The organism is Lysinibacillus louembei, assembly GCF_033880585.1.
Lineage (GTDB): Bacteria > Bacillota > Bacilli > Bacillales_A > Planococcaceae > Metasolibacillus > Metasolibacillus louembei.
In genome coordinates, this window is record NZ_CP137624.1 from 2,555,858 (window position 1) to 2,671,200 (window position 115,343).

The window sequence follows — 115,343 nt, forward strand, 5'->3', positions numbered from 1 at the left end:
AAAAACAGCAATAATTGGGGAAATGGCAATAGAGAAGAGAGATATATCCAAAGAATACCTTTAAGCAAACACTCGACCTTATTGTACTGGCTAAAAATGAGGAGGGGCTACGAACATTGGTTATGCTGTGAGTGCAATTGAAGAAGGACGTGTGTAAGGAACAACAAAAAATGATGCTTCTATAATCGATTGTGTGAAATATAAAAGAGGAATTTTTGTAAATGAAGTAGGAGGGGGTGTTAGATGTTTAATGACATCAAGAAAATAGTTATTATGGGATTCTAGAATTTTAAATAGGTTATTTATGAATCCTATTATAGATTATTCTTGTAATCTTATAAATTAGACTATAAAATGTACAATATATACTAATCGTACTAAGTTCGAAGAATGTAATTTAATCTTATTGATATATAAAGCTTTTAAGTACGTCTATTTAGGTAGGTCGTAGGTTCGAATCCTACTGGGGACGTAAATAGGTCGAATTTGAATGTATCTGACCGACATACAAAAAGCCTTGAAACCTTGATATACTTGGTTTTCAAGGCTTTTTGCGTTTTTCGGGAAAGCATTAGAATGTAAAGTTGCACTACACAAAATCGTATTTTAATTCGCATTGAACATGTCTGCAAATACTTTTGCTGAAATAGCTTCATGTTAAAAGTATAGACTTGAAAACTAAGGAAGAATGGGGATATAGGAGAACATTTAATGATTTTGTATTAATAATTGAAGTCACATCTAACTAGGTGTGACTTTTTTCTTATGAGAGTAAATGTTAGAAAGTGTATATTTAATTTCTTTAGGTTATATAGCGGAATTGGCCATTAATTAGAGTTTATTTGATATAATGTAAATTATAAGGGTGTAAAAAACTAATGCTACTTATAGAGCAAGACATGGTTCTTGTGAAAAATTCAAATAAGCTCCATTTATGAGGATTGATTAATGAGTCATAAGCTCTTTTTTTATTAGAGGCCATTTAACTGAAGGGAAGTGGTGAAAATGACGAAGAAAAAGTATTTGATAGTTTTTATTATTGCAATTATAATTTTACCCGTTCTTTATGTACAAAGTAATAAAGTTATGTTTGCCAACAGAGTAACAGAATACCTTATTGAAGAGAAGGGCTATCAAAAAGAAGAAATTAAGTTAATTAAGGGAGTATGGGGGAAAAAGCTACCAACCTTTTATGTAGTAGTTATTTTTAAGGATGAAGAGAATATCGAATATACTTATTTTGCTCATGGCAATGTGCGTCAGGTTGAGTTTAGAGCCATCGATGGTAAATCAGTGACAGTTGATGAATTAAAAAACTATGAACCGTTTAATTAAGTATTTTGGTCCTTACTAAATAACAATTCTCATTTTCTAAATGAAGCCATGTTCATGGAGCGTGGCTTTTTATTGCAGATTAAATGATGTAATCCAATATGTTATTAATTGGAGGTAGGTAATTTGAATAAAGCGATTGAACAATTGATTTTAAAAAATACAGGGCTAGAGACTGTAGTTGAGATTAATAATGTAGAAACAAATAATGATGGCTTTAATAATGACATAACGATGTTTCATCTTAGCTTTTTTAATAAAGCAGAGGAATTTTCTAAGCGAGTTGTGCTGAAAAAATTTAGTCATCGTGTGTCGTTTAATAAAGAACTACATATTTTAAAGAGTGAATCTATGAATAACTACATAAATATTCCAACTCTTTATTTTGAAGATAAAGAAAATAGGCTTTTGTTAATGGAACATGTCGAGGGAGTTACTTTGGACAAATACATTATTTCGAGTGCTAATGAGATGAGGGAGACGTTTGAAAAATTTGGTTCTACACTAGCCCATATTCATTCAATTGATGTGCAGGGGTTAAATAATGAGTATTTTAAAAATGACCAGTTAAATAACTGTATTGAAAGCTTAAAGAATAGAGTTACGGGCTTTGAAGACCCAATTTATAGAAAGATACTGAAAAATATTGAGCAATCGTTCAAAGGTGTAAAATTTAGCGAGGTGCTAAATCATGGGGATTATCATTTTTGGAACACGATAATGACGAATGATAACAAATTGTATATTTTAGATTGGGAAAAAGCCTTTCTAGGAGACCATCGTTTTGATATAGCTAATACGCTTGTATTAGGATACTCTTGGTTTGGAATGGATTTCAAAGAACCTCTATTAGCTGCTTATCAAAATGTCTCTAACAAGGAAATTGAATATTTAGAATGCTTTGAGGCCTTATTATGCTTTGACTCTTTTACTAAGACAGTTCCATTAATATACGGAGCAGACGACTCACATATCAGAGATAGAACGTTTGAATGGTTAAAGCGACGTTACGAATTATTTGTAAAACATACGGGAGAAAGAATTGAAAAAGCGGAACAGTATTTATTTTCTAAGGGTCTTGCAGTCAAAATATCGTAGTAACCCCCTTCCTAAGTCACACAAGGAAGGGGGTTACTATTAAATACCTGTCACATATTTCTGAAGCTGCTTCTCCCTCTGTCCAGCCAACCCTGTTTTAGTCAATGTGGAAAACTGCTCTTTATCCAACATTTTCGTAAGCTGCTGCATCAGCATATCTCTTATTTCGCCAGTGCTATGCTCATTTTCCTCGGATTTAGGCAGCTTTGTTTCTTTAATCATGATGACCTCACCATTTGCCTTTGTGACATAATGGCGGATGTAGCCATTTTCTTTTTTGATTTCGTATTTGGCTTTTGATTTTTTGTGGTTTGCTAGCAATAAATTTTCGGTTAAGCGATTTGTATTTTCAGATTTCGCTGTATAAGCGGAATAGCTACTTCCAAGTCGTATATTCATTTATTTCCCTCCTAGTTCTCCACCATCCCAATAAACTCCTCCAATGTATGATCACAATTAATCGCTAAGCGTTTTAGCTTATATGGATGATCACCGATTTTCACCTTGCCATGCTTAATAGTAAATGCCATTGTCATATTTAGCTCTTTTAAAATGTCAATCGTTTCTCTGCTATATTGACCGAAAGGGTAGGCCATGTATCGGGCGTTCGTGATGTACTGATTTGCGAGGAAATCCTGCTTCACTTCCTCAGCATCTTTCAGAACGACATCGCTTCTGCCAGTTTCGCTCGTTGTATGTAGGTCATGTGTATGACTTTGAAGGTCGAATACATCCTTCATCGCCTCTACTTCCTCCATGCTCAATGTTTGAATGGCATTTGGTTTGAATTCAGGTGTTGTATCAAGATGAATTCTACTCGTAATTAAAAATTCGGTTGCTGTGAAGTTGTACTTTTTTAAAATAGGGTAGCCAAATAAGTAATTGGACTTGAGCCCATCATCAAAGGTGATGACAACAGCTTTGCCTGGCAAATTAATTTCCTTATTTAAAAATTGCTCTAGCTCTTGTAGAGAAATACTTTGATAGCCACTGTCATAGAGCCATTTCATTTGCTCCTCGAAATTCTCAACAGATGTCACAGCCGATATTTCGCGGAACTTTTTGTTTTCGCCATCTGGTAATAAATGATGATACATTAAAATGGGAATGCCATTATCCTTTTCCGTATGCTCTTTGTGAATATAGCCAACCTTGTCACCGACACGCACCTTATACCAGTTGAAAAAATGATTAGCGACAATCGGATAGCGTTGGTTTTTGTTGATAACCGCTAGCTGTTTGGCATTTGACGATGCCTTTTCATAAACAATGACATTATCGTTTAAAATAATGGTCCTTTTTGATTTATAGTCCTTCGGTGTTTTTTGCCTTTGTGATGTCAAAATTGTTTGGGTTTTTTCAATGTAGCCAGTACCGTTGCCAAAGTTGATTTTCCAATAATTTTGCTCCTCACTATTGACCTTATATGTTTGGTTGATTTTTAGAAAACCGACTGTTGCGTTGTGAGAATCTAAAATAGGAATGTCATCTTTCTGTGTTGTAATATAGTTGACCTCGCTCCTTTCGCCTATACTTAAATTAATTGCAAATATACTAATAAAAAATAATATAAAATAGCTAAATTTTTTGTACATAAATTGTCTAGCTCCTTCTCTATCTAATTATTAGTATTAAAAAATTTTTAGTCAATACCAAAATTAACAACACATACCATTTTATAATTAATGCTATAATGGTGCTGTTACATGAAAGGGGAAAAGAAAATGGAATTAACAATGAAATATGTCATTTTGTATGTCAATAATTTTGAGGAAACGATACATTTTTATCGAAATATTTTAGGATTGCCTGTTAAAATGCAGCAAGGAACATATGTGGAGTTTGATACAGGGGCAACGATATTATCCATTAATACGCGTGACTCTGTTCGAGAGGAAATTGGGCTAGATGTACCAAACGTCTTATCAGACGCACAAACATTTGAAATTGGCTTTGTTGTAGACGATGTACAAGCAACAATTGAGACGCTGCGTACACAAGGGGTAACCGTGGTAAAGGAGCCTGTCGTGAAGCCATGGGGACAGACAGTTGCATATGTAGCAGATCCAGATGGGCATTATATTGAAATTTGTACTTCGGTTGACTGACTATGCAGACACAGCTACAGCAAATAATAAAGAATATTGATTTTTCGGGTACAGTATTTGTAGCAGAAGGTGATAATAGACTAAATGAAAGCTTTGGCTATGCCAATCGCTCAGAGCAGATTGTCAATAATGCATCAACTCGTTTTGGTATTGCATCAGGCTGTAAACTATTCACTACAATCGCTATTTGCCAGCTTGTTGAAAAAGGGCAGCTACATTTTCATACAAAGCTTAATGACTGTCTACACTATGATTTTTCAGCCTTCGACCAAGAGATTACAATTCATCACTTATTAACACATACTTCAGGTATACCTGATTATTTTGATGAGGAAGTGATGGAGGATTTTGAAGAGTTATGGGTGACAAATCCGATGTACCATATGAGGAATTTGTGCGATTTTTTACCGTTATTTCAACATCAGCCAATGAAATATCCAGTAGGGGAGAGGTTTCATTATAATAATGCTGGATATATTTTATTAGGGTTAATCGTGGAAAAATCAACGGGAATGAATTTTAGTGATTATGTGCAAACAGCTATTTTTGATAAAGCAGGTATGCATGCATCTGGTTATTTTTCGTTAGATTGCCTTCCAGCTAATACAGCGCTAGGCTATATAGAGCAACTAGATGGCACTTGGAAAACAAATATTTATTCTGTTCCGGTGAAAGGTGGCTCGGATGGAGGTGCATTTGTCACAGTTGGCGATATGGCAAAGCTGTGGGATGCACTTATGAATTATCAGCTTTTGACTGAAAATTCAACTAATCTATTACTATCTCCACACGTACAAGTGAATGAAGATAGCTATTATGGCTACGGTGTATGGATTAAAAAAGCAAATAACGCCATTTTTAAATATCATATAATGGGCTATGATCCAGGTGTTAGCTTTCATTCGGCTTACTATCCAAGCTTAGCTAGCAAAGTAGTTGTTTGTTCAAATAAATCAGATGGTGCATTGGATATGATGCGTGGAGTTGAAGCGTATTTAATCGAAAAACTTTCAAACCAGTCCAATGTCAGCACAAAATGACAGGACGAGGCGGTTAGCTGGCTGTATGCTAGAAGCAAGGAGTGAGGGACATTATGAGTTGGATAGAGTCGATTCAAAGGGCAATTCATTATATGGAGGAGCATTTGTTAGAAAATATAACGATAGAGCAAATCGCGTGTGAAGCTAATTGCTCGGTGTATCATTTTCAACGAACATTTTCGTTATTAACAGATATGACAATTGCTGACTATATAAGAAAACGTCGCTTAACGTTGGCAGCACAAGAAATATTGATGACAGAGCATAAAATTATCGACCTTGCCTACAAATATGGCTACGATTCTCCTGAAGCATTCACGAAGGCATTCCGCAAACAGCATGGCGTGACGCCGAGTGATGCACGCAAAAAATCATATGCGATTCAAGCATATAACCGCCTCGTTATACAGGTGAGTTTGAAAGGAGCAGAACCGATGAAGTACAAAATTGTTGAAAAAGAAGCGTTTCAAGTAGTAGGTGTGAAAAGAACATATAACTGTTCAAATGGTGAGAATTTACAAGGGATTCCTGGATTTTGGGATGAAGTCAATGCCAATGGTACAGACCAAGAGCTATTTCAGCTAAACGATGGAGACATAAAAGGTGTGTTAGGTGTTTGTCTGCCACAAAAGGATGCAAGCAATATGATTGATTATTGGATTGCTGCTGCTACGAGTGCTGAAGCACCTAGCCATTTTGAAACATTGGAAATTCCAGCGTCAAAATGGGTTGTTTTTGAAGTAGTTGGTCCAATGCCTGATGCTATGCAAAATGCTTGGAAGAAAATTTATTCAGAATGGTTCCCATCCAATCCGTATGAGCCTGTAGGAACAGCAGAGCTAGAAGTATATTCTGATGAGAATCCATTTAAAGAAGATTTAGTTTCTGAAATTTGGATTCCAGTTCAATAATTTTTGTTTCTTATGTATTTTTAAAATCAATTGGCTGTCTGGAACGTGGCGTGTTAGCCTGCTTTCTAGGCAGCCTTATTTTTATGAAACTAATTCGCCCCTGCTTCGTAAAAATAGTATTGAATATAAAGGAGAATGATACATATGAAAAAAATTATTTTAGCGTTTGTATTAGGTGCCTCGGTACTGACATTAGCAGGCTGTAACTTTTTGCAATGGGGATTTGGCAATATAAAGGAGCAATTTATTGGACGTGAAATTACGATTCAAACATATGATGAAAGCAGTCAAATTATTGACCAAATTAAAGGGAAGAGTGTTAGTATTAAGGCAGATGATAAGTTTGCGATGAAGGATACTGAAGGGAATACGGTGGAAAAATCATCGGTGCTGGATATTACGGTTGGCGGTAAGCAAATGCTGCATGTAGGCAGTAGTTTAATAGCTTATGAGGATGGTTTAACAAATATTTTTGAGGAATATGCACAAACTGTAGATATTGAACATTTTGATCGTTCTATCCCATTTATTAATCGCATGGTCAATGATATGAAAAACTTAACAGTAGGCAAAGATAAAGTTGTATTAATTCGCTCACAGGCAGGCGAGCCATTAGCTACATTTGTCGGTGAGGATGTTAGTTATTTTGCTACAGAAATTGATAAAGCAACAGGCTTATTAATTGATGATCGCTATTTATTCATCTATCGTTGTGATTATACAATTTACGATTTAGCATTACTTCAATAAAGAGAGGGGGAGTCCCATGATAAATATTGGCTGGCGTTTTGATAATAGCTATGCGCGGCTGCCACATACTTTTTTTGCCGCAATGGCGTTAAATCCCGTGGAAGAGCCGAAGCTTGTTATTGTGAATGAGCAGCTAGCTTCAACGCTCGGTTTGAATTTAACAGCGCTACACAGTGAAGAGGCACTGCAAGAGTTTGCTGGCAACAAGTCACCTATTGGCAGCTCGCCTTTAGCTCAAGCATATGCAGGTCATCAGTTTGGGCATTTTAATATGCTTGGAGATGGGCGAGCAATACTTTTAGGTGAGCATATCACAGCAGAAAATGAACGTGTTGATATTCAACTAAAGGGAGCAGGGCGCACACCTTTCTCACGTGGAGGGGATGGACGTGCAGCACTTGGACCGATGTTGCGTGAATATATGATTAGCGAGGCAATGTATGCGCTTGGCATCCCAACAACTCGCAGCTTAGCTGTCGTCACGACAGGTGAAAAAATTATGCGGGAGCAGGCATTGCAAGGGGCGATATTAACCCGCATTGCCAAGAGCCATTTGCGTGTAGGGACTTTTCAATATGCCGCAAGATGGGGAACTGGGGAGGAGCTGAAGGCTTTAGCAGATTATGCTATCGAGCGCCATTTTCCAGCACTACAACATGAAGAGCAATGTTATATGAAGCTGCTTGAAGGCGTTATTGAAAGACAGGCTGAGTTACTTGCAAAATGGCAATTAGTAGGCTTTATACATGGTGTGATGAATACAGATAATATGACAATTAGCGGTGAAACAATTGATTATGGACCATGTGCATTTATGGATAAATATGATCCTCAAACTGTTTTTAGCTCTATTGATACACAGGGACGCTATGCTTATCAAAACCAGCCGAATATGGCATTTTGGAATTTAGCTCGTTTCGCAGAATCTTTGCTGTCGCTAATTCATCCTGATTCGGAGCAAGCAGTGGAAATGGCACAGCGAGCGCTGCGGCAATTTCCAAAATTGTATGAAGCGAATTGGCTAGCTGGAATGCGTCTAAAGCTTGGATTTATAACTGAGGAGCCGCAAGATATAGAGTTAATAGATGAGCTATTGCAATGGATGCAAGCGAATGAAGCGGATTATACGAATACGTTTCGTGCATTGACATTAGGACAAGTGGAAGAGAACGAAGCATTTAAGCAGTGGTCTAGTCGATGGCAAGAAAGATTACAAAGACAAGCACAACCATTAGAGCTTGTCCAGCAAACGATGCGTCAGCATAACCCAGCAATCATTGCACGCAATCATCGGGTGGAAGAGGCATTAAGTGCAGCAGAGCAAGGCGATTTGCTTCCTTTCCAGCAGCTATTGAAAGTATTGGCACAGCCATTTGCCTACACGGATGAGCAAGAGCGGTACGCAACATTACCACCTGCCTCCAGCTGTACTTACAAAACGTTTTGTGGAACTTAATAAATTGTATGAGAATTGTGTGAGTGCCTGGCACCCACACAATTTTATTTTTTAGCGTCTACCGCGTCTATTGTTGCATGGATTGAATGGCTGACCACACATTGTTGTTGTTTCACAGCATTCATTCATCACCGATTGCGTATGCGGGAAGTAATGTTGATTGTTAATCATTTGACGATTAACAACAGTTAAATGGGATGGATGAACGTGTGGTACGACCGTATTTGTCACATTTGTTTGCACGTATTGACGAGTTGGTGAAACAATCGGTTGAGTAAATTGCGTTGGTCCAACTTGTGTTGGTAGGTATTGCGCGTTTCCTCCAACCATTGGATTGTTACCCCATGCACCAAAGCCCATGTTGTTGCGATTGCCACCTCTATTAGGGAAATTGCCCCCAAATCTATTAACCATTTTGAGCCCCTCCTTTTCACTGAAATAGTAAGTCATATTTAACATATGAAAAAAGATGAGGTTGTTCTATAGTTATGCCTATTGTGAAGTAGAAAAAAGAGGAGGGTTACGGTAATCCTTTCCATCTAACGTTGAAATGGAGCAATTAAACAAGGCATATTTTAATCATTACCTCAAATTGAAATCAAAAATCCACTTTAAAAGTAAAATATAAACGATAATGTTACTGCTTCGTTTTACAGTATATCTATGTTAAATAGACTACTTTCACATCCTCCGATTTTTTATGTTCACAAGTGAAAAAGAATTAACCATAAAAAGTACAGGTTTGTTGTACAAGTATATTGTTAAGAAAATTATCTGGAAGGCAAATATATAAAGTGCCGAATAAAAGGTATATAACAAAAATATGTATAAAAAGTTTAGAATGCGCATAAAAGCGCTGCTATTTCGATGTGATTTTTAGGGTATAACTACCATTTTTACGTGATAATCTCTTGTTTTATTTAATTATAATTAAAAAAAGCTGGATAATTAATACGTTCGTTAATTTTTCTTAACATAAAAAATAAGAGGTATATGCTATGATTTTTGTAAGAATTTTAGAAAAATAAGAGAGGAGAAAGATAGATGATAGAAAAATTTAAACGCTTTTTTATACTTGTAGTAATTTTGATATTGGTGATGCCCTCATTTTCTAATGAAACGCTTGTCTTTGCTAATATGAATGATAATCGTCAGCTTTTATCATCTGCTCCATTAGATGAGAATAGAGTAATAATTATGGGTGGAAATAATGGTATTAATGATCTTACCTCATCCATGATTTACAATTTAGCTACGGATAGCTGGACTACCACAGCGAATATGAACACAGCCCGCTTTGCTCACGCAGCTGTAAAACTTCAAAATGGCAAAATCTTAGTGATAGGGGGAAATAATTTCTCTGATGGATTTTTGCAATCAACTGAAATATATGATCCACTAAATGATACATGGACTACTAGTGCACCGATGTCGATACAGCGTGCTAGCCATACAGCTGTTACTTTGCCAAACGGGAATGTATTAGTAATGGGTGGTGGAAATCATAATGATGGGGATTTGAAATCAACTGAGATTTATAATCCAACTACAAATACATGGACAATGGGGCCAGAAATGAAAGCAACAAGAAGGGAACATAGTGCGGTGCTACTGGATGACGGTAATGTCATGGTAATAGGAGGAACAGTAAATGGCTCAATGTCAGGTAGTGTTGAAATATATAACCCTTCCCTTAATAGCTGGTCAGATGGAGTTAGTTTATCGCAGCCTAGATATGTGACATCTGCGGCAACAGCGGCGGATGGCAGGGTGTATGTAATAGGAGGCTTTGACCCTAATTATACACCACTAAATTCTGCGGCTGTATATGACCCAGAAACAAATGCATGGACGACAAATTCTACATTTATGAATACAGGTCGTCTAGGTCATACTTCCTCTACATTAGCAAATGGAAAGGTCATTTTTGTTGCAGGGGGTGCAGGGAATTCAGGTCCTACAAATAGCACTGAGGAGGTTGAACCGAGCTTACGCACATATAAACCACAGGCTAGTGTAGCTGCTGGAAATGTGGCGTGGGGCACGGAAGTTACCTTAAACTCAAAATCGCAGGGAGCTACTATTTATTATACAACAGATGGAAATGAGCCAACGATTCATAGTGCTGTCTACAATGAACCAATTGAAATTGACCATGCAATGACGATTAAGGCACTTGCTATTAAGGATGACTGGCTAGCAAGTCAAGTAATGTCTGAAAGCTACAATGTTACAGCTGTTGATAGTACAATTAATCCTATTATAGCAAGCTTTGATAAAAATGCTGCTAATAGTGCAGATGTGATGACGACGATGGCTCTTAATGGCAACACATTGGCAAGCATTGCAAACGGCATTGATATACTAGTGGAAGGTACTGACTATTTTATTGATGCACAAAACAATGTCACAATTACAAAAAATTATTTATCTTCACAGCCAGTTGGGACAACCAATCTGACCTTTACATTTAGCTATGGCTTACCAATGAATCTAGCTATAACAGTTCAGGATACAACCGTGGTTAACACACCACCTACTATTGCAGATGAGACAAAGGTAACGCTTGCTAATACATCTGTTTCGGGTATAGCAAGTGGATACGATGCAGACAGTCATACATTAACATTTAGTAAAGTTAGCGAACCGACAAATGGAACAGCAACGGTGAGTGCTGATGGGGCGTGGATTTATATACCGAATAACGATTTTATAGGAGTTGATACTTTTACAATCCAAGTAGACGATGGTCATGGTGGAATTGATATAGGTACAGTGACGATTCATGTTATGCAGCAACCTGTCTCGACCTTTACAATGACATATGATGGGAATACAAGTACAGGTGGAAGTGTTCCGATTGATACGAATCAGTATGTACCAGGAGCGTTAGTGACAGTAGCTAGTAATGTTGGTGATTTGGAAAAAATAGGTTACAGGTTTGTTGGGTGGAATACAAAAGCTGATGGTACTGGTATAAGCTATGTAGCTAATAATACATTTACAATTGGCAGTACAAATGTAATCTTATATGCGAAATGGGAAGCAATAACGCCTCCGTCTAATCCATATCCAAATGAGAATGGTGGCGCTACAAGCCCTGCTTTACCTACTTCGACAACAGAAATGATTACGATAAATGTGGATGGGGAGAATGGCTTTAATTTAGCTAAAATGCTAATTACTCGAACAACAGAGCCAGATGGAACAATAAAAGATAAAATATCCATAACAGAGACAATCGCAAAAGAGACAGTACAAAAGGCAAGTGAGCTAGGTATTGATACAGTGCACATTGTTATTCCAGATAATGAGGATAAAGTGCAGGAAGTGTTGATTGAGATATCTAAGCTAGCATTAGAAGAATTAAACAAAGGTAATTTAAAGCTTGAAATTGTCACAGCGAATGCGGTAATGTCAATTCCAACAACATCTCTGGCAAATTTCAATGATGATTTATATTTTAGAATAATTCCAATGAAATCAGCAGAGGAAAAGAAAAATCTTGAAAATCGGGCGAAGTTAGAAGAAATTGTACGAAGTGTGGCTCAAGACGAATCTGCACAGCTAGTAGGACGACCAATGGAAATTTCAACAAATATGCAAAATAGAGAGGTATCCATTGTTCTTCCATTAAAGGAAAACCTATCATCAAATGTAGAAGAACGTGCAAAGGTGCTCGCTAATTTAGGGGTTTACATTGAGCACAGTGACAGTACAAAGGAATTAATTCAGGGCACAGCTGTGAAAATGAATGATGGTGCTGAGGGGGTACAATTTACAATTAATAAATTCAGTACGTTTGCCGTCATTTATTTAGGAGAAAAGCAGCAAAATCATACACCAACTATACGACATGAAGCGTATATTAAAGGCTATGGTACAACATTCCGACCAAATGAGTATATTACAAGAGCTCAAATGGCTACAATGCTTGGCCGTAATTTGAACATTGTATCCACAACCGTTTCCGATTATTTGGATGTTCCTTCAACACATAATGCCTATCAAGAGATTATAAAAGTGAAGCAAGCAGGTATTATGACGGGGATAAATAGCAATGAATTTAATCCGAGTGGCTCAATCACACGTGCACAAATGGCGGGAATAGCATATCGTTGGATAAAAAATGAATGTCAACGTGATGACAATGCATTTGATAGTTGTGGCAAGCTCACATCCACCTACAAAGGAAGCTATAAGGATGTTCCAACAACACATTGGGCATTTGAGTCCATTCAATTTATGAAGGAAGTTAACTTTATGATTGGCTATGAGGATCAGACATTCCGACCAAATGAAAAACTAACAAGAGCGCAGGCAGTGAAAGTATTAAATCGCTTATTCAAACGTGGGTCATTAACAGGTATAACGACACCGACATTTCTTGATGTTCCAATGACACATTGGGCATTTGGGGAAATTGAAGAAGCGGTAAGCAGCCATGAAGTAAAGTTCGATGAGCACAATCATGAAGTTTTAAAATAAGAAAAATAAAAGGATTGACTTGAAATGTATGTTCAAGCAATCCTTTTTGCAGTTTCTAACAGATTATAGTGATGGTATAGTTTTATTTAGAGAAATAGTAAAGAAAGGCTATTTCACTTGAGTAAAAAAATCTCACAGGCATGTGGAAATGCTAACAAAAAATATACTATGGGTGTAAAGGAATTTGTTCTGAATCCTTCATCAACATAAAATTGTTTTTCATTTTGGTATTTAAAATATAGGAGGTAAATTTTTTATATGACACCACCAACAAAATTAAACAAAGTAGTGCTGAGCAAATGATGATTGCTTATTATTTATTTAGCAGTTATTTGCTAGGAACAATCATGACAGCATGGCTTGTAGGGAAGTACTACGGTCTTTCGCTACAGCAACAGCATAGCGGTAACCTTGGGGCACGCAATGCAGGACGTGCGCTTGGCAAAAAAGGATTTATTTTGACGGCAATTGGAGATGGCTTAAAAGGTGTAATTGTTGTGTTGATCGGGCGTTATGCAGGGTATGAGGCTAACATTATTACATGGGCAGTATTTTTTGTTTTGCTTGGGCATCTGTATCCTTTTTGGTTGCGCTTTAAAGGGGGGAAAGGGGTTGCAACGATAGTCGGAGCGCTTGTTGCATTAAATTTTCTCTACTTTAGTATATTTGTTATTAGTTTTATAGCTGGGTCCTATTTGCTAAAAAGTGCAACATTTGGGTTGTGCATTGCGTTGGTTATATATAGTAGTATTGTTATTTTCGCTGATGTGTTACCAGCAACACTTCTTTGTAGCGTTGCACTTGTTTTATGGAAGCATCGGAAAAATATAAAAGAAAGGCTGGTATAATATGTATTGGTGTAAAATAGCGACATCTGAAAAAGAATTTGAAGAAATCGCTGCATTAAATTACGCAACATTTGTAGAGGAGATTCCCCAGCATCCAACAAATGCAGCACGTCATCTAGTAGATAAATTTCATACAGAGAATACATATCTTGTTGTTTATAAGGAACAACAATTGATTGGTATGTTAGCTTTGCGTGATAAACGTCCATTTTCAATAGATGAAAAAATCGGTATTGTTGAAAACTATTTAACAGCTGAAGATTGCGAGAAGCTTTGTGAAGTGCGACTCTTGGCGATTAAAAAGCAATATCGCAATGGGCGTGTGTTTTTTCGTCTTGCACAGGCATTAGTAAATTATTTATTTGAACGTCGTTACACAGCCTGCGTGATTTCAGGGACAACGAGAGAACAAAAGCTATATAAGCAAATGGGCTTTCAGCAGTTTGCAGAGGCTGTTGGAACAAGCGAGGCATTATTTTTACCAATGGTATTAACGAGGGAAGGGAGTGCACCATTACGACAGCGATTAAGGCGTGATGCATTCACCTTTTACCCAGGGCCAGTATTACAGCAGGAGCCAATTGTGCATACAGATTTATCACATCGCTCCTACGCCTTTCAACTATTATTTGAAGAGTTACAGCAACGTTTATTAGCATTGGCACATGCAAAATATGTAACGACACTTGTTGGAACGGGGACGTTAGCCAATGAGGCAATGCTAGCACAACTAAAATCTGATTTTTCAGGGAGCAAAGGGTTAATTATAACAAATGGTGAGTTTGGTGAACGCTTAGCACGGCAAGCAAAGCAGCAGCAAATGGCGTTTGATGTACTAGCTTTTGGCTGGCAGGAGTCATTTGATTTAGCATATATTGAAGAGCTGCTTGAACGAGGGGAGTATAAATGGCTACTCTATACACATGGTGAAACATCAACAGGAATGTGCAATGATGAAGAGCTAACGCTGCTTGCTGAACGTTATAATGTGGCGCTATGTGCAGATTGTATTAGCTCATTTGGGGCATTGCCATTTTCGTTAGCAGCATTTTATTTGGCAACAGCTGTTAGTGGTAAAGCAATTGGGGCACTAAGTGGACTGTCTTTTGTGTTCTCCAATCATCAGCCACAGCCTAGCGATGCACCGCTCTATATTAATTTGGCACATTATGGTCAATTGCACATTCCATTTACATTGCCAGCAGCTCTTATAGCTAGCACATTAGCTTCTTTACGCGACTACCCTGTGCGATTTGAGCTGCTAGCAGAGCGCATGAAAAGGCTAGAAGCATGGTCATGCTACCAGCAATATGCATCAAAAATAAACCCTTACCCAATGATTGCAACATTTAAGCTGCCGCATGAGCTATGCCATTTAGCTGACGATTTAAAGCTGAATGGCATTCATTTGCATGATGAAAGTGGTTATTTGCAAAGTAGAGGTTTCGTGCAAATAAGTGTCGTTCAACCTTATTTTGAAGAAGCATTTACGAAGCTAACAACGATATATAAATATTATCAATTGCTCGATTAAATGTAGAAAAGTTGTAAGAAAGTAGCTGTTAAGCTGCTTCCTTACAGCTTTTTGCAATTTTAGCTTATGAAACATGAAAACAATGGAGAAGCTATAACTAGCAATAAAGTGGTATGAAGAAAAACAGACTCACTTTTTGTGAATTTTGAACAAGATGAGTGAGGTAATACATGAATCAAAATAAAATGATTAGTATATTGCATGTCATACTTTTAATGATGACAGTTATTGGGTTGAAAAATCATGTAACGATTCTCCCACCTTTAATAAACAAAGCAGGACGAGATGCATGGATGTCCGTGTTTTTATCAGTTATTGCTTTATTACCGTGGCTATTGCTGCTTATTTACTTGCACAAGCAAATCGGTAAGACGCCTTTTCGAGATTGGCTATCAGAAAAAGTAGGAAAAGCATGGGAGAAAATAATTGTCTATATATTTGTAGTCTATTTAATGTTGATTGCAGCTTTCACATTACGGGAAACAATGCAGTGGGTGAAAGTAACCTTTCTACCTGAGACACCAGAGCTGCTACTACTTTTAGTTTATATTGCTCTATGTATTTTTTTAGCGACTACAGGTGTTCAAGGGATTGTGATTGTCAATGTGATTGTGCTAGTAGGTGTCGTGTTTTTAGGCTTTTTTGTAGCAATCGTTAATATTAAGGTAAAAGAATATGAGCTATTAATGCCTTTTTTAGAGCATGGTATTTCCCCTATTTTATATGCTGCAGTTTATCCAGCATCTGGCTTTGTTGAACTGTTTTTTATACTGCTCATTCAAAACCAAATAAAAGAGCGCATGAAATGGCCATATTTCGGTATTATTGTGTTGATTTTACTAGGATTAACACTTGGTCCCTTAGTTGGCGCTATCGCAGAATTTGGTCCTGCTGAAGCTAAAAATCAATACTATCCAGCGTATGAGGAGTGGCGACTTGCCTCTATTGGGCGCTTTGTTGAGCATGTGGATTTTTTCTCTATTTATCAATGGCTCACAGGTGCTTTTATGCGCATTGGTTTTATTTTATTTATAATTATTCATTTACTACGTTTAGATGGTCAAAGAAAGCGTATATTAAAAATTATATTACCAGCGTTTCTTGCGATTAGCTTGCCATTATTTTTGTTCAATGATCGTACATTCCTTCAAATAAAAAGTGAGTATTTTTTAGTTAGTACTTTTGTTTTCTTTTTTATATGGGGAATTATACTGACACTTATTTCATTGAAAAAAACGAAAAAAATGCCAAAAAAGAAGGTGGAGCAATGATATGCAGCAAAAAATAACGGAGATGGAGCTGCGCCAATTATTTAATCAAACAGCCGATGTGCAGTTTCAAACATACCAGTTCCAATCATCTACAGTTAGTCTCATTACATGCGAGGCTATGATTGATACGCATTTATTAAATGAGGTTATCGTACCGCGTGTGAAAGCAGTTGGTCAGCAGCAAGACGAATCAATTGAAGCGCAGCTATATGTACCTGGCTTACAGCAAGTAGAGTCTTTGTCAGAGGTTGTAACACTTGTTTTCACAGGCTTTGTTGTTATTTATTTTGAGCAGCAGCAATTGCTTTTTTCGAGCAATATTGCTAAAAAACCGAACCGAAATCCCGAGGAAACCAATTTAGAGGTGCTTATAAAAGGTCCACGTGATAATTTTATTGAGGACATTGGGGTTAATATCGCCATTATTCGTAAGCGTTTACCAACAAATTCGCTTTCAGTTGAGAAATATACGGTAGGAAGACGTTCGAAAACAACAGTCGCACTTTTATATATGAACGATATTGCGAATGATAAAATATTGCAGGGGATACGCAAGCAAATTAAGGAAATTGATACAGATGTCATGATAAGTGCAGATTTATTGATGGAGCGTATTACTGGAAAGGGAAAACTAATACCCCGTACCACGAATACAGCAAGGGGAGATTTTGCTGTTCAGTCATTAGTGAGTGGGCGCTTTTTAATATTAGTCGATGGCGTTTCTTATTCGGTCATTTTTCCAATTAATTTGTTTATGCTATTGAAAACAAGTGAAGATAATGAATATCCAGTAATATTTAGCTCATTCGAGCGGCTATTGCGCTTAGTGGGTATTTTATTCGGGTTGCTGCTACCAGCCTTTTGGTTAGCGCTGACAACTTTTCACCAAGAGCAGCTCCCTTTTCAGTTGCTAGCAACAATCGTGCAATCGAATCGTGGCTTACCATTGCCATCTGCGCTAGAAATGCTATTAATGCTATTGATGTTTGAGCTTTTTCGTGAGGCGGGTTTGCGCTTGCCTAGCATTATTGGCGGAACAATAAGCGTTGTAGGTGGTCTGATTATTGGCGATGCAGCAATACGAGCAGGTGTGACAAGCCCTGCCATGATTGTCGTTATTGCGATTTCCACAATTGCCACTTTTACACTTGTCAATCAAGCGCTTGTAACAGCGGTCAATTTGTTGCGTGTTTGCTTTATTTTAGTTACAGCAGTATGTGGCTTGTTTGGTTTTTTTGTCTGTTTATATATGCTGCTTACTTATTTAGCGGGTATACGACTCTTTGGTATTCCTTATTTAAATATCGCTACAGATTTAAAATGGGAAACGGTAAAGAAAACTTTAATACGTGAGGTTCCTCAGCAAAAGGCAATGCGTCCAAATGCATTACATTTAAAAGATAAAACAAAGGGAGGCAAAAAATGAAAAAGAGTTTATGTTTTTTCGTTTTATGTAGTCTTTTGTTAGCCTCATGCTGGGACAATAATGAGCCAGAACGAATGCTGTATATTCATGGAGTAGGTGTTGATTACAAGGATGGCCAATTTGAAATTTATGCGCAATTATTAGATTTCTCAAATATTGCACGCTCAGATCAACCGAGCACAGATGCCATTCAAACAGAGGTTGGTCATGCGACAGGTAAAACAATTGATGAGGCGGCAGTCAATTTATATCGAGCTGTTGACCAGCGAATTTTATGGGGACATTTATCCTATGTAGTATTTTCAAATCAGTTATTGAAAAGCTCTCACTTAGAGCAAGCGGTTGATTCATTTGTACGCTATCGAGAAACGCGCTATACGATGTGGGTGTACACGAGTGATGAGCCATTGAACGAGCTGTTGCTCGTTACACCGATTTTAAATAAAGGGATGACTTATTCAAGACTTGCAGATCCTTTAAATTCTTATTATCAAGAGTCTTTTATTGAACCGATTAGTTTACGTACAATGCTTATCCATTTAGACGAGCCAGGTCATGAGGTAAATATACCATTTGTTGTTTCAGGAGATAGATGGGAGACGCCTAAAGGTGTTGATCCTGTATATGAAATGCAAGGTATTAGTGTTATCACGAAATCGCAATTGAAGGGCTCCTTGTTTGATGCTGATGCAGAGGGGCTACGTTGGATGACCAATGAGACAGCACGGGCGCAAATTACGCTGGAAAATGATGATGATCAAAAGTCGTATACGACAATTATTGTAGATAAAGTAAAGCGTAAAATTACCCCTGTTGAAGAAGGTGGACAACTACGCTTTGATATCTCAATCGAAGTAGATGTAACGACAAGTGGAAAAGATGGACGAAAAGGTGAGGAAAAACTAAAGAAGGAAATAACAGGGCAAATAAAAAAAGAGGTCGAACACACTTATACAAAAAGTTTAGAGCAAAACATGGATGTTTATAGATTATCTGAGCAAGCATACCGAAAAAAGTTGAAGGCATGGAAAAGGTTGAATGACAATGGGCGAATTCAGTTAACGGAGCAATCTATCCGAAAGCTAGATGTGAGCATCAAAAACATTAGAACAGAGCGTACAACGAGACATTAGAGTTAAAATGAATAGGCTGCTTGGAAAGGATATTAGATTTTTTCGACAGCCTATATACATATTGAAAGGTGAGGCTTCCTGTTGTCCAATAAGCTACTGACATGTAAAATGATGATGAGGATAATCCAGATGTTACCGTAACGGGAGTGAATAGTTTGAAAAAAAAGAAGCAACAAATACGACGACAGGATAATGTAATACTGTTTCCCGGTGTAGGTGAACGATTATTGGAACAGGCGCATGCTTATGCAGAAAGCTACCAATACGATTTGGCCTGTGAAGCATTTGCGGAGGCTTTACGTTATATAGAGGGCGATGAAATTTCCTTAAGTGTCTACGCTTATTCGCTGTATGAAATACGCGCATTTAAGCAGGCTAAAGAAGTTTGTGAGGAGCTTTTAGCAATTGGTCCAACGATGTATTTTGAAGCAATGGAGCTATACTTAACGATTTCTATGCAATTGAGAGAATTTAAGCAAGTCGAAAAATTAATTGAAACATTGCTTGATGAAGATGCCATCCCAGAAAATCAATTAGAAAAATTCCAGCGACTAAAAAATTTGAATGCAGAAATCGCAAACAATCAACTGCTTCAGCAGGAAACTCAACAGCAAAATAATGCAGAATTTTCAATTGTCCATTTCTTGCAGCTCTCTCAATATGAGCAGCTACAAGTGATTTATCAATTAACAGATACAAACATTCGTCCAATTGTACAGCCGCTTATACAGGTTATAGAAAATGAAGCGATACATCCATTCATTCGAAGCTTGACATTAATTTTGCTTGTTGAACAGCAAGTAAATACAGAGATTTTTGTTGAAAAATTTCAGCAGCAGCGCACAGTTAATCCAGCTCATCTAGCAGTGCCAACAGAATTGCCGCAATATCAAGCGATTGAAGCAAATATCAAGGCGTGCTTAGAGAAAGACCCAACAACGCTAGAGATGGTGCAGCAATTGCTTGCAAAGCATGCGATTGTCACATATCCTTTTGAATGGTTAGCGTATGATGCTGAGGATGTGGCACAGAGCTATATTGATTATGTGCATATGCTTTTTGGTCAAGTGCAAGAAATGGATTACGAAATTATTGAATTTTTGCAACAACTCGAAACATTTTCAGAATTACATTAAACATGTGAAAAAAGTTGAAACATTATACATCTATGATATACTTAAATGGTTGTAGAAACTGTATAAAACAATATGTTTGTAAACAGAGCAATTTTATTTTGGAGGTTATATACATGTCAGTTAAATGGGAAAAACAAGAAGGTAACCAAGGTTTATTAACAATCGAGGTGCCAGCTACAGAAGTAAACAAAGCTTTAGATAAAGCATTTGCAAAAGTTGTAAAGCAAATTAACGTACCAGGTTTCCGTAAAGGGAAAATGCCTCGCCCGATGTTTGAAAAGCGCTTTGGTGCTGAAGCACTTTACCAAGATGCTTTAGAAATCATCATTCCAGAAGCATACTCAAATGCCATCGACGAAGCTGGTATTGAGCCAGTGGATTTCCCAGAAATCGCTGGAACTGAAAACTTTGAAAAGGGCGCAGACTTTACATTTACTGCAACAGTAACAGTAAAGCCAGAGCCAAAATTAGGAGACTACAAAGGTCTTGAAGTAACAAAGCTTCCAACAGAAGTAACAGACGAAGAAGTAGACGCACAAATCGAAGAGCAATTAGCGAAAAAAGCAGAGCTTGAAATTAAAGAAGATGAAGCGATCGTTGAAGGCGATACAGCTGTAATCGACTTTGAAGGCTTTGTAGGTGATGAAGCTTTCGAAGGTGGTAAAGGTGCTGACTACCCATTAGAAATCGGTTCAGGCTCATTCATCCCAGGCTTTGAAGAGCAATTAGTAGGCGTAAAATCTGGTGAAGTGAAGGATGTTGTTGTAACATTCCCAGAAGAATACCACGCTACTGAATTAGCGGGTAAAGAAGCGACATTCAAAGTAACTGTAAAAGAAGTAAAAACAAAAGTATTACCAGAATTAAACGATGAGTTCGCAAAAGAATTAGACTCAGAAGTTGATAGCGTAGAAGCTTTACGTGCAAAAATTAAAGAAACAACTGCAGCACAAAAAGAAACAGATTCTGAAGCAGCATTGCGCGATGAATTAGTTGAAAAAGCAGCTGAAAATGCTGAAATCGACATTCCACAAGCAATGATTAACACAGAAGTAGACCGTATGGTACAAGAGTTTGGCCAACGTTTACAAATGCAAGGTATGAACCTTGATCTTTACTACCAATTCTCAGGTCAAAGCGAAGAAGCTTTACGTGAGCAAATGGCTGCTGACGCTGCAAACCGTGTACGTGTATCATTGACGTTAGAAGCAATCGCTGCAGCTGAAGGTATCGAAGTATCAGAAGAAGATATTAAAGCAGAATTAGAAAAAATGGCTGCTCAATTCGGTATGACAACAGAGCAAATTACATCTGCATTAGGTGGTACATCTGTTTTAGAGAACGATATTCGCACACAAAAAACAGTTGAGTTACTAGTTGAAAACGCAAAAATTTCTTAATCGACTTATTTGCTAAATATAGATAAAACAAGGTGCACAATTTTGCACCTTGTTTTATCACATATACATATAAAAACGTGATAACTGCTCATATATTTTTTAGGTATAACTTATAATATACATAAAGCAAGCATAAAGGCAGTCAATATATTTGATAAAGAACAAATAATCTTGTAAGATTGAAGCTTGAATAGGGGTGAAACAAATTGTTCAAATTTAATGATGAAAATGGCAATTTAAAATGCTCTTTCTGTGGGAAAACACAAGAACAAGTTCGCAGACTGGTAGCAGGACCAGGTGTATACATTTGTGATGAATGTATCGAACTTTGCTCTGAAATTGTTGTAGAAGAGCTTGGAGTAGAAGAGGAAATCGACTTCAAAGATATTCCGAAGCCTAAAGAAATTTTAGGTATTTTGGATGAATATGTGATTGGGCAAGAACGCGCGAAAAAAGCTTTAGCTGTAGCGGTTTACAATCACTATAAACGCATTAACTCAAATGCTAAAATTGACGATGTAGAGTTGTCAAAATCAAATATTGTATTAATCGGACCAACTGGTAGCGGTAAAACTTTATTAGCACAAACGTTAGCACGTATTTTAAACGTACCGTTTGCGATTGCGGATGCGACTTCTTTAACGGAAGCTGGCTATGTTGGGGAAGACGTAGAAAATATACTATTAAAGCTGATTCAAGCAGCGGATTACGATATCGAGCGCGCTGAAAAAGGCATTATTTATATTGACGAAATCGACAAAGTGGCACGTAAATCAGAAAACCCATCGATTACACGTGATGTATCTGGTGAAGGTGTACAACAAGCCTTACTGAAAATTTTAGAAGGTACAGTAGCAAGCGTACCACCACAAGGCGGACGTAAACACCCACACCAAGAGTTTTTACAAATTGATACATCCAACATCCTATTTATCGTAGGTGGTGCATTTGATGGCATCGAGCAAATTATTAAACGTCGCCAAGGCGAAAAAGTAATTGGTTTCGGTTCAAATCCGAATAAAGTGGAAGAAACGGAAGGCTCATTGCTTTCACAATTGATTCCAGAGGACTTATTGAAATTTGGATTAATCCCAGAGTTTATCGGACGTTTACCAGTATTAGCAAGCTTAGAGCAGCTAAACGTAGATGCGCTTGTACAAATTTTAACGGAGCCAAAAAATGCATTGGCAAAGCAATATCAAAAAATGCTTGAACTTGATAATGTAGAGCTAGAATTTGAAGAGAAGGCATTAGAGGAAATTGCGAAGCTAGCGATTGAGCGTAAAACAGGTGCGCGTGGCTTACGTTCTATTATCGAAGCAACAATGCTTGATGTCATGTTTGAATTACCATCGCGTGACGATATTGTCAAATGTATCATTACGGCTGAAACAATCGTTGATAAAGCAGAGCCGAAATTGCTGTTAGCAGATGGCACTGAATTAAAAAAAAATAACGAAAAAACATCTGCTTAAACTATTAAAGTAACAACAGAAGCTGACATCAAACGTGCATCAGCACAAGTAGATGATCAGCTTTTCATTTACGTGAAATTTTTGTACATAAAAATGATTCGTATCCGATAACAAATAAAGATGTTAAATTAAACACATACTATCAAAAGCGGGTTGTTACGGATTACTCCTGCGGTTACTGTCGCAGAAAATATTGATTATTAATGGAGGTGAATCCCGCATGAGTGAAATGAAAGAAAATATACCATTGTTACCTTTAAGAGGCTTACTTGTTTACCCTTCGATGGTGCTACATATTGATGTAGGGCGGGATCGTTCAGTGGCAGCATTAGAGCATGCAATGATGAATGAAAGCTATATTTTTTTAATAGCGCAAAAGGATATGCGTGTTGAAGCACCAGAAAAAGCAGATTTATTTAAAATCGGAACACTAGCGACTGTAAAGCAAATGCTAAAATTGCCAAATGGAACGCTACGCATTTTAGTAGAAGGCATTAGCCGAGGTGCGATTAAAAAATATAAAGACGATGTTGATTTTACCAAAGTAGATGTCGAATTATCGGAAGATCCAACGTTCAAAGACGCTGAAACAGAAGCTCTAATGCGCACTTTACTAATGTATTTTGAAAAATATGCAAAAATGTCAAAGAAAATTACAGAGGAAACGATTGAATCTGTACTTGATATTACGGAGCCGGGTCGATTAGCGGATGTTATCGCATCACATTTGCCATTAAAGGTACAAGAAAAACAGGAAATTTTAGCGATTTTTAATGTCAAAAAGCGTTTAGATAACTTAATTATTCGCTTACATGATGAACAGGAAATTTTAGATTTAGAAAAGAAAATTAATAACAAAGTAAAGCAAGCGATGGAACGCACGCAAAAAGAATACTACTTGCGTGAGCAAATGAAGGCGATTCAAACAGAGCTTGGTGACCGCGATGGCAAAATGGGTGAAATTACAGAATTGCGTAAGCGCATTGATGCAGCTGGGATGCCTGAATCGACAAGAAAAGTCGCTCTAAAAGAGCTTGATCGTTATGAAAAGCTGCCAGCAGCGAGTGCTGAAAGCGGTGTGATTCGCAATTATGTAGAATGGCTTGTGTCCATCCCTTGGAGTGAAAAAACGACAGATCGTTTAGATATTGCACATGCAGAGGAAATTTTAAATCGCGATCATGATGGGCTTGAAAAAGTGAAGGAACGCATTTTAGAATATTTATCTGTACGTCAGCTGACAAATACATTACGTGGTCCGATTTTATGTTTAGCTGGACCACCGGGTGTAGGGAAGACGAGTTTAGCACGTTCTATTGCTGAAAGCTTAGACCGTAAATTCGTCCGTGTTTCACTTGGCGGTGTGCGTGATGAATCTGAAATTCGTGGACATCGTCGCACATATGTCGGGGCAATGCCAGGACGTATTATTCAAGGAATGAAAAAAGCAGGAACAATTAATCCGGTCTTTTTATTAGATGAAATTGATAAAATGTCCAACGATTTCCGAGGTGACCCTTCAGCCGCTATGCTTGAAGTGTTAGACCCAGAGCAAAATAACACATTTAGCGATCACTATATTGAGGAAACATACGATTTATCCAATGTCTTATTTGTCGCAACAGCCAATGATTTGAGCACGATTCCTGCGCCATTGCTTGACCGTATGGAAATCATTACAATTGCAGGCTATACAGAGCTTGAAAAAACGATGATTGCAACGAATCACTTAGCACCAAAGCAAATGCAGGAACATGGCTTGAAAAAAGCACAGCTTGTGTTGAAGGAAGAAGCGATTATCGATTTAATTCGTTACTATACACGTGAAGCAGGTGTACGTAGCTTAGAGCGTCAAATTGCAACAATTTGCCGTAAAGTAGCAAAAATTATCGTGTCAGGTGAGAAAAAGCGTGTAACAGTCAATTCCAAAACATTGGTTGAGCTGCTTGGTAAACACCGTTATCGTTACGGTCAAGCGGAGCAAGAAAATCAAATTGGTGTTGCAACAGGCTTGGCTTATACAACGGTTGGTGGCGACACGCTGCAAATCGAGGTTTCTCTAACACCTGGAAAGGGTAAAATCCAATTGACAGGTAAGCTTGGCGATGTGATGAAAGAGTCGGCACAAACAGCTTTAACTTTTGTGCGCTCTTTAACGAAGCAACTTGGCGTAGATGCTGACTTTTTTGAGCAGCACGATTTACACATCCATGTACCTGAAGGCGCTGTGCCAAAGGATGGACCGTCAGCAGGCATTACAATGGCAACTGCAATTGTGTCAGCTATTACCAATAAGCCAATTAAGCGTGAAATCGGTATGACAGGTGAAATTACGCTACGTGGTCGCGTATTGCCGATTGGTGGCTTAAAGGAAAAATCATTAAGCGCACATCGAGCAGGCTTGACAACGGTCATTTTACCGAAAGACAATGAGCGCGATATTGACGATATTCCAGAAGTCATTCGTGAACAGCTCACATTTAAACTTGTGTCACAAGCAGAGGAAGTACTTGCATTGGCACTTGACGGAGGTTTTTAATTAATGAAAGTCCATAATGTCGAAATGGTCATTAGTGCCGTTAGACCAGAGCAATACCCAGAAGATGGACTGCCAGAATTTGCATTAGCAGGTCGCTCCAACGTCGGAAAATCATCGTTTATTAACCGAATGATTGGACGTAAAGCGATGGCGCGTATTTCCTCAAAGCCAGGGAAAACGCAAACATTGAACTTTTATAAAATCGAAGAGCAACTATTTTTTGTCGATGTACCGGGCTATGGCTACGCAAAGGTATCAAAATCAGAGCGAGCAGCTTGGGGCAAAATGATTGAAAAATATTTTACTGGTCGAGAAATATTAAAAGCAGTTATGCTAATCGTCGATTTGCGTCATCCACCAACAGGGGATGATTGCATGATGTATGATTTTTTAAAGCATTACAATATTCCATGTATCGTCGTTGCAACGAAGGCAGACAAAATCCCAAAAGGCAAGTGGGATAAACATAAAAAAATCGTAAAAGAAACACTTGATATGGACCCAGCAGACAAACTCATCGTCTTTTCCTCGGAAACAGGCTTAGGCTTTGAGCAAGCATGGGAAGAAATCGAGAGCTATATGTAATAAAATTCAATGGGGCTTGTCCGAACTTCGGATAAGTCCCTTATTTTAGTTTTGATGGGCGAATCACTACTTTGAGACTAAAAAAATAGCGTTGCACGCTTTCTCTTTTTTTAAAGTTTTTATAAGATAGCAACAAAATGCCCACTGATTGCCATATCACTTTATGTTAAAATGAAAAGAAAATACTAGAAAATCCATGTTTTTAGCCGATTAAAAAGAGGAGGGGGATGACCATGTCTACAATAAAAATAACAACAGAGAATAGGTCGCGCGTCATCGACTTTTTTCAAGAGCATTGGGGTAGCCCAGAAATGGTTATCTCTTCAGGTGTCTATGATTGTAGTAATCTTGACGGTTTTATCTTTGAAGAAAACAATCGAATTTTAGGATTAGTGACATATGTTTTTCATGAAAAGGAAGTCGAAGTTATTTCGTTAGACAGCATTGTAGAGGGGAAAGGAATTGGCTCTTGTTTAATGAAAGAGGTAGAACATTTCGTCCAGCAACAGGGTATAGCAACGATTTCGTTAGTTACAACGAATGATAATTTAAATGCACTGAAGTTTTATCAAAAGCGAGGCTACAAACTCGATGCAATATTTCCAAATGCTGTTAAACAAGCAAGAAAAATAAAACCAAGCATTCCGTTAGTGGGCTATAATGGAATACCAATTACCGATGAAATTCGCCTAGTGAAAAAGCTATAAGGGAGGTCAACATAATGGATATCGCAGCATTAGCAATGAATATGAAGCAGGCACAATTGATGCAGCAAGTATCAATCGCTGTGACAAAGCAAGCAATGGAGTTTCAAGAGCAAAGCACAGAGCAGCTATTAGAAGTAATGGATGCACCACATCCAAGCTTAGGTCACGCCATTGATGTTTCTGTATAATAATGACGTCCATTGTGTGCAATGGACATTACATAGGGAATTTGCAACAAAGAGGAGGAAATACATTGTTAAAAAAAGTAGCAACAATGTTCATTACGCTTGCTGTTTTAATGAGTCTACTATTACCTAATCAGCAAGCTCAGGCAGCCACAACATATACATTTGTTTCAGCAACGTATAACGAAACAGTTGCCAAGGATGGTACAGTCACAAAAACGTTAAGCGGTGTTACATTGGAAAATAGCAGAGGCAGTCGTAGCACCTTTAATATGGACCGCAGCGCTAAGCTTTTCATTAATAATACGATGACGACAATCGAAGGCTTTAAGTCTGGCATGGAAGTAACGGTAAAAGTAAACTTGCGCCGTGTAACAGAAATGCGTGGTGTTTCAGCAATTGAAGAAGGAACAATTGCACCAAGCAGCAAGCAAAAATATGGTACAGTCACAAAAATTGATCCAAATGGCTTGTTCGTCACAATTAAAATGGATGGTGCAAAAGAGCAAGATTATTATGTCAATAAAAATACGAAATTTATTAAAGGCTCATCTACACATGATTTAAGTGCATTATATGAGGGAGACCGTGTAAAAGTAAAATTTTCAAGCCCTTCCACTTCCATTATTTCTGAAATGGAAATTATCGTAACAGGTGTTCAAGTAGCGAATGTGTATAAAGCCAAGCTACAAACAGTCAATACATCAGCGAATACCTTTGTTGTGCAAAATGCACATGCATTCACAAACTGGCTATTCGGCACTTCTGAAAAAACAGCGATGAATAAATTTACATTCGATAATAATACATCTATTTATGTTGGCAATGAAAAAATTACGAAAAATCAATTAAGAAACTATCAAAACAGTGAGCTTTATTATGTAACAACGAAGCAATTTGGCAAAGAAGTTGTCAAAAAGGTTGTTGTTTTACAAAATAATGAACGCACATACTACGAGCCATTAACAGCTGTCAATACGTCACTGAACTTCCTACAGCTAGGCTATGCAGGTCAATTATACTTCCATGAAGGCTCGATTTTAATTCGCAATGGTCGTTTAGTAGAGCCATCTACATTAGCTGCATACGGCTCTGCCTACGTGGTAACAGATGGTGCGACAGCTAGTCGCTTTGCTCATGTTGTCAATATTACAAATGATAGCTTTACATCGCCAAACTTAAAGCAACAAGGTCTATATTTTGGTCAGCTAGAATTTGTTGATATGGACAATTACTTAGTAGAGCTTGATGAGCTAGAAAAAATCGAAAATAATTATTGGGTGACACAGGAAGATACAACATTTGCTTACAGCAATAGCTCAAACATGGTATCAAATGTTCGCAATGGCGTGATTTCAATTGTGCCAAATATGGATTTAATTGAACATGAAGGCTCATATGGATACTTCTATGTGAAGGATGGCCATATTCAAGCATTACATGTGCTGACTTCATCACAGAAAAAATCACAGCTAGTCTTAACAGGTCGCATTCAAGACTTCCGTACATTGACAAGCAATGGCAAGGAAACACGCTTAATGAATGTTAAAGATGTAAGTCAATGGATAAATAGCGAATGGATCGATAGTGGCTCATTGACGAATGTGATGCTTGATCAAGCGATGATTATTAAAAACGGTAAGGTTATTAAAGCATCAGAGTTAAAAGAATCAGATCGTGTCGTGTTATTCACAAATGCTCAATTTGATGCACATGTAATATTAGTAAATGAATAGTAGTGAGAAATAAAAATAGTGAAGGCTGTTCAAGTGCTGGACAGCCTCCTCGCTATTTGAATAAAGGAGTGTAAAGCATGAAGCAACGTCAATGGTTAATCACAATCGTCTCCTTATTGCTATTTACAATTGTTTTTTATTCAGGAAAAGTTGAGGCAAACACAATTGATTTAAATGGTGGAGTTAAAAATGAGAATACATATGAAGAGTATGTATTTTTGACAGGTGTACCAATTAAATTTACTGGTACAAATAAAAATGTTTCTGTATCCGTATCGGAGAAAAAAGGACAATTGACAGAAACGTATAAGCTGACATTAACAGGAGCGAACGGCGAAAAATTAGCGCGCCAATTTACATATGCATACGATGTAACAAACTATGATCAAATTGGACAAAGCACAGCAACAGGGGAAGTTACAAAGTATACAGAGAAAGTGACGATTGGCAATAAAACGTATACATTGACGGATTATCAGTTTTCTAAAAGTGCTGTTACTGATAAACGACCAGCATCCGATTATTTTTCAGGTAATGCACTTGCACGTAAAACATACTCAGTGAAAAACGGAAAAAATACGGACGAAATTACGATTCATGTGGATAGCCGCAATGAAGGCTACGAAAACTTCTGGGGTGCTACGGAAACACAAATTACAGAGTATGAAATGATATTTGAGGATGGCTCCATTGGTACAGTAAAAAATCGTGTATCTTCATCAAAGTCTCGCACATTAAACTATGAAGAAAATGCCTCGTCCTTATCAAGCTTTTATGGTGGCTATGTTGTAAATAGCGCAGCTGATATTATTTCTGAGTATGACTATAAATTGCCGAAAAAATCGGGCACGGTATCATTAAATTTAAAAATGATGCCTCGTATAGAGCGATTAATTGTTCCGAAATTTAGAGATTTATCGAGCCATCAAGCGAAAGATGCGATTGAAAAACTATATTCTTTAGGTATTTTAGAGGATCAATCGAATTTCTTTTCACCAAATACACCAATGCAACGCTATGACTTTACGATTGCCATTGGAAAAGCAATCGATTTACGTGTGTTGGAAGACACTGAAAAAAGAGGGAAAAAAGCACCTGCAAGCATTTTTAATGATGTGAAACGTACAACAAAGGACTATAACTATTTAGAATCCGCTGTCAAAAAAGGAGTTATTACAGGTATAACACCTACGAAGTTCGATCCTGATGGCTTTTTAACACGCCAGCAGGCAGCTGCCATTTTAGTGCGTGCATTAGGTTTAGAAGGGAAAGCTCCAGACCCAGGCTATCAAACAAACTATCGTGATGATGCGAAAATTACAGACTATGCACGTGATGCAGTTTATGTTGTATCAGAGCTAGGCTTAATGACAGGCGATTCTGTCACAGGAAATTTCAATCCAAAAGGAAAGCTAACACGAGCGCAAGCATCATTAATTATGATGCGTTTCCTTGAATATTTAGAAAATGATTTAAAACAAAACTACCGTGATGATATTTTATTCTTTGATTAAGGAGGGGGCTACATGGCTAACATGAAAAAAACATGGATTATCATCTTATGCTCAGCGTTACTTTTAGCAGGGTGGCTTCCATTAGCAGCTCCAGCGAATGCAGCGCCATCCATTTCGGATGTTGATAAAAATAGTGAAAAATATACAGCAGCGCAATGGGCCGTTGACCAAAAATTAGTTCAGCTTTCGGGAAGTAAGTTCCAGCCTAACGTTCTTGTAACAGAGCAGCAAATGCTACAAATGATTGCACAGCTTGATAAAAATTATCATTTCAGTTATGCACATGATATGGTGTACACATATTATGCCGATTTAAACATGCCGATTTATGGGGCAAATAATATGGGACGCCGCACTGCTAATGCAACGAGAGGGCAATTTGCTCGTCTATATGCGGCAATGAATAGCCTTGATTTATCAGAAGTGCAGGCAGTTCAATATTTATATACACATGAAATTACAAAAGGTTTAACAGGTAAGAAAACGTTTGATGATTATGCAGCAACAAAGGCGATTACACGTGGTGACCTTGTGACATTTTTATATCGTGCAGCAAAAAGTGGTGGCATTGCAATTGAAGGCTTAAGCGCAGCACCGTCTGGTAAGGACGACAGCAAAGTAACATTGCCATTAAATTTTGTTAGCTCAAACGGTACAGTAGAATTAAAGCCACCTTCAGATAAGAAGGAAAATGATAAATCTAATAATCCGAGCGCTTTTAAAGCCGTACAAAGCATTAATGTGGAAAAAGAGGAATTAGCAGCAAATGGCTTGGATGCAACAGCTATTCAAATACTATTAAAAGATAGCTATGGCAATGACATTCCATATGATACGACATTGCAATTTAAAGTAACATCAAAGGTTGGAGCTCGCATCGTCGAATCACCACCGACATCAGGCTCAAAGCCAGAGAAAAATGCAGGCAGTAGCACAACAACGATTTTCACTGATGGTGGTGAATTAAATGCATACATTATTGCACCAACATTAACAAAATCAGAAAAAGATTTAATTACATTTGAGCTTGTTAATAATAATGAAACAAAATTTGCCAGCTATCGCAATCAGCGCATCGAAGTGGAATTGCGCTATGTACCAAAAGCGGAAGTGCGCATTTCCTACGAAGTATATGATCCAGACCAGCCAAATGGTGGTGGCAGTGTCACACCAGGTCCAAAGCCATTACCAGCATTACCGGTAGGGAAAGTGGATGGCAGTACAGTACAAACAGTGCCATTTACACCGAATGGTATTATTGAAATCCGTGACTATGATACAGATGAATTAACATTTGATGGATTTAAATGGGAAAACTATACGAATTCATCAGGTCAAATTGTTAATGGTCGTGTTCGAGACGATGCGATCCAATATGGAAATGCAGAGCTACGCATGGATAATCAGCTTATTTCTGTATGGTTATTTGAACAAATTATAGAGCGCATGATTGATGAGTATGGAAGAGTAAATGCCTACTATACCATTAATAGCGAAGGTCGCGCGGTTTATAATTTACAAGATGTAATGGATGAGAGTTTTACAAGTCAATTTGAATCAAAAATCCATGCATTAATTGTTCATTTACTAACGTATTTCCCTAGAAACACAAATGATTTAACGATGGTTCACTATGACAGTGTAAAAGCAGTTAAGGCAATCTTTGATTCTTTAAGCAAGGCAGATCAAGATTATTTAGCGAAAAACTATAAAGATACAGTCGGGAATTTAAGTGGCTATAATGCAAAGGTAGACAGCTTAAAGGAAAGCCAAGAAATTGTGGAGCGTCCTGAAGGAATGGAGCGCTACACGAAAGTGATTGTTAATTTAGTAGCACCGGGTGGACGTGTCATTACGGACTATAAAGGAACAGCGGAAATTGAATTTAATGGACAACGTAAAGTTGTGTCATTCAATACAAACACGACAGATTATAATAAAGGAACGGGCTATGCAGGCTCAGCTGTTGGTTATTTTGATTCCATTGTCTATGGCTCATCAACAGCGACAGCAACATTGGTTTCATCTAATATTGATCCACGTTATCGCGAGATGTTTAGAGAGATCATTGGCGTGCCAACAAAGCAAAAAATCTTTACAAACTTTAAATTTACAAAAAACAAATGTACGCTTGCAACGGAAATAGCCTTCATTGTTGACCAATCGAGCTCAATGCGTAAACAAGATCCAAATAATTTTACAGCGGACAAAACAAAGCAGTTGATTCGTCAAATTGGTTCGAATAACAATATCGTTGTTCCGTTTGCTGCAAATCCAGGCTCAGTTGTAAAAGGTACAGCAACAAATATTGCCAATATGGAAGGCTTTATCTCCTATGATAAGCTGTCATCACGCAATACCAACATGGCACAAGCAGTACAGGCAGCACTTAACAACTATACAACAGACGATAAAGTTGCCAAGTCGATGGTATTGATTACAGATGGTAAAACATCGAATGCGCAGGTAGAGCGCATTATTGATAGTGCGAAAAAAGCAAAAATACAAATTCATACGATTGCTGTTGGACCAGCGAAAGATGTTAACACAGCAATCTTGAAAAAAATTGCTTCTGAAACAGGTGGTCAAAGCTATCATGCGACAGATGCAGAACGTTTGCACAGTGCATATCAAGCAGTAATTGATGCGATTTTATGTCAAACATTCGTATCAGATGCAAGCTGTGATACGAGCGCAGGTTTATTCAACGCTGCAACAGTCGATGTCACACGTTCAACAGTCATTATGACAGCTGAATTAAATGAAAACTGTACAAATGTAGCATCTGTACAAGTACGTTTTACCTCTGTTAACGGTGATGTCAACTACGACTTAATTGATCGTGGGCAAAATGTTTTCAAAGTAAGCCAATCAATTCGCAAATTTAATCGTTTTGATTTGTATAATGAAGTCATCTTCCGTGCATTTGACCAAAATGGTAATTTAATCACAGATAAAGAAGTGAAGCTATAAAAATAAGGCTGTCAGAAAGGTAGGCAAGTGCGCTACTTTTTGACAGCCATTTGTTTTGTATAGTTAATATCTATTCAATCTACCTGCACTAATTGTTTGTCAATTAGCTTGTATGTATAATCGCTAAGTTGCGCTGCTTCTTTATCACGTGTGGCCATAATAATCGTTTGTCCCTGATTTCGATAAAATGATAATAAATTTAATACTTCATAACATGCCTTTGCATCTAAATAGGCTGTTGGCTCATCAATAATAAGGACACTCGGATTACCAAGGAGCGCACGAGCAATTGCTACGCGGTATTTTTCTTCTGACGATAAATCTTCAGGAAAGCATTCAAATAATTCAGCATGAATGCCAGCTTGCTGTAATAAGGTTAACGCTTTCGGATATAATGTTTTTCTCGGCTCATCATGAATAAATGGTAAAATCACATTATCCATTATGGAATAATGCGGTAGGAACTTAAAGTTTTGATAGACAAAGCCAATATGTTTTCGGCGATAATTACTTCGAGCTTTATCGCTTAATTGATAAATTTGTATATTATCATATAATACCTCTCCAATAGTTGGCGCTAGTAGTCCTGCGACACAACCTAAAAATATTGTTTTTCCTGTACCGGCATCACCAATAATTGTGTACCATTTTCCTTTTTCAATCGTTAACGAGATATTATGTAAAATATTTGCCTGACTTGCTGGAGTAATAAAGGACTTGCAAAGGTTGCGAATTTCAATCATGATATTTACCTCAATTGTAATGTGATTTTTGATAGAATTATTTTTCCTATCAAATAGCTGCGTTTTGAAGGGTATATATTCTCCATGCTACTTTTAGCATAGCATGAATATTTAATTGATAAACCGACAATATTCCGCCAGCATACCGACTTTATACCGACAGGCACCGACATTTTTCTGTCGGTAACCGACAATATCCCGCCAAATTGCCAAAAAATAAAAAATATCTATATACATTGTCATAAAATTCGCTAAAATAATAAATGAGAAGAGGTTAACACAATGCAAGAGAATATCAAGCTAGCATAGCCCTATTAAAAGCAGTGTAGGAAAAAAATAGTCGCTTTAGAAAATAGTTTTAATGAGTAATTAGTAGCATTGATGCATAAGTTTATGATATGGCAGCAACGATAAAGCTTTTTAATTTTAGCTTTTGATATTGTTGATGTTTTATTGCAATCTATCGAAAGCATATGACAGCTTCTCATATAAAAACATACTTACTAAAAATGATGAAATGAGGCGGATTAATTATGATGAAAATGATTCAATTTTTACGCGACAACATGGATATTGCAAAATTATTACATGAAGGAAAAGTATCATTAGTAGGTGTTACAGCACAGGAGCAAGCAGCAATTATGGAAGCTTTTGAGAAGGAGATACATTCTGATACGATGTATTGGAAATAAAAAATGAAAAAGCACTATTTTATTTTTCTACTATATGTAGGGATTGCTATTTATTTATCTATTGTCGCTTATCATAAACCTTTAATTAAAATAGAGCTTCAGCAGCAAAATGAGCAATGGGCTGTTGAAGCTCCATATTATTCACAATGGGCAGCAGAGCAAGGCATTGAAGCAGGAGATATTATTTTAAATGTTGATAATATGCCCGTTAGTGAAATATCCTCAACTCTATATATTCATTCTATAAGAGCTGCAAATGAGCTGACGACTCAAAAGCAGGACGGTACAATAAGGAAGATTGAAATATTACATAAAGATTTGCCTGTGCAATTTTATTTACACGTTATCTTACCAATTATTTATTTTGTTTTATCTTTAGGAGCAGGCTTTTATCTATACAAAAGACAAAAAGATATTGCCAGCATGAAATGGCTGATTCTCTTTATTTTAACAATCGCATTAGCTTATTTAAGCAGCACAGCTTCTAGTAAACTTAATCTTCTAGGTGGTATTATAACAAATGGAGGAATTCTTCTTGCTCCATTAGTATTATTGCAATTTTTGCAAAACTATTATCGTTATTTACATATTAAGTGGACATTTATACAGCGCATTGAAATGTTATACATATTACCAGTAATAGGTGCTGTACTAGGTGGTGTTGAAATAGTCTATCCATTTTTAAGAAATACTACTTCTTTAATTATATTAACAACATCATTCTTACTCTTCGCTTGTTCATTATGGATATTACTACACGGCTATTATAAAACACGCATGATACAATTACGCTTATTAATTTTAAGCGTAATTTTGCCGTTTTTACCATTCTTATTGTTATTTGTCGTGCCTGAAGTAATTAGACAACGCCCAATTCTAGAGGCAGAATACAGTATATTATTTGTTCTTTTAATTCCATTTTGTTTTATGTTTTTACGTGTGTCAGAGCGCTTATTTGATATTCATTACTATATTACACGAACAAGCTATTATTTAGTCGTGACATCTGCTTTAACGATATGGCTGTGGCTAGGGCTATATTTCTTAATGGACAATGTGCCAAATGGAATACTTGTTGTTTTTTTATTTATTTTCATTTTGCTATTTTTCTATATAAAAGAAAAAGTAGATGCGAAATATCGAGATATATTATTTACGCCAAAGGGGAATACGATACGGCAGCTATCCAAAGTAATTGATCAAATGAGCATTGCTTATCGCGTAGAGGTGTTGCTTTCCATTTTAAAGGAGGAGGCAGCTAAGCATTTAGAAATTCAAAATATCAAGATTGTGAATAATGATGGAAGTAGCAGACCTGCTGAATGTGTTATGACAGATGAACAAATGCAGCAGCTGCATGCCGGAGAAATTATCAAGTTATCTAATGTATATGTAGCGCTTATTCATCAAGAGGCACGTATGCAAAGGCTATTACTTATTGAACATCAAGGAACAATCCGCTTAAAGGATGAAGAGCTTCTATGGCTAAAGCTTTTGTTGAAATATGCAGGAAGTGCTATTGAAAGCTTGAAAAAAATTGAAGAGCTATTGAGAGAATTGCAAAGCTTACAGCAAACAGCGGAGCAGGAGCCTATTTGGTTAAAGAAGCTCGTATGGCTAAAAGTAGAGCAGGAAAAATATTATGTAGCACAAGAGCTGCATGATACAGTATTACAAAATTTAACACACCTCACACGTGAAATAGGCTTGTTAGTAGAAGATGAAACAGCCGTTTCAGCACAAGAGCTGTATGAGCAAATGCATAATAATGTGCAGGATTTACGAGCCTATTGTGAGACATTGAAACCACCTGTATTAGACAAATTTGGTTTAACAGCAGCATTAAGTCAATTAGCCCAACAAGTAAGCAACAAAGCAAAATTCAAATTATGTACAACCTTTGAGCGTGTTTATTTACAGCATGAACAGCTACCTTTAGTCATTTATCGCATTGTACAGGAGCTGCTGAATAATGCCTTAAAGCATTCTGACGCAACAAAGGTAACACTTTCTTTACAGGAATTAGATGAAGGCTTTGAATTAATCTATGAGGATGATGGAATGGGCTGTGAGCTGGAACAAATGCTACAAACGGACTCTCTAGGTATAAGAGGGATTAAAGAACGAGTAGAGGCATTTAATGGCTATTGTCGTATCGAGGCAAATGTAAATGAAGGTGTATTTATTCATATTATCATAGAAGGGTCTGTGGAAGATGATTAAGGTGCTTATTGTAGATGACCATCCAATCGTGCTGGAAGGGTCAAAGCGATTAATGGAATCAGCTGACGATATTCATATCGATACAGAATTACAGGCGACAAACGTCGTGCATCAATTAGCTGAAAATGACTATGATGTTTATTTACTTGATGTGAATTTAGGGGAATCTGATGGTATTACTTTAGCGCAGCAAATTAAAGAGCACACAAAGGCACGTGTCATTTTATATACGGGGGATGACCCGACAAATTATTATTCACTTATTGTTGAAAAGAGGGTGGATGGGGTCGTGTCAAAAATGGCAACGCGCTTTCAAGTAATTCAAACAATTCGCGCGGCAATGCAAGGACTTATGTTAATACCAACAGATTTTCTCGATTACATTCATTTTAGTCGAGACGATATTGAATTGACAGCTAAGGAGAAAATGCTTCTTTCTTGGCTACAAGAAGGGTTAACAAATAAAGAAATGGCAGTAAAGCTGCATACATCTGTTCGTACAATTGAGCGTTATTGGTCACAGCTGTTTCAAGTGTTAGGTGCGACATCGCGCGAAGCGGTGCTTGACATTATTAAGGAGCAACGACTTTTAGAGTGAGAAGAGATTCAAAAATTTTATCATGTACCGGGGCATAACGATAGTATAATAGAAGTAGTCACTATCAAGTGACGTGCTATGCGGTTACATAAAAATGAAATGGCGCCAAAATAGATAAATCTATAAGGAAAGGAGTATAGGTGATGCAGGAGAAGAATGAAGAAATGGAAAAACAATTTAACTTTCATTCATTAAAAATTATGCAACTTGAGCATGATTTTAAGCTGCATTTACTCGCACATTAAAGCGAAAAATTAGCTGTTAAAGAAGGGGGAACAACTGCTTCTTTAGCAGCTTTTTATGTTAAGAGCATTGAAAAAGCGTAAAAAATTTGTTAAGCTTACATTAGAATGATTCTAAAATAGTAATTGTGTTCATAGCATGTTCACAAACAAGTAATGAAATTGCGTATATTTATGGTACAATTAAAAATATGAATTAGAACGTGTGAGGTGTGGGGGTTCATGCATACATTGGTCGTAGGCTTGAATTATAAAACAGCGCCAGTAGAAATTCGTGAAAAGCTATCGTTTATTGAGAGCGAAATACCGAATGCCATGGAGGCGCTACAACAACAAAAGAGCATTTTAGAAAATGTAATTGTATCAACATGTAATCGTACAGAAATTTACGCGGTTGTTGATCAATTGCATACAGGACGTTATTATATTAAACGTTTTTTAGCAGAATGGTTTCATCTTTCAACTGAACAATTTGAAGCACATTTATTTATTCATGAAGAGCAAGAGGCAATTCAGCACTTATTTAAAGTAACAGCTGGGATTGATTCGATGATTCTTGGTGAAACGCAAATTTTAGGGCAAGTGAGAAAAAGCTTTTTACAAGGGCAAGAGCTTGCGACAACGGGTACGATATTTAACCAATTGTTCAAGCAAGCCGTAACGTTTGCGAAGCGTGCACATAATGAAACAGCTATTGGAGAAAACGCTGTTTCTGTATCGTATGCGGCTGTGGAGCTTGCAAAGAAAATCTTTGGTTCATTAAAGAAAACCCATGTGGCGATTTTAGGCGCAGGGAAAATGGGCGAGTTAGCGATTCAAAATTTATATGGCAATGGTGTAGGAAAAGTAACGGTTATTAACCGTACATTTGAAAAAGCACAAGATTTAGCAGTGAAGTTTGAAGGTCAGGCTAAATCGATGCAAGAATTGCAATGCATGTTGTTGGAAGCAGATATTTTAATTAGCTCGACAGGCTCAACAAATTATGTTATTGATTATGAGCTAATGCAATATGTGGCACGTATGCGCAAAGGGCAGCCATTATTTATGGTTGATATTGCTGTGCCGCGTGATTTAGATCCTCGCATTGCGGATTTACCAAATGTCTTCTTATATGATATCGATGATTTGCAAGGCATTGTGGAAGCGAATTTGGCAGAGCGTGAGAAGGCGGCTGCTGAAATTACGCATATGATTGGTTATGAAGTCACAGAGTTTAAAGCATGGTTAGCGACATTAGGTGTAGTACCTGTCATTTCGGCATTACGTAAAAAAGCGAGTCGCATTCAAGAGGAAACGATGCTAAGCATTGAGAATAAAATGCCTGATTTAACAGAGCGTGAGCGCAAAATTTTAAGCAAGCATACAAAATCAATTATTAACCAGCTATTGAAAGAGCCAATTTTGCAAGCAAAGGAAATGGCGAATTCTTCAAAAGCGAATGAGCAATTGCAATTATTCCAAGCAATCTTTGGTATTGAAGATGATGTGCAGCATGAAATGGTAACACCATATGAAAGCAAAGCACAGGTTCAGCCAAAGCTGGCATTCGAATCTTAACATCACCATTAGCGTGATGGAAAATGACAAAAATTTCGTATCTGTATGCTAAAATAAAAGATAGGGAGGCTGTCGTGAAAGCAGGTTGACACTTGCCTTTTGCGACAGCCTTTCGTCTATTTTCGAAACATGTTATGATGCTATTAAATGCTGACTAAAAGGGTGCTTTTCAACAGGAGCCTCTTTGAAACTTTGATGATAAAAGAAGGGATACGCATGTCTGAAATGATAATGACGAGGATTTATGAATCAATTGTGATACTTTATGCAATTGGACTCGTCTTCTACTTTATTGATTATTTTTATCGGCGTATTCAAGCACGACGTATCGCATTTTGGTTCGTGTCGATTGTCTGGATACTGCAAACAATTTACTTTATCTGGTTTATTTTAGAGATGAAACGATTCCCTGTATTGTCTTTATTTGAAGGCGTTTATTTTTATGCGTGGTTGCTCACATCGTTGTCTATTATTTTGCATTGTGTTGTGCGCGTAGATATGCCTGTATTTTTTATGAATATGCTAGGTTTTGTCTTCGTTACCATTCATTTATTAGCACCAAACGATGTGGTTGAGCCTGTACGAACTTCGCTCATTTCAGAGGTATTAATTATTCATATTAGCTTTGCAATTGCCTCATATGCAGCGTTTACGTTATCGTTCGTTTTTTCGGTGCTCTATTTAGTGCTGTATCGCATTTTAAAGCAAAAAAAATTCAACCCGTTATGGTCACGCTTGCCGAATTTACAGCAAACGACGAGCTGGATGAGCTATTCGATGCTTGTAGGTATCCCTTTGCTATTCGTTAGCTTAGTGTTAGGATTAGAATGGGCGTTTTTATCAATTGACAAGTTTTCCATTATTGATGCGAAAATTTTAGGGTCATTTTGTATTGCCATTATTTATTTGGTTATTTTATTATTACACCGCAGCAAGAAAATGGTTAGTACAACATATGCATGGGCACAAATCTTTGTCTTTTTGCTCATTGTTATTAACTTCTTCTTAGGCAGTAAACTATCAACATTCCATTTATGGTATTAAGTGAAAGAGGTAGATTTTTAGTGAGAAAAATTATTGTTGGTTCACGTAAAAGTAAGCTTGCATTAACACAAACAAATTGGTTTATTAATGAATTGCGTGCTTCAGGTGCACCTTTCGAATTTGAAGTAAAGGAAATCGTAACAAAAGGTGACCGTATTTTAGATGTACAGCTGTCTAAAGTGGGCGGTAAAGGCTTATTCGTTAAGGAAATCGAGCAAGCATTGTACGACAAAGAAATTGACTTTGCAGTGCATTCGATGAAGGATATGCCTGCTGTGTTGCCAGAAGGCTTAGTGATTGGTTGTATTCCGCCACGTGAAGATGCACGTGATGCATTCATTTCAAAAGGGCATGTGAAATTTGCCGATTTACCAAAGGGTGCTGTTGTTGGCACAAGCTCATTGCGTCGCAGTGCACAGCTTTTACAAGTGCGACCAGATCTTGAAATTAAATGGATTCGTGGCAATGTTGATACGCGTTTAGCGAAGCTTGAAACAGAGGAATATGATGCGATTATTTTAGCAGCAGCGGGCTTAAAGCGCCTTGGCTGGAGCGATGATGTAGTGACAGAGTATTTAGATATTGATATTTGTTTACCAGCAGTTGCGCAAGGTTCATTAGGGATTGAATGTCGCGCAGACGATGTGGAGCTACTGGAGGCTCTTTCAAAGTTAACAGACGAGGCAACTTGGCAAGCAGCACATGCTGAGCGTACATTCCTTGCTGAAATGGACGGAGGCTGTCAAGTACCGATTGCAGGCTATGCCAAGGTTGATGGTGACAACATTACATTAACAGGCTTAGTCGCTGCACCTGATGCTTCTGTTACATACAAGGAAACGATAACAGGAACAGATGCGGCAGAAATCGGCAAAGAAGTAGCAGCGTTACTAACGAAGCAAGGAGCATTTGAGCTGATTCAACGTGTGAAGGCTGAGCAAGATGCATAGTAATGCCCCGCTTACAGGGAAAACGATTTATGTAACAGGCACACAGAAGGTACAGACGATTGCGCAGCTTGTTGCACAGTATGGAGGAGAGGTGCAAGCCTTTCCTCTCATTGCAGTACAAACGTGTGAAAGTGAAGAAGATGCTGAATGGCTACAGCGTCTACCCGCGTATGACTGGCTCATTTTCACAAGCCAAAATGCGGTAACAAGCTTTATGCAAAAGGTCAAGCATGTATCAAATCGCATTGCAGCTGTAGGGGCAAAAACAAAGGAAGCGCTAGAGCAGTATGGCTACACTGTGGATTTTGTCCCAAGCGTTTATAGTGCAGATGTGTTTGTGAAGGAGTTCCCACAAGTAATGGGAGAGGCGACTTGCCTTTTTTTACGAGGCAGCTTAGCAAAAACTACGATAAAAGATGCTTTATGCTGTGATGAATGGACGATTTATGAAACAGTGCCTACGACAGCGCATGTACAAGCAATGAAGGAAAGCTTATTACAAGCAGCAGAGCCGATTGTCGTTTTTGCGAGTCCTTCAGCGGTGCAAGTATATGCTGAACATATTGTCCCAACAATTGGCTGGCAGGACATAACCGTTGCTTCCATCGGCCATATTACAACAGCCGCTTTACAAAAGTACGGTGCAACTGTTACTGTACAGCCACAAACATACACAATGCAAGCAGTGATAGAGCAATTAATAGGAGGAATTACAAAGTGACACAATTACATTTCCAAAGACACCGCCGTTTACGCCAAAGCACAGGGATGCGTGCAATGGTAAAAGAAACGTATTTGCATAAGGAAGATTTCATTTATCCGATCTTTGTTGCGGAAGGGGAAAATATTAAAAATGAAGTGGCATCAATGCCAGGTGTTTTCCAGCTTTCTTTAGACAATTTAGGTGCTGAGCTAGATGAAATCGTAGCGCTAGGTATTCCAGCCGTTATTTTATTCGGCTTACCTGCTGAAAAGGATGCTATCGGCTCTGGTGCATATCACGATCATGGTATTATTCAAAAGGCAACACGTTATGCAAAGGAGCATCATCCAGAGCTTCTTGTTGTGGCAGATACGTGCCTTTGTGAATATACAGACCATGGACACTGTGGCGTTGTAGAAGGCGAGCAAATTTTAAATGACCCATCATTAAATTTACTAGCACAAACAGCGATTTCACAGGCGAAGGCTGGGGCTGATATTATTGCGCCATCGAATATGATGGATGGCTTCGTAGCGGCGATTCGCGCAGGATTAGATGAAGCAGGCTTTGCTCATATTCCGATTATGTCATATGCGGTGAAATATGCTTCTGGCTATTATGGCCCGTTCCGTGAGGCAGCAGACGGTGCGCCAAAGTTCGGCGATCGTAAAACCTATCAAATGGACCCATCTAATCGTCTAGAGGCGATGCGTGAAGCAGCATCTGACGTGGAGGAAGGGGCAGATTTCTTAATCGTCAAGCCAGCTCTTGCATACATGGATATTATTCGTGATGTGAAAAATAACTTTGCTTTACCTGTTGTTGCTTACAATGTGTCAGGTGAATATGCGATGGTGAAAGCAGCTGCTATCAATGGCTGGATTGATGAAAAAGCAGTTGTAATGGAAACACTTCTTGGTATGAAGCGCGCAGGCGCAGATTTAATTATTACATACCATGCAAAAGATGCCGCACGTTGGTTGGAGGAGAAATAATATGCGTTCATATGAAAAGTCAAAGCAAGCATTTAGCGAAGCCATTGATTTAATGCCAGGTGGCGTCAACAGCCCTGTTCGCGCATTTAAATCAGTCAATATGAGTTCGATTTTTATGGAATCTGGTCAAGGTGCAATCATCCGTGACATTGATGGTAACGAATATATCGACTATGTATTATCATGGGGACCATTAATTTTAGGCCATACGCATCCTGAAGTTGTCGCGGCGATTAGTGAACAGGCAGCAAAAGGGGCTTCATTTGGTGCACCAACTTTATCTGAAAATAAATTGGCAAAGCTAGTGATGGAGCGTTTACCATCGATTGAAATGATTCGTTTCGTGTCATCAGGTACGGAAGCAACAATGTCAGCATTACGCTTAGCACGTGGCTACACAGGACGTGACAAAATTTTAAAATTCGAAGGCTCTTATCATGGGCATGGTGATTCATTATTAATTAAGGCAGGCTCTGGTGTCGCAACACTTGGCTTACCAGATAGCCCGGGTGTACCAGCAGATGTTGCCAAGAATACATTAACAGTGGCGTACAATGATTTAGAATCAGCGAAATTAGTATTCGAAAAATTTGGCAACGAGTTAGCGGCTGTTATTTTAGAGCCTGTTGCAGGTAATATGGGCGTTGTACCTCCCCAACCAGGCTTCTTAGAAGGCTTGCGCGAGCTAACAACAGCACATGGCACATTATTAATTTTTGATGAAGTTATGACAGGCTTCCGCGTAGATTATGGCTGTGCGCAAAGCTATTACGGTATCACACCTGATTTAACTTGCTTAGGTAAAGTAATCGGTGGTGGTTTACCAGTAGGTGCTTTCGGTGGGAAGCGTGAAATTATGGAACAAATCGCTCCAGCAGGTCCGATTTACCAAGCGGGTACATTATCAGGAAATCCACTTGCGATGACAGCAGGCTATGAAACGTTAGTGCGCTTAAATAAAGAGTCATACGACTATTTCCGTAAGCTAGGTGATCAATTAGAAGAAGGCTTCCGCGTAGCAGCAACGAAGTATAATATTCCACATACAGTAAATCGTGCAGGCTCCATGATTGGCTTCTTCTTTACAAACGAGGAAGTGATCAATTTCGAAACAGCGAAAACATCTGATTTACAGTTATTTGCAGAATACTTCAAATTGATGGCAGAGGAAGGCATTTTCCTACCACCATCACAATTTGAAGGCATGTTTATTTCAACAGCACATACAGAGGAGCATATTGCTAAAACGGTGGATGCTTTCCATAAAGTATTTGCGAGATTAGCAAGATAATCTAAAGCGAAAATATGCTTTTGTTGTGAAGTAGTAAATTTTTAAATGCCAAACCACTTCTTATGAACTTACATAGGAAGTGGTTTTTAATTTTTGATGCAGCCAATTTTTATGAATTGGGAAATAAATATGAGAAAAGTTATTTCAATCAAAGGGAGTGACCAACCTCTCCAACAGGTGTTATAGATTTTGAAGAGGTTTCCTATGTAAACTTAAAAAATCTTGCTGTAATTATGCTAATGCGTAATTGATTTATGCTGTTAAAATGGATCATCCATGTATGCTTCTTCCTTTGCTAAAAAACCCAAGCCTTCTTCAAGCGCAATATTCCTTGTTCAATTTGTTGAAAGGTTAGGTTGGCAAAGCCTATTAATATTTTTGGATTAGTAGGCGCCGTGCCGATATATAAGTGACTACAAGGATAAACTTTGACGTGTTCTTCAAGGGCAAGTGCGATTAATTCCTCTTCACTATAAGTGCATTCAAGAAATAACGAATCCATTATTTTAGCAGCAAAAGTACAAAATGATTATGCGGGATTTGTCCAATTATTTCCGATATTTTCATCTGTTGCGCTGAAGCGAGCATATATTTTGAATGATTTATTTGTTGTGGAAAAGTATCGCAGAAAGGGGGTTACGGAACAATTAATGCAAGCGGCTTTCCGATTTGCCGAGGAACAGAATGCTCGCTATGTAACACTAGAAACAGCTATCACAAATGTTACAGCACAAGCGTTATATGAGAAAGTGGGTATGAAGGTGGAGGAGACAGTAAAACATTATATACGTTATTGGTAAAGGGAATTTTTCTCTCCTGCAAAACATATAGTAGTCGATAGGGAGGGAGAGCGATGAAAACAATTACTTGGGATATGGCAGAGCAATTTACATTTCCAGTTGGGCTTGGGGCATTAGAGGATGTTGTGATGGCACGTGTAACACCGCAATGGGAACAAAGCGAGGATGGGCAATCGATTCGGCTGACAGGCATTTATCATGTGGCGGCTTCTGTTGCCTTTAATCCTGCTGAGTCCATCCAGCAAGTACATGGCACATATATTGAACATATTGATATTGAGCAATCGACGGGTTATTTTGAGTATGCGTTGCCATTAGAAGTGGATTTGCCCGCACATAAAGTTACAGGGCCAATCGATTTAAAGGTGCAAAATCTAAAAGCGGTTCATGATGGGGCGAGCTGTCAGCTTGTTTGGCAAGTGACATGTGATTTTGCGGAAGATAAGGCAACGGTAGCTGTTGCTGAGCCAATTGCAGAGGTTGTTCAGCAAATCGAGGAGCCTCCTGTCGCAGTAGTTCAAGAAGAAGTGATATTACAAGTTGAAGAGCCTCTCACAGCAAAGATTCAGGAAGAGGTTGCTGTACAACCAGAGGAAGTAGCAATCCCTGTCTCTCATGAAGCAGCAGAGGTAGTCCACCATAAAGAATCTACTAGCCATCTTGTATCGGTACATCAGGAGCAAGTTGTAGCTGAAACGTCATTACAGGATGATTTTTTAGCTGATTTAACAGAAACATACAGTGTGTTAAATGTTCGCTCAACTAGAATAGAGTAAAATACTTATAAAGTTGCTAGGAAAATGGGGTGATTATTTTCCTAGCAACTTTTCTTAAATCCAATCAGTTAATAATAAATAAGCAAGTAATCCTAAAATTGCTAGCAAAATTAAATCGCCTGTTGTGGGGACAATAAACACACGCACGCCTTGAAAGATGACAATAGGCAAAATAATCGTGCGACAATAAAAGCGTGTTTTGCGTAGCCATGGTGGTAGCAAATAAGGATTATAATTTTTTCGACGCATAAAAAACCATCCTTCCACTTGAAATTCAACGTTAAATTATATACAATATGTTCAAGTTAAATAGTTGATGCAATGAGTAGGAAGAGTAAAATGTCCTCGTTTGGTTAGAGAGGGAGCGGTAGCTGAAAAGCTCCTACAATACGAACATTTGAATGTAGCCTAGGAGCAGTTTTTGTGAACGATAAGTAGCAAAAGCCGGTTAAACACCGTTATCTGAATTGAGAGCCAATCCTTTTTGAGGATTGGAATAAAGGTGGTACCGCGAACAAATTATATGCACTCCTTCGTCCTTTTTATAGGCGAGAGGAGTGTTTTTTTATTTTTAATCTTAGGAGGAAGACAACATGACAGAACAGCTAACGATGTCAACAAAGTATGAGCCAAATGCCATTGAAGCAGGACGCTATGAGTGGTGGCTTAAAGGGAAATTTTTTGAAGCACAGCCAGCTAGCGATAAAGAGCCTTATTCAATTGTAATTCCACCACCAAACGTAACAGGTAAATTGCATTTAGGGCACGCATGGGATACGACGTTGCAAGATATTTTGATTCGCATGAAGCGCATGCAAGGCTATGATGCTCTTTGGCTACCAGGAATGGATCATGCAGGAATTGCGACACAAGCAAAGGTAGAGCAAAAGCTACGTGAGCAAGGTGTGACACGCTATGACCTAGGACGCGAGAAATTCCTTGAAAAAACATGGGAATGGAAAGAGGAGTATGCAGGTCATATTCGCGATCAATGGGCGAAGCTAGGCTTAGCATTAGACTATTCACGTGAGCGCTTCACATTAGATGAAGGTCTATCTGATGCTGTAAAGGAAGTATTCGTTCAGTTATATGAAAAAGGCTTAATTTATCGCGGTGAGCGCATTATTAACTGGGACCCAGCGGCGAAAACAGCGTTATCAGATATTGAAGTAATTTATCAAGATGTACAAGGTGCATTTTATCATATGAAATACCCGTTAGCAGATGGCTCAGGATATGTGGAAGTTGCAACAACGCGCCCTGAAACGATGCTAGGAGACTCAGGTGTAGCGGTGCATCCAGATGATGAACGCTATCAGCATTTAATCGGTAAAACGGTTATTTTACCAATCGTAGGACGTGAAATTCCAATCGTAGCAGATGACTACGTAGATAAAGATTTTGGAACAGGTGTTGTAAAAATGACACCAGCGCATGACCCAAATGATTTTGAAGTAGGTAATCGCCATAATTTAGAGCGCATTTTAGTAATGAATGAAGACGGCACAATGAATGAGCTAGCTGGCAAGTATAAAGACATGGATCGTTTCGAATGTCGCAAGCAAATCGTAGCGGATTTACAGGAAGCAGGCGTACTATTCAAAATTGAAGAGCATATGCATTCTGTGGGTCACTCTGAGCGTTCAGGCGCTGTTGTAGAGCCATATTTATCAGCACAATGGTTTGTAAAAATGCAGCCGCTTGCCGATGCATCGCTTGAATTGCAAAAGGATGAAGCAGGCAAAGTCAACTTCGTACCAGCACGCTTTGAAAATACGTACGCACGCTGGATGGAAAATATTCGTGACTGGTGTATTTCTCGTCAATTATGGTGGGGTCACCAAATTCCAGCATGGTACCATAATGAGACAGGCGAAATTTACGTTGGCAAAGAAGCTCCAGCAGATAGCGAAAATTGGACACAGGATGAAGACGTTTTAGACACTTGGTTCTCATCTGCTTTATGGCCATTTTCAACAATGGGCTGGCCAGACGCTGAAAATGAAGAATTTAAACGCTATTACCCAACAAGCACATTAGTAACCGGCTATGATATCATTTTCTTCTGGGTTTCTCGCATGATTTTCCAAGGACTTGAATTTACAGGTGAACGCCCATTTAAAGATGTATTAATTCATGGTTTAGTGCGCGATGCAGAAGGACGCAAAATGTCCAAATCGCTAGGTAATGGTGTTGATCCAATGGATGTTATCGATCAATACGGTGCTGATTCATTGCGTTATTTCTTAGCGACAGGCTCATCGCCAGGGCAAGATTTACGTTATTCAACAGAAAAAGTAGAGGCAACTTGGAATTTTGCCAATAAAATTTGGAACGCCTCTCGCTTTGCCTTGATGAATATGGACGGCTTAACATATGATGAAATCGATTTAACAGGCAATTTATCAGTTGCAGATAAATGGATTTTATCTCGCTTAAACAATACGATCGAACGTGTAACAGCATTATCAGATAAATATGAGTTCGGCGAAGTTGGACGCGAATTGTATAACTTCATTTGGGACGATTTCTGTTCTTGGTATATTGAAATGGCGAAGCTGCCACTATATGGTGAAGATGAAGCAGCGAAAAAGACAACTCGTTCGGTGCTAGCGCATGTATTAGATCAAACGATGCGTTTATTGCACCCATTCATGCCGTTTATTACAGAAGAAATTTGGCAGCACCTACCACATGAAGGTGAATCCATTACAGTAGCAGCATGGCCAACTGTCAACCAAGCATTTAGCTTCGAGCAAGATGAGCAAAGCATGAAGCTGCTTATGGATATTATACGTTCAGTGCGTAACATCCGTGCTGAGGTAAATACACCAATGAGCAAAAAAGTAGGGCTTTACGTATCGGCAAAAGATGCAGCGACAGCAGCAGTGCTTGAGACAAACAAAGCGTACATCGAAAAATTCTGTAACCCAGAGCCTTTAATCATCGGTGAAAATGTGGAAGTACCAGGACAAACGATGTCGGCAGTTGTAACAGGCGCAGAAGTATTTTTACCGTTAGCTGGTTTAATCAACGTAGAGGAAGAAATCGCACGCTTAGAGAAAGAGCTAGAAAAATGGGCAAAAGAAGTGAAGCTTGTGACTGGCAAGCTATCAAACGAAAAATTCGTGTCGAAAGCACCAGAAGCATTAGTACAGGCAGAGCGTGAAAAATTAGCAGATTACGAAGAAAAACACGCAACGGTTGAAAAGCGTTTAGCAGAACTAAAAAATATGTAAAAATGAAGGGCGACTGATAAGCATTAGTCGCCCTTTTTCTGGAAACGTGGAATAAATCTCGAAAAGCATGGAATAAATCCAAAACAAATGGAGTGTAGGCAATGTTTCAAACGATGCAGCAATGTACAGATTTTATTTTTCAATTAAAGGCAAGCAGCTATAAAGGCGCGCCGTTGGAGGCAATGAGCAAAATATTGGCAGCGCTTGGACATCCAGAGCGTAAAACGAAATTTATTCATTTTGCAGGCTCTAATGGCAAAGGCTCAACATTAAATGCGACGAGAGAAATTTTAATGGCGCATGACTGGACTGTAGGCGCTTTTATTTCACCACATTTAGAGCGAGCAAATGAGCGCATTACGATTAATCAGCAAGAAATTTCAGACGAGCAGTTTTTACGCTATGCCAATGCGGTAGCACAGGCTGTCGAGGAGCAGTTAAACGGGCAATTTCCAAGCTTTTTTGAAGTCGTGACATGTATTGCACTTCAGCATTTTGCAGAGGAAGAGGTCGATATTGCATTGCTTGAGACAGGTATTGGTGGAAGGCTTGATGCGACAAATGTTGTGATACCTGAAGTGAGTGTCATTACAACAATTTCGTTGGAGCATACGGATTTATTAGGTGATACACATGCACTAATTGCGGCTGAAAAGGCAGGCATTATTAAAAAAGGTAAGCCTGTCGTTGTTGGTGTGGAGCATCCAGAGGCGAGAGAGACTATTCGCCAAATCGCACAGCAGCAGGAGGCACCAAGCTATTTATTGCATGAATCGTTTCAGGTTGAGCGCTTGGCAAATGGGGCATTTCATTATAAAGGGGATTGTAGCATTTCTAATATTCAACCAGCGATGGAAGGGATACATCAGCAAAATAACGCAGCCTTAGCGATTACAGCGAGCAAGCTAGTGTTAAGGGAGCTTAGAGAGGAAGCAGTGCGTGTGGCGTTACATCGTGCCAAGTGGCAAGGTCGCTTTGAGCGCTTTGGCACAAATCTTATTTTAGATGGTGCACATAATTCAGAAGGAACGGCTGCCTTAATTCAAACATTGCAGCAAGTAGAGCCAAATAAAAAATACCATTTTCTCTATGCGGCATTGCAGGATAAAGATCATGCTGTGAGCATTCAAATAATGGAGCAAGTCGCGACTGCACTGTATTTCACAACAATTCAGATGCCGCGTGCGATGTCAGCCCAGGCTTTGGCAGCACAAAGTCCCAATTCACATATTGTAGAGGATTGGGCAAAATTTTTAGCGGAGCAACAATTGGCAGAGGACGAGTTGCTCATTATCACGGGCTCCCTCTACTTTATTGGTGAGGTACGTACATTTTTAACACAGCGAGGTGTGCAATGATACCGAAATTGGATGAATATAAAAAACGTTGGCAATTGCCAAGTGACGATGTGATTAAGCCAGGCTTGCAACGCATGTTACAGGCATTGCAACAGCTTGGGCAGCCACAGCAATCATTGCAGGTCATTCATTTCGCAGGCACGAACGGCAAGGGCTCGACATTGACATTCGTTGAGCAAATGGCTAGAGAGCATGGCTTAACGGTGGGTAAATTTATGTCACCGTGTATTGTCGATGTACATGACCAAATTCAAATGAATGGACAACCTATTACGCAAGCACAAATGGATGCAGGTTTCAAACAGATGGTGACAGCAGGGCTACAAAATTTATTAACAGATTTTGAGCTACTAACATGTGCAGCATTGCAGCATTTTCACAATGAGCAGGTGGACTTAGTATTGCTGGAGGCAGGTATGGGAGGGCGTGAGGATAGTACAAATATCGTGATGCCTATCGTTTCCGTTATTCCAAGCATTGCCCTAGAACATACCAATTTTTTAGGCACAACATTAGCACAGATTGCGGCACATAAGGCAGGCATTATTAAACAGGAAAGACCTGTTGTGATTGGGCGTTTGCCTAAAGAGGCATATGAAGTTGTCAAAGCTGAGGCTCAACATCAAAATGCGCCATTTTTTGCGCTTGGTGAAGCATTTGAAATTGATGGGACAACATATCATCATAAAGCACGTCAGCTTGAAATTCGTAACTTGCAAAGAAGGCTTTTGGGCACGCATCAAGGGGAGAATATGGCAGTTGCGATTACCTCCTTTTTAGAGGCTGCCGCCACCCTTTCCATAGCAGTTGATATAGCTGCCATTGAACGTGCTGTCTATGCCGCACAAGTAGCTGGGCGCTTTGAGCAAGTATTGCCACATGTTTATTTCGACGGTGCACATAACCCAGCGAGCATTGCGGCACTTGTCCAAACAATTCAGCAGCAATTTCCGAATGAACAAGTGGAAATTGTGTTAGGAATGCTAGCAGATAAAGATGTCGCACAGGCGATACAGCTACTAGCAACTGTCGCTAGCAAATTTATTTTTGTCGATTTTGACAATCCACGTGCAATGAAGGCAACGCAAATGCTTGAAATGCAGGCTGGCACAATCATGACATTGCCACAAGCTGCAAATTATTTAAAGCACGATTGCAAGACGAAAATTGTCACAGGCTCCTTATATTTATTAAGCGAGCTACGAGCTTTGTAGAAAAATAGCGAAAACTTTTTTGGCGAGACTGACATAAGTCTTGCCTTTTTTCATAGCAAATTTGCTACGGTACTTATAAGGTGGTGAAAAGCATGCGAAAAAATGAATGGATTCGAGCCGCGTTACTAGGAGTTGCCTCAGGATTAGTTGGTGTTGCGCTATTTGTCGTCGTGTTAAATTTTGTAGGTAAGGAGGAAGTGAAGGAGGAAGTTCTACCAGTCCAACAAGAGGTCATTGAAGAAGAGAATGCTTCTTTTTATGCGAGTCAGCATGGGCTTTTTTCAAGTAAGGAAGGGGCACAGCAATTTATTGCAGAAAATCCCCTTTTGAATAAAGCAGCGATTATTGAAGTAAATCAACAATTTTTCGTTTGGTCAGCACTTGCGACAAATAAGCAACCAGAATCGTTAACGCCATCTGCTTTTTTTAAGCAATTGTCGGTTGTTGCTGGATGTACAGAGCCAACGCTACAAAAATTACCTGAAATTTTAATGGATGAAAAGTATCTAAAAAATTATTTTGAACAAACGCCAAAAGAAGGGGAAGTGCCCGCTGATTGGGGAAAGATACTTACAGCTGTATCAAGCCTTTCCAATGATATCAACGTCATGCGCTTACATCTTTTAGTCCATTATTATGGGGAAAATGACTGTTTGAAAATTGAGTTTTGAGTAGCTGTTTTTCGGGCAAAATTTAAATTTGGACATTTGATAAAATTGTTCAAAAATGACTTTCTCCGCTATGATAGAGCTAGTAGGAGGAGATTTGAATGAATATTATTGCACAAACAGAATTTGTACTGGCGTCAGCATCACCAAGACGCAAGGAGCTATTAGCGCAGCTAGGTATAGCGTTTGAGGTCATAACAAGTAACGTAGAAGAAACAAGTGTACAAGCGCAATCTGTCGAACAGTATGTGCAGGAGGTTGCCCGTTTGAAAACACGAGATGTCGCTGCACAATGTGGGAAGAAAACGGTAATTGGCGCTGATACAATTGTTGTCTTTCAAGACCGTTTACTACATAAGCCTAAAAATCGTGCAGAAGCGATTACCCATTTACAGGCGTTATCTGGCAATGCCCATCGCGTATTGACGGCAGTGGTCATTATTCAACCAGATGGTGAGGAAACGGTTTTTGTAGAAGAAACAGTTGTGAAATTTAAGCAGCTATCCTTTGAGCTAATTGAAGCGTATGTTGATTCTGGTGATCCATTTGATAAAGCAGGAGGCTACGGTATCCAAACACATGGTGCTCTTTTTGTTGAACGAATCGAAGGTGACTATAACAATGTCGTAGGGTTTCCGTTAGCCTCGTTATTTGAACAGCTCATTCATCTGCGCCTCCTAACATTTTAACGGAAAGGTTGTGAAGCCATCGTATGTCAATGCTCCCAGAATTGAAAATTCGCGATGTCCATGAAGCAGATCGCCCTAGAGAACGCCTCATACGTCAAGGGGCAGAAAGCTTATCGAATCAAGAATTACTGGCCATTCTATTACGGACAGGCACAAAAGAATCCTCAGTGCTCGCACTCGCCAACCGAGTACTGGTGGATTTTGAAAAACTCCACGCATTAAAGCATGCCACATTTGAAGAAATAACATCCATTAAAGGTATCGGCGAAGCGAAAGCTGTACAATTATTAGCTGCCATTGAGCTAGGAAGGCGTCTCGCACAAAAGGAAATAGATTCCCGCTACACCATCCGCTCACCCGAAGATGCCGCTACTTTTTTAATGCCTGAAATGGAGCCTTTAACACAGGAACATTTCGTGGCGCTTTTCCTCAATACGAAAAATCAAATTATCCACAAGCAAACCATTTTTATCGGCTCACTTAATGCCTCCATTGTGCATCCTAGAGAGCTTTATCGAGAAGCAATTAAGCGTTCGGCTGCTTCTATTATTTGCGCACACAATCACCCTTCTGGAAGTGCAGCGCCGAGTCCAGAGGATATAGAAGTGACGCTTCGCTTACAAGAGGCTGGGGTCATTATTGGGATTGAACTTTTAGATCATGGTGCGCGTTGTTCCTAGACAATCTGCATAGTAATATGCAATAAAACTAGGCAAAGATATCTATCTTTGAACTTTACACTCGAATAGGTGGGTGAAATTCCAACTCATCGTTAAATGTTGGTAACGGTGCTCTGAGACTCCGACATGCATAATCGGTTAACTACTTTTGTGTATGAAGCTCGGTAAAGACGCTGAAAAACGGACCTGCGAAGTGGTTAGTGAAGTAAGCGGGAGGCTATAAAACTGTCATGCTGACTCACCAGGAATCCTCGTATGTACGGCTCGTAAAGACAGAGGGAAACAAAATGAAGTTTCTCACTTCTGTAAAAGAAGTTTAATCGTGGATTTTGTATTTGTGGTTGCAAAATCTACACTACTCCTACAAAGGAATAGTGTCTTGCGTCCTTCCAACAGTGGGCAAAAAGATGATTAACGGGTTAAAGAGGACAGCTAAAACAGTTATGAAAAGCTAAAGTGTAAGGAACAACGGAACCATAGAAGATGATGGTAAGAGGAGTTAACCTCAAAGCATCTAAATTGGAGGAAATGCCAATTGAATCTATGGGGCAGCAGCCCGTAGTAGTTTTGAAGTTTCTGTAATGGAAATGGAGCGAAGGGGCATAGTCAGTTTGATTATTAAAATTAAATCAACTTGTTAGGGAAGCCGTTTGAGCATACCTGATTAAAACCTTGCATTCTCCCATAAGGAGGAATCGCAATGGAACAAAAATCTAACTATCTAAAATCAGAACAAGAATTAAGAGTTAAACAGGACGAATTATACAATAAAACCATTGAAGGTTTACAACAAAATGGTCAAGCCCCAAGTCATAAGGATTTATTGGAATTGATGGCAAGCGAAGCAACAATACTTACGGCTATCCACCGCATTAAAGCAAATAAAGGAAGTCGTACTGCTGGAAGTGACCATAAACTGATGAAGCCTGATATCTTACAAGCGGATTACCCCAAAGTTATACAATCCGTACAAGAAAGCCTTCGATATTATCGTCCAAAACCAATAAAAAGAAAGTACATTCCAAAAGCCAACTCCAAAGAATTACGTCCTTTAGGCATACCTAGCATTATAGACAGGGTTGTTCAAGAATGTGTAAGACTGATTACGGAACCTATTCTAGAAGCTCAATTTTTCCAACACTCATATGGATTTAGACCTATGCGTGATTCAAGCATGGCCTCTGTTCGAATAACGGATATTGTCCATATTACGGGTCACTATTGGGTAATTGAGGGAGACATTAGTAACTTCTTCGATTGCGTTAACCATACAGTTTTGATTAAAAAACTATGGAATATGGGAATCAGGGACAGACGTGTGCTAATGATTATTAAGGCAATGCTAAAAGCAGGAATCATGGGAGAATTGAAAGAAAACCCAATTGGAACACCTCAAGGGGGAATAATTTCCCCATTACTAGCGAATGTTTACCTTCATTCATTTGACCAATGGGTGACTAGAGAATGGGAAAATAAGAAAACACAATATCCGTACGCACACAAATATAAACAGTTTGATAGATTACGGAAAACAACACATTTGAAAGAAACATACCTTGTGCGATATGCAGACGATTGGGTACTCATCACTAGCTCAAAACGTAATGCGGAAAAATGGAAGTACAGAATTACAAAATATTTAAAAGAGCGATTAAAACTAGCATTATCCGAACAAAAAACGCTCATAACAGATATTAGAAGACGACCAATAAAATTTCTCGGCTTTGAAATCAAGGCGATCAAAGGAAAAGCGAAAAATAACCACATACTCGTTAGTAAACCAAATCAAAAGCGATTGGAAGAAAAGGTAAAAGAGATTCATAAAACCATTAAGAAAATCAAAGGCGCAACCAAGAAAGATGATTTGATTCATTGGATCAATCTTATTAACTCCAAGATAAGAGGGCTCATTCAATACTATGAATGTACAACTCAAGTAAACGTGTATTTACACAAGTATGCAGACAAACTTCATTATGCGGCTTACTTAAAACTACAGAAACATGGTGGTTATAAGTTGCCTGCGAAACAAGTGGACAATTTACAGTCAGTACACGAGAAGTACAGTACTAAAATACCGGTAATAGAATATAACGATTTGAAAATTGGTGTAACTAGGTTGGATTTCTGCACGTGGCAAAAAGCTAAAAACAAAAGTCCTAAAGAAACACCATACACCGAACAAGGACGACAGATTTATATGAATAGGACTGGTAAAAAACCTGTAAAAGTAAGAGCTGATGAGCTACTTAGTTTGAATTGGTCTAAGATAATCAGAATCGGACATAAAGAAAAATTATACAACTTTGAATATTTTATGAATCGTGCCTATACTTTTAATCGAGATAAAGGAAGATGTCGAGTATGTAAAGAGGTGTTACAGGGGGATGATATCTATATACACCATATCAGCCCAAAACTACCTCTTGATGAAGTGAATCGTGTTCCAAATCTTGCTTCTATGCATGAAAGTTGTCACCAGATGATACACAGTTCGAAAGATTACTCATCGGTCGGGAAGAAAAAGTGGGAAAAAATTCTTGGTTTTAGAGAAAAGTTGAATTTAGTTTAATAATTAGATTGATGGAACGCCGTATGAGGTGAAAGTCTCACGTACGGTGTGAAGTGGGGGAAAAGAGTTCCTAGCGAGTAATGTCGAGGTTGTCTCTTACCTATCACTATTAATTATTGGCAATCATCAATATATCAGCATGAAAGAACAAGGTTTAATGTAAATAAAAACTAGCGTGAGGAAATTTCGTTTGATAAACGAACCTTTCTCGCGCTTTTTCGTCATTATTTTGCAATGAAACTGTAAAAATAGTGGGTGATTTTTCATTTGTTTCCCGCTGTGAGAACGAATACAATAGAAAAGTGGGTAAAAGAAAAGATATTTATCAGGTTTTGCACGATATCACACTATAATTTTTAACATTTATCCGCTATAATTAAGCGTATCGTTTAGATAAGCTACATGCTGTAAATAATATGGTGACATAGCAGCTTCGTTAAAAAAATAAAAACACGCTTTACGAGGAAAGGAAGTACAGAAATTGTTTGGAATTGGAAATAAGGATGTCGGGATTGACCTAGGCACAGCAAATACACTTGTTTTTGTTAAAGGAAAAGGAATCGTTTTACGTGAGCCTTCAGTAGTGGCGAAAAATGTCAAAACAGGGGACATCGTGGCGGTAGGTAATGATGCGAAAAATATGATTGGACGTACACCAGGCTCTATCGTAGCGATTCGTCCAATGAAAGATGGCGTTATCGCAGATTTTGATATTACAACAGCAATGATTCAATATTATTTAAAGGAAGCATTAAAAAACTCAGGTTCAAATTGGAAAAAACCAAATGTAATGATTTGTGTGCCATATGGCATTACATCAGTTGAACAACGCGCAGTAATTGATGCATCGCGTCAAGCAGGAGCAAAGGATGCCTTTACGATTGAAGAGCCATTTGCAGCAGCAATCGGTGCGAATTTACCTGTTTGGGACCCAACAGGTTCAATGGTTGTTGATATCGGTGGTGGTACAACGGAGGTAGCCGTTATTTCACTTGGCGGTATTGTAACAAGCGAATCTGTTCGTATCGGCGGCGATGCGATGGACCAAGCAATCATTGGCTATATTCGCAAAACATATAATTTAACGATTGGTGAGCGTACAGCTGAAGCAATTAAAATGGAAATTGGTAGTGCACGTGCAGAGGGCAATACAGCATCTATGGACATTAGAGGACGCGATCTTGTAACAGGCTTACCTAAAACAATTGAAATTACTGCACAGGAAATTTCAGAGTCTTTACGTGAAGCGGTATCGGCAATTATTGATGGTGTGAAGCGCACGTTAGAGCAAACGCCACCTGAATTATCAGCAGACGTAATGGAACGCGGAATCGTGTTAACAGGCGGTGGTGCTTTATTGCAGAACTTGGATAAAGTGATTAGCGCTGAAACAAATATGCCAGTATTTATTGCTGAAGATCCGTTAGATTGTGTGGCAATTGGGACAGGTAAGGCGTTAGATAATATCGACTTAATTCGTGCACAGCAATTAAAAGGATAAGGTGAGGAAACAATGCCACATTTTTCAAATAAAAAAATTATCGTGTTGTTAGTTAGCACAGTTTTTCTAGTGGCATTGATTGGCTTCTCGTTAAGCAATCGTCATAATGCAACATTACCTCAACAAATTATTAAGGATACTGTTGGCTTTGCGCAATCACTTGTTGCAAAGCCAACAAATTACATAACGGGTATTTATGGTAATATCGAAGCTTTGTTAAATACGTATGACGAAAATAAACGTTTAAAAAGCCGATTGGAGGATTTTGTTGTTTTGCAATCGGAAGTGGATGGATTAAAGTCAGAAAATAAAAAGCTTCGAGAGCTAATTGACAAGGAAGAAAGCTTGCGAGATTATCAGCCGATTCATGCAACTGTAATTGCACGAAACCCTGATCAATGGGAAGAAAAAATTATTTTAAATAAAGGCCAAGTGCATGGGATTGAAAAAAACATGGCAGTTATGACAGCGCAAGGGTTAATTGGTAAGATTATTGCTGTGACGCCATTTACATCTGAAGTGGAACTACTTTACACAAATAATGCGAATTATCGTGTATCCGCACTTGTGCAAGGCGAAAAAGAAGATATTTCTGGTGTAATTGAAGGATATGATGAAGAGCGTAACGAATTAATTTTAAAGCGCATCAATTCTAGCACAGAAATAAAAGCTGGCGAGCAAGTCGTATCATCAGGTCTAGGTGGAATTTTCCCGAAAGGTATTTTAATTGGGGAAGTGACAGAAGTAACGACGGAAGATTTCGGCTTAACGAAAATGGCTTATGTTAAACCAGCAGCAGAATTTTCAATGCTTGAAAATGTGATTATTGCGAAACGTGAAGCAACCGCAATTGATGGCTCAGATGGTCAAGGCACGAATGCTGATTTAACCAATTTGCCTGAGGAAGAGGGAGAGGAATAGATGTTTATTCGTTTACTCATTCCAACAGTTGCAGTATTATTATTTTTATCAGAGTCGATGTTTGCGAAGTTTTCACCAATTATGCTTGGTGAACAACTCGTTTTTTTGGTGCCGCGCTTTTTAATTTTATATTTAATTTTCATTGCGATTTATTATAATCGTAAACGGGCGGTATTGTATGGTCTCGCTTTTGGCATATTGTATGATGTGTTTTACATTGATATTATTGGATTATACTCATTTTTATACCCATTACTATGCTTTCTGGCGGGGTGGAGTGTGAAGTATGTTCATCAGCACTTAGTCATTACAACTGTATTGGCAGTAATGCTCGTTGCAGCGATGGAAGTCGTGCTGTACGAATTTTTCTTTTTAATAGATTTCACCCCAATGACATTCCAAACGTTTCTTCATAGTCGATTAATCCCGACAATTGTAGCCAACCTATTATTTTTAGCAATACTTGGTTGGGCATTTAAATATGTAATTAATCAACGAGTGTTACAACGTGCGCGCAATGGGGCTTAATGTAATGATGTAATTATGGAATTGATAACGGAGTGTGAGGTGGCATATTATCATGAAAAAACAACTCGTCCATATTAAAGGAACGAAGGACGGTTTAATACTTCGGCTTGATGATCAATGTGCCTATGCAGAGCTTTTAGAGGAGCTAGCAGACAAAGCTTCTGAAGGTGGAATTGAAGGGAAGCTAGATGTGCAACTGCATTTAGGTACCCGTTACTGCACAAGTACACAAAAAAAAGAGCTGATTCAAATTGTGCAACAACAAGGAAATTTGATTGTATCTAAAGTACAGAGTGATGTACTAACAATTGAAGAGAGCAATCAAAAAATGCTACAAAAAAAGTGCGATACATATGTTGGCATTGTACGCTCAGGCCAAGTGCTACGAGCGACGGGCGATATTATCGTGCTTGGTGATGTCAATCCGAACGGGCGTATTGAAGCTGGCGGCAATATTTATGTCCTCGGAAGGCTAAAAGGTATTGCACATGCAGGAATAGAGGGCAATGAAAAGGCTGTTATTACGGCTTCTCATTTTGAACCAACACATGTGCTCATTGCAGATCGTGTAGAAGTAATGTCAAATGAAAAGCAAGCAGTCAAAGATAATGCCGAACAGCTATGTGCATATATTAATGAAAGTGGTACAATTTCTTATGATCGTATACAAAAGGTAAAGGAAATCCGTCCATCTTTTACAACATTTAAAGGGGGAAGCTAATGTGGGAGAAGCAATAGTAATCACTTCGGGAAAAGGCGGCGTAGGGAAAACGACATCGAGCGCTAACCTCGGCACTGCATTGGCTCTTCAAGGAAAAAAAGTATGCTTAGTAGATACAGATATTGGTTTGCGTAATTTAGATGTTGTGTTAGGTTTAGAAAATCGTATTATTTACGATTTAGTTGATGTCATAGAAGGTCGCTGTAAAGTGCATCAGGCACTTGTAAAGGACAAGCGAGTCGATGATAAACTTTTTTTATTACCCGCAGCTCAAACAACAGATAAAAACGCTGTGACCCCTGAGCAAATGAAGAGCTTAATTAGTGAATTAAAAAGTGATTTTGATTATGTATTAATTGATTGTCCAGCAGGTATTGAGCAAGGCTATCGCAATGCCGTAGCTGGAGCAGACCGTGCCATCGTTGTGACAACACCAGAAATTTCAGCTGTGCGCGATGCAGACCGCATTATCGGTTTGTTAGAGCAAGAGGAAATAGAGGCACCGAAGTTAATTATTAACCGTGTGCGCCATCATTTAATGGCATCAGGCGATACGATGGATATTACAGAGGTGACAACGCATTTATCTATTGATTTATTAGGTATTATTATTGATAGCGAGGATGTTATTAGCTCGTCTAATAAAGGGGAGCCAATCGTTATGGATCCAAATAATAAAGCATCTTTAGGCTATCGCAATATTGCGCGCCGTATTTTAGGTGAATCTGTACCATTAATGTCGATTGAACCAGAGGCAAAAGGCATGTTTGCGAAGTTTAAATCGTTGTTTACAAAATAACATGTGAAAGTCTGTCTAAAAGCGTGCTTTTGGATAGGCTTTTTATTTGTCATGTGAAAGTTATAATCTAACTAATACATAAGCTTACAAGCCATAAAATCCAATCAGTAATTTCCTACTAGGTGTAATTGATGAGTGTCACAGCATATACTATTAAAAACGATAGGATGGTGGCATGAAAAGATGGCAGTGGGGGATTGCCTTGTTATGCTGCGCGGTTGTGTGGGGAACGACACAATTGCCTGAAACGAAAACGACGAAAGTGATTAAGCGGATTGTTTATAGCCAAGACGATTTAACATTTATGCGCAATACTTTGCGCAATATTACCGTGTTTGAAGGGAAAAAGGTTGAAGTAGCTGATTACCCAGAGCGCAGGGAAATGCTGGCCTATACATCGATTCAGCCAAGTGGTAAAGGCTATTTAATGACATATGATGATGCAGTAAATCTTTTTGCATTGCAGAATGGTATTGTTGTTTTTACAGGCCACACGAAAGAAACAGGACAAACTGTTTCTATTTTTTACGATGATAACACGACGGTCACATATGGTTTTATTGATAGTTTCTCCTTGTTACCATATACGGCAATTGGCGTTAATGAAATTGTTGCAACAAAGCAGGCTGGCGACTTATATATTCGCATAGAGAAAGATAACCAGGTGCTTGATTTAGAACAAACATTAACTTGGTTAAATGAGCAGATGTAGCATGTTGCGAATGACGATTCACCCTTTATTGCTGTTCGTGTTGTTGATGATGGTGTTAACTGGTAATATTGCGCTATATAGCATTATTTTAAGCTCATTAATTATTCATGAAATCGGACATTTACTCGCTGCAAAAATGATGGATGTACCTGTGAAAAGCTGTGTCATTATGCCTTATGGTGGAGAAATTAAGCTACAGCAGGAAGGGACGTATTGGCAGCGGCTTATTATTGCAGTTGGCGGGCCTTTAGCAACTTTGCTTGGTATGGCCAGCAGTATTTTGCTGCCACCACTTTTAGCGGAGCCTTTTTTTCAAGTGCAATTTTACTTATTATGTTTAAATCTATTGCCGTTTTTACCGCTTGATGGTGGAAAGATTATTTGTTATACGCTGCTAACATTTTTTCCAAAAGCAAAAATTTATGAATTGTTTTTAGCGCTTTCATTATGTGCCTTCACCATTGTTGTATTCGTTACATTATGGCTGCTACCACAGTCGCTTCCTGTACTCGTTGTGAGCTTGTTACTTTGGGGCAATATCATAGGAGAATGGAAGTATCGAAAATATCATATTGCCTATGAGAAATTTGTCTTGAATAGGTTGACGTAGGTTTTTTCTTATGGTAGTATTTTAATGTTATTGTTTGTAGCACCCGCTACAACCGCACTGGCAAGGTGCCGAAGATTAGCATGAAATTTGCTAACACCTTGATAGTAACAGGCGAGTCTTAGTCTAAAGAGGAGGTGCATTTTAATGTACGCAATTATCGAAACTGGTGGTAAACAAATCAAAGTTGAAGCAGGTCAAGAAATCTATGTTGAAAAACTAGGTGTAGCTGCTGACGAAATCGTAACATTTGACAAAGTTTTATTCGTAGGTGGAGAAACAGTTAAAGTTGGTGCTCCAACTGTTGCTGGTGCAACTGTTACAGCGAAAGTTGTAAAAGAAGGCCGCGCTAAAAAAATTACTGTTTTCAAAATGAAAGCGAAGAAAAACTACCGTCGTAAACAAGGTCATCGTCAACCATACACGAAATTAGTTGTTGAAGCAATCAACGCTTAATTTTAGGGGGAGCCGAATGATTACGGTAACTATTTATAGCGATGAAAATCGTAAATCGTATGGATTTGAAATCTCTGGTCATGCCCTTTCAGATGTTTATGGACGTGATTTAGTATGTGCTGGTGCATCTGCCATCGCCTTTGGTGCTGTCAATGCTATTCCGCAACTTACAGGAATCACACCAGAAATAGAGCAAGGAGAACAGGGAGGTTACTTAAAAGTAACAATCCCAAATGACTTAGAGCCTGAAACAGACGATAAGCTTCAAGTGATTCTGAATACTATGGTGACACAGTTTTATACGATGACAGCAAGTTATTCAGACTTTATTGAATTGAAATATAAAATGGTCTAGGAGGTGCATCGCAATGAACTTATTATTATCATTAGACTTACAATTTTTCGCATCTAAAAAAGGTGTAGGTTCTACAAAAAACGGACGTGACTCTGAGTCAAAACGCCTTGGCGCTAAACGTGCTGATGGTCAATTCGTAACTGGTGGTTCAATTCTTTACCGTCAACGCGGTACAAAAATTTACCCAGGTACAAACGTAGGCCGTGGTGGAGATGATACTTTATTCGCTAAAGTTGACGGCGTTGTGAAATTCGAACGCTTAGGTCGCGACAAGAAACAAGTATCTGTATACCCAGTAGCTCAAGAAGCATAAGGGTTGCAAAATAGGGCTGACGCGTAAAGCTTTAACTTACGCGTCAGCCTTTTTTCTGTCAATGGATGATTGAAATTTTCTTAAGTATTGAAAAGCTCAAATTTTTCTACGCTGTTTTAGGGAAAAAAGCTGCAAAACTTGCTATACTAATAACGATACTGATTGGAGTGTAGTACATGACAACAAAGCCATTAACGATTAATGACGTATTGCGTTTTGCGAATCATGATTTTTTGAATCAACTAAATTTGATTCAAATGTATTTAGATTTACAGCGAATTGAAGAAGCGAAGCAAATCATTCAAAATATTGCAGATGATAGTAAAATGTTATCGAATATGAATAAATTGCAGCTACCACGAACTTCAGAATGGATTCAAACGTTTGCTTGGCGCTTTCCAGCAATTGAATTAAAGCTTGATAGCGATGTAAAACAAGTTGTTAATCACCCACAGCTTGATGAAGCGCTAGCACGATACTTGGAAAATACAGTTATCCATATTTATGATGGGCTTGATGCATATGCTGAGCATCAGCTTCACATTGTAACAACATCAGATGCGACACAATTCCAGTTGAGTTTTCATTTAACTGGGCATTGGTCAGAGGCATCACTCATAAGCGAAATAGAACATATGTGCATTGATATAATAGAAGTGACCGAAAACTCGTTACACTATGTATTAAGCGCAGGACTGGAGTGAAAACAATGTTTGTCGATCACGTGAAAATTTATGTAAAAGGTGGAGATGGCGGAGATGGTATGGTTGCCTTCCGTCGTGAAAAATATGTACCAAATGGCGGTCCAGCTGGTGGAGATGGCGGTCATGGTGGAAATGTCGTATTCCAAGTTGATGAAGGCTTGCGTACATTAATGGACTTCCGCTATAAGCGCCATTTCAAGGCAGAGCGTGGGGAGCATGGCATGAGTAAAGGGATGCATGGTCGTAAAGCATCTGATTTAGTCATTAAGGTGCCACCAGGTACGGTTGTCATTAATGCGGAAACGAAGGCTGTAATTGCCGATTTAGTTGAAGAAGGACAAACAGCTGTTATTGCGAAAGCTGGTCGTGGTGGGCGAGGTAATTGCCGTTTTGCAACACCTGCAAACCCTGCACCAGAGCTTGCGGAAAAAGGCGAGCCAGGGCAAGAGCTAGATGTAATTTTGGAATTAAAAGTATTAGCCGACGTTGGGCTAGTAGGCTTCCCATCAGTTGGGAAATCAACATTGCTTTCTGTCGTTTCAGCAGCGAAGCCAAAAATCGGTGCCTATCATTTTACGACAATCGTACCGAATTTAGGTATGGTTGAAACAGACGATGGTCGTTCATTTGCGATGGCCGATTTACCAGGCTTGATTGAAGGTGCGCATCAAGGTGTTGGTCTAGGGATGCAATTTTTACGCCATATTGAGCGCACAAGAGTTATCGTTCATGTCATTGATATGAGTGGCATGGAAGGTCGTGATCCATATGAGGATTATGTGACAATTAATGAAGAGCTACAGCAATACGATTTACGCTTAACAGAGCGTCCACAAATTGTTGTAGCAAATAAAATGGACATGCCTGATGCGGAGGAAAACTTACAAGCATTCCTTGAAAAAGTGGGTGACAGTGTAAAAGTATTCCCTGTTTCTGCGGTATCACGTCAAGGCTTGAAAGCCGTGCTATTTGAAGTGGCAGATTTACTAGAAGTGACACCACAATTTGAGTTGCATGATATGACAGAAGAAGAGTCTGACGCAACAGTGCTTTACAAATATGAAAAACAAGGTGAAGATTTCGACATTACACGCGATGATGATGGCGCATTTGTGCTATCAGGCTATTCGATTGAGCGTCTGTTTAAAATGACAGACTTTAGTCGTGAGGATGGTATTCGACGCTTTGCTCGTCAATTGCGTGCGATGGGCGTCGATGATGCGTTGCGTAAACGCGGTGCGGAAAATGGCGATACAGTTCGCTTAATGGAATTTGAATTTGACTTTGTAGATTAATGCTCGGGGGTAGGAAAGATGAAAAACATAGCAAATCAGCGCTATTATTTAGTGCGTGAGGATGTTTTGACAGATGCGATGCAAAAAACATTAGAGGCAAAAGAATTATTACAAACGGGTGCTGTCGCCTCGATTTGGGATGCGGTCAAAGAAGTGGATTTATCACGTAGCGCATTTTATAAATATCGCGATGCTGTTTTTCCTTTCCATTCTATCGTACAAGAGCGCATATTGACATTGTTTTTGCAGCTACAGGACCGCAAAGGCTCCTTAGCTAAATTACTTGAAACGATTTCAGAGGCACACTGCAATGTATTAACGATACATCAAACGATACCGATTCAAGGGCGTGCAAACGTTACGTTGTCGCTAGATGTGACGAATATGGCGGTTGATTTAAATGAATTAGTTCAGCTATTAAAGCGCCTTGAATTTATCGAATCAGCGGAAGTCATTAGCTCAGGTGCGTTATAAAGAAAGGCTGTCATACGATATGTATGGCAGTATTTCTTTAAATACTGAAAACTGAAAATTTTGAAATAAAGAGAGGGAAATATTAAATGTCAACACAAAATTGGGAAAAGCGTATCGCTTATTTAGGACCGGAAGCATCATTTACATATTTAGCGACAAAGGGCTTATTCCCAAACGATTGGCTCATGCCACAAGCTTCGATTCCTGAATGTATTGAAGCTGTGGCAGAGGGGAAAGTGGAGCTTGCAGTTGTTCCTTTAGAAAATGCTTTAGAAGGCTCTGTGCCGTTAACAATTGATTACTTATTCCATGAGGCAGACTTATATGTAGTAGGGGAAGTAACATCGAAAATCCAGCAGCATTTAATGGTGCATCCAAAACAAGTGGAAAATTGGCAAAGCATTGAAGCGGTATACTCCCATCCACATGCGCTAGCACAATGTCATAAATATTTATTTTATCGCTTTAGCGGTGTGCCGTTGCACCAATATTCATCCACAGCTGCTGCTGCAAAGCTTATTGCAGATTCACCAGAGCAATGCATCGCGGCGATTGCCAATAGCGCGGCTGCGGAAAAATATGGCTTAACAATCGTAGAGAAAAACATTCACGATTTTCATTTCAACCATACACGCTTCTTCGTTTTATCAAAAGAAAATATTCGTTTGCCTAAAATGGATAATGAAGTAGCAAAAACAACATTTATGGTGACATTGCCATCAGATGTATCCGGTGCACTTCATCAAGTGCTATCGGTATTTGCATGGCGCAAGCTGAATTTGAGTAAAATTGAATCACGCCCATTAAAAACAGGCTTAGGGGATTATTTCTTTATTGTTGATGTATTAGCGGATGAGGAAGAACCGATGATGAAAGGTGCGGTAGAGGAGCTGCATGCGCTCGGCTGTACCGTCAAATCTCTCGGTACATACTATAGTTACACAACACCAGAATGAGGTGAGGACAATGGCAATTGTATTATTTGATGGACAATGTCATTTTTGTGATGCAAGTGTTCAATTTATTATTAAGCGAGACCCGCAAGCCTATTTTCAATTTGCATCATTGCAGAGTGATGTAGGAAAAGAGCTATTAGCACGCTATCATGTACCGCCAACAGATAGTATCGTACTAGTCGAAAATGAAAGCTATTATGTACAATCAACAGCCGCCTTAAAAATTGCGCGACGACTGCAAGGTGGCTGGCGCTTTGCTTATCTATTTATCGTTGTACCTGCCAGTATTCGCAATATTGCATACAATCTCATTGCAAAAAATCGCTATAAATGGTTTGGGAAAAAAGAGTTATGCGAATTGCCATCAGCGGATGTGCGTCAGCGTTTTTTATAGGGGAAAGGTTAGGGAGCTTTCTACAAAATCATGTTAAGTAAATGCTTAATAAAAAAAGGGTGTTGGAAAAGATTTTTCTTTTCCAACATCGTTTGGCGTTAAAAGCTCATAGCATAAACTTGATTACGTCCATTTTCCTTAGCGTGGTATAAAGCTTTATCTGCATTTTTATAGAGCCCATCTAGAGATATAGTTGTGATAACCTCCGTTGTAGCAACGCCTAAGCTTAGTGTGCATGCTGTTGAAATATATTGAAATGGGTGATGTAAAACGGCCATGCGCAAAGCTTCTGCTAGCTGCTTCGCATTGTCACGATTGCAATTAGGTACTAAAATAACAAATTCATCTCCACCATAGCGACCGAAAATGGAGTCTTTTGGCAGTGTATTGGTAATTAACTGCGAAATTTCCCTTAATATATAATCCCCAATATCATGCCCATATGTATCATTAATTCCTTTAAAGCGATCAATATCGAAAATAATAAAGGATAATTGTTTTTTTCTCTTTAATTCTGTAGCAATTAACGCATTTGCACGTTGAATAAAGGCACGTCTATTATAAATATTCGTTAATTCATCCAGCATCGCCATTCTTGTTAGCTCAATATCGGTTTGTTCCTTTGCAAGTAAAATAAAGCCAATGCTGCCAACTAACATCTCAATAAAACGTGTTAAAAAAGCAAGTGTTTGGTATCTGTTTTCTGCAAAAAGTGTGACATCTGTTGAGATAAATAAGGCATTGTATGCACGAAACATAAGTGATAGAGCGATAGCACTATATAAAATCAGCATAATATATTGTAAAATGGACGTTTTCCGATTTTGGTAAAAGGAGTAAACTGGAAATATAATAAGTGTGAAAATCGTAATAGAAATAACAGCAATGCGCACATTTTCAAAATTATAAAACAAAATAGCTGAATAAAAGCTAAACAAACCTATTAATGTTACAATAAATACAGTTCTTTTGACAGTTGTTGTTAAGCATTTAAGCAGCATTAATAGTGCAATACATTCTATCATTGTTCCAATAAGCAACGAGGTATTGCTTAAAAAAACAGAGAGGGTAAATGGTAGGATGTCACGTAATAATAGCATAGTGAATGCGATAACTTGTAGGAGTTTTCCTAAAACAAAAGTCCAAACAGTGCGATTATTATATTGATAACTATATGCAGAAATGAGTATAATGGTACAGATATTTCCAATAACTAGCAATGAGATGACTGTTTTCATATCAAGCAGCAAAAGTGACATACAAATGGACTCCTAACTGAAGTATCGAATAAATTGTTACTATTATACACAAAATGATGACTAAAGTCGATTGGGAATCTAATGGAAAAGGTGAAATGATGTTTAAAACAATTGGGATTTTAGCACATGTAGATGCGGGAAAAACAACTTTTTCTGAGCAGCTACTTTACCATATGGACAGCATTAAAGAAAAAGGGCGTGTTGATAATCAAGATGCACATTTGGATTATCATGCACTGGAAAGGGCACGTGGCATTACAATTTTTGCAGAGCAAGGACGCTTTCAATATGAAGGAGATACATATACATTAATTGACACACCAGGCCATGTCGATTTTTCACCTGAAATGGAGCGCGCAATCCGTGTGATGGACTATGCCATTGTGATTGTTAGTGCTGTAGAGGGCATTCAAGGGCATACGGAAACGGTTTGGCAATTGCTGCAAAAATACAATGTGCCAACTTTTTTATTTATTAATAAAATTGATCGTGAGGGCGCAAATCCGCAGGAGGTGCTTGCGGCGATGCGTCAGGAGCTATCTGAGGAAATTTTATGGATAGAAGAGGATTATCATGAGGAGGCTGTAAAAGAATGGTTAGCAGAGCGTGATGAACAACTGCTCGACCTCTTTCTAGCTGGTGAATTGGATGAGGCAATGGTAAAGCAGCAACTTCAACAGCAAATTGCAGCACGCCAGCTTTTCGTCTGCATGACAGGCTCTGCATTAAAGGATGAAGGCGTGTACCCATTTTTCGAGCAGCTTGCAAAATTAACTATGACAAGCTTTGATGCAATAGCACCATTTCAAGCAGAGGTATTTAAAATTCGGCATGATGCTAGCGGACAGCGACTAACGTTTATGAAGGCATTGCAGGGGCGTTTACAAGTGCGAGATGCCTTTACATTTGATAAAAAGACAGAAAAAGTAACAGAAATTCGACAGTATAATGGTGCGAAATTTGAAACGGTCACTTCGGTTGAGGCAGGCGAGGTTTTTGCTGTCAAGGGCTTGAGCCAAGCAGCTATTGGCCAGATTTTAGGTGGTACAGAGGACGCGGTTGCCTTTGAATTAGTGCCAACATTACAAGCAAAGGTCGTTTATCATGGCGCTTTACATATGAAGGAAGTGTGGCAACAGTTCCGCTTATTAAATGAGGAGGAGCCGTCATTACGTGCCATTTGGCAGGAGCAATTACAGGAAATCCATGTACATGTTATGGGGGTCATTCAGCTAGAGGTGCTTGTAGAAATTGCCAAAGAGCGCTTCGACCTAGCCATCACGTTTGCTGATCCGCAAATTATTTATAAAGAAACAATTGCTTCAACGGTGACAGGCTATGGACATTTCGAGCCGTTGAAGCATTATGCAGAGGTACATTTATTGATGGAGCCCATCGCACGGGGAAATGGGATTCAATTTGTGAATGCTTGTCATGCTGATCATCTATCGATCGGCAATATGCGCTTAGTGGAGCAGCATTTATTTGAAAGAGAGCATCATGGTTTATTAACAGGCTCTGCCTTAACGGATATGAAATTTACGCTACTGACAGGGCGAGGGCATGTAGAATATACGTCAGGTGGTGATTTCCGAGAAGCGACCTTCCGTGCATTACGCCAAGGCTTGGAGCAGGCAGAAAATATTTTATTAGAGCCTTATTATGATGTTAAAATGAAGGCAGCAAGCGATTTTATTGGGCGCATGATGCTTGATATACAGCAGGCACATGGAACCTTTGAGCCACCTGTGATGACAGAAACAACTGCAATGCTAGTTGGAAAAGTGCCTGTTGCAACATTTATGAATTACAGCGCGATTTTTGCAGCGTATACGAATGGTAAAGGTGTATTAAGCTTACAATTTGCAGGCTATGATGTATGCCATAACACAGAGGAAATTATTGCGCAGAAAAACTATGATAAAAACGCAGACCCACTTTATACGTCATCAAGTATTTTTTGTAAAAGGGGCAAAGGGGAAGTAATTCCTTGGGATGAAGCAGAGCAGGCAATGCATTGTTTGAAATGAAACAAGCTAGAAAGCGACTGCTTTCTAGCTATTTTTTTATTCAGTATCCTGTAATGTGAGCGTTAGTGTATCATAGGAGTCACCAGTAATAACAAGCGTGTAGTAATCGCTGTAAGAGTTATCTAAAGAAAACGGCTGTGCGATTTTTCCTCGCTGTTTATTTCCTTTATCATCGTTATAGTCAAAGCTGACATCCAACGTAATCGCATGATGGAATGTATCCTCCGCACGGGGAATTTTAAATGACAAGGAGCCATTATTCTCAATGTTGTTTTTTGGCACTGTGTAGTTCGCCCCACCGATTGTCAATTCAACATTTGATAGGTTAATTGCTGATTGGTTGACAAATTGTAGCTCGTATTCCTTGCTTAAATAGCGGGAAGCGCTATATCGATTGCCATCTGGGTCTACAACGATACGCGGTGCAATTTTTTCAAATGTTAAAATCAGCTCTTTGTCGCTATAAACAAAGTAAGTTGTTCCTTCTGTTTTGACCGAAACATTATGATAATTCAGCTGTCCGGGTGGTACTTTAAAATGCTCTTTACCCTCCATCTCTTCCTCAGTGAAAAGCGACTTAGGAACGATGACTAGGTTGTTGTCATGAAAGTAAAAATATGAAATATGCTCACCATGCCGTTGGGTGTTGAATATTAGTCCATCTAAGTCACTATCTGAAATACGATAGCTTGCTGACTGTTCTTTTTGCAAATAAGTGGCACCAATTAATAGAAAAATAATAGCTGATAAAGCGAGTACGATGCGCGGCATCCAGCGGGCTTGTTTTTTCTGCTTTGTTTTTGCATGAATCGTTGCACGTTCTCTATGGGTAAATTGTGCTTCTTGAAAAATATGTTGCTCCAATGCGGCGGGTAAATTTTTTAATTGCTTTTCCATATTAATCCCTTCCTTCTAACAAAGTTTTCAATTTCTCGCGAGCTCGCTTTAAACGTGTCTTTACTGTATTGTCACCACAGCGTAATATGGTTGCGACTTCATGAACAGATAATTCCTCATAGTAATAAAGCAAAATGACTTCTCGATATTTAGTAGGCAATGTGAGTACAGCATGTGCTAATGCTTCATTTGTTTCTTGCTGGATTACAAAATGCTCCGCATGCAGTGAGGTAGGGAGCTGTTGATCAAAGCCGCTATCCTTCACAATGATTCGCTTAAACCATGCTGTACGGTAATAATCCTTTGCGCGATTAATGGCGATACGATAAATCCATGCTTTATATGATTGGATAGTATGTCTTTTGTTGTATTGCTCGTAACAGGTAAGGAAGACATCTTGCACAATTTCCTGTGCCTTGCCCCAATCCTGAACATAGCTAAAGGTAAGCTTTGTGAGTGGTAGTCCGTATGTATCCATTAATGTATCAAGCCATGCTTCGGGTGTATCCAATACCGTATCGAATGGGATATTTTCTGCTCGTGTCATCATCTCACATCCTTTCTTGCCCCTAAGACGACGTAAAAATGGAATGCGTTTCAAAATTTAGAAATAAAATTACGTTCCAGATTGTATTTTGTGACCTTGGTCTAATGAAAAAGCTGTCGGAAAAAAATTCCGACAGCCATTTTAATTTTCTACTAAATAGCCTTTTTTTCTCAATCGTTCCTCAGCTAAATCGAGCAAGCCTTCAGAAGATGCGCTAATGATGTGCATATGTGTGCCATCTGTGAGCGCGGATAAATAACTGGCATTAGCATCCTCGATACGCTTCACAAAAGCCTCTACTTCGGGGCGATTGGATACCATAATGGAGGCAGTAATTTCTCCATAAATTGCATGATCGACAATCACATTTTGAATCGTCACACCGCAATCAACAATCGTATACATCTCGTCCAATGCTTGCTCAGCACTATGTGAACAAACGACTTTGCGCTCAATATAAGCTGCTTTTTCTAAAGGCATATATAAATAGCCCTGGCTTGTAGAAATGATTGGCTCATTGCGTGCCTTTAATAAGTTCATATCGTTGACAATCACTTGGCGTGATACATTGGCATGCTTTGCTAAATCTGTGCCTGTAATTGCTTTACCAGCTGTTTTTAATAATGACAATAGCTCGTATCGGCGTTCTTCGCCTAACATTTTTTTCATGCTGTCACCTCCGAATGATTTTATGTATATCAATAATTTGTCCAAACATAGTGTAACATGAGAGCGTCTTGATGCGCCTAAAAGATTTGTGTCCATTTTTTTATTTTCACATATGATAAAGCGAGAAAAGGAGGATGCCCATGCGAGTTCATGTTGTCCAAAAAGGCGATACACTCTGGAAAATTGCAAAGCAATACAGCATTGGCTTTGATGAGCTAAAACGTTTAAATGCACATTTAGCTAATCCAGATTATATCGTGCCAGGAATGGAAATTTATTTGCCAGACGGTCATCACGTGAAGGAGAAACCAAAAGAACATATTAAGGAAAAGCCGATTGAAAAGCCACACAATGTTGTGCCACCACACACACCGGCACCGCAGCCACCGAAAGTGGAGCAACCAATCGCGCCACAGCCACACTGGCAGCCACCGCAGCCTGTATGGCCAGAGTTCAATTTATACATGCCTTGGCATATTGATATGATGCAAATGCAGCCGATGATGCCACCACCACAAATGCAACAGCCAATCATGCCACCACCGCAGCCACCGATGATGCCGTTACCAGAAGTCCAAAAGCCACCAAAAGTGGAGCAACCAATCGTACCACGTCCTGAAATTCAACAACCGCCACAAGTACAGCAGCCAATCATGCCGTTACCAGAAGTTCAACAGCCTATGTTACCACCAATGCAACAGCCGATGTTTCCACAAATGATGCCATGTCAGCCAATGCCACCGATGTGTATGCCACCAATGCAGATGATGTGTTGTAGCCCAATGCCTATGCCATACGATATGATGATGTATCCACAAATGCAAATGCCAATGCAGCCATATCCAAACATGCCACAGTTTGTAGAAGGAGAGCAGCAAGCTTCGCCTATGATGGAACATGGAATGTGTACAGAAAACATAAGTGACGAAATGAATCAGCCTTACCCATATGCTCCATGCCCGCAAATGATGCCATTACCATGTCAGCCAATGCCATGCCCACCATGGCAATATTAATATGTACATTAAGCACAATTGCTGGAAATGGCAAACGGCAGCAGGCGCATTTTTTGTTAAAAAATATGATGATATAGTGATTGAAAAAAAAGTTAAAAATATTCATCAAAAACTAGCTAATATCCATTTTCCTTATCATATTCCGATAGCGAACAACAACGATGGGCTTGTGATTCAAAAGTGGCATGAGGGGCGTAGCGCCCGCTTTCAAGAAAAGGAAGAGCGATTGGCGGCTGTTAATTGTTTACAGGCACTTCATGATACGAGCACAAGCATTAATTGGCAATTGGAGCCATTACCACGTCAACACCTACCGCGAAAATGGCGTGCACGATTTGAGCGCTTTTTAATGCACGAACAGGCCTTAACACAGTATTTGAAAAATGACTATGAAACAATTATTCAAATGGCATATAAAGGCTTACGCAATATGCAGCCAGTTCCAATGCAATTAGGGGAAGCAACCTTATTACATGGCGATGTAGTGCATCATAATTTTTTGAAAACAGAGCACGGCATGCTGCTAATTGATTTTGATTTAGCGGTGCTTGGCTCTCCAATTGATGAGATGATTTTATGGATGCACCGAGCGCTCCCAAATGTCGATTATGATGTAGCATTGCTTTTAAAGGAGCATCCTTATACAGAGATTTGTAAGACGCAGCTCTCTTATATTTACTATCCTAATGAGCTGTTGCGAGAATGGCTATATATTTTGCAGTTAGATAAGGAAGAGCGCGAGCCTTTTTTAGATTACTTAATACCGTTTACTAAAAAAGCATTACGACATTGGCCAAAATTAATTGCACAAATCGAGCAATACTAGAAAGATGTCTGAAAAGCATTGTGCGTGCTTTTCAGACATTTGCTAGTTCGTTGTACAGAAATGCCGAACAAATATGCTATAATGAATGCATGATTGTGAGGGATGAAAGATGTATGATTATTTAAAAGGACAGGTGACGCGTATAACGCCTGAATACATCGTCATAGAGCAGCAAGGAATTGGCTGGCGATTGTTTACACCGAATCCATTTGCCTTTCAAAAAACAGCGAATGAGCAACAAGTTTTTTTACATATGCATGTGCGTGAGGATGCGCAATTTTTATATGGATTTACAAGCTTAGATCAGCGTGAATTATTCCGCAAGCTCATCCAAGTTTCAGGAATCGGACCAAAGGGCGCCTTGGCGATTTTAGCGACAGGCAACCCTGTCCAAGTTATTCAAGCGATTGAAATGGAGGACGAGTCCTTTTTAGTGAAATTCCCAGGTGTAGGGAAAAAAACGGCACGCCAAATGATTTTAGATTTAAAAGGAAAGCTTGGAGCGCTGTTAGACAATGTGGAGCTCCCGAGCGCAGAGAAAGAGCTGCCATTATTCGGCGTTAATCCGTATAAGCATGAGCTAGAAGAGGCACTATTAGCATTAACAGCACTTGGCTATGCAGAGCGTGAGTTAGCAAAGATACAGCCTCAGCTTGAAGCGGATGAGACATTAATGACGACGGATGCTTATATGAAGCAGGCGTTACAGCTACTATTGAAATTAAAGTAGGAGGAATTAACAATGGCAGATCGAGTGATTTCGAGCGAAGCGAATGCGGCGGAGGAACAGCTCGAGTATTCTTTACGCCCGCAGTCACTTGCACAATATATTGGGCAGCATCAAGTGAAGGATAACTTGAAAATTTTCATAGAAGCGGCGAAGCAGCGACAGGAATGCTTAGACCATGTGCTACTTTACGGACCACCAGGGCTTGGGAAAACGACATTAGCTACAGTTATTGCCAATGAGATGGGTGTACAAGTGCGTATGACAAGTGGACCAGCGATTGAGCGACCAGGTGATTTAGCGGCAATTGTGAGCAGCCTAGAGCCTGGCGATGTATTATTTATTGATGAAATTCATCGCCTGCCACGTGCGATTGAGGAAGTGCTGTATCCTGCGATGGAGGATTTTTGCTTAGATATCGTTGTCGGCAAAGGACCAGAAGCACGCTCCATTCGCTTGGACTTGCCCCCGTTTACATTAGTTGGTGCGACAACGCGTGCAGGTGCATTATCAGCCCCATTACGCGATCGCTTTGGTGTCCTATTGCGTCTTGAATTTTACGATGAGGACGCATTAGCTCAAATTGTCATGCGCAGTGGGCAACTTTTCGATGTGGAAATGGACGAAACTGCCGCCTATGAAATTGCTCGTCGCTCAAGAGGAACACCTCGTATAGCGAATCGTTTATTAAAGCGAGTACGTGATTATGCACAGGTCATTGGTAACGGGCAAATTTCGCTGTCGCTTGCACAGCAGGCACTTGAATTACTGCAAGTCGATCCGCTCGGCTTAGACCATATTGACCATAAGCTGATGCTTGCAATGCTAGAGCGTTTCCGTGGCGGTCCTGTTGGTTTAGATACGATTGCAGCATCTATCGGCGAGGAGCGCGTGACGATTGAAGATGTGTACGAGCCGTATTTACTGCAAATTGGCTTTGTCCAACGAACGCCACGAGGGCGTATTGCAACAGCACTTGCATATGAACATTTTGGCATAGCGCCACAACAATCTTAAATAAAGGACGTTTGTTATGAAAGTAGAAGATTTTGATTTTGATTTACCAGAACAATTAATTGCCCAAACACCGCTATTAGACCGCACTGCAAGTCGTCTATTAGTCGTTAACCCCCATTCTACGGAGCTAGAGCATCATCAATTTGCGCGTATTGTAGATGAATTGCATGCAGGGGATTGCCTTGTCTTGAATGATACGCGCGTATTACCTGCACGCTTAATGGGTGTCAAGGAGGATACAGGTGCAAATATTGAGCTATTGCTATTAAAGCAAACGAATGACGATGAATGGGAAACGTTAGTGAAGCCTGCTAAACGTGTGAAAATCGGTACGATTGTGACGTTTGGTGAAGGCTTATTACGTGCGGAGTGCATTGGGGAGCTTGACCATGGTGGACGCATTTTTAAATTCCAATACGAAGGTATTTTTTATGAAATTTTAGAGCGCTTAGGGGAAATGCCTTTACCGCCATATATTCGTGAAAAGCTTGACGATCAGGAGCGCTACCAAACGGTGTATGCAAAGGAGCGCGGCTCAGCCGCTGCACCAACAGCAGGCCTGCATTTTACAGAGCCATTGCTAGAGGCGATTCGTGCAAAAGGTGTAGATATTGCTTTCGTCACATTGCATGTTGGTTTAGGTACATTCCGCCCTGTTAGCGTTGAATCAATTGAAGATCATGATATGCATTCCGAATTTTATAGCGTATCTGAAGAAACGGCTGCTATTATTAACCGCACAAAAGCGAATGGTGGCAAAGTGATTGCTGTCGGTACGACATCGACACGTACACTCGAAACGGTTGCCTCAAAGCACGATGGGAAAATCGTTGCAGAGCAAGGCTGGACAGCTATTTTCATTTATCCTGGCTACGAATTTAAGGCGGTGGACGGCTTGATTACGAACTTCCATTTGCCAAAATCGACCTTGGTGATGCTAGTGAGCGCTTTAGCAGGTAAGGAAACGATTTTGCATGCCTATAAAGAGGCTGTAGACGAAAAATATCGCTTCTTTAGCTTCGGCGATGCGATGTTTATCCGTCCAGTAAAATAAATTGCTATTTATAGCAACACATTATAAAATAAATTTTTGTGTGCATCGTCACATAGTTAAATCCGAGGTACTGTTTTTACCTTTAAGAGAGAGGGATTTTTTTCAATGACACAACCAGCAATACGCTATGAATTAATTAAAACATGTAAGCAAACAGGGGCACGCTTAGGCATCGTGCATACGCCACATGGCTCGTTTGAAACGCCAACATTTATGCCTGTTGGAACACAGGCAACGGTGAAAGCAATGTCACCAGAAGAACTAAAGGAAATGGATGCAGGCATTATTTTATCAAACACTTATCATTTATGGTTACGTCCAGGTAATGATATTGTCAAAGAGGCGGGTGGTTTGCATAAATTTATGAACTGGGATCGCCCAATTTTAACGGATTCAGGCGGCTTCCAAGTATTTTCTTTAAGCAAATTCCGTAAAATTGAGGAAGAGGGCGTTTATTTCCGCAACCATTTAAATGGCGATAAGCTATTTTTAAGCCCTGAAAAGGCGATGGAAATTCAAAATGATTTAGGCTCAGATATTATGATGGCTTTTGATGAATGTCCACCATATCCAGCAACATATGATTATATGCTGCAATCTGTTGATCGCACAACGCGTTGGGCAAAGCGCTGTAAAGAAGCACATGCACGTCCAGAGGAGCAAGGCTTATTTGGTATTATTCAAGGAGGGGAATACGAGGACTTGCGCCGTCGTTCCGCAGAGGCACTTGTTGAATTAGATTTCCCAGGCTATGCAATCGGTGGTTTATCTGTAGGTGAACCAAAGGATATCATGAACCGTGTACTCGAATTTACTGCACCCTTAATGCCTGAAAACAAGCCGCGCTATTTAATGGGCGTTGGCTCACCAGACTCTCTGATTGATGGCGCGATTCGTGGTATCGATATGTTTGACTGCGTATTACCAACACGTATCGCACGCAATGGTACATTAATGACATCGGAAGGGCGTATGGTCATTAAAAATGCAAAATACGCACGCGATTTCCGTCCAATTGATGAAAACTGTGATTGCTACACATGTAAAAACTATACGCGTGCTTATGTACGTCATTTACTGCGCACAGAGGAAACGTTCGGCTTACGTTTAACGTCTTACCATAACTTACGCTTCTTAATTAAATTAATGGAAGATGTACGTCAAGCAATTCGTGAAGACCGTTTAGGAGACTTTAAGGAAGAATTTTTCGAGAAATATGGCTATAATGTGCCGAATCCGAAAAACTTCTAAGCGAAAAAGTGACGAAAGTAGAAAATTTCAGAAAAAAATAGTTTTCTAATCGCTTTTTTAGTATCGTTTATACTATACTTAAAAAGTGAGATTTTGAAAGGGGGAAATACTTTGAGTGGCACATTAATGCAACTAGTACCAATTTTAATCATGTTCGTTGCGATGTGGTTTATTTTAATCCGTCCAGCACAAAAAAGACAAAAAGCGACGGCAGAAATGCAAAACAGCATTAAACGCGGTGATCGCGTTGTGACAATTGGTGGCTTACATGGTGAAGTAGATGCGATTGAAGATGCATTTGTATATTTAATCATTGCAGATAACGTACGTGTGAAATTTGAAAGACAAGCAATTGGTCGCGTTGTAGTAGACTAATTGACTAGAAGCTGTTAGAAAAGTAGGAAATGCTACTTTTCTAGCAGTTTTTTTATTTACTAGAGCCTCACAAAGCTAAAGGTTTTTTCTACTCCACTATATATTGCTTATTTTGTTAGGGAAATGGTATGATTTTTTTAAATCCTCTTAGCATAAAGGAGAGAAAAAGTATGAAGCGAATTATTATTGTAATGATAGCACTTTTATTGGTAGTATTAGGTACCGTCTATCCAAGTGACAAAATCGAAGCTACGGGCAAAACGATGTATGTCAATGCTAAAAGCGATATTATTTTACGTGACAAACCGGCAAAAGACGCTAAGCAATTGAGTACAGTAAAAAATAAAACAGCGGTCACAGTTTTAGGTACAACAAAGGAATGGTCACATATTCAAGTTGGTAAGCAAAAAGGCTATGTATATTCTTCGGCTTTATCTGCGAAAAATCCGAATAAAAAAGAAGCGCCTGTTGTGACAGGTGGATTATATCCTAAAGTAGGACTTGAACTTGTATATATTCCAGATATTTTAGGGAATGTTAAGAGCAAGTACTATACTCTTGGCGAGGACAAACCTCAATATGCCTCAGATAAAACATTCAGTTCTAACGTTGGTTTATATTCGAATGTTGGTGATAGTTACGCGGACATCTCGATTGTAGATGTTGTTCGGAAAGGCTCAACGGCAAAAGAACTATGGATTGGTACAGGAACGGTACCGTGGTATATTTATATGTATCCAATGAAAGAGGGAACATATACATATGGATGGTCGGTAAATATAGGGGAAGAAAGGGAATTAGATAAAATTTTTGTAGAAAGTACATCGAAGACAATAACTGTAAAAGCAGGTACTTTCCATAATGTTGTTATTTTAAAGCATCCAAATAATTACCGCCACTATTTTGTGAAGGGAGTAGGGCTTATTAAATCAACAGATGGAAAAGGTAATATTATTGCAGAGTTAATTTCAATTAAATAAACGTTATCAAAATGGTTAGAAAATAGTATAAAAACCCTCTTTCTGCTCACAATAAGCAAAAAGAGGGTTTTTGCGTATGGAAGAGTATTTATTAATTATTGCGCGAACAATTTTTCTTTATTTCCTTGTGCTGTTTGTCTTTCGCATTATGGGCAAGCGTGAATTAGGTGAATTAAGTATTTTGGATGTAGCGGTATATGTACTAATTGCGGAAGTTGCTGCCCTGGCTCTTGAAGACGTGGATAAGCCATTTTTTAAATCTGTTTTACCAATTATATTACTGTTTGCTATTCAATATATAAATGCCATTTTTATTTTAAAAAATAAGCGCTTGCGTGATGTAATTGACGGAGATCCAACGATTGTTGTACGCGATGGGGTGATTTTAGAAAATGCGATGGTGAAGCAGCGTTATAATTTAGATGATTTATTTCAGCAAATGCGCGAGCAAGGCATCAGCTCTGTGCAATCGATTGCCTTTGCTTTTTTAGAGCAATCAGGAAAGCTATCCATTTATATGAAAGATGGACCAGCCTTCGTTTTGCCAATTATTGTCGATGGTTATTTGGATAAAAAGCACTTACGTTTAATTGGCAAAACAGAAGAGTGGCTGGAGGATGAGCTACGTGCACAAGGCGTTTATTCGGTAAAGCGTGTTTTTTATGCCTCTTATGAGGGAGGACAATTGTATGTGCAATTAAAGTCGCGAAAAAATAGCTCGTAAATAACGCAAATCTGTCCAGCGAATTTGGCGCATAATGATAAGTAAAAATGTCACCATGAGCAATGTGATCGCATTATCAATCCAAAAATGCCCTGTCAATGAAATAAATGATTGAAACGTCGCGACGACGATAAATATCCCATAAGGTACAACAAAAATTTGATAGCCGACACCGATGCGAGGATGCTGACGCAATGTAGCGATATGTAAAAATGATGTAATTAATACACCAAAGCCAATCGCAATAATTGCTCCCTTTTCTTGGATAAATGGCTGGGAGGCGAGCGCAAATAAAATAAAGAGCTTGGCTAAACCGCCATAGACAGAATTCATCATCGCGGCACGTGCCTCATCAACAGCCTGTAAAATGGAGTGCAAAGGACTTTGCACATAATAAAAGTAAAAAATAGGTGCCAAAATTTTCATAAAGCCCCGATTTTCCTCTAAGTGAAAAAGCTTCATTGCAAGCTCGTCACCATAAATGAAAAAATATGTGGCGGCGAAGCAGCCGATAATAGAAGAAAGGCGCAAGGAAACAGCGACACGCTCGGTTAGTACCGCGGTATTATTGCGTGCAACAGCATCGCTAACGGCTGGAATCAGGACGATAGCTAACGCATTTGGTATGAACGATGGAAATAGCAGTAATGGAATATGCACACCTGAAATAACACCATACAGCGTAGTGGCGGCAGTGGCGGCAAGCCCTGAAACGGTTAATGCTTTTAAAAAAATAATCGGCTCTAAAAACCATGTAAAGGTGCCAAACATTTTACTACCAGCAGAAGGCAGGGCAATGCGAAATAGTGGTGCAGCGGGATAACTATTTGTCTTTTGACTATATTTCTCCTTAGCATAATGAAAGGCTAAAAATAGCAAGGAGAAAATTTCACCGAGCAATGTAATAAGCATAGCACCTGCTGCGGTAAGACTCGCATCTGTATGAACAAAGTAGGGCAAAAGCAGCGTAACGAGCGCGATGCGTAATACTTGCTCAAGTAATTGTGCCCAAGCGGTAGGTGTAATTTTTGCTAAGCCTTGCAAATACGCTTTAATTAAGCTTGCATAAACAACGATTGGCACCGTTAGCAGTGATACCTTTAATGTAAGGGCAATCGCTTCATTTTGCAGCAATGTGCGCGCTAGCCATGGCAATGAAAAATAAAGAGGCGGCAATAAGATGATAATGGCAATTGTGGAAATAAAAATAGCCTTTGCCATAACGGCTTGTACATCGGCATCGCGCTTTTTTGCTCGAAGCTCTGCTGTCAGCTTTGCTACAGCAATTGGCAAGCCGAGCTGGGCGATAGAAATGAAAAAAATAAAGGTTGGATAAGCGGTCATATAAATACCAACTGCCTCTTCTCCTGCAACACGCATAAATTGCATGCGATAAAGAAAGCCGAAGCATTTCGATAAAAAAATGACAACGATTAAAAAAATTGTACCTTTGATAAATGATGCCACTAGCGCCATCCCTTCTCAATTTATCTTTTTTGATATACACTATTTGTATGCAGGACGAGTAGTGATTACAACTTTCAAACAGAGGTGGGCTATGATGACGATTCGTTATAACGAGCTTTTTGACCATGTGTATGTTGTGCTTCAAAGCAAGATAGAAGAATTTCGTTTTCTTCAATATCGATCACTAACAGAGGAGGAGCTTTGGAATTATTGCATCGATCGGAAATGGCGTAAAAAAGAAATTGAAAGCTTACCTATTGCAGAGATAGTAGCAACAGTTTTTGATTTAACACCATCGGAAGTATTAAATTATCATCGATTCGTATCTCATCAAGCATTGGATTTACAAAGCGAGCTAGCTGCCGTGCTATTTCACGCAAAAAGTAATAGTCTGTGAACAATAATAAAAAGATAGGCTAGATGAAGAAAAATGTGTTATTCAATATTTGACAGCTAGCCAATCGTGTTTCATAATAAGCATATTGTGTGCATTCGTTTTTTAGAATGGCTTTTTAAGGCTGCATCATGTAGCCGCTACATAAGTGAACGGAGAACATGGCGCATAGGCGCTTTTTCTCATGGTTTAATGAATGTCCAAATATTAACTGAACCAAGAGAAAGGCCCCAGCGGATGTCACGGATTTTGATGAGAAGGCCTGCATGATGCAGGTCAGTTAAGAGCTTGCTCGAAAAAATCCAGACGCAATTATGCCAAGGCGTAATTGATTATGCACAAATTCGTGCGTTAAGTTTAGAGGAGGATTTACAATGAAATTAGCAAACCGTATTATTACCTTTACACTAATTGTTTTATTGCTATTTACAGGTATGGGTACAACGGTTCAAGGAGTTTTAGACAAAGTAAAACTCGGCTTGGATTTACAAGGTGGCTTTGAAGTATTATACAAAGTGGAAACATTGGATGGATCAAAGGTGACACCGAATGTGTTAACTGATACGAACGAAGCGTTAAACCGACGTGTCAATGCCTTTGGTGTGAGTGAGCCTTCCATTGCAGTAGAAGGGGAAAACCGTATTCGTGTACAGCTAGCTGGCTTAGATGACCAATCATCTGCTCGTGAGCTTTTATCAAGTACGGCAAACTTAACATTCCGCGATGTGGACGATAATATTTTATTGGACGGCACGGATTTAAAAGAAAATGGTGCAAACGCAACATTTGGCGATCGTAACCAGCCGATTGTGACATTAACATTGAAGGATGCATCGAAATTTGCAGAAGCAACTCAAAAAGTGCTAGAAAAAGGACCAGGTAAAAATCTACTGGTTGTTTGGCTAGACTTTGAAGAAGGTGTAGACTCTTATGAAGCAGAAGCAGGGAAGGAAAATCCTAAATTTGCCTCTGCTGCAACAGTAGATCAAGTATTAAATACAACAAATGTAATGATTCAAGGGAACTTCTCAGTAGATGAGACGAAAACTCTTGCATCCATTTTAAACTCAGGCTCATTGCCTGTAAAATTAACAGAAATTTACTCAACTTCTGTTGGGGCACAATTCGGTGAAAAAGCATTAACAAGCACGGTATTTGCAGGTGTAGTTGGGGTACTCGTTATTTTCGTATTCATGCTGCTGTATTACCGTTTACCAGGTATCATTGCGATTGTGACATTAACGGTCTTTACGTATCTTGTCCTCGTTGTCTTCAATGGTATTAATGCGGTATTAACGCTACCAGGGATTGCCGCAGTTGTGCTTGGGATTGGGATGGCTGTTGATGCCAACATTTTAACGGCCGAGCGTATTCGGGAAGAGCTGCGCGTTGGTCATGATGCGAAAGATGCATTCCGACTCGGCTCGAAGCAATCGCTATCTGCGATTGTCGATGCACAATTAACAACATTGCTTGTAGCCATCGTTTTATTCTATTTCGGGACAAGCTCTGTTAAAGGCTTTGCGACAACATTAATTATTACGATTTTATTAAGCTTCGTGACAGCTGTTTGGGGCTCTCGCATGCTGTTAGGCTTACTTGTTAATAGCGGCTACTTTGATAACCCTGCTTGGTACGGCATTGCAAAATCGAAGCAGCATAAATTAGAAGAGGGCTATAAAGCGCTTGATTTAACAACGAAATTTGATCGCCTTGACTTTGTAGGGCATCGTCGTAAGTTTTATGCTTTCTCAGTAATTATTTTAGTTGTAGGTATCGCCATTATCGGTATTTTCCGCTTAAATTTAGGCATCGATTTCTCAAGTGGTACACGTGTGGAAGTTTTAGCAGACCGTGCGGTTACGCAAGAGGAAATGGTGGCATATTTCGATAAAATTGGCATTGCCAATGAAGATGTTGTGATTTCGGGTGAAGAGCAAAATACTGCAGTCGCTCGTTATAAAGTAGAATTTTCACAGCAGGAAATTTTAGATTTAAAGGCAAAAATCAAAGAGGACTTTGGACATGAGCCAAGTGTAAGTGCGGTGTCCTCAACAGTTGGAGAAGAGCTTGTGAAAAATGCCATTAAAGCATTAATCATTTCGACAATTGGTATCATTATTTATGTAGCGATTCGCTTTGAGTGGCGCATGGGTATCGGTACGATTATTTCCTTACTGCATGACGTATTCTTCATTGTGGCGATTTTCAGCTTGCTGCGTCTAGAGGTAGAAATTACATTTATTGCCGCGGTGTTAACGATTGTTGGTTATTCCATTAACGATACGATTGTGACATTTGACCGTATTCGTGAAAATGTTGACCATGCAGGGAAGATTGAGACGAAAGAAGAGCTGGCGAATATCGTCAACAGATCGCTTCGTCAAACAATGGGACGCTCTGTCAATACAGTTTTAACGGTAATTATCGTTGTTGTGGCATTGATTTTCTTAGGAGCACCATCGATTCAAAACTTCTCTATCGCCTTATTAATCGGTCTTGTGACAGGTATGTATTCATCTATCTGTATCGCAGCGCAAATCTGGTATTCATTAAAAGTACGTGAAATGAATAAAACAGGCGGCGCTGTCGTGAAAAAAGAGAAAAAACAATGGGGTACAGACGAGCCTGTTGTATAAGCTATTGGCTGTTGAAAAAGTGGATGTATATCTGTCTTTCTCAACAGCCTTTTTGTTTTTTCTAAAATAGAAGGGAGCTTCATATGGCGCATATTACATTGAATCCGGATAAGTTTCAAATAAATGCAGTAGACATTATGCTGCCGATTGCGATTACTCAGCTAGAGGAGATTTTAGGACCTGCACATTTGACGATAAAAAAATACAATCACGTCTACACATGGTCAAGCTTGGGGATTTGTGCCTTTTCTAAAAATGGTCAGATTGTCGAAAGCCTAAATGTATATTTTACGCTAGAAACATACGATTATGCACCAAATCATCCATTTGATGGGCAATTCCTCATAAATGATACAGAAGCTCACAGCTATTTTGCACAGCATCAAGATGAACGAATAAAACTATTTGATGGCGATCGAGGTGGCGCCTTTATTATGAATGGGATTAGCGCATGGTTTGACTTGGAGCAAGGCAAGATACAGGGCATTTCAATAGAGAAATATCATGCTGTAGAGCAACCACATATTGAACCATTACCTGTAGATGAACAATACACGCATTTGATTGCGTTATGGAATCAATGGCAAGAGGCACTTCGTAGCATGATGCAAGAAAATAATGATTACTATAATTTGACACAGGGCATTACAGCGCAACAGCTAGAAGAAGCTACACGACAATTAGCACTGCCAGCAGCGTTAACCAATTTTTATAAAATACATAATGTGAAATGGCATCCAGTTACCTCTGCATTTTGCTTCTCGATTAATGGCTGGCAATATGATCTTTTACCATTTCAAAATATTGTGAAAGAACGACAATTATTAAATATGGAGATAGAGCCAGAGCCAAGTGATATATTTTCTAATAAGCTAAAGATAGATGGCTATTGTAATTCGAAGTGGATTCCTTTTGCGGAAGGGCGCAATGGTGATTATTTATTAATCGATACCGACCCAAGCCCAACAGGAACATACGGACAAATTATAGAGCTACAAAATGAATCATGGCAACGCCTTGTCGTAGCGAATTCTTTAGAAGACTTAATTCAAGCAGAAATTGAGCTTATTTATAAAGAGGGCAAGGAAAAGTATCAATTTATAATAGAAAAAGGAGCTTTTGGAAGATACGGAGAATAAAATGATAAAAGCTATCTTTTTAGCCATTCATTAATATATCAACAGGCTGAATTTGATTTACGCACAACCAAATACAGGATAAAATAGAGAGAATAGAGGAGGTAGTGTATTTATGAAAAACCAATGGACATTATTAATCGGCTTAGTTTTTGCCATTATCATCGCCATCTTTGCGGTTGTCAATGTGGACCAAGTGCCTGTTAACTATATTTTTGGGGAGGCATATTGGCCGCTGATCCTTGTTATTTTAGGCTCAGCCTTGATCGGCGCTGTGATCTCAGCATCGTTTGTTTTTTTCAATTTGTTTAGCAAGACGCGTCAAATTAAGCATTTAACAAAAGATGTAGAGCAACGAGACCAGCAAATTGAGCAATTGACAAAAGATGTAGCGCAAAAAAATGAGGAAATACAGCATTTAGAAAAAGATTTGCATGCGAAAGAAAAGCAATTAACGAAACAACAACATGTGCAATTGCCAAACGTAGAGCAAGAAATTATACCAGACGAAGAGCAATAATGGAGAGAGCCCTTGAAAAAGTATTTTGCTTTTCAAAGGGTTCTTTTACTTTATTATTGGTATAATGAGAACGTTAAAGGAAGTGAATGAAATGGCGAGTATAAACAAAAAATGGGTAATCCAACGCCCAAATGAACAGCATGTAGAGCATTTGCAAAAGCAATTAAAGCTATCGCCAATCGCGGCAAAAATTTTAGTAGCACGTGGCTGCCAAACGGTTGAGCAAGCACAAAAAATATTATCAATGGATGAACAGGCCATACATGATCCATTTTTATTACATAATATGGACAAAGCAGTTGCGCGCATTGAACAGGCGCTTGAAGCTGGAGAAAAAATATTAATTTACGGTGACTATGACGCCGATGGTATTACGAGTACGACCGTCATGCTCCATACATTGCTGGACTTAGGAGCAGATGTCGATTTTGTTATACCAAATCGCTTTGCGCATGGCTATGGCCCAAATGAGCAATTATTCCGTGAAGCGCATGAAAAGGGTGTGCAATTAATTATTACCGTCGATAACGGCATTAGCGGTATTGAGCCGATCCGTGTAGCGAAGGAGCTAGGTATGGATGTCATTGTGACAGATCACCATGAGGCAGGAGAAGTGTTACCACCTGCGGATGTGATTATCCATCCACGTGTACCAGAGGGGCATTATCCTTTCGGTGAGCTTGCAGGTGTCGGTGTTGCCTTGAAAGTGGCACATGCCTTATATGGAGAAATACCTACGCATTTATATGAGCTAGCAGCAATCGGCACAATTGCCGACTTAGTTCCTTTAGTCGATGAAAATCGCTATATCGTTAAGCAAGGAATTAAGCATTTACGCCAGTCACAAAGCCCGTGGGTTGAAGCTTTTTGTAAAGTAGCAAGTGCGAAGCAAGCAGAAATTAACGAGGAAACGATTGGCTTTTATTTTGGACCACGCTTGAATGCCATTGGGCGCCTCGGAGATGCAATGCCAGGTGTCCACTTTATGAAGAGTGAAGATATGGAAACAGCGAAGGAGCTAGCTGAGCTGCTAAATAGTAAAAATGCGGAGCGTAAAAATATTGTTGCGACTATTACGGAAGAAGCAGTTGCTATGATTGAGTCAGATGACAAGCTAAAAAATGCGCATGTGTTAGTTGTGGCACAGGAAGGCTGGAATCCAGGTGTTGTAGGAATTGTTGCTTCAATGCTTGTTGAACAATACTATCGACCAACAATTGTGCTATCACTTGATACAGAGAAGGGGACAGCGAAAGGCTCAGCCCGCAGTATCGAGGGCTTCCATTTATTCAACGAGCTAGCAAAAAATCGCGATATCTTGCCACATTTCGGGGGGCATCCAATGGCAGCAGGTATGACCTTAGCAGCAGCGCATGTAGAGCAGCTACAAATGCGTTTAAATGAGCAGGCAAAGGCTTGTTTAACAGAGGAACAGCTCATTCCGAAGCTCACAATTGATATTCCTCTAGAGTTAAGTGAGATCACAGTAGAGGCAATTGAAGAAATCGGGCAGCTCGGTCCATTCGGTACAGATTTTCCAAAGCCTGTTTTCGCGTTAGAGCAAGTAAAGGTAAGTGCCATGCGTAAAATTGGCGCAAATGAAAATCATTTAAAATTAGAGCTGGATGATGGCTATTGTACGATGGATGCAGTTGGCTTTAACAAAGGCTATTTATTTAATGAAATATCCTATGGTGTCGCTTTATCTTTTGTTGGTGATTTACAAATTAATGAATGGCAAAACCGCAAAAAGCCACAATTTATGGTACAGGATGTGCAATCAAACGAATGGCAATTATTCGATTTACGTGGGAAAAAGCAGCTCGTGAATATTCCACAGGAAGAAACGCTATTTGTTGTTTTTGATAAGCAGCTTGTACCTTATTTCGAACAGCATGTGCCAGTAACGCTTGCGGAGCAAATAGTGGGACAAAAACCATATGTAGCGGTGCTTGATTTACCGCCTAATGAGGAGCGCTTAGCAGAGCTACTGCAACGCTTACAGCCACAGCGCATTTATGCCCATTTTTATACAGCCTCATCGCAGTATTTTAGTGGCATGCCAACGCGCCAGCACTTTAGCTGGTACTATGGCTTTTTAAAGAAGCGCCCGAACTTTGCTTTACAGCAGCATATCGAGCCACTTGCGAAGCATATTGGGCTAAATATTGACGTAATTAATTTTATGACAAAGGTGTTTTTTGAGTTAGGATTTGTTACAATAGAGAATGGTCTGACGACAGTCGTTGAAAGTGCACCCAAACAGGCATTGGAGACAGCTCCGTCATACAAAGAACGTTCAGCACAAATACAATTAGAGCAAAAGCTGTTATATGCAACATATAGTGAGCTAAAGCAATGGTTAGATGGACAAATGTCTAGGGAGGACTAGGAAATGGATTTAAAGCAATACGTAACAACGGTCGAAAATTGGCCAAAAGAAGGAATAAGTTTTAAAGATATTACAACGATTATGGATAATGGTCAAGCCTATAAATATGCAACAGATCAAATTGTGACATATGCGAAGGAATTAGGCGCAGAAGTGATTGTAGGACCAGAGGCGCGCGGCTTTATTATTGGCTGCCCAGTAGCATATGCGCTAGAAATCGGCTTTGCACCAGTGCGTAAGCCAGGTAAATTACCACGTGAGGTAGTGAGCGTGGATTACGGCTTAGAGTATGGACAAGACACGTTAACGATGCACCGTGATGCGATTAAACCAGGTCAAAAAGTAATGATTTGCGATGATTTATTAGCGACTGGCGGTACAGTAGAAGCAACAATTCGTCTAATTGAGCAACTTGGCGGTATCGTTGTAGGCTGTGCATTTTTAATTGAGCTAACAGAATTAAGCGGACGTGGCAAAATTGGTAGCTACCCAATTAAAACATTGATTGAATATTAAGAGGAAAGGCGAGAAATGCAGGCTGAAATCTGCGTTTCTCGCCTATTTTTTGTTGAAGTGTTTCCTAGTTGTGCAGTTCGTATAGCCTAGTTTATCTATTCTAACGGAGGTTAGAGCAATATCTTGAGTTTGTTTCACATACAAACTCTAAATTATTAAACATTAATGTGTTTTTATGGTATTTTTAAAATGAAGTAAATTTACCAATTCATAGAAAGAGGGATGCTAAATGAAAAAAAGCTATATCATCATTGTTGTGCTGCTTGTGCTTGTTGTTGCTATTGGCATGCTTACTGTCTTGCGCAAAGAGGCTGTGCTTGTAGATACGACAACACCTGAAAAGCTTACAACTGTAGAGCAAACGGCAGATACCTTTTTAGTAGAATGGCGTGCAGATTCGATGGATAGAGGGGATCATGATTTGTATACGCAAGTGCACGGTATGCTCGTTGTTTCTTCAAATGTGTCAGAGCTACAAAGAGGGCTGATTGTGTATTATGAAGTGCCACCACAATTTTTAAAAGAAAATCCTAACTTGTTATCGCCTACTCTAGGTAGGGTAGTTGGCTTACCAGGAGAAACCGTGGAAATTAAAAAGGGTAAAGTATATATAAATGACCAACGCCTCGATGCGTTTTATGGTGAAGCCACAAAGTATGGAATGAATAAAGAGCAGTGGTATGCTAGAGAAAATAAAAGAAAGCAAACGAAAGAGCAGGAGCAGCAAACGGAGGCATATTATAATTTAGCAATGCCAGCTATTACAGTAGAGGAAGGAACTATTTTTGTTTTAGTGGATGCTTGGTGGCGTGGGTATGATAGTAGTTATTTCGGTTTAATTCCAGTAGAGACAGTGAAGGGAATTGTACTTGGGTATGAAGAGTCGTAAAAAATAGAGGCTGCTTAGAAAGGGAATTTTCCTGCTAAGCAGTCTTTTTTACTTGCCAAGATTGCTGTTACGAAAAATTTCATGCATAACGCACCTTTACAACATACATCTCTTTTTTATAAAATGGAGTTTATACATGAATCGTGAAAATCTATGGACAAGGTGGATATACAATGGCGAAAGAACAAATTTTAGCGCCCGAAGATGTTTTCGAGCTCGTTAAATCGTATATGAATAATGAACATGTTGACTTTGTGAAAAAAGCATATGAGGTGGCAAAGGAAGCGCATAAAGAGCAGTTCCGTAGCTCAGGAGAACCATACATTATTCACCCTGTACAAGTAGCAGGCATATTGGCTGAGCTGCAAATGGACCCAGCAACTGTTGCAGCAGGCTTTTTACATGATGTGGTTGAAGATACCACAATGACACGTGAAGATTTAGTGCGGGAATTTAGCGAAGAAGTTGCTTTGCTTGTCGATGGTGTGACAAAGCTCGGGAAAATTAAATATATGTCGAAAGAGGAGCAACAAGCAGAAAATCATCGTAAAATGTTTGTTGCAATGGCACAGGATATTCGCGTTATTTTAATTAAGCTAGCAGACCGTTTGCATAATATGCGTACATTAAAGCATTTACCTAGTGAAAAGCAGCGTCGTATTTCCAACGAAACTCTAGAAATTTTTGCACCACTTGCCCACCGTTTAGGAATTTCCACAGTAAAGTGGGAGCTGGAGGATACAGCACTCCGCTATTTAAATCCGCAGCAATATTATCGTATCGTCAGTTTAATGAAGAAAAAGCGCGATGAGCGTGAAGCGTATTTAGATAATGTCATGGATGAAATTAAATCACAGCTAGATGACATTGAGATTGACGCAGATATTTATGGACGACCAAAGCATATTTATAGCATTTATCGCAAAATGGTACTGCAAAAAAAGCAATTCAATGAAATTTACGATTTATTAGCTGTGCGCATTTTAGTTGATAGCATTAAAGATTGTTATGCGGTGCTCGGCATTGTGCATACGCTATGGAAGCCAATGCCAGGTCGTTTTAAAGACTATATTGCCATGCCGAAGCAAAACTTATACCAATCGTTACATACGACAGTTATCGGTCCGTATGGTGACCCATTAGAGGTGCAAATTCGCACGAAGGAAATGCATAAAATTGCTGAGTACGGGATTGCGGCACACTGGGCATATAAAGAAGGTAAAACGGTGGAACGCCATAAAGAAAGCATTGACCAAAAATTAAGCTGGTTCCGTGAAATTTTAGAATTCCAAAATGAATCCTCCAATGCCGAAGAATTTATGGAATCGTTAAAGTTCGACTTATTTTCAGATATGGTTTACGTCTTTACACCAAAAGGCGATGTCATCGAATTACCAGCTGGCTCTGTGCCGATTGACTTTGCCTATCGCGTGCACTCAGAGGTCGGCAATAAGACAATCGGAGCAAAGGTAAACGGCAAAATGGTACCGCTCGATACGCCACTGAAAACAGGCGATATTATTGAAGTATTAACATCAAAGCAATCGTTTGGCCCAAGCCGCGATTGGATTAAAATTGCGCAAAGCTCACAGGCAAAAAATAAAATTAAGCAGTATTTCAAGAAAAACTTGCGTGAGGATAGCATTATCAAAGGTAAAGAATTAATTGATAAAGAAATTAAAGCACAGGAATTTGATGTAAAAGAAGTGCTAACATCAGAAAATATGAAGCGCGTTATTGAAAAATTCAATTATACGCATGAAGATGATATTTATGCTGCTGTCGGAGTAGGTGGCATCACTGCACAGCAAATCGTCAACCGCCTAGCGGAAAAAATGCGCAAGGAGCGCGAGCAAGAGGAAGCGCTTGAAAAAATCGTTAAGGAAATGCAAAATCCGAAGCCAAAGCGCACAACAGAGTCAGGTGTTATTGTTAAAGGAATTGATAATTTACTTATTCGCTTATCACGCTGCTGTACGCCTGTGCCAGGGGATGAAATCGTTGGCTTTATTACAAAAGGACGCGGTGTTTCTGTACACAGAGCAGATTGTCCGAATATTCAAGATGATGATAAAGAGCGTTTAATTGCTGTAGAATGGGAAGCTGGTGCAATAGAACGCAAGCAATATCCTGTTGATATTGAAATTTCTGCATATGACCGTCACGGCATTTTAAACGATGTTATGCAGGTCGTTAGCGAGTCAAAGACGAATATTTTAGCTGTTGCAGGACGCGCAGACCGAGAAAAAATGGCGACATTGCATTTAACAATTTCGATTTCAAGCATTAATGAATTAAATAAAGTTGTCGATAAAATTAAACAATTGCCTGATGTTTATTCAGTGCAGCGTGTAATCAACTAACGGAGGGATTTTTATGAAAGTTGTGCTACAACGTGCAAAAAACGCTTCCGTTACAGTGGATGGCAGCATAACTGGAGCAATCAACAAAGGCTATGTGCTGCTAGTCGGTATTACGCATACAGATACGCTAGAAGATATTCAGTATGTAGCAAAAAAGATTGCAGAATTGCGTATTTATGAAGATGAAAACGGCAAGATGAATCGCTCAATTTTAGAAGCGGGTGGTGCGATTTTATCTGTCTCGCAATTTACGCTCTATGCGGATGTCAAAAAGGGGCGTCGCCCAAGCTTTATCGAGGCAGCACGTCCTGATTATGCACAAGGTTTATGGCAAGCCTTCAACGAGGAGCTAAGCACATACGGCTTGCAAGTCGAAACAGGTATTTTCGGTGCCATGATGGATGTCGCCTTAGTGAACGATGGTCCTGTGACGATTATTGTGGAGTCTAAATGAAAAGTGGCTGTTATAAAAGTTTGCTTAAAGCGAGACTTTTGTGACAGCCATTACTGTATGAACATTTAGTTCTCGTGCTATAATAAGAAGAGAAAACATAGAATAATTGTATGTAAATGGAGAAAGAAAGGATGTAAAAAGATGAAATTATCCTTAAAAAATATAGGGAAAATTAAAGAAGCATCCGTTGAAATAAAAGGAATAACAGTAATTGCAGGGGAAAATGATACAGGGAAAAGTACAGTTGGGAAAACATTGTTTGCGGTGTTCAATAGTTTTTATCAGATTGAGGAGCAGATTAAGCAAGAGCGTATCCAAAGCGTTGAAGATATTCTAGATAGACTATATAAAGATGAAATTCATGCATTTTTAGTTCTTGAAGATAGAAAAAAACAAGCAGATATTATTGTTCATAATAGAAAGAAATATTTATCAAATATAGAGGAACTAAAGCAAGATATTTTAATGATGCTGCCTTTGTATGATGAGAAGTTTTTAGATGAGGAAAATCTAGATGAAGCATGTAAAAGCATATCGACAATATTAAATATACCTAGTGAAGATGTGATTAAGGCTATTTTAAATAAAAAATTAGAAGTGGAGTTTAATGGTCAAATCAATAATATATTTACTCAAAATACAGGCTCAATTCAACTAACAATTAAGGAATTCATTATGTCAATATCTTTAATAAATAATATTGTGACAGAGGTTAAGAATAATATGGCACTAAAAACTGAAGCCATTTATATTGATGATCCATTTATTTTAGATGAAGCTCCTTATGTTTGGTTGCCTCGGAGATATAGTAATCATCGAAATCATTTGAGGAGTAAATTTTTTAGAGAACAAAGTGAAGCAAAGGTAATTAATGAAATTATTAATACAAATAAATTTGAGAACATTTATAATAAAATCAACGCTATTTGTAGTGGGGATGTTGTGAGAGTTCGTCAGACAGGGTTTGGCTATAAAAAAGGCAGCTCAGATAAAATATTAGATGTACGAAACCTCTCATCTGGCTTAAAAACATTTATTATTTTAAAAACTTTATTGACAAATGATGTATTAAAGCCGAATGGCACGATTATTTTGGATGAGCCTGAAATTCATTTACATCCAGAGTGGCAATTATTATTTGCGGAGTTGATTGTGTTGATTCAAAAAGAATTTGGCATGCATATTTTATTGACTACCCACAGCCCTTATTTCTTAAATGCGATTGAAGTGTATTCAGCCAAACATGGCATTGCGAACAAATGTAAATATTATTTGGCAACAGTGAATGAAGAGACTTCTTTGATTGAGGATGTATCTAATAATATTGAGACCATTTATAGCAAATTAGCAAGACCTCTTCAAGATTTAGAAAATGAGAGGTATCAGGATGAGTAATATTGAAGGTTTTCCTATTTTTCAAAATAATCTTTTACCCTTAAAAGAGTTATCTAAAGATGACAGCGATAAGGCGAATATTGTTTATATGACAAACTCTGAGATGCTAGCAGTAGATTTTGATCAAGTAAAGACGCAGTATGCGAATGGATTAGGCTTGTCAGAGGAGGTTGCATCCTCTTGTGATGCTATCACTTATCATACAAGTCATGTTACGTTTATTGAGTTTAAAAATGGTAATATGAAGAATGCGAAAGCGAATGTGAAAAGTAAAATTAAAGATAGCTTATTGATTTTTTGTGATTTAACAAACACAAAAATTGCTGATACACGTGAGAAAGTTGATTTTATTTTGGTATATAATCAACAGAAAAATCCAGTATCGAATCAAGAGAAGAACAGTATCGCAGACTCTAAATCAAGAGATGCTATTGCTAAATATTTTTTAGCGAAAGGAAAGCAAGAACTTATTCGATTTGACTTAGAACGATTTCAAAAGCTATATTTCAGAAAAGTCCATACTTACACAGAGGAAGAATTTGAGAAACATTTTGTCAATCTTCTGTAGTAAAACAAAAGCGAATTCCCTCTTAATTTAGTTTAAAAGTGAAAGCAAAAGTACTGATGTTCAGTTTCAGTGTTTTCAACCTTATCAAAGAACGCTATCACTTTTTCACAGTGAACTATCTAATCTAAAAGCATGAGATTGTCCGAAAAGCAGTCTAACGTACTGCTTTTCGGACAATCTTTTTTATTGATTAAAATAATCTAACAAGCCTTGATAAATACCGAGCGTTGCTTGCTCGCGGTAATAGTCGGTTGTAATTGTTGCTTCCTCAGCGGCATTACTTAAATAGCCAAGCTCAATTAAAATGGCATTTTGGCGATTTTCGCGCAGCACTAAGTAATTGCCAAATTGTGCCCCACGGCTGCGTAAATTTACGGTACCTTCTAGCCCTTGCTGTACAGTTTCAGCAAGCTTTTTATTTGTATCGCCATAGTAATACGTTGTAAAGCCTGTAACCGAGCTTACCTCATTGGCATCGTAGTGTAAGCTAATGAAGGCGTCTGCATTTGCCTGATGCCCAACAGCGATGCGCTTACGTAAATCAACAAAAACATCAGCTTCACGTGTGAGCTCAACATTTGCCCCTGCCGCACGTAATTTCGATTTTAGCAATTCGGCTGTCTGCAATGTTAAGCCTTTTTCATATGTGCCACGCACACCGGTCGTACCAGGGTCATTTCCACCATGTCCAGGGTCGATAACGATTGTTAATCCTTGCAACGTTCCATTTTTGCGTGACGGTGCCGTAGTAGCTTTCGTAGCTTCGTCCTGTGAAGCTGACACAACCCAGTTTGCTACATATGCCTCTTTGTCATCAACAGCCACTTTATACCATTCACCTTCCTTAGCGATGATGGAATATTGTTGTCCAGCATCTGCACGGTGGACAACGGCAGATGAGGTAGAAGCTTGCTCACGTAAATTTGTCCCATTATAAATAATTGTGACGCTTTCCGTAATAGGTGTTAATGGGTCAGCTGGTGCCTCTTGCTGGACAGTAAATGTGCCGTAAAAGCTATAAATCCAGCCTGATTTCTTTTTGGAATATTGAATTTCCACCCAATTATTATTTCTGCTTAATACTTTGAATTGCTGTCCTTTTGTTGCGACACCTAATATTTTCGATGTGGTATTTGCCTTTTTTCGGATATTAACTTTATCGACAACAACTGTAAAGGTGTTTGGATCATTTTCAACTGTCTCAGTAGCTGGTTGCTCTTCCTCTTGAGCTGGTGGCTCTGTGACAGGTGTTGACGGTTTTTCATTTATCGTAATGTACAACGTAGAAACCCATCCTACAACATTACCATATTGGATTTCTGCCCAATCTTGCTGCTGTTGAAGTAGCTGTGCCTCCGTACCTAATGGAAGCTGTGTTAGGACGGTTGCAGATAATGAAGGCTCTGAACGAACATTGAGCTTGTCCACCTGTGTAATGACTATTTGTTGGTCGGTGCTTTGCTGTCCCTCTGTGGTTACTTGTTTAATCAACCATTTGGCTACCCAGCCTTCCTTGCCATCCACTGTAACATGCATCCAGTCACCTTGCCCTTCAATTGAGGAAAGCAATTGGCCTTCTTTTAATGTTTCTAAAATAGGGTACGATAAGCCAGGACCTTCACGTAAATATAAAATTTCCGCATTGACTATGTAATCATCTTTAGCAGCCTTGACATCGTGCACTGTAGCTGGCAGCATCGTTGTTACAAGCATGATGCAAATCAACCATAAAATAAACGCTTTTCTCACTATAGCAACTCCTTTCAAATGCTAAAGGCTACGCTATTCATATTGTAAAAGCATTTCGACACGAAAATCTATAGTTTTTTTGAAAATGGTTGACAAGTTCCGTATACATCATTATGATAAAGTATAAATTAAAGAACAAATCGCCAGCGACCAAGCAAGTAGCAATAACTAGGGCTGACACAGAGAGGGAAAAACATCGGCTGCAATTTTTCCTACAGTACGTTCATTGCGAATAACACTTGAGAGGCTTTTTCTCGAAATGCGTACGCATAGTAGGGAAAAACGGAATCGGCCGTTATCCGAATATCGAGAGGGTGTAACTTTTTACACCAACTAGGGTGGAACCGCGGAAGTATGGATACAAGCTTTCGTCCCTTGCATAGCTATGCAAGGGACGAAGGCTTTTTTGTTTTTTGAGAAAAGGAGGCATTTGAAATGAGCTTTAAAGTACCAAGAGGGACACAGGATATTTTACCTGGACAATCAGAAAAATGGCAGTTAATTGAAGAGAGAATTCGTGAGCTATGTCATCTTTATCGCTATAAAGAAATTCGCACACCGATGTTTGAAGCGACAGAGCTTTTCCAACGTGGGGTTGGTGATACGACAGATATCGTGCAAAAGGAAATGTATACATTTGAGGATCGTGGTGGTCGTTCTTTAACGCTTCGCCCAGAAGGAACAGCTTCAGCAGTGCGTGCCTATGTTGAGCACAAAATGTTCGGGCAGCCAGACCAGCCTGTGAAGCTTTCTTATATGGGACCAATGTTCCGCTATGAGCGTCAACAAGCTGGTCGTTATCGCCAATTCGTACAGTTTGGCGTAGAGGCGATTGGCTCTGCAGACCCAGCGATTGATGCAGAAGTGATTGCGTTAGTCATGGATATTTACAGCACAGTTGGTTTAAAGGACATTAAGCTGGTGCTCAATTCATTAGGCGATAAAGAAACGCGAGATGCGCACCGTCAGGCATTAATCGAGCACTTCCAGCCAAGCATTGGCGAGTTTTGTACAGATTGCCAAAAGCGTTTAGAAAAAAATCCACTGCGTATTTTGGACTGTAAAGTAGATCGGGAGCATCCGTTAATGGCTTCAGCACCTGCATTACCGAATTATTTAACAGAGGAATCAGCAGCGTATTTTGAGAGAGTAAAAATGTATTTAGATACGCTCGGTATTGCCTATGAAATCGATCCAAATTTAGTGCGTGGGCTTGATTATTATAATCACACGACATTTGAAATTATGTCGACAGCAGCAGGCTTTGGGGCGATTACAACGCTGTGCGGTGGTGGTCGCTATAACGGGTTAGTAGAGGATATTGGCGGACCTGATATGCCAGGTATTGGCTTTGCACTTTCCATCGAGCGTTTATTGCTAGCTCTTGAGGCAGAGGGTGTGGAGCTTGATGTAAAAGATGAGCTTGACGTATTTGTTGTAGCACTTGATGATGCGGCGAAGATGAAGGCGGCGGAATTAATTAGCTCCTTCCGTGCAAAAGGCATCTCTGCCGATATGGATTACATTGACCGCAAAATGAAAGCACAAATGAAGGCAGCAGATCGCCTAGGTGCAAAATTTGTATTAGTGTTAGGTGAAACAGAGCTAGACGAAGCGGCAGTGAATGTGAAAACAATGGCAACAGGCGATCAGCAAAAAGTCGCGTTCCATGATTTAGTGAACTACTTATTAGAGCAGAAATAAATTTGGAGGAATCGATAATGGCACAAAGAACACATGCTTGTGGTGAAGTAAATGAACAGCAGCAAGGTCAGGAAGTTGTATTAAAAGGTTGGGTGCAAAAGCGCCGCGATTTAGGTGGATTAATTTTTGTTGATATGCGTGACCGTGAAGGGATTGTCCAAGTCGTATTTGGCGATGAGGCACCTGAAGCGTTAGCAATTGCTGAAAAAATCCGCAGTGAATTTGTCATCGAAGTGACTGGAAAGGTTGTCCTTCGCCAAGAAAGGCAAATTAACCCAAATATTAAAACAGGTAAAATTGAAGTTATCGCTTCTTCCTTAACAATTATTAATGAAGCGAAAACACCGCCATTTGCGATTGATGACAAAGTAGAAATTTCAGAGGATTTACGCTTAAAGTATCGTTATTTAGATTTACGTCGCCCTGCAATGTTCGATACATTTAAAATGCGCTCAGATGTAACGCGTACAATTCGAAACTTTTTACAAAATGAGGGCTTTTTAGAAGTAGAAACGCCAATTTTAACAAAATCAACACCAGAGGGAGCACGCGACTATTTAGTACCGTCTCGTGTGCATGAAGGTGAATTCTATGCATTGCCACAATCACCACAGCTATTTAAGCAATTATTAATGGTGTCAGGCTTCGAGAAGTATTTCCAAATTGCACGTTGTTTCCGCGATGAAGATTTACGTGCAGACCGTCAGCCAGAATTTACGCAAGTCGATATCGAAACATCGTTTATGACAATGGATGAAATTATCGCAATGAATGAACGCTTAATTCAACAAGTAATGCGCGATGTCAAAGGTGTGGAAGTGGAAGCGCCATTCCAGCGCATGAGCTATCAAGAGGCGATGGCACGTTATGGCTCAGATAAACCAGACGTACGTTTTGGCTTAGAATTAAAGCAGCTATCTGACATTGTTAAAGATTCAGCTTTCGGTGTATTTGCTAACGCAGTAAAAGCAGGTGGTGAAGTAAAGGCAATCAACGTTAAAGGTGCAGCAGATAACTACTCACGTAAAGATATCGATGCATTAGGCGAGTTTGCAGGGCGCTACGGTGCAAAAGGGCTTGCTTGGTTAAAAGTAACAGCAGAAGGATTAAACGGACCGATTGCTAAATTCTTTGAAGGCGATGCAGCACAGGCAATCATAGGTGCAACAGAAGCAGAAGCGGGCGACTTATTATTATTTGTAGCAGACAAAGCATCTGTTGTTGCAGATGCACTTGGCGCATTACGTTTAAAACTAGGCAAAGAATTGAATTTAATCGACGAGTCAAAATTCGCCTTTTTATGGGTTGTTGATTGGCCATTATTCGAATATGACGAGGAAGAAGGTCGCTATTACGCAGCGCACCATCCATTCACACGTCCTTTCGATGAAGATATGGCGTTGATGGAGACAAATCCTAAAGAAGTGCGTGCACAAGCATACGATATCGTGTTAAATGGCTATGAGCTAGGCGGCGGTTCATTGCGTATTTATGAGCGCGACTTACAGGAAAAAATGTTTGAGCTTCTAGGCTTTACACAAGAAGAGGCACGCGCGCAATTCGGCTTTCTATTAGAAGCGTTTGAATACGGGGTTCCGCCGCATGGTGGTTTAGCGTTCGGTCTTGACCGTTTCGTGATGCTATTAGCTGGTCGTACAAACTTACGTGACACAATTGCCTTCCCGAAAACAGCATCAGCAAGCTGTTTATTGACAGATGCTCCGTCACAAGTGGCAGATGCGCAATTAACAGAATTGCATTTAGCTGTAACAGCGACGAAAGAAAAATAATGAATAAAATGCCATTTGACCGATACCTACCAGTCAAATGGCATTTTTATTAGGATTTTACGAGGGAATCCCTACTTTAAAACATAAAAATATTGGCATTCAAATGAAAACGCTTCAAAAATCTTACTCTCATTAACTTGAATATTCAGATTATTCGTGCTAAAATATGCTTAATACGAATCCTGAAGTGTTCGTTTTTCGTTGTTAATCTATGTTTTGACCGAACATTAAATGAATGGGAGCCCTCATTTCATTGCGGCAAACATGCCCTCTCAAATACAGTGGGACGTTTAATGTAGTGAAGCGGGCACCCACCTGCTAGCGAGCGGGTTCAAAACTTTTAACAATATAACGGCACATTCGGGATTCGTCCTTTTTTGACTAGCTGTCTATGAAATACTTTTGTTCTTTTTTTAAAATCATATAGAAAAGCGTTTTCATTTTATGTATACTTGTATAGACAACTAGTCCAAAAATGAAAATTAAGGGGGATACTTGAATGTTAGCTTTTTTACAGAAAATCGGTAAATCTTTAATGTTTCCAATTGCGACATTGCCAGCAGCAGCATTATTAGTGCGCTTTGGTCAACCAGATATGCTAGATTTACCAGTCATTGCAGCAGCAGGCGATGGTATTTTAGGCAACTTACCGATTATCTTTGCTATTGGTATTGCAATGGGCTTTGCATTTGATACGAGCGGTGCTGCTGCATTAGCAGGCGCGATTGCTTATCTTGTTTTAACAAAGGGTTTAGGTGCCTATGATGAAACAATTAATATGGATGTATTTGGGGGGATTATTGCAGGGGTTATCGCTGGTCTACTTTATAATAAGTTTTATAATGTAAAATTTCCTGAATGGCTCTCATTTTTCGGAGGCAGACGATTTGTCCCGATTATTACAGCCTTGACAATGACGGTGTTAGTGTTTGTATTTGGTATTATTTGGCCTCCAATTCAAGGTGTTCTTGATAGTGGTGCAGATTGGGTTTTAGGAGCTGGTGGCTTAGGAGCTGGTGTATATGGTTTCTTAAACCGTTTATTAATCCCAGTAGGCTTACACCATGTAATGAATACGATTATTTGGTTTGATTTTGGTACATTTACAACAGGAGCAGGCGAGGTTGTTAAAGGGGAAATTAACCGCTTCTTAAAAGGTGACCCAACAGCTGGAGTATTTTTAGCTGGTTTCTTCCCGATTATGATGTTCGGTTTACCAGCAGCATGTTTAGCGATGTATTTGGCAGCGAAAAAAGAGAAACGTGCGGCAGTTGGTGGGATGTTCTTATCGATTGGATTAACAGCCTTTGTTACTGGGGTAACAGAGCCAATTGAATTTACATTTATGTTCTTATCGCCAGTATTATACGCTGTGCATGCAGTGTTAACAGGTATTTCATTATATGTTACAGAGGCATTAGGCGTATTACATGGCTTTGGCTTCTCAGCCGGCTTAATTGACTATTTACTGAACTTTGGTATTGCAACAAAGCCAGCATTAATACTTGTGCTTGGTCTGGTATTTGGTGCCATTTACTTTGTCGTGTTCTACTTCTTAATCAAAGCGTTGGATTTAAAAACGCCTGGTCGTGAAGATGATGAAGAGGAAGCGGCTCTTGAAGGCTCAGCAGATGAAGTGTTAGACACGAAAGCGTTTTATATGATTGAAGGTCTTGGTGGACCAACGAATATTAATGAAGTAGACTATTGTGCAACACGTTTACGTATGTCTTTAAAAGATACAACAGTTATTGATGAAGCATTGTTAAAGCGCTACGGTGCAAAAGGCGTAATGCGCATGAACAAGACGGCGGCACAAGTCGTTATTGGACCATCTGTAGAGTTTTTAGGCGATGCAATGAAAGAAAGATTGAAAAAAGGGCATCCAGCATTAAAAAATGAAGTCGTAGTAGAAGAAGCAACGCAACAAAATGTGCAAGTAGATCGTTCTATCACTGTAGCAATGCCTGCAACAGGTGAGCTATTACCTTTAACAGCTGTACCAGATCAAGTATTCTCAACTGGTATGATGGGACCTGGCTTTGCGATAAATCCAACTGATGGCATTTTCGTATCGCCAGTTGATGGTGAAGTTGCAATGGTCTTCCCAACGAAGCATGCGGTTGGTTTAATGACAAAGGATGGCTTAGAGCTATTAATTCACGTTGGGTTAGATACGGTAAAATTAAATGGTGAAGGCTTTGAAGCATTCGTTGCACAAGGGCAAACAGTGAAAAAAGGCGATCCACTATTAAAGGTTGATTTGCAAGCGGTAAGCGCAGCAGCACCGTCTATTGTGACACCGACTGTATTTACAAACCTACAAGGTAAAGAAATTAATGTAACGAATAGCGGCACATTAAAAAATGGAGAATCCATTACTATTGAAATTAAGTAAGGACTGATCAAAATGACAAAGCCATTGATTTTAGAAAATGTCACAGTGGTGAATTACGATGCGCTAACAGCGCATCGTAATGTTGCGATTGAAGGGGCACAAATTGCAGCTGTTACAGAAAATAATGCAATGGGCACGGGGATAGACTGTACGGGCTACTATTGCTTACCAGGCTTTATTGATATGCATATCCATGGAGCGGACGGTGTAGATACGATGGATGCGACAGCTGCGTCGCTCCATCAGTTCGCTGCAGCGCTTGTAGCGGAAGGAACAACTAGTTTCTTAGCGACAACGATGACACAAAGTGAAGAAGCAATTGCAGCTGCATTACAAAATATAGCTGCATTTCAGCAAGGCGAAGGGGAAGCTAATTTAGTAGGTGTTCATTTGGAAGGACCTTTTATTTCAGCACAATGTGCGGGGGCACAGCCAATAGAGCATATTCAGCCACCATCTATTGAAAAATACCAGCAATGGCATGAAATGAGTGGCAACCAAATTAAACAAATAACGATGGCACCAGAACAGGGCATTGAACTCGTTTCACATGCAAAGGGATTAGGTGTAGTTGTGTCAATTGGTCATTCCAATGCAACAGCGAAAGAAACGCAAGCAGCTGTTGTACAAGGTGTGACACAAGGCACGCATCTTTATAACCAAATGAGAGCAATGCATCACCGCGAGCCAGGCGTTGTAGGAACGGTGCTATTAGAAAAGGATGTATATGTTGAAATGATTGTTGATTTCATTCATATTCACCCTGAAATGGTTGATTTAGCATACCGTTTAAAGGGCCCTGACAAAATCATTTTAATTACAGATGCGATGCGCGCAAAAGGGCTAGCATATGGGAAATATGATTTAGGTGGTCAGGAAGTAACTGTAACTGAGAACGGTGCCCATTTAGCAAACGGTGCACTTGCTGGCAGTGTTTTGAAAATGAACGATGCGTTACGCAATATGCGCCAAGCAACAGGGGCAGCTTGGCAAGAGCTTGTGCAAATGTCATCCTTTAATGCAGCGACACAATTAAAATTATCGCAAAAAGGCTATATTGAAGCTGGAAAAGATGCAGATTTAGTGATCGTTGATGAAAATTTACAAGTAAAATATACGATTGTGAATGGAAAAATCGTTTACTCCGCATAATGAAATACAGTATGAAAGCACTTGATTTATGAAAGAAGGGCGCTCACCTCATGCTACGTTCGTAGTCTTGGGAGGAAGCGCTCTTTGTAAAAAGTTAGCGAAGGTAGTAAAATAGTTGATAATGACTGAAGAATGCGGGTGAGTAAATGCATCAATTTTTTAAAAATATTCAGCAATTGCTGAATCAAGTAGAGCAGCAGGAGCAACAATTACAAGAAGTTGCTGAAATGATTGCAACAAAAATTGCAAAAGGTGGTATTATACAATTATTCGGTGCAGGGCACTCTTTTTTGTTAGCTGAGGAGCAATTTTATCGTGCTGGCGGGCTCGTACCAGTGAAGCCGATTTATATTGAGTCGTTAATGCTTGCAGCAGGACCTGTAACATCTTCTCGCAATGAGCGTACGGAAGGTGTTGTACCAGCTCATCGACATTTGCTTGATATTCGTCCAGAGGATACGGTGATTATTATTTCGACATCAGGTCGTAATGCGGCACCGATTGAAATGGCATTTGAAGCAAAAGAACGAGGAGCATTTGTTATTTCTTTGCAATCATTATGTTATACTGAACAAGACAGCACACATAGTAGTGGCAAGCGTTTAGAAGAAGTTGTAGATATCGTATTAAATACGTCTGTACCAATTGGTGATGGTGTATTACATAGTGGCGATTATCAATACGGGGCAAGCTCTACGATTGTTGGTGCAGCAATGCTTAATGCACTTGTTAGTATGGTGATTGAGCAGCTTTTAGCAGTGCAGCAAGAGGCACCTGTTTTTGTTAGCAATAATATTAACGAGTCTTCCTCTAAAAACGACAAGTACTGCAAACAATTTGAAGACAGAATTACATTTAACTAGGAGGAATTTATTATGGAAAAAACATTCACAATTACAGCAGCAGAAGGATTACATGCGCGTCCATGTACATTATTAGTGCAAGGGGTTTCTGCATTCCAATCAAATGTAACGATTTCTTATAACGGTCGTGAAGCAAACTTAAAATCAATTATGGGTGTAATGGCATTAGCGATTCCATCAGGTGGTAAGATTTCAGTAAAAGCTGAAGGCGACGATGCAGCAGCAGCAATTGCAAAAGTAGAAGATGTTATCAAATCACAAGGTATTGGGCAATAATATGAGACAATTGCAAGGGATCGCTGTATCAGAAGGAGTGGCTGTTGCGAAGGCATACCGTTTAGCAGAGCCCGATTTATCCATTAGCGAGCATGATGGTATAGAGCCATCTGCCGAAAAACAACGCTTTCACGATGCAATTGCCAATGCCAAAACACAGCTTGAGAAAATCCGCGATTATGCTATTACAATGGTTGGCGAGGAGGAGGCAGAAATTTTTTCTGCCCATTTACTCGTTTTACAGGACCCTGATTTCCATGTAGCAATTGAAGGTGAAATCGATCAACATGTACAAGCTGAAAAAGCATTGCAAAAAATAGCACAGCAGTTTATCGATTTATTCAATCAAATGGATAATGAATATATGCGTCAACGTGCAGCAGATATTGAAGATGTATCACGCCGTATTTTAGCTTGCTTATTAGGTAAAGTATTGCCTGACGTATCACAAATTGATGAGGAAGTTGTATTAATTGCCTATGATTTATCGCCTTCTGTTACGGCGCAATTGAATAAGCAATTTGTAAAAGGCTTCATTACAACGATTGGTGGACGTACATCACATACAGCCATTTTAGCAAGAACTTTGCAAATTCCAGCTGTTGTTGGTGTCAAAGAAGCCGAAACAATTGAGCATGGTGAAATCGTGCTACTAGATGGTGCTACAGGTCAATTAATTATCAATCCATCAGAAGAAACACAGCTTGAAGCAAAAGAGCGCATGACAGCGCAAGCAGAACGCGAAAAGCAATTGCAGCAATTTGTGGATAAAGAGAGCGTAACAGCAGACGGCGCACATATCGAGCTTGCTGCTAACATTGGTAGCGTGCAAGATGTTGAAGCGGTGTTGAAAGTTGGGGCAGATGGTGTGGGCTTATTCCGTACAGAGTTTTTATATATGGACAGCACTTCATTACCAACGGAAGAGCAGCAATTTGAGCTTTATAAAGCAGTGCTTGAAAAAATGAATAACAAGCCTGTCGTTGTACGTACATTAGATATCGGTGGCGACAAGCATTTAGAATATTGGCAGCTACCAAAAGAGGAAAATCCATTTTTAGGGCAGCGTGCAATTCGACTTTCTCTAGCAAATGAAGACATATTCATCACACAATTGCGTGCATTATTGCGTGCAAGTCAGTATGGCAATTTAAAAATCATGTTCCCAATGATTGCGACAATGCAAGAATTACATCAGGCAAAAGCGCTTTTACAACGACAGCATGATGCACTAGTAGCTGAAGGTGTAGCAATTGGCAAATACGAAGTAGGAATTATGATCGAGGTGCCATCTGCCGCAATTTTAGCAGATGTATTAGCACGTGAAGTTGATTTCTTCTCAATCGGTACAAATGATTTAATTCAATATACATTTGCATCAGACCGTATGAATGAGGCAACATCTTATTTATACGAGCCATTCCATCCAGCAATCATTCGCTTGATTGACAATGTGGCATCAAGTGCACGTAAGCATGGCATCTGGGCAGGGATGTGTGGCGAAATGGCTGGTGAACCACTAGCATTACCAGTTTTGTTAGCATTAGGGTTAGATGAGCTATCTATGAGCTCAAGCGCTGTGTTACGTACAAGAGAAAATTTATCTAAATTAAATAAAAAAGCATTGCAACAGCAAGTAGATAAGCTGTTAGCATGCGATTCAGCTGAGCAAGTAAAAGACTGGGCGCAGCAGGTGTACAATTAATAAGGGGGAAAACGTTGTGGCATTACAGCTAAAAACATTTGAAAATACCGATGAACTATACAACTTCGCGGCACAATTTTTACAACAAAAAGTAAAGGACGGTGCCAAGACGTTCGGTTTAGCAACAGGTGGAACAATGCAGCCCCTTTATCAAGTTTTGCGTCAAAGTGATGTGGATTTCTCGGGTTGTACAAGCTTTAACTTAGATGAATATATTGGCTTACCAATCGAGCATCCAGAAAGTTACTTTACATATATGCAAAAGGAGCTTTTTGAGCATAAGCCATTTAGCAAAAGCTATTTACCGAATGGCTTAGCTGAGGATATTGATGCAGAAGTAGCACATTACAATGAGCTGCTTGCACAAAATCCAATTGATGTGCAATTATTAGGTGTAGGAGAAAACGGTCATATTGGCTTCAATGAGCCAGGCACACCGTTTTCTGAAAAAGTGCATGCAGTGACATTAACAGAGTCAACACGTGAAGCAAATGCACGCTTCTTCAATTCAATTGCTGAAGTGCCTGAAAAGGCTATTACGATGGGTATTGCGAATATTTTAGAAGCGAAAGAGATTTTATTAATTGCTGTTGGTGAGAAAAAACGTGCAGCTTTAGAATCTTTAGTACACGGTGAAGTAACAGTTGATTCACCAATTACAGTATTGCAGCAGCATGCAAATGTAGTTGTTTTAACAGATCTAAATATTTCACTTGCGTAATCGTGTTTTTTTGTATATATTTTTCAAGTATTCATCTTTTCTAAGTATAGTACTCGGAATAATAGAGGTAGAGAGGGATGGGTTGTCCCTCTCTACTTTTTTTTACAAAATCGATATGGAGTGATTAAAAATGTTACATCAATTTTCGCGCAATGAGCTCGCAATAGGCAGTGAGGGCTTAGCGCTTTTAAAAAATACAACAGTGGCGATTTTAGGCGTTGGTGGCGTAGGTTCCTTTGCAGCAGAAGCATGTGCCCGAAGTGGTATTGGTCGCATTATTTTAGTAGATAAGGACAATGTAGATATTACCAATGTCAACCGACAATTAGTTGCGTATTTATCAACTGTTGGCAAATCGAAATCAGCTGTTATGAAGGAGCGCATTGCTGACATTAATCCAGAATGTGAAGTAATTGATATGCATATGTTCTATACAGAGGAAACATATGAGCAATTTTTCGCACAGGGCATCGACTATGTTATTGATGCAAGTGATACAGTAATGTATAAAATTCATTTAATGAAAGAATGCTTAAAGCGTAATATCCCGATTATTTCAAGCATGGGGGCAGCTAATAAAATGGACCCTACACGCTTCCAAATTGCTGATATTTCGAAAACACATACAGACCCGTTAGCGAAAATTATCCGCACGAAATTGCGTAAAGAGGGTATCAAAAAAGGGATAATGGTTGTCTTTTCAGATGAGTCACCTGTCGTTGTACGTGAGGATGTTGTACAGCATGTTGGCAAGCCTGACGCAACAATTCGCAAAGCAAAAATGCCACCAGCATCGAACGCCTTTGTTCCATCTGTTGCAGGTTTAATCGCAGCGAGCTGGGTTGTTAATACAATCGTCAAAGATATTCATATTGCGCGCGTGAGTGACTAAATAACAAGTTGATGTAGATGATCGATTGAATCTACATCAACTTTTTTCATTTAGCAAGTGAATATAGCTCAATCACTTCATTTGCTGTAATTAGCTGCTCAAACGGTAAAAAGCGGCTATACACCTCTTTGAAATCAATGTCTCCTGCAAAGTCATCAATCAATTCGAATATATCTAAGATCGTGACAAATCGCCAAGTTGTTTGACCACCTAATGCATTTTCATACGTTTCATCTACAAAATAATTTCGCACTTTTTGCTCAAGTTCCTCTTTAGTAAATGCCTTAACTAACCGAATCGTTTCCTCAAATGTTTTTCCACCATTTGGATTAGGCACAACAATCGATTCTAGCAAGATTTTTACTGAATAAATTTTCATGATATCATCCCCTTCAATAGCTATTTTATTCCAATAATTGTATACCTTAATATTACTTATAGCAATGTCATGACTAAAAGTGAGTAATGTTTTTTCATCTAGAGCTAGTAACAATAAAATAGATTTGTTAAACTAATATATAGAGCGAAAACTCCTAGCGTGGACTGTGACGATAGGATAGTTTTCGCTTTTTTTTCTGTAAGAGGTGAAAGAGGAAAGGGAAAATTTGAAGTGAAAAAATAGTTGACATATTCAACTAATTTGAATATTGTAGAGGAAAGGAAGATTAAAAATTATGAAAATTCAATTAATAGAGGACGTAAAGCATTTTAACCGTTTTTACACAAGAGCAATTGGGATATTTAACTTATATGGAAGCTCGAGTAAATATTCTGCCACAGAAGCAATGATTCTGTACGAAATTAAAAACACGGAAAATTGCACAGCTAGTTATTTATCTGAATATTTTCAGTTAGATAAAAGTACTATCAGTAAAGCTTTAAGTAAGTTATTAAAAAATTCACTCGTAAACAAAAAAGTAAATGAGCAAGATAAGCGTGTTCAAATACTTTTTTTAACAGAAGAAGGAGAGGGTGTCTTGAATCACTTAGCATCTGAAGCAAGTAAAATTGTAGGCAATGTCGTACATGGTGTATCAGATGCAGAAGCAGCCGAGTTATTAGAAGCAATGAAGGTTATAGAAAGAATTATGAAGAAACAGCTTGAATAGGGAGGACAAACAATGAAAAAATATTTCGCACCCATTTTGTTACTTGTTGTTTTATTTGTTTTAACTGCATGTACAGAAGGCACTTCAGAGCAACCATCAAAATCTAACAATAACGATTCAACAACAGACTCTTCAAGTAATAATGAAGAAAGTAAGAAAGATAGCATCGTCATCGGATTCGAGGCAGATGCGGGTACATTAATTGCCAATACCGATGTGAACTATGCAACAGATGCGCAAATTCGTAATATATACGATCCATTAATTACACGAGACAGCCAAACAGGTAAGTACATACCTTTCCTAGCTGAATCTTGGGAAAGTATTGATGAGTTAACATGGAGATTGACATTAAAAGAAGGTGTGAAATTCCATAATGGTGCAGATTTCAATGCAGAGTCTGTAAAATTCAGCATTGATTATATATTAGATGAAAATAACGGCTCATTTTACCGCTCACGCTGGGCTAATATTAGTGAGGTTGTTGTGCTATCGCCAACAGAGGTCGAAATTCGCACATCAGTACCATTTCCAGGTTTGATTGAGCGTATTACAGGCGATTTATTAATTTTAGAGCCAGGCTATGTAGCAGAGGTAGGAAACGATGAGGCTGCTAAAAAGCCAGTGGGTACAGGCCCTTATAAATTTGTAGAATGGTCACGTGATAATTATTTGAAATTAGAAGCATTTGAGGAATACTGGAATGGTGCACCTTCAATTAAGCAAGTAGAATTCCGCTACATTCCTGAATTCAGCTCGCGATTATCAGCGTTTTTAAGTGGAGAAATTGATTTGTTTAAAAATATTCCAGTTGATTCAGTGCAAAGTGTAGAGGCTGATGCTAACTCGAAAATTGAAGAAGTATCTTCATCACGAATTAACTATTTAGCGCTAAATACACATTATGAAGGCCCATTACAAGATGAAAAGGTACGTTTAGCTATTAATTATGCTGTGGATGTTGATGAATTAATTTCAGCCATTTTAAATGGACATGCGACAAAAATGACAGGTCCATTATCAAAAATTAATTCCAACTACACAGAAACAACTGACTATAGCTATGATGCAGATAAAGCGATTGCATTATTAAAAGAAGCAGGCTATGCACCAGAGGATATTACATTGACATTGGATACACCAAATGGACGCTATCCTATGGATGCACAGGTTGCACAGGCGATTGCCGCACAGCTTCAGCGCATTGGTATTAAAGTGAATGTACAAGTAAATGAGTGGGGTACGCATTTAGAAAAAATTCGTAACCGAGAAATGAAGGATATGTATATTTTAGGATGGGGACCAGCATTTGAGCCAGACTCTACGATATTCGATTTATTTACGCAAAATGCTCCATATAGTAGCTTCTACGATGAGGCAATCGAACAAGAAATTGTAGCAGCAACAAAGATTTTTGACAATGCAGAGCGTAAAGAGGCATACAATCATATTCAACATTTATTAGTAGATACAGCGGCATGGGTTCCATTATGGCAGCAAGGAGACTTATATGCAGTGCGCGCAAATCTGAAATTTGAGCCTCGTGTAGATGAGGAAATAAAAGTATTTGAGATGTCTTGGGAATAAAAGAAATCCATTACATCAGCTGTATAGTAAAAAGCGATTAAACTAAAGCAGCATAGTGGGCACCCTCCTCTTTACTTACTGGAGAGGAAGTCCCACTTTGTGCTGTATGAGTAAAGGTAAAACATAGCCTCTAACGAATGCACTTTGCCTACAGGAGGGATTTTATGCTAGATTTTGTCGTAAAGCGTTCACTACAAGTTATTATCGTTGTTTTTTTAGCTTTAACGGCTGTTTTTTTTCTCATTCGGCTTTCTGGTGATCCAACAGCATTATTTTTACCACCAGACACATCACGAGAGCAAATTGAAGAATATCGAGAGCTTTTAGGGTTTAATCGCCCTTTATATGTGCAATATGGTGAATTTGTTGGCAATGCCATTCAAGGGGATTTTGGACAATCTTTACGTTCAGGTGATAGTGCATTAGGACTTGTCTTAGCACGCTTACCTGCAACCTTTCAATTAGCTTTTTCTGCCTTATTTATTTCTTTACTCGTAGCAATCCCACTTGGCGTCTTGGCGGCCTATAAACGAAATTCCATATTTGATAGAATAGCAGTTGCCACAACGGTTGTTGGGCAGGCGATTCCAAGCTTTTGGCTAGGGCTGTTATTAATTTATACATTTGCTGTAAGCTTTTCATTGCTACCATCGAGCGGAGGTGGCAGCATTATGCATTTAATATTGCCTAGTGTGACATTGGCGACATATAGCATTGCACGCTTTACTCGATTTACACGCTCTACGATGCTAGACGTATTGCGAAAAGATTATATTCGGACAGCCAAGGCTTCTGGTGCACCGACAGGTAGGTTAGTTTTGAAATATGCTTTAAAAAATTCGTTAATTCCTATCATTACGCTAGTAGCACTTGATTTAGGGACATTACTAGGCGGTGCAGTAGTTGTAGAAATGGTGTTTGCTTGGCCAGGAGTTGGTAGATTGTTATTGCAATCATTGCTAAATCGTGATTTTCCGATTGTGCTAGCAGGCGTATTTATCATTGCGTTTATTTATTCAATCGTCAACTTTATTGCAGATATTTTATACGCATACGTGAATCCACAAATTCGAGTGAAGTAGGTGAGTGTAATGACTATAAATAGTGAAATAAATGTAGTAAAAGGAAATAGCCGTGGGAAAAAGCTGAAAATTACAAGCTTTTTTAAAAAGCTATTAGGAAATTGGAGTGGCTTTATAGGATTTGTCATTATTTTTTTGCTATTAATTATCAGTATTTTCGGAAAACAAATCGCCCCATATGACCCGATGTATACAGACTTTGCTAAAAAATTACTGCCACCTTTAACGGAAGGGCATTTGCTTGGCACGGACCAGCTAGGGAGAGACGTTCTGTCACGCATAATTGTAGGTGCGCGAGTATCTGTCATTATTGGGCTTATTACCGTATTAGTTGCAGGTACATTTGGCACAATTATTGGCATTATTTCAGGCTATTTTAGAGGCTGGATTGACGTTGTCTTAATGCGAATTGTTGATGTACAGCTGAGCTTTCCATTTATTCTGTTAGTGCTTGTTGTCAGCGCTATTACAGGAACAGGCTTACGAAATATTATTATTTCCTTAGCGATAGGAGGATGGGTTATCTTTGCCCGTGTTATTCGCAGTGAAGTTTTGGCTATTCGAGAAAAGGAATTTATTACAGCATGTGTTGCGACAGGCGTAAAGCGCTCACATATTTTGTTTAAGCATATTTTGCCTAACTTAGTAACACCAATTATTATTTTAGGCTCATTGCAAATCGCTACATATATTATTGCAGAAGCATCGATTAGCTTTTTAGGCTTCGGTGTGCAGCCACCTACACCAGCTTGGGGCAATATGCTGAGTGAGGGCAAGGATTATATTTTTAGCTCTTGGTGGCTCATTACATTCCCAGGTATTGCAATTTTAATAACAGCATTAGGTGTCAATTTATTTGGTGATTGGCTAAGAGATACATTAGATCCAGAGTTTGTAGAGTAGGTGATGTGATGACGAATTTATTAGAAGTGAATAATTTGAATATTTGTTTTCGCAATGGGAAAGTCATTACTCAGCCAATACGCAATATTAATTTTTTCGTGCAACGTGGCGAAATATTAGGCATAGTTGGCGAATCAGGCTGCGGTAAAAGCGTAACATCGATGGCGGTTATGGGACTGCTGCCTCCAAAATCGAGTGAAATTACTGGTGGAGAAATTATTTTCAACGAACAGCATATTGAAAAAATGACAGAGAAGCAGCTGCAAAATATACGCGGGAATGACATGTCGATGATTTTTCAAGAGCCTATGACCTCATTGAATCCTGTTTTTACGATAGGTCAGCAGCTAATGGAGCCTTTAAAGCAGCATAAAAGCTTAACGAAGGGGCAACGCAGAGAACGCATTGTTGAGGTGCTAAAGCAAGTAGGTATTCCACGCGCGGAGCAAATTATTGATGAGTATCCGCATCAGCTATCAGGCGGTATGCGACAAAGAGTAATGATTTCCCTTGCCCTTTTATGTGAGCCGAAATTATTAATTGCGGATGAGCCAACAACTGCTTTAGATGTAACAATTCAAGCACAAATTTTAGAATTGCTAAAGCGCATTATTGCTGAAACAAATATGAGCATGATGCTAATTACCCATGATTTAGGTGTGATTGCAGAAATATGCCATCGAGTTGTCGTAATGTATGCAGGGAGTGTTGTAGAGGAGGCCTCTGTGGAGGAGCTTTTTGATAATCCATTACATCCATACACAAAAGGGTTACTGAAATCACTGCCGAGTCAAAATGAACGGAAGTCGACATTATATTCCATTGCTGGTCAAGTGCCGAAGCCAGATGAATTAGGACAAGGCTGTGCTTTTGCTAACCGCTGTGAGTTTGCGACAGAGCGTTGCTTGACAGCAGAGCCACCTGTCTTTGAAATCGATCAGCATAAAGCAAAATGCTGGCTTTTAGCAGGGGGTGACAACGATGAGTAAAGAGCAATTGCTATCAGTAACAGGCTTGAAAAAGTATTTTGAAATCAGTCAAGGCATGTTTAAGCCTAAAATTGTTGTCAAGGCAGTGGACGATGTTTCCTTTGATATTTACAAAGGGGAAACCTTTGCGCTTGTTGGTGAATCAGGCTGTGGCAAATCAACAACGGGCAGAACGATCTTAAAATTAACGGAGCCAACAGCAGGAGAAGTGCTATTTAAAGGGCAAAATATTGCTAATTTATCCTATGAAGCAATGCGGAGATTACGCAGTCAAATGCAAATGGTGTTTCAAGATCCTTATGCTTCATTAAATCCTAAAAAAACAATTCAGCAAATTTTAATGGAGCCGCTAGCTGTTCATAAAAAGTTTGAGCCACAGGAAAGATTGCAAAAAATTATAGAGATTTTAAAAGTGGTTGGCTTGTCTGAAGCGCATTTACATCGCTATCCACATGAGTTTTCTGGTGGTCAAAGACAGCGTATCGGGATTGCAAGGGCGGTTATTTTAAACCCTGATTTTATCGTAGCGGATGAACCTGTTTCTGCCCTAGATGTTTCTGTCCAATCGCAAGTGATTAATTTAATGCTAGAAATTCAAAAAAAGCTCCACCTTACTTATTTATTCATTTCACATGATTTAAGTGTGATTCAGCATATGACGGACCGGGTAGCGGTTATGTACTTAGGAAGAATTGTCGAAATTGCGACGACAGAGGAGCTATTTGATAGCCCTAAGCATCCATATACACAAGCATTATTATCAGCAGTACCAATTAGCCATCCAATGGAAAAGCGAGAGCGAATTGTGCTGGAGGGTGATGTACCAAGCCCTGCCAATCCACCAAGTGGTTGCACATTCCATCCGCGCTGCCGCTTCGCAAGCGATATTTGTAAACAAAT

104 protein-coding genes, 1 other RNA gene and 3 other annotated features (1 of these 108 cut by a window edge) are annotated in these 115,343 nt (G+C 39.1%); of the genes, 93 read left to right on the top strand and 12 right to left on the bottom strand.

What is annotated here, in order from left to right:
* Positions 1-1,005 precede the first annotated feature (1,005 nt).
* Both R6U77_RS12785 and R6U77_RS12790 read left to right on the top strand, forming a co-directional pair.
* The gene (locus R6U77_RS12785; protein ID WP_319835922.1) at positions 1,006-1,335 is read left to right on the top strand and encodes a DUF3139 domain-containing protein; all 330 of its coding nucleotides are present in this window, start codon (positions 1,006-1,008) and stop codon (positions 1,333-1,335) included.
* 123 nt (positions 1,336-1,458) lie between these two features.
* Positions 1,459-2,430 carry an aminoglycoside phosphotransferase family protein gene (locus tag R6U77_RS12790; RefSeq protein WP_319835923.1) on the top strand — a complete coding sequence of 324 codons (972 nt, stop codon included), beginning with the start codon at positions 1,459-1,461 and terminating at the stop codon, positions 2,428-2,430.
* Between the two features lie 39 nt (positions 2,431-2,469).
* Here the strand turns inward: R6U77_RS12790 and R6U77_RS12795 are convergent, their stop codons facing one another.
* Together R6U77_RS12795 and R6U77_RS12800 are read right to left on the bottom strand one after the other, a co-directional pair.
* On the bottom strand, positions 2,470-2,829 hold the full coding sequence (locus R6U77_RS12795) for a hypothetical protein (RefSeq protein ID WP_319835924.1): 360 nt from the start codon (positions 2,827-2,829) through the stop codon (positions 2,470-2,472).
* Between the two features lie 11 nt (positions 2,830-2,840).
* Complete coding sequence (locus R6U77_RS12800; RefSeq protein WP_319835925.1) at positions 2,841-4,025, bottom strand: polysaccharide deacetylase family protein; 1,185 nt, start codon at positions 4,023-4,025, stop codon at positions 2,841-2,843.
* Between the two features lie 129 nt (positions 4,026-4,154).
* On the opposite strand from R6U77_RS12800, the gene R6U77_RS12805 reads away from it, so the two are divergent.
* From R6U77_RS12805 to R6U77_RS12825, 5 genes are all read left to right on the top strand, one after another.
* Positions 4,155-4,538, top strand: a complete 384-nt coding sequence (locus R6U77_RS12805) for a VOC family protein (protein WP_319835926.1) — start codon at positions 4,155-4,157, stop codon at positions 4,536-4,538.
* A 2-nt stretch (positions 4,539-4,540) separates the two neighbouring features.
* A complete protein-coding gene (locus tag R6U77_RS12810; protein WP_319835927.1) occupies positions 4,541-5,578 on the top strand; it encodes a serine hydrolase domain-containing protein in 1,038 nt (345 codons plus the stop codon).
* A gap of 53 nt (positions 5,579-5,631) precedes the next feature.
* Positions 5,632-6,489 carry an AraC family transcriptional regulator gene (locus R6U77_RS12815; RefSeq protein WP_319835928.1) on the top strand — a complete coding sequence of 286 codons (858 nt, stop codon included), beginning with the start codon at positions 5,632-5,634 and terminating at the stop codon, positions 6,487-6,489.
* 144 nt (positions 6,490-6,633) lie between these two features.
* Complete coding sequence (locus R6U77_RS12820; RefSeq protein WP_319835929.1) at positions 6,634-7,239, top strand: DUF5052 family protein; 606 nt, start codon at positions 6,634-6,636, stop codon at positions 7,237-7,239.
* A 16-nt stretch (positions 7,240-7,255) separates the two neighbouring features.
* Positions 7,256-8,695 carry a protein adenylyltransferase SelO gene (locus R6U77_RS12825; RefSeq protein ID WP_319835930.1) on the top strand — a complete coding sequence of 480 codons (1,440 nt, stop codon included), beginning with the start codon at positions 7,256-7,258 and terminating at the stop codon, positions 8,693-8,695.
* Positions 8,696-8,746: 51 nt separating this feature from the next.
* On the opposite strand, the gene R6U77_RS12830 is transcribed toward R6U77_RS12825, so the two are convergent.
* Complete coding sequence (locus tag R6U77_RS12830) at positions 8,747-9,109, bottom strand: CotD family spore coat protein (RefSeq protein WP_293928624.1); 363 nt, start codon at positions 9,107-9,109, stop codon at positions 8,747-8,749.
* 630 nt (positions 9,110-9,739) lie between these two features.
* Here R6U77_RS12830 and R6U77_RS12835 point away from each other — a divergent pair.
* The 16 genes from R6U77_RS12835 to R6U77_RS12910 all read left to right on the top strand — a co-directional run bounded on the left by R6U77_RS12835 (position 9,740) and on the right by R6U77_RS12910 (position 33,645).
* A complete protein-coding gene (locus tag R6U77_RS12835; protein ID WP_319835931.1) occupies positions 9,740-13,183 on the top strand; it encodes a Kelch repeat-containing protein in 3,444 nt (1,147 codons plus the stop codon).
* Positions 13,184-13,482: 299 nt separating this feature from the next.
* Positions 13,483-14,031: a glycerol-3-phosphate acyltransferase gene (locus tag R6U77_RS12840; protein WP_293928620.1), complete on the top strand. Its 549-nt coding sequence runs from the start codon at positions 13,483-13,485 to the stop codon at positions 14,029-14,031.
* Position 14,032: 1 nt separating this feature from the next.
* The gene (locus R6U77_RS12845) at positions 14,033-15,565 is read left to right on the top strand and encodes a GNAT family N-acetyltransferase (RefSeq protein ID WP_319835932.1); all 1,533 of its coding nucleotides are present in this window, start codon (positions 14,033-14,035) and stop codon (positions 15,563-15,565) included.
* Positions 15,566-15,735: 170 nt separating this feature from the next.
* Positions 15,736-16,836 (top strand): endospore germination permease, encoded by a 1,101-nt coding sequence (locus R6U77_RS12850; protein WP_319835933.1) that lies wholly within the window; start codon positions 15,736-15,738, stop codon positions 16,834-16,836.
* A gap of 1 nt (position 16,837) precedes the next feature.
* Positions 16,838-18,262 carry a spore germination protein gene (locus R6U77_RS12855; RefSeq protein ID WP_319835934.1) on the top strand — a complete coding sequence of 475 codons (1,425 nt, stop codon included), beginning with the start codon at positions 16,838-16,840 and terminating at the stop codon, positions 18,260-18,262.
* Complete coding sequence (locus tag R6U77_RS12860) at positions 18,259-19,395, top strand: Ger(x)C family spore germination protein (protein WP_319835935.1); 1,137 nt, start codon at positions 18,259-18,261, stop codon at positions 19,393-19,395. The genes R6U77_RS12855 and R6U77_RS12860 overlap by 4 nt, the downstream gene beginning before the upstream one ends.
* A 155-nt stretch (positions 19,396-19,550) precedes the next feature.
* On the top strand, positions 19,551-20,531 hold the full coding sequence (locus tag R6U77_RS12865; protein WP_406601044.1) for a tetratricopeptide repeat protein: 981 nt from the start codon (positions 19,551-19,553) through the stop codon (positions 20,529-20,531).
* A 113-nt stretch (positions 20,532-20,644) separates the two neighbouring features.
* On the top strand, positions 20,645-21,931 hold the full coding sequence (gene tig / locus R6U77_RS12870) for a trigger factor (RefSeq protein ID WP_319835937.1): 1,287 nt from the start codon (positions 20,645-20,647) through the stop codon (positions 21,929-21,931).
* Positions 21,932-22,137: 206 nt separating this feature from the next.
* On the top strand, positions 22,138-23,406 hold the full coding sequence (clpX, locus tag R6U77_RS12875) for an ATP-dependent protease ATP-binding subunit ClpX (RefSeq protein WP_319835938.1): 1,269 nt from the start codon (positions 22,138-22,140) through the stop codon (positions 23,404-23,406).
* A 220-nt stretch (positions 23,407-23,626) separates the two neighbouring features.
* Positions 23,627-25,945, top strand: a complete 2,319-nt coding sequence (lon, locus tag R6U77_RS12880; RefSeq protein ID WP_319835939.1) for an endopeptidase La — start codon at positions 23,627-23,629, stop codon at positions 25,943-25,945.
* A gap of 3 nt (positions 25,946-25,948) precedes the next feature.
* Positions 25,949-26,530 carry a ribosome biogenesis GTP-binding protein YihA/YsxC gene (gene yihA / locus R6U77_RS12885; RefSeq protein ID WP_293928605.1) on the top strand — a complete coding sequence of 194 codons (582 nt, stop codon included), beginning with the start codon at positions 25,949-25,951 and terminating at the stop codon, positions 26,528-26,530.
* Between the two features lie 233 nt (positions 26,531-26,763).
* Positions 26,764-27,237 (top strand): GNAT family N-acetyltransferase, encoded by a 474-nt coding sequence (locus R6U77_RS12890; protein WP_319835940.1) that lies wholly within the window; start codon positions 26,764-26,766, stop codon positions 27,235-27,237.
* 14 nt (positions 27,238-27,251) lie between these two features.
* Positions 27,252-27,425 carry a YjfB family protein gene (locus R6U77_RS12895; protein WP_293928601.1) on the top strand — a complete coding sequence of 58 codons (174 nt, stop codon included), beginning with the start codon at positions 27,252-27,254 and terminating at the stop codon, positions 27,423-27,425.
* Positions 27,426-27,490: 65 nt separating this feature from the next.
* On the top strand, positions 27,491-29,158 hold the full coding sequence (locus tag R6U77_RS12900; protein ID WP_319835941.1) for a hypothetical protein: 1,668 nt from the start codon (positions 27,491-27,493) through the stop codon (positions 29,156-29,158).
* A gap of 77 nt (positions 29,159-29,235) precedes the next feature.
* Complete coding sequence (locus R6U77_RS12905) at positions 29,236-30,672, top strand: S-layer homology domain-containing protein (protein ID WP_293928597.1); 1,437 nt, start codon at positions 29,236-29,238, stop codon at positions 30,670-30,672.
* Between the two features lie 12 nt (positions 30,673-30,684).
* The gene (locus R6U77_RS12910; protein ID WP_319835942.1) at positions 30,685-33,645 is read left to right on the top strand and encodes a vWA domain-containing protein; all 2,961 of its coding nucleotides are present in this window, start codon (positions 30,685-30,687) and stop codon (positions 33,643-33,645) included.
* Between the two features lie 74 nt (positions 33,646-33,719).
* Here the strand turns inward: R6U77_RS12910 and R6U77_RS12915 are convergent, their stop codons facing one another.
* Positions 33,720-34,388 (bottom strand): ABC transporter ATP-binding protein, encoded by a 669-nt coding sequence (locus R6U77_RS12915; protein WP_319835943.1) that lies wholly within the window; start codon positions 34,386-34,388, stop codon positions 33,720-33,722.
* Positions 34,389-34,921: 533 nt separating this feature from the next.
* On the opposite strand from R6U77_RS12915, the gene comX reads away from it, so the two are divergent.
* From comX to R6U77_RS12970, 11 genes are all read left to right on the top strand, one after another.
* On the top strand, positions 34,922-35,080 hold the full coding sequence (comX, locus tag R6U77_RS12920; RefSeq protein ID WP_319835944.1) for a competence pheromone ComX: 159 nt from the start codon (positions 34,922-34,924) through the stop codon (positions 35,078-35,080).
* Between the two features lie 3 nt (positions 35,081-35,083).
* On the top strand, positions 35,084-37,303 hold the full coding sequence (locus R6U77_RS12925) for a sensor histidine kinase (RefSeq protein WP_319835945.1): 2,220 nt from the start codon (positions 35,084-35,086) through the stop codon (positions 37,301-37,303).
* Positions 37,296-37,901 carry a response regulator transcription factor gene (locus R6U77_RS12930; protein ID WP_293928584.1) on the top strand — a complete coding sequence of 202 codons (606 nt, stop codon included), beginning with the start codon at positions 37,296-37,298 and terminating at the stop codon, positions 37,899-37,901. The genes R6U77_RS12925 and R6U77_RS12930 overlap by 8 nt, the downstream gene beginning before the upstream one ends.
* A 464-nt stretch (positions 37,902-38,365) precedes the next feature.
* On the top strand, positions 38,366-39,703 hold the full coding sequence (gene hemA / locus R6U77_RS12935) for a glutamyl-tRNA reductase (RefSeq protein WP_293928583.1): 1,338 nt from the start codon (positions 38,366-38,368) through the stop codon (positions 39,701-39,703).
* Positions 39,704-39,919: 216 nt separating this feature from the next.
* Positions 39,920-40,747: a cytochrome c biogenesis protein CcsA gene (gene ccsA / locus R6U77_RS12940; protein ID WP_293928582.1), complete on the top strand. Its 828-nt coding sequence runs from the start codon at positions 39,920-39,922 to the stop codon at positions 40,745-40,747.
* A gap of 20 nt (positions 40,748-40,767) precedes the next feature.
* Positions 40,768-41,697, top strand: coding sequence for a hydroxymethylbilane synthase (gene hemC / locus R6U77_RS12945; RefSeq protein WP_319835946.1), 930 nt, complete (start codon positions 40,768-40,770; stop codon positions 41,695-41,697).
* Positions 41,690-42,418, top strand: coding sequence for a uroporphyrinogen-III synthase (locus R6U77_RS12950; RefSeq protein ID WP_319835947.1), 729 nt, complete (start codon positions 41,690-41,692; stop codon positions 42,416-42,418). Before hemC ends, R6U77_RS12950 begins: the two co-directional genes overlap by 8 nt.
* Entirely contained in the window at positions 42,415-43,395 is a 981-nt protein-coding gene (hemB, locus tag R6U77_RS12955; protein WP_319835948.1) for a porphobilinogen synthase, read from the top strand. The genes R6U77_RS12950 and hemB overlap by 4 nt, the downstream gene beginning before the upstream one ends.
* Position 43,396: 1 nt before the next feature.
* Complete coding sequence (gene hemL, locus R6U77_RS12960) at positions 43,397-44,686, top strand: glutamate-1-semialdehyde 2,1-aminomutase (protein WP_319835949.1); 1,290 nt, start codon at positions 43,397-43,399, stop codon at positions 44,684-44,686.
* A gap of 476 nt (positions 44,687-45,162) precedes the next feature.
* A complete protein-coding gene (locus R6U77_RS12965) occupies positions 45,163-45,486 on the top strand; it encodes a GNAT family N-acetyltransferase (protein WP_319835950.1) in 324 nt (107 codons plus the stop codon).
* A 53-nt stretch (positions 45,487-45,539) separates the two neighbouring features.
* Complete coding sequence (locus R6U77_RS12970) at positions 45,540-46,262, top strand: hypothetical protein (RefSeq protein WP_319835951.1); 723 nt, start codon at positions 45,540-45,542, stop codon at positions 46,260-46,262.
* A gap of 54 nt (positions 46,263-46,316) precedes the next feature.
* Here R6U77_RS12970 and R6U77_RS12975 read toward each other — a convergent pair whose 3' ends face one another.
* Entirely contained in the window at positions 46,317-46,511 is a 195-nt protein-coding gene (locus R6U77_RS12975; RefSeq protein WP_293928570.1) for a hypothetical protein, read from the bottom strand.
* Between the two features lie 63 nt (positions 46,512-46,574).
* Positions 46,575-46,806: a binding site (T-box leader), on the top strand.
* A 49-nt stretch (positions 46,807-46,855) separates the two neighbouring features.
* On the opposite strand from R6U77_RS12975, the gene R6U77_RS12980 reads away from it, so the two are divergent.
* The 22 genes from R6U77_RS12980 (at position 46,856) to R6U77_RS13085 (ending at position 67,418) form a co-directional block, all read left to right on the top strand.
* On the top strand, positions 46,856-49,501 hold the full coding sequence (locus R6U77_RS12980; protein ID WP_319835952.1) for a valine--tRNA ligase: 2,646 nt from the start codon (positions 46,856-46,858) through the stop codon (positions 49,499-49,501).
* Positions 49,502-49,602: 101 nt separating this feature from the next.
* Positions 49,603-50,859: a bifunctional folylpolyglutamate synthase/dihydrofolate synthase gene (locus R6U77_RS12985; RefSeq protein WP_319835953.1), complete on the top strand. Its 1,257-nt coding sequence runs from the start codon at positions 49,603-49,605 to the stop codon at positions 50,857-50,859.
* Positions 50,856-52,073 carry a bifunctional folylpolyglutamate synthase/dihydrofolate synthase gene (locus tag R6U77_RS12990; protein ID WP_319835954.1) on the top strand — a complete coding sequence of 406 codons (1,218 nt, stop codon included), beginning with the start codon at positions 50,856-50,858 and terminating at the stop codon, positions 52,071-52,073. Before R6U77_RS12985 ends, R6U77_RS12990 begins: the two co-directional genes overlap by 4 nt.
* A gap of 92 nt (positions 52,074-52,165) precedes the next feature.
* A complete protein-coding gene (locus R6U77_RS12995; protein WP_293928562.1) occupies positions 52,166-52,744 on the top strand; it encodes a hypothetical protein in 579 nt (192 codons plus the stop codon).
* A gap of 98 nt (positions 52,745-52,842) precedes the next feature.
* A complete protein-coding gene (locus tag R6U77_RS13000; protein ID WP_319835955.1) occupies positions 52,843-53,430 on the top strand; it encodes a Maf family protein in 588 nt (195 codons plus the stop codon).
* A gap of 23 nt (positions 53,431-53,453) precedes the next feature.
* The gene (radC, locus tag R6U77_RS13005) at positions 53,454-54,110 is read left to right on the top strand and encodes a RadC family protein (RefSeq protein ID WP_319835956.1); all 657 of its coding nucleotides are present in this window, start codon (positions 53,454-53,456) and stop codon (positions 54,108-54,110) included.
* A gap of 700 nt (positions 54,111-54,810) precedes the next feature.
* A complete protein-coding gene (ltrA, locus tag R6U77_RS13010; RefSeq protein ID WP_319835957.1) occupies positions 54,811-56,682 on the top strand; it encodes a group II intron reverse transcriptase/maturase in 1,872 nt (623 codons plus the stop codon).
* Positions 56,683-57,163: 481 nt separating this feature from the next.
* A complete protein-coding gene (locus tag R6U77_RS13015; protein ID WP_293920776.1) occupies positions 57,164-58,183 on the top strand; it encodes a rod shape-determining protein in 1,020 nt (339 codons plus the stop codon).
* Positions 58,184-58,195: 12 nt separating this feature from the next.
* Entirely contained in the window at positions 58,196-59,104 is a 909-nt protein-coding gene (gene mreC / locus R6U77_RS13020) for a rod shape-determining protein MreC (protein WP_293920775.1), read from the top strand.
* On the top strand, positions 59,105-59,632 hold the full coding sequence (mreD, locus tag R6U77_RS13025) for a rod shape-determining protein MreD (protein ID WP_293920773.1): 528 nt from the start codon (positions 59,105-59,107) through the stop codon (positions 59,630-59,632).
* A gap of 52 nt (positions 59,633-59,684) precedes the next feature.
* Positions 59,685-60,353, top strand: coding sequence for a septum site-determining protein MinC (locus tag R6U77_RS13030; protein ID WP_293920772.1), 669 nt, complete (start codon positions 59,685-59,687; stop codon positions 60,351-60,353).
* A 1-nt stretch (position 60,354) separates the two neighbouring features.
* The gene (gene minD, locus R6U77_RS13035; RefSeq protein WP_293920771.1) at positions 60,355-61,152 is read left to right on the top strand and encodes a septum site-determining protein MinD; all 798 of its coding nucleotides are present in this window, start codon (positions 60,355-60,357) and stop codon (positions 61,150-61,152) included.
* Positions 61,153-61,327: 175 nt separating this feature from the next.
* Positions 61,328-61,864: a hypothetical protein gene (locus R6U77_RS13040; RefSeq protein WP_319835958.1), complete on the top strand. Its 537-nt coding sequence runs from the start codon at positions 61,328-61,330 to the stop codon at positions 61,862-61,864.
* 10 nt (positions 61,865-61,874) lie between these two features.
* Positions 61,875-62,474 carry a site-2 protease family protein gene (locus R6U77_RS13045; RefSeq protein WP_319835959.1) on the top strand — a complete coding sequence of 200 codons (600 nt, stop codon included), beginning with the start codon at positions 61,875-61,877 and terminating at the stop codon, positions 62,472-62,474.
* A 40-nt stretch (positions 62,475-62,514) separates the two neighbouring features.
* Positions 62,515-62,603 (top strand) — a sequence feature (ribosomal protein L21 leader region).
* Between the two features lie 15 nt (positions 62,604-62,618).
* A complete protein-coding gene (gene rplU, locus R6U77_RS13050) occupies positions 62,619-62,927 on the top strand; it encodes a 50S ribosomal protein L21 (protein WP_293920766.1) in 309 nt (102 codons plus the stop codon).
* A 16-nt stretch (positions 62,928-62,943) separates the two neighbouring features.
* Positions 62,944-63,282 (top strand): ribosomal-processing cysteine protease Prp, encoded by a 339-nt coding sequence (locus R6U77_RS13055; protein ID WP_293920765.1) that lies wholly within the window; start codon positions 62,944-62,946, stop codon positions 63,280-63,282.
* A gap of 13 nt (positions 63,283-63,295) precedes the next feature.
* Complete coding sequence (rpmA, locus tag R6U77_RS13060; RefSeq protein WP_293920764.1) at positions 63,296-63,595, top strand: 50S ribosomal protein L27; 300 nt, start codon at positions 63,296-63,298, stop codon at positions 63,593-63,595.
* A gap of 176 nt (positions 63,596-63,771) precedes the next feature.
* The gene (locus tag R6U77_RS13065; RefSeq protein ID WP_319835960.1) at positions 63,772-64,299 is read left to right on the top strand and encodes a Spo0B domain-containing protein; all 528 of its coding nucleotides are present in this window, start codon (positions 63,772-63,774) and stop codon (positions 64,297-64,299) included.
* Between the two features lie 5 nt (positions 64,300-64,304).
* On the top strand, positions 64,305-65,594 hold the full coding sequence (gene obgE / locus R6U77_RS13070; RefSeq protein WP_319835961.1) for a GTPase ObgE: 1,290 nt from the start codon (positions 64,305-64,307) through the stop codon (positions 65,592-65,594).
* An 18-nt stretch (positions 65,595-65,612) separates the two neighbouring features.
* On the top strand, positions 65,613-66,068 hold the full coding sequence (locus R6U77_RS13075) for an ACT domain-containing protein (protein WP_293920760.1): 456 nt from the start codon (positions 65,613-65,615) through the stop codon (positions 66,066-66,068).
* Between the two features lie 86 nt (positions 66,069-66,154).
* Positions 66,155-67,024 carry a prephenate dehydratase gene (gene pheA / locus R6U77_RS13080; RefSeq protein ID WP_319835962.1) on the top strand — a complete coding sequence of 290 codons (870 nt, stop codon included), beginning with the start codon at positions 66,155-66,157 and terminating at the stop codon, positions 67,022-67,024.
* 10 nt (positions 67,025-67,034) lie between these two features.
* The gene (locus tag R6U77_RS13085; RefSeq protein ID WP_319835963.1) at positions 67,035-67,418 is read left to right on the top strand and encodes a thiol-disulfide oxidoreductase DCC family protein; all 384 of its coding nucleotides are present in this window, start codon (positions 67,035-67,037) and stop codon (positions 67,416-67,418) included.
* Between the two features lie 98 nt (positions 67,419-67,516).
* Here the strand turns inward: R6U77_RS13085 and R6U77_RS13090 are convergent, their stop codons facing one another.
* Entirely contained in the window at positions 67,517-68,677 is a 1,161-nt protein-coding gene (locus tag R6U77_RS13090; RefSeq protein ID WP_319835964.1) for a GGDEF domain-containing protein, read from the bottom strand.
* 98 nt (positions 68,678-68,775) lie between these two features.
* Between R6U77_RS13090 and R6U77_RS13095 the strand changes: the two genes are divergently transcribed.
* Positions 68,776-70,707, top strand: coding sequence for a GTP-binding protein (locus tag R6U77_RS13095; protein WP_406601045.1), 1,932 nt, complete (start codon positions 68,776-68,778; stop codon positions 70,705-70,707).
* Between the two features lie 36 nt (positions 70,708-70,743).
* On the opposite strand, the gene R6U77_RS13100 is transcribed toward R6U77_RS13095, so the two are convergent.
* From R6U77_RS13100 to R6U77_RS13110, 3 genes are all read right to left on the bottom strand, one after another.
* Positions 70,744-71,604, bottom strand: a complete 861-nt coding sequence (locus R6U77_RS13100; protein ID WP_319835966.1) for a hypothetical protein — start codon at positions 71,602-71,604, stop codon at positions 70,744-70,746.
* A gap of 1 nt (position 71,605) precedes the next feature.
* Entirely contained in the window at positions 71,606-72,151 is a 546-nt protein-coding gene (locus tag R6U77_RS13105) for a sigma-70 family RNA polymerase sigma factor (RefSeq protein ID WP_319835967.1), read from the bottom strand.
* Between the two features lie 141 nt (positions 72,152-72,292).
* Positions 72,293-72,820, bottom strand: a complete 528-nt coding sequence (locus R6U77_RS13110; protein ID WP_319835968.1) for a transcription repressor NadR — start codon at positions 72,818-72,820, stop codon at positions 72,293-72,295.
* Positions 72,821-72,960: 140 nt separating this feature from the next.
* Here R6U77_RS13110 and R6U77_RS13115 point away from each other — a divergent pair, with 140 nt between their 5' ends.
* From R6U77_RS13115 to R6U77_RS13155, 9 genes are all read left to right on the top strand, one after another.
* Positions 72,961-73,836, top strand: a complete 876-nt coding sequence (locus tag R6U77_RS13115) for a LysM peptidoglycan-binding domain-containing protein (RefSeq protein ID WP_319835969.1) — start codon at positions 72,961-72,963, stop codon at positions 73,834-73,836.
* 1 nt (position 73,837) lies between these two features.
* Positions 73,838-74,662, top strand: a complete 825-nt coding sequence (locus R6U77_RS13120; RefSeq protein ID WP_293920749.1) for a phosphotransferase — start codon at positions 73,838-73,840, stop codon at positions 74,660-74,662.
* A gap of 109 nt (positions 74,663-74,771) precedes the next feature.
* The gene (gene ruvA, locus R6U77_RS13125; protein ID WP_319835970.1) at positions 74,772-75,392 is read left to right on the top strand and encodes a Holliday junction branch migration protein RuvA; all 621 of its coding nucleotides are present in this window, start codon (positions 74,772-74,774) and stop codon (positions 75,390-75,392) included.
* Between the two features lie 12 nt (positions 75,393-75,404).
* Positions 75,405-76,406: a Holliday junction branch migration DNA helicase RuvB gene (gene ruvB, locus R6U77_RS13130; protein WP_293920744.1), complete on the top strand. Its 1,002-nt coding sequence runs from the start codon at positions 75,405-75,407 to the stop codon at positions 76,404-76,406.
* Positions 76,407-76,422: 16 nt separating this feature from the next.
* Positions 76,423-77,460, top strand: a complete 1,038-nt coding sequence (gene queA, locus R6U77_RS13135; RefSeq protein WP_319835971.1) for a tRNA preQ1(34) S-adenosylmethionine ribosyltransferase-isomerase QueA — start codon at positions 76,423-76,425, stop codon at positions 77,458-77,460.
* Between the two features lie 105 nt (positions 77,461-77,565).
* A complete protein-coding gene (gene tgt / locus R6U77_RS13140) occupies positions 77,566-78,711 on the top strand; it encodes a tRNA guanosine(34) transglycosylase Tgt (protein WP_293920741.1) in 1,146 nt (381 codons plus the stop codon).
* 126 nt (positions 78,712-78,837) lie between these two features.
* The gene (gene yajC, locus R6U77_RS13145) at positions 78,838-79,086 is read left to right on the top strand and encodes a preprotein translocase subunit YajC (RefSeq protein ID WP_293920785.1); all 249 of its coding nucleotides are present in this window, start codon (positions 78,838-78,840) and stop codon (positions 79,084-79,086) included.
* A gap of 170 nt (positions 79,087-79,256) precedes the next feature.
* Positions 79,257-80,066 (top strand): SH3 domain-containing protein, encoded by an 810-nt coding sequence (locus tag R6U77_RS13150; protein WP_319835972.1) that lies wholly within the window; start codon positions 79,257-79,259, stop codon positions 80,064-80,066.
* A gap of 76 nt (positions 80,067-80,142) precedes the next feature.
* Entirely contained in the window at positions 80,143-80,790 is a 648-nt protein-coding gene (locus tag R6U77_RS13155; protein WP_293920739.1) for a DUF421 domain-containing protein, read from the top strand.
* Here R6U77_RS13155 and R6U77_RS13160 read toward each other — a convergent pair.
* On the bottom strand, positions 80,764-82,257 hold the full coding sequence (locus R6U77_RS13160; protein WP_293920736.1) for a putative polysaccharide biosynthesis protein: 1,494 nt from the start codon (positions 82,255-82,257) through the stop codon (positions 80,764-80,766). The two genes, R6U77_RS13155 and R6U77_RS13160, sit on opposite strands and share 27 nt — an antisense overlap.
* Positions 82,258-82,351: 94 nt before the next feature.
* Between R6U77_RS13160 and R6U77_RS13165 the strand changes: the two genes are divergently transcribed.
* The 11 genes from R6U77_RS13165 to R6U77_RS13215 all read left to right on the top strand — a co-directional run bounded on the left by R6U77_RS13165 (position 82,352) and on the right by R6U77_RS13215 (position 95,523).
* Positions 82,352-82,654, top strand: coding sequence for a post-transcriptional regulator (locus tag R6U77_RS13165; protein WP_319835973.1), 303 nt, complete (start codon positions 82,352-82,354; stop codon positions 82,652-82,654).
* Between the two features lie 371 nt (positions 82,655-83,025).
* Positions 83,026-85,290 (top strand): protein translocase subunit SecDF, encoded by a 2,265-nt coding sequence (secDF, locus tag R6U77_RS13170; protein WP_319835974.1) that lies wholly within the window; start codon positions 83,026-83,028, stop codon positions 85,288-85,290.
* Between the two features lie 83 nt (positions 85,291-85,373).
* Complete coding sequence (locus R6U77_RS13175; protein ID WP_319835975.1) at positions 85,374-86,429, top strand: SMI1/KNR4 family protein; 1,056 nt, start codon at positions 85,374-85,376, stop codon at positions 86,427-86,429.
* A gap of 112 nt (positions 86,430-86,541) precedes the next feature.
* Positions 86,542-86,946, top strand: coding sequence for a LapA family protein (locus R6U77_RS13180; RefSeq protein ID WP_319835976.1), 405 nt, complete (start codon positions 86,542-86,544; stop codon positions 86,944-86,946).
* A 91-nt stretch (positions 86,947-87,037) separates the two neighbouring features.
* A complete protein-coding gene (recJ, locus tag R6U77_RS13185) occupies positions 87,038-89,338 on the top strand; it encodes a single-stranded-DNA-specific exonuclease RecJ (RefSeq protein WP_319835977.1) in 2,301 nt (766 codons plus the stop codon).
* 3 nt (positions 89,339-89,341) lie between these two features.
* Complete coding sequence (locus R6U77_RS13190) at positions 89,342-89,854, top strand: adenine phosphoribosyltransferase (protein ID WP_319835978.1); 513 nt, start codon at positions 89,342-89,344, stop codon at positions 89,852-89,854.
* Between the two features lie 229 nt (positions 89,855-90,083).
* Complete coding sequence (lepB, locus tag R6U77_RS13195) at positions 90,084-90,743, top strand: signal peptidase I (RefSeq protein ID WP_319835979.1); 660 nt, start codon at positions 90,084-90,086, stop codon at positions 90,741-90,743.
* Positions 90,744-90,916: 173 nt separating this feature from the next.
* A complete protein-coding gene (locus R6U77_RS13200) occupies positions 90,917-93,106 on the top strand; it encodes a RelA/SpoT family protein (RefSeq protein ID WP_293920724.1) in 2,190 nt (729 codons plus the stop codon).
* Positions 93,107-93,119: 13 nt separating this feature from the next.
* On the top strand, positions 93,120-93,560 hold the full coding sequence (gene dtd, locus R6U77_RS13205) for a D-aminoacyl-tRNA deacylase (protein ID WP_319835980.1): 441 nt from the start codon (positions 93,120-93,122) through the stop codon (positions 93,558-93,560).
* 141 nt (positions 93,561-93,701) lie between these two features.
* Entirely contained in the window at positions 93,702-94,955 is a 1,254-nt protein-coding gene (locus R6U77_RS13210; RefSeq protein ID WP_319835981.1) for an AAA family ATPase, read from the top strand.
* Positions 94,948-95,523: a hypothetical protein gene (locus R6U77_RS13215; RefSeq protein ID WP_319835982.1), complete on the top strand. Its 576-nt coding sequence runs from the start codon at positions 94,948-94,950 to the stop codon at positions 95,521-95,523. The genes R6U77_RS13210 and R6U77_RS13215 overlap by 8 nt, the downstream gene beginning before the upstream one ends.
* 183 nt (positions 95,524-95,706) lie before the next feature.
* Here R6U77_RS13215 and R6U77_RS13220 read toward each other — a convergent pair whose 3' ends face one another.
* Positions 95,707-97,272, bottom strand: a complete 1,566-nt coding sequence (locus tag R6U77_RS13220; protein ID WP_319835983.1) for an N-acetylmuramoyl-L-alanine amidase family protein — start codon at positions 97,270-97,272, stop codon at positions 95,707-95,709.
* 137 nt (positions 97,273-97,409) lie between these two features.
* Positions 97,410-97,651: a binding site (T-box leader), on the top strand.
* Between the two features lie 56 nt (positions 97,652-97,707).
* On the opposite strand from R6U77_RS13220, the gene hisS reads away from it, so the two are divergent.
* The 10 genes from hisS (at position 97,708) to R6U77_RS13270 (ending at position 108,773) form a co-directional block, all read left to right on the top strand.
* Complete coding sequence (gene hisS, locus R6U77_RS13225) at positions 97,708-98,976, top strand: histidine--tRNA ligase (RefSeq protein ID WP_319835984.1); 1,269 nt, start codon at positions 97,708-97,710, stop codon at positions 98,974-98,976.
* 17 nt (positions 98,977-98,993) lie between these two features.
* Positions 98,994-100,766 (top strand): aspartate--tRNA ligase, encoded by a 1,773-nt coding sequence (gene aspS / locus R6U77_RS13230; RefSeq protein ID WP_319835985.1) that lies wholly within the window; start codon positions 98,994-98,996, stop codon positions 100,764-100,766.
* A gap of 176 nt (positions 100,767-100,942) precedes the next feature.
* Positions 100,943-101,137: non-coding RNA, 6S RNA (gene ssrS, locus R6U77_RS13235), on the top strand.
* Positions 101,138-101,265: 128 nt separating this feature from the next.
* Entirely contained in the window at positions 101,266-103,164 is a 1,899-nt protein-coding gene (nagE, locus tag R6U77_RS13240; RefSeq protein WP_319835986.1) for an N-acetylglucosamine-specific PTS transporter subunit IIBC, read from the top strand.
* A gap of 12 nt (positions 103,165-103,176) precedes the next feature.
* A complete protein-coding gene (gene nagA / locus R6U77_RS13245; RefSeq protein ID WP_319835987.1) occupies positions 103,177-104,316 on the top strand; it encodes an N-acetylglucosamine-6-phosphate deacetylase in 1,140 nt (379 codons plus the stop codon).
* A 146-nt stretch (positions 104,317-104,462) separates the two neighbouring features.
* The gene (locus R6U77_RS13250; protein WP_293920708.1) at positions 104,463-105,179 is read left to right on the top strand and encodes a sugar isomerase domain-containing protein; all 717 of its coding nucleotides are present in this window, start codon (positions 104,463-104,465) and stop codon (positions 105,177-105,179) included.
* A 12-nt stretch (positions 105,180-105,191) separates the two neighbouring features.
* Entirely contained in the window at positions 105,192-105,455 is a 264-nt protein-coding gene (locus tag R6U77_RS13255) for an HPr family phosphocarrier protein (RefSeq protein ID WP_293920706.1), read from the top strand.
* 1 nt (position 105,456) lies between these two features.
* A complete protein-coding gene (ptsP, locus tag R6U77_RS13260; protein WP_319835988.1) occupies positions 105,457-107,160 on the top strand; it encodes a phosphoenolpyruvate--protein phosphotransferase in 1,704 nt (567 codons plus the stop codon).
* Between the two features lie 16 nt (positions 107,161-107,176).
* Positions 107,177-107,881: a glucosamine-6-phosphate deaminase gene (locus tag R6U77_RS13265; RefSeq protein ID WP_319835989.1), complete on the top strand. Its 705-nt coding sequence runs from the start codon at positions 107,177-107,179 to the stop codon at positions 107,879-107,881.
* 130 nt (positions 107,882-108,011) lie between these two features.
* Positions 108,012-108,773 carry a tRNA threonylcarbamoyladenosine dehydratase gene (locus tag R6U77_RS13270; RefSeq protein ID WP_319835990.1) on the top strand — a complete coding sequence of 254 codons (762 nt, stop codon included), beginning with the start codon at positions 108,012-108,014 and terminating at the stop codon, positions 108,771-108,773.
* A gap of 46 nt (positions 108,774-108,819) precedes the next feature.
* On the opposite strand, the gene R6U77_RS13275 is transcribed toward R6U77_RS13270, so the two are convergent.
* Positions 108,820-109,152, bottom strand: coding sequence for a DUF4288 domain-containing protein (locus tag R6U77_RS13275; protein WP_319835991.1), 333 nt, complete (start codon positions 109,150-109,152; stop codon positions 108,820-108,822).
* 295 nt (positions 109,153-109,447) lie between these two features.
* Between R6U77_RS13275 and R6U77_RS13280 the strand changes: the two genes are divergently transcribed.
* The 6 genes from R6U77_RS13280 to R6U77_RS13305 all read left to right on the top strand — a co-directional run.
* Positions 109,448-109,882, top strand: a complete 435-nt coding sequence (locus R6U77_RS13280) for a MarR family winged helix-turn-helix transcriptional regulator (RefSeq protein ID WP_293920694.1) — start codon at positions 109,448-109,450, stop codon at positions 109,880-109,882.
* 12 nt (positions 109,883-109,894) lie between these two features.
* Positions 109,895-111,469, top strand: coding sequence for an ABC transporter substrate-binding protein (locus R6U77_RS13285; RefSeq protein ID WP_319835992.1), 1,575 nt, complete (start codon positions 109,895-109,897; stop codon positions 111,467-111,469).
* Between the two features lie 164 nt (positions 111,470-111,633).
* Positions 111,634-112,551 (top strand): ABC transporter permease, encoded by a 918-nt coding sequence (locus R6U77_RS13290; protein WP_319835993.1) that lies wholly within the window; start codon positions 111,634-111,636, stop codon positions 112,549-112,551.
* A gap of 9 nt (positions 112,552-112,560) precedes the next feature.
* Complete coding sequence (locus R6U77_RS13295) at positions 112,561-113,454, top strand: ABC transporter permease (protein ID WP_293920689.1); 894 nt, start codon at positions 112,561-112,563, stop codon at positions 113,452-113,454.
* An 8-nt stretch (positions 113,455-113,462) separates the two neighbouring features.
* Complete coding sequence (locus tag R6U77_RS13300) at positions 113,463-114,443, top strand: ABC transporter ATP-binding protein (protein ID WP_319835994.1); 981 nt, start codon at positions 113,463-113,465, stop codon at positions 114,441-114,443.
* Positions 114,436-115,343, top strand: partial view of an ABC transporter ATP-binding protein gene (locus R6U77_RS13305; protein ID WP_319835995.1) — the 5' portion only. Its footprint extends 82 nt past the window's final position; the window shows 908 of its 990 coding nt (coding positions 1-908); the start codon lies at positions 114,436-114,438; the stop codon falls past the right edge of the window. Before R6U77_RS13300 ends, R6U77_RS13305 begins: the two co-directional genes overlap by 8 nt.

Coding starts and splice junctions, on each gene's coding strand:
- R6U77_RS13100 (WP_319835966.1), bottom strand. CDS start 71,604: ATGGAAAAGCAATTAAAAAATTTACCCGCCGCATTGGAGCAACATATT.
- R6U77_RS12985 (WP_319835953.1), top strand. CDS start 49,603: ATGTTTCAAACGATGCAGCAATGTACAGATTTTATTTTTCAATTAAAG.
- R6U77_RS12800 (WP_319835925.1), bottom strand. CDS start 4,025: ATGTACAAAAAATTTAGCTATTTTATATTATTTTTTATTAGTATATTT.
- lepB (WP_319835979.1), top strand. CDS start 90,084: ATGAAAAAAAGCTATATCATCATTGTTGTGCTGCTTGTGCTTGTTGTT.
- mreC (WP_293920775.1), top strand. CDS start 58,196: ATGCCACATTTTTCAAATAAAAAAATTATCGTGTTGTTAGTTAGCACA.
- hemA (WP_293928583.1), top strand. CDS start 38,366: ATGCATACATTGGTCGTAGGCTTGAATTATAAAACAGCGCCAGTAGAA.
- R6U77_RS12830 (WP_293928624.1), bottom strand. CDS start 9,109: ATGGTTAATAGATTTGGGGGCAATTTCCCTAATAGAGGTGGCAATCGC.
- ruvB (WP_293920744.1), top strand. CDS start 75,405: ATGGCAGATCGAGTGATTTCGAGCGAAGCGAATGCGGCGGAGGAACAG.
- rplU (WP_293920766.1), top strand. CDS start 62,619: ATGTACGCAATTATCGAAACTGGTGGTAAACAAATCAAAGTTGAAGCA.
- R6U77_RS12810 (WP_319835927.1), top strand. CDS start 4,541: ATGCAGACACAGCTACAGCAAATAATAAAGAATATTGATTTTTCGGGT.
- dtd (WP_319835980.1), top strand. CDS start 93,120: ATGAAAGTTGTGCTACAACGTGCAAAAAACGCTTCCGTTACAGTGGAT.
- R6U77_RS13105 (WP_319835967.1), bottom strand. CDS start 72,151: ATGACACGAGCAGAAAATATCCCATTCGATACGGTATTGGATACACCC.
- R6U77_RS13290 (WP_319835993.1), top strand. CDS start 111,634: ATGCTAGATTTTGTCGTAAAGCGTTCACTACAAGTTATTATCGTTGTT.
- nagE (WP_319835986.1), top strand. CDS start 101,266: ATGTTAGCTTTTTTACAGAAAATCGGTAAATCTTTAATGTTTCCAATT.
- R6U77_RS12910 (WP_319835942.1), top strand. CDS start 30,685: ATGGCTAACATGAAAAAAACATGGATTATCATCTTATGCTCAGCGTTA.
- R6U77_RS13210 (WP_319835981.1), top strand. CDS start 93,702: ATGAAATTATCCTTAAAAAATATAGGGAAAATTAAAGAAGCATCCGTT.
- R6U77_RS13190 (WP_319835978.1), top strand. CDS start 89,342: ATGGATTTAAAGCAATACGTAACAACGGTCGAAAATTGGCCAAAAGAA.
- R6U77_RS12825 (WP_319835930.1), top strand. CDS start 7,256: ATGATAAATATTGGCTGGCGTTTTGATAATAGCTATGCGCGGCTGCCA.
- R6U77_RS12950 (WP_319835947.1), top strand. CDS start 41,690: ATGCATAGTAATGCCCCGCTTACAGGGAAAACGATTTATGTAACAGGC.
- ptsP (WP_319835988.1), top strand. CDS start 105,457: ATGAGACAATTGCAAGGGATCGCTGTATCAGAAGGAGTGGCTGTTGCG.
- R6U77_RS13090 (WP_319835964.1), bottom strand. CDS start 68,677: ATGTCACTTTTGCTGCTTGATATGAAAACAGTCATCTCATTGCTAGTT.
- mreD (WP_293920773.1), top strand. CDS start 59,105: ATGTTTATTCGTTTACTCATTCCAACAGTTGCAGTATTATTATTTTTA.
- R6U77_RS12890 (WP_319835940.1), top strand. CDS start 26,764: ATGTCTACAATAAAAATAACAACAGAGAATAGGTCGCGCGTCATCGAC.
- R6U77_RS13095 (WP_406601045.1), top strand. CDS start 68,776: ATGTTTAAAACAATTGGGATTTTAGCACATGTAGATGCGGGAAAAACA.
- R6U77_RS13215 (WP_319835982.1), top strand. CDS start 94,948: ATGAGTAATATTGAAGGTTTTCCTATTTTTCAAAATAATCTTTTACCC.
- R6U77_RS12925 (WP_319835945.1), top strand. CDS start 35,084: ATGAAAAAGCACTATTTTATTTTTCTACTATATGTAGGGATTGCTATT.
- R6U77_RS13150 (WP_319835972.1), top strand. CDS start 79,257: ATGAAGCGAATTATTATTGTAATGATAGCACTTTTATTGGTAGTATTA.
- R6U77_RS12850 (WP_319835933.1), top strand. CDS start 15,736: ATGAATCAAAATAAAATGATTAGTATATTGCATGTCATACTTTTAATG.
- R6U77_RS13030 (WP_293920772.1), top strand. CDS start 59,685: ATGAAAAAACAACTCGTCCATATTAAAGGAACGAAGGACGGTTTAATA.
- R6U77_RS12905 (WP_293928597.1), top strand. CDS start 29,236: ATGAAGCAACGTCAATGGTTAATCACAATCGTCTCCTTATTGCTATTT.
- R6U77_RS13000 (WP_319835955.1), top strand. CDS start 52,843: ATGAATATTATTGCACAAACAGAATTTGTACTGGCGTCAGCATCACCA.
- pheA (WP_319835962.1), top strand. CDS start 66,155: ATGTCAACACAAAATTGGGAAAAGCGTATCGCTTATTTAGGACCGGAA.
- nagA (WP_319835987.1), top strand. CDS start 103,177: ATGACAAAGCCATTGATTTTAGAAAATGTCACAGTGGTGAATTACGAT.
- R6U77_RS12815 (WP_319835928.1), top strand. CDS start 5,632: ATGAGTTGGATAGAGTCGATTCAAAGGGCAATTCATTATATGGAGGAG.
- R6U77_RS12785 (WP_319835922.1), top strand. CDS start 1,006: ATGACGAAGAAAAAGTATTTGATAGTTTTTATTATTGCAATTATAATT.
- yihA (WP_293928605.1), top strand. CDS start 25,949: ATGAAAGTCCATAATGTCGAAATGGTCATTAGTGCCGTTAGACCAGAG.
- R6U77_RS12975 (WP_293928570.1), bottom strand. CDS start 46,511: ATGCGTCGAAAAAATTATAATCCTTATTTGCTACCACCATGGCTACGC.
- R6U77_RS13040 (WP_319835958.1), top strand. CDS start 61,328: ATGAAAAGATGGCAGTGGGGGATTGCCTTGTTATGCTGCGCGGTTGTG.
- R6U77_RS13285 (WP_319835992.1), top strand. CDS start 109,895: ATGAAAAAATATTTCGCACCCATTTTGTTACTTGTTGTTTTATTTGTT.
- obgE (WP_319835961.1), top strand. CDS start 64,305: ATGTTTGTCGATCACGTGAAAATTTATGTAAAAGGTGGAGATGGCGGA.
- secDF (WP_319835974.1), top strand. CDS start 83,026: ATGAAATTAGCAAACCGTATTATTACCTTTACACTAATTGTTTTATTG.
- R6U77_RS13255 (WP_293920706.1), top strand. CDS start 105,192: ATGGAAAAAACATTCACAATTACAGCAGCAGAAGGATTACATGCGCGT.
- ruvA (WP_319835970.1), top strand. CDS start 74,772: ATGTATGATTATTTAAAAGGACAGGTGACGCGTATAACGCCTGAATAC.
- R6U77_RS13300 (WP_319835994.1), top strand. CDS start 113,463: ATGACGAATTTATTAGAAGTGAATAATTTGAATATTTGTTTTCGCAAT.
- ltrA (WP_319835957.1), top strand. CDS start 54,811: ATGGAACAAAAATCTAACTATCTAAAATCAGAACAAGAATTAAGAGTT.
- R6U77_RS12855 (WP_319835934.1), top strand. CDS start 16,838: ATGCAGCAAAAAATAACGGAGATGGAGCTGCGCCAATTATTTAATCAA.
- R6U77_RS13200 (WP_293920724.1), top strand. CDS start 90,917: ATGGCGAAAGAACAAATTTTAGCGCCCGAAGATGTTTTCGAGCTCGTT.
- R6U77_RS12820 (WP_319835929.1), top strand. CDS start 6,634: ATGAAAAAAATTATTTTAGCGTTTGTATTAGGTGCCTCGGTACTGACA.
- R6U77_RS13250 (WP_293920708.1), top strand. CDS start 104,463: ATGCATCAATTTTTTAAAAATATTCAGCAATTGCTGAATCAAGTAGAG.
- R6U77_RS12835 (WP_319835931.1), top strand. CDS start 9,740: ATGATAGAAAAATTTAAACGCTTTTTTATACTTGTAGTAATTTTGATA.
- R6U77_RS13165 (WP_319835973.1), top strand. CDS start 82,352: ATGACGATTCGTTATAACGAGCTTTTTGACCATGTGTATGTTGTGCTT.
- R6U77_RS12895 (WP_293928601.1), top strand. CDS start 27,252: ATGGATATCGCAGCATTAGCAATGAATATGAAGCAGGCACAATTGATG.
- R6U77_RS12845 (WP_319835932.1), top strand. CDS start 14,033: ATGTATTGGTGTAAAATAGCGACATCTGAAAAAGAATTTGAAGAAATC.
- R6U77_RS13175 (WP_319835975.1), top strand. CDS start 85,374: ATGGCGCATATTACATTGAATCCGGATAAGTTTCAAATAAATGCAGTA.
- yajC (WP_293920785.1), top strand. CDS start 78,838: ATGCAACTAGTACCAATTTTAATCATGTTCGTTGCGATGTGGTTTATT.
- R6U77_RS13065 (WP_319835960.1), top strand. CDS start 63,772: ATGACAACAAAGCCATTAACGATTAATGACGTATTGCGTTTTGCGAAT.
- R6U77_RS13110 (WP_319835968.1), bottom strand. CDS start 72,820: ATGAAAAAAATGTTAGGCGAAGAACGCCGATACGAGCTATTGTCATTA.
- R6U77_RS13280 (WP_293920694.1), top strand. CDS start 109,448: ATGAAAATTCAATTAATAGAGGACGTAAAGCATTTTAACCGTTTTTAC.
- ccsA (WP_293928582.1), top strand. CDS start 39,920: ATGTCTGAAATGATAATGACGAGGATTTATGAATCAATTGTGATACTT.
- tgt (WP_293920741.1), top strand. CDS start 77,566: ATGACACAACCAGCAATACGCTATGAATTAATTAAAACATGTAAGCAA.
- R6U77_RS12980 (WP_319835952.1), top strand. CDS start 46,856: ATGACAGAACAGCTAACGATGTCAACAAAGTATGAGCCAAATGCCATT.
- aspS (WP_319835985.1), top strand. CDS start 98,994: ATGGCACAAAGAACACATGCTTGTGGTGAAGTAAATGAACAGCAGCAA.
- R6U77_RS13075 (WP_293920760.1), top strand. CDS start 65,613: ATGAAAAACATAGCAAATCAGCGCTATTATTTAGTGCGTGAGGATGTT.
- R6U77_RS12860 (WP_319835935.1), top strand. CDS start 18,259: ATGAAAAAGAGTTTATGTTTTTTCGTTTTATGTAGTCTTTTGTTAGCC.
- R6U77_RS13295 (WP_293920689.1), top strand. CDS start 112,561: ATGACTATAAATAGTGAAATAAATGTAGTAAAAGGAAATAGCCGTGGG.
- hemL (WP_319835949.1), top strand. CDS start 43,397: ATGCGTTCATATGAAAAGTCAAAGCAAGCATTTAGCGAAGCCATTGAT.
- hisS (WP_319835984.1), top strand. CDS start 97,708: ATGAGCTTTAAAGTACCAAGAGGGACACAGGATATTTTACCTGGACAA.
- R6U77_RS13115 (WP_319835969.1), top strand. CDS start 72,961: ATGCGAGTTCATGTTGTCCAAAAAGGCGATACACTCTGGAAAATTGCA.
- R6U77_RS12840 (WP_293928620.1), top strand. CDS start 13,483: ATGATGATTGCTTATTATTTATTTAGCAGTTATTTGCTAGGAACAATC.
- R6U77_RS13120 (WP_293920749.1), top strand. CDS start 73,838: ATGTACATTAAGCACAATTGCTGGAAATGGCAAACGGCAGCAGGCGCA.
- lon (WP_319835939.1), top strand. CDS start 23,627: ATGAGTGAAATGAAAGAAAATATACCATTGTTACCTTTAAGAGGCTTA.
- R6U77_RS13270 (WP_319835990.1), top strand. CDS start 108,012: ATGTTACATCAATTTTCGCGCAATGAGCTCGCAATAGGCAGTGAGGGC.
- rpmA (WP_293920764.1), top strand. CDS start 63,296: ATGAACTTATTATTATCATTAGACTTACAATTTTTCGCATCTAAAAAA.
- R6U77_RS12915 (WP_319835943.1), bottom strand. CDS start 34,388: ATGATTGAAATTCGCAACCTTTGCAAGTCCTTTATTACTCCAGCAAGT.
- R6U77_RS12930 (WP_293928584.1), top strand. CDS start 37,296: ATGATTAAGGTGCTTATTGTAGATGACCATCCAATCGTGCTGGAAGGG.
- R6U77_RS13275 (WP_319835991.1), bottom strand. CDS start 109,152: ATGAAAATTTATTCAGTAAAAATCTTGCTAGAATCGATTGTTGTGCCT.
- R6U77_RS13180 (WP_319835976.1), top strand. CDS start 86,542: ATGAAAAACCAATGGACATTATTAATCGGCTTAGTTTTTGCCATTATC.
- R6U77_RS12795 (WP_319835924.1), bottom strand. CDS start 2,829: ATGAATATACGACTTGGAAGTAGCTATTCCGCTTATACAGCGAAATCT.
- R6U77_RS12995 (WP_293928562.1), top strand. CDS start 52,166: ATGCGAAAAAATGAATGGATTCGAGCCGCGTTACTAGGAGTTGCCTCA.
- radC (WP_319835956.1), top strand. CDS start 53,454: ATGTCAATGCTCCCAGAATTGAAAATTCGCGATGTCCATGAAGCAGAT.
- R6U77_RS13055 (WP_293920765.1), top strand. CDS start 62,944: ATGATTACGGTAACTATTTATAGCGATGAAAATCGTAAATCGTATGGA.
- recJ (WP_319835977.1), top strand. CDS start 87,038: ATGGCGAGTATAAACAAAAAATGGGTAATCCAACGCCCAAATGAACAG.
- R6U77_RS12805 (WP_319835926.1), top strand. CDS start 4,155: ATGGAATTAACAATGAAATATGTCATTTTGTATGTCAATAATTTTGAG.
- R6U77_RS13155 (WP_293920739.1), top strand. CDS start 80,143: ATGGAAGAGTATTTATTAATTATTGCGCGAACAATTTTTCTTTATTTC.
- comX (WP_319835944.1), top strand. CDS start 34,922: ATGATGAAAATGATTCAATTTTTACGCGACAACATGGATATTGCAAAA.
- R6U77_RS13045 (WP_319835959.1), top strand. CDS start 61,875: ATGACGATTCACCCTTTATTGCTGTTCGTGTTGTTGATGATGGTGTTA.
- queA (WP_319835971.1), top strand. CDS start 76,423: ATGAAAGTAGAAGATTTTGATTTTGATTTACCAGAACAATTAATTGCC.
- R6U77_RS13085 (WP_319835963.1), top strand. CDS start 67,035: ATGGCAATTGTATTATTTGATGGACAATGTCATTTTTGTGATGCAAGT.
- tig (WP_319835937.1), top strand. CDS start 20,645: ATGTCAGTTAAATGGGAAAAACAAGAAGGTAACCAAGGTTTATTAACA.
- R6U77_RS12990 (WP_319835954.1), top strand. CDS start 50,856: ATGATACCGAAATTGGATGAATATAAAAAACGTTGGCAATTGCCAAGT.
- R6U77_RS12970 (WP_319835951.1), top strand. CDS start 45,540: ATGAAAACAATTACTTGGGATATGGCAGAGCAATTTACATTTCCAGTT.